The 106,784-nt window shown below is 62.2% G+C and carries 104 protein-coding genes and 2 tRNA genes; 92 read left to right on the forward strand and 14 right to left on the reverse strand.

The annotated features are described in order from the left end of the window. Nucleotides 1–2 precede the first annotated feature (2 nt). Both H620_RS0124915 and mgtE read left to right on the forward strand, forming a co-directional pair. Nucleotides 3–79 (forward strand) — tRNA-Arg (locus tag H620_RS0124915). Between the two features lie 426 nt (nucleotides 80–505). Further along, nucleotides 506–1,948, forward strand: a complete 1,443-nt coding sequence (mgtE, locus tag H620_RS0124920) for a magnesium transporter (RefSeq protein WP_023381585.1) — start codon at nucleotides 506–508, stop codon at nucleotides 1,946–1,948. 90 nt (nucleotides 1,949–2,038) lie between these two features. Here the strand turns inward: mgtE and H620_RS0124925 are convergent, their stop codons facing one another. Further along, entirely contained in the window at nucleotides 2,039–2,365 is a 327-nt protein-coding gene (locus H620_RS0124925) for an Arc family DNA-binding protein (protein WP_003254499.1), read from the reverse strand. Between the two features lie 346 nt (nucleotides 2,366–2,711). On the opposite strand from H620_RS0124925, the gene phnN reads away from it, so the two are divergent. The 4 genes from phnN to H620_RS0124945 all read left to right on the forward strand — a co-directional run bounded on the left by phnN (nucleotide 2,712) and on the right by H620_RS0124945 (nucleotide 5,338). Continuing rightward, nucleotides 2,712–3,299 carry a phosphonate metabolism protein/1,5-bisphosphokinase (PRPP-forming) PhnN gene (gene phnN, locus H620_RS0124930; protein ID WP_023381584.1) on the forward strand — a complete coding sequence of 196 codons (588 nt, stop codon included), beginning with the start codon at nucleotides 2,712–2,714 and terminating at the stop codon, nucleotides 3,297–3,299. Between the two features lie 121 nt (nucleotides 3,300–3,420). Continuing rightward, nucleotides 3,421–3,497, forward strand: a tRNA-Arg gene (locus H620_RS0124935). 255 nt (nucleotides 3,498–3,752) lie between these two features. Then, nucleotides 3,753–4,619, forward strand: a complete 867-nt coding sequence (locus H620_RS0124940; RefSeq protein ID WP_023381583.1) for a hypothetical protein — start codon at nucleotides 3,753–3,755, stop codon at nucleotides 4,617–4,619. Continuing rightward, nucleotides 4,616–5,338, forward strand: a complete 723-nt coding sequence (locus tag H620_RS0124945) for a TylF/MycF/NovP-related O-methyltransferase (protein WP_012315576.1) — start codon at nucleotides 4,616–4,618, stop codon at nucleotides 5,336–5,338. Before H620_RS0124940 ends, H620_RS0124945 begins: the two co-directional genes overlap by 4 nt. Nucleotides 5,339–5,424: 86 nt before the next feature. Here H620_RS0124945 and H620_RS0124950 read toward each other — a convergent pair whose 3' ends face one another. The 5 genes from H620_RS0124950 to H620_RS0124970 all read right to left on the reverse strand — a co-directional run bounded on the left by H620_RS0124950 (nucleotide 5,425) and on the right by H620_RS0124970 (nucleotide 11,160). Further along, complete coding sequence (locus H620_RS0124950) at nucleotides 5,425–5,988, reverse strand: hypothetical protein (RefSeq protein WP_023381582.1); 564 nt, start codon at nucleotides 5,986–5,988, stop codon at nucleotides 5,425–5,427. Nucleotides 5,989–6,213: 225 nt separating this feature from the next. Then, on the reverse strand, nucleotides 6,214–7,593 hold the full coding sequence (gene lpdA / locus H620_RS0124955) for a dihydrolipoyl dehydrogenase (protein ID WP_027908225.1): 1,380 nt from the start codon (nucleotides 7,591–7,593) through the stop codon (nucleotides 6,214–6,216). Between the two features lie 2 nt (nucleotides 7,594–7,595). Continuing rightward, nucleotides 7,596–8,867 carry a dihydrolipoamide acetyltransferase family protein gene (locus tag H620_RS0124960; RefSeq protein WP_027908226.1) on the reverse strand — a complete coding sequence of 424 codons (1,272 nt, stop codon included), beginning with the start codon at nucleotides 8,865–8,867 and terminating at the stop codon, nucleotides 7,596–7,598. Continuing rightward, nucleotides 8,868–9,926 carry an alpha-ketoacid dehydrogenase subunit beta gene (locus tag H620_RS0124965; RefSeq protein WP_023381579.1) on the reverse strand — a complete coding sequence of 353 codons (1,059 nt, stop codon included), beginning with the start codon at nucleotides 9,924–9,926 and terminating at the stop codon, nucleotides 8,868–8,870. A 1-nt stretch (nucleotide 9,927) separates the two neighbouring features. Then, on the reverse strand, nucleotides 9,928–11,160 hold the full coding sequence (locus H620_RS0124970; protein ID WP_023381578.1) for a 3-methyl-2-oxobutanoate dehydrogenase (2-methylpropanoyl-transferring) subunit alpha: 1,233 nt from the start codon (nucleotides 11,158–11,160) through the stop codon (nucleotides 9,928–9,930). Between the two features lie 197 nt (nucleotides 11,161–11,357). On the opposite strand from H620_RS0124970, the gene bkdR reads away from it, so the two are divergent. The 3 genes from bkdR (at nucleotide 11,358) to H620_RS0124985 (ending at nucleotide 14,789) form a co-directional block, all read left to right on the forward strand. Continuing rightward, a complete protein-coding gene (gene bkdR, locus H620_RS0124975; protein ID WP_023381577.1) occupies nucleotides 11,358–11,843 on the forward strand; it encodes a Bkd operon transcriptional regulator BkdR in 486 nt (161 codons plus the stop codon). A 234-nt stretch (nucleotides 11,844–12,077) separates the two neighbouring features. After that, nucleotides 12,078–13,319 (forward strand): glutamine synthetase family protein, encoded by a 1,242-nt coding sequence (locus H620_RS0124980; protein WP_209439671.1) that lies wholly within the window; start codon nucleotides 12,078–12,080, stop codon nucleotides 13,317–13,319. Between the two features lie 129 nt (nucleotides 13,320–13,448). Next, nucleotides 13,449–14,789, forward strand: coding sequence for an MFS transporter (locus tag H620_RS0124985; RefSeq protein ID WP_023381575.1), 1,341 nt, complete (start codon nucleotides 13,449–13,451; stop codon nucleotides 14,787–14,789). Between the two features lie 46 nt (nucleotides 14,790–14,835). Here H620_RS0124985 and H620_RS0124990 read toward each other — a convergent pair whose 3' ends face one another. From H620_RS0124990 to flgA, 5 genes are all read right to left on the reverse strand, one after another. Next, nucleotides 14,836–15,405 carry a hypothetical protein gene (locus tag H620_RS0124990; RefSeq protein ID WP_023381574.1) on the reverse strand — a complete coding sequence of 190 codons (570 nt, stop codon included), beginning with the start codon at nucleotides 15,403–15,405 and terminating at the stop codon, nucleotides 14,836–14,838. A 178-nt stretch (nucleotides 15,406–15,583) separates the two neighbouring features. After that, on the reverse strand, nucleotides 15,584–16,327 hold the full coding sequence (locus H620_RS0124995) for a flagellar brake protein (protein WP_023381573.1): 744 nt from the start codon (nucleotides 16,325–16,327) through the stop codon (nucleotides 15,584–15,586). An 80-nt stretch (nucleotides 16,328–16,407) separates the two neighbouring features. Next, nucleotides 16,408–16,875: a flagella synthesis protein FlgN gene (locus tag H620_RS0125000; RefSeq protein WP_023381572.1), complete on the reverse strand. Its 468-nt coding sequence runs from the start codon at nucleotides 16,873–16,875 to the stop codon at nucleotides 16,408–16,410. A 51-nt stretch (nucleotides 16,876–16,926) separates the two neighbouring features. Beyond that, entirely contained in the window at nucleotides 16,927–17,235 is a 309-nt protein-coding gene (gene flgM / locus H620_RS0125005; protein ID WP_027908228.1) for a flagellar biosynthesis anti-sigma factor FlgM, read from the reverse strand. Nucleotides 17,236–17,387: 152 nt separating this feature from the next. Further along, complete coding sequence (gene flgA, locus H620_RS0125010; RefSeq protein WP_023381570.1) at nucleotides 17,388–18,140, reverse strand: flagellar basal body P-ring formation chaperone FlgA; 753 nt, start codon at nucleotides 18,138–18,140, stop codon at nucleotides 17,388–17,390. Nucleotides 18,141–18,204: 64 nt separating this feature from the next. Here flgA and H620_RS0125015 point away from each other — a divergent pair, with 64 nt between their 5' ends. From H620_RS0125015 to H620_RS0125365, 71 genes are all read left to right on the forward strand, one after another. After that, nucleotides 18,205–19,134 (forward strand): chemotaxis protein CheV, encoded by a 930-nt coding sequence (locus H620_RS0125015; protein ID WP_023381569.1) that lies wholly within the window; start codon nucleotides 18,205–18,207, stop codon nucleotides 19,132–19,134. Nucleotides 19,135–19,186: 52 nt separating this feature from the next. Further along, complete coding sequence (gene cheR, locus H620_RS0125020; protein ID WP_023381568.1) at nucleotides 19,187–20,014, forward strand: protein-glutamate O-methyltransferase CheR; 828 nt, start codon at nucleotides 19,187–19,189, stop codon at nucleotides 20,012–20,014. 388 nt (nucleotides 20,015–20,402) lie between these two features. Next, nucleotides 20,403–20,810 (forward strand): flagellar basal body rod protein FlgB, encoded by a 408-nt coding sequence (gene flgB, locus H620_RS0125025; protein ID WP_023381567.1) that lies wholly within the window; start codon nucleotides 20,403–20,405, stop codon nucleotides 20,808–20,810. Between the two features lie 2 nt (nucleotides 20,811–20,812). Next, nucleotides 20,813–21,256 carry a flagellar basal body rod protein FlgC gene (gene flgC, locus H620_RS0125030; protein WP_023381566.1) on the forward strand — a complete coding sequence of 148 codons (444 nt, stop codon included), beginning with the start codon at nucleotides 20,813–20,815 and terminating at the stop codon, nucleotides 21,254–21,256. Between the two features lie 15 nt (nucleotides 21,257–21,271). Beyond that, entirely contained in the window at nucleotides 21,272–21,982 is a 711-nt protein-coding gene (gene flgD / locus H620_RS0125035; protein ID WP_023381565.1) for a flagellar hook assembly protein FlgD, read from the forward strand. Nucleotides 21,983–22,015: 33 nt separating this feature from the next. Then, a complete protein-coding gene (gene flgE, locus H620_RS0125040) occupies nucleotides 22,016–23,368 on the forward strand; it encodes a flagellar hook protein FlgE (protein ID WP_023381564.1) in 1,353 nt (450 codons plus the stop codon). Between the two features lie 51 nt (nucleotides 23,369–23,419). Beyond that, the gene (locus H620_RS0125045; protein ID WP_023381563.1) at nucleotides 23,420–23,605 is read left to right on the forward strand and encodes a hypothetical protein; all 186 of its coding nucleotides are present in this window, start codon (nucleotides 23,420–23,422) and stop codon (nucleotides 23,603–23,605) included. A 224-nt stretch (nucleotides 23,606–23,829) separates the two neighbouring features. Further along, on the forward strand, nucleotides 23,830–24,570 hold the full coding sequence (flgF, locus tag H620_RS0125050; protein ID WP_023381562.1) for a flagellar basal-body rod protein FlgF: 741 nt from the start codon (nucleotides 23,830–23,832) through the stop codon (nucleotides 24,568–24,570). Between the two features lie 47 nt (nucleotides 24,571–24,617). Then, a complete protein-coding gene (flgG, locus tag H620_RS0125055) occupies nucleotides 24,618–25,403 on the forward strand; it encodes a flagellar basal-body rod protein FlgG (protein ID WP_023381561.1) in 786 nt (261 codons plus the stop codon). A 53-nt stretch (nucleotides 25,404–25,456) separates the two neighbouring features. Continuing rightward, nucleotides 25,457–26,152, forward strand: coding sequence for a flagellar basal body L-ring protein FlgH (gene flgH / locus H620_RS0125060; RefSeq protein WP_023381560.1), 696 nt, complete (start codon nucleotides 25,457–25,459; stop codon nucleotides 26,150–26,152). 12 nt (nucleotides 26,153–26,164) lie between these two features. Continuing rightward, nucleotides 26,165–27,274, forward strand: coding sequence for a flagellar basal body P-ring protein FlgI (locus H620_RS0125065; protein ID WP_027908229.1), 1,110 nt, complete (start codon nucleotides 26,165–26,167; stop codon nucleotides 27,272–27,274). A gap of 12 nt (nucleotides 27,275–27,286) precedes the next feature. Further along, nucleotides 27,287–28,456, forward strand: coding sequence for a flagellar assembly peptidoglycan hydrolase FlgJ (gene flgJ, locus H620_RS0125070; RefSeq protein ID WP_023381558.1), 1,170 nt, complete (start codon nucleotides 27,287–27,289; stop codon nucleotides 28,454–28,456). A gap of 12 nt (nucleotides 28,457–28,468) precedes the next feature. Further along, on the forward strand, nucleotides 28,469–30,517 hold the full coding sequence (gene flgK, locus H620_RS0125075; RefSeq protein WP_023381557.1) for a flagellar hook-associated protein FlgK: 2,049 nt from the start codon (nucleotides 28,469–28,471) through the stop codon (nucleotides 30,515–30,517). Between the two features lie 13 nt (nucleotides 30,518–30,530). Beyond that, nucleotides 30,531–32,105: a flagellar hook-associated protein 3 gene (locus tag H620_RS0125080; RefSeq protein ID WP_023381556.1), complete on the forward strand. Its 1,575-nt coding sequence runs from the start codon at nucleotides 30,531–30,533 to the stop codon at nucleotides 32,103–32,105. 119 nt (nucleotides 32,106–32,224) lie between these two features. Further along, the gene (locus H620_RS0125085; protein ID WP_027908230.1) at nucleotides 32,225–35,806 is read left to right on the forward strand and encodes a glycosyltransferase; all 3,582 of its coding nucleotides are present in this window, start codon (nucleotides 32,225–32,227) and stop codon (nucleotides 35,804–35,806) included. Between the two features lie 316 nt (nucleotides 35,807–36,122). Then, on the forward strand, nucleotides 36,123–36,896 hold the full coding sequence (gene rfbF, locus H620_RS0125090; protein WP_023381554.1) for a glucose-1-phosphate cytidylyltransferase: 774 nt from the start codon (nucleotides 36,123–36,125) through the stop codon (nucleotides 36,894–36,896). Then, nucleotides 36,878–37,960 carry a CDP-glucose 4,6-dehydratase gene (rfbG, locus tag H620_RS0125095; protein WP_023381553.1) on the forward strand — a complete coding sequence of 361 codons (1,083 nt, stop codon included), beginning with the start codon at nucleotides 36,878–36,880 and terminating at the stop codon, nucleotides 37,958–37,960. The genes rfbF and rfbG overlap by 19 nt, the downstream gene beginning before the upstream one ends. After that, complete coding sequence (locus H620_RS0125100; protein WP_023381552.1) at nucleotides 37,957–38,517, forward strand: dTDP-4-dehydrorhamnose 3,5-epimerase family protein; 561 nt, start codon at nucleotides 37,957–37,959, stop codon at nucleotides 38,515–38,517. Before rfbG ends, H620_RS0125100 begins: the two co-directional genes overlap by 4 nt. Continuing rightward, entirely contained in the window at nucleotides 38,514–39,737 is a 1,224-nt protein-coding gene (locus H620_RS0125105; protein WP_027908231.1) for a class I SAM-dependent methyltransferase, read from the forward strand. The genes H620_RS0125100 and H620_RS0125105 overlap by 4 nt, the downstream gene beginning before the upstream one ends. A 5-nt stretch (nucleotides 39,738–39,742) precedes the next feature. After that, nucleotides 39,743–40,600, forward strand: coding sequence for an NAD-dependent epimerase/dehydratase family protein (locus H620_RS0125110; protein ID WP_027908232.1), 858 nt, complete (start codon nucleotides 39,743–39,745; stop codon nucleotides 40,598–40,600). Then, nucleotides 40,590–41,675, forward strand: coding sequence for a class I SAM-dependent methyltransferase (locus H620_RS0125115; RefSeq protein ID WP_027908233.1), 1,086 nt, complete (start codon nucleotides 40,590–40,592; stop codon nucleotides 41,673–41,675). The genes H620_RS0125110 and H620_RS0125115 overlap by 11 nt, the downstream gene beginning before the upstream one ends. 6 nt (nucleotides 41,676–41,681) lie before the next feature. Then, entirely contained in the window at nucleotides 41,682–42,416 is a 735-nt protein-coding gene (locus H620_RS0125120) for a cephalosporin hydroxylase family protein (RefSeq protein WP_023381548.1), read from the forward strand. Nucleotides 42,417–42,470: 54 nt separating this feature from the next. Next, nucleotides 42,471–45,374 (forward strand): TIGR00180 family glycosyltransferase, encoded by a 2,904-nt coding sequence (locus tag H620_RS0125125; protein WP_027908234.1) that lies wholly within the window; start codon nucleotides 42,471–42,473, stop codon nucleotides 45,372–45,374. A 146-nt stretch (nucleotides 45,375–45,520) separates the two neighbouring features. Next, nucleotides 45,521–46,522, forward strand: coding sequence for a UDP-N-acetylglucosamine 4,6-dehydratase (inverting) (pseB, locus tag H620_RS0125130; RefSeq protein ID WP_023381546.1), 1,002 nt, complete (start codon nucleotides 45,521–45,523; stop codon nucleotides 46,520–46,522). Further along, nucleotides 46,519–47,700 carry a UDP-4-amino-4,6-dideoxy-N-acetyl-beta-L-altrosamine transaminase gene (pseC, locus tag H620_RS0125135; protein WP_027908235.1) on the forward strand — a complete coding sequence of 394 codons (1,182 nt, stop codon included), beginning with the start codon at nucleotides 46,519–46,521 and terminating at the stop codon, nucleotides 47,698–47,700. Before pseB ends, pseC begins: the two co-directional genes overlap by 4 nt. Further along, nucleotides 47,693–48,418, forward strand: coding sequence for a pseudaminic acid cytidylyltransferase (gene pseF, locus H620_RS0125140; RefSeq protein ID WP_023381544.1), 726 nt, complete (start codon nucleotides 47,693–47,695; stop codon nucleotides 48,416–48,418). The genes pseC and pseF overlap by 8 nt, the downstream gene beginning before the upstream one ends. After that, on the forward strand, nucleotides 48,415–49,890 hold the full coding sequence (gene pseG, locus H620_RS0125145; protein ID WP_027908236.1) for a UDP-2,4-diacetamido-2,4,6-trideoxy-beta-L-altropyranose hydrolase: 1,476 nt from the start codon (nucleotides 48,415–48,417) through the stop codon (nucleotides 49,888–49,890). The genes pseF and pseG overlap by 4 nt, the downstream gene beginning before the upstream one ends. A gap of 3 nt (nucleotides 49,891–49,893) precedes the next feature. After that, a complete protein-coding gene (pseI, locus tag H620_RS0125150) occupies nucleotides 49,894–50,946 on the forward strand; it encodes a pseudaminic acid synthase (RefSeq protein WP_023381542.1) in 1,053 nt (350 codons plus the stop codon). 278 nt (nucleotides 50,947–51,224) lie between these two features. Then, a complete protein-coding gene (locus tag H620_RS0125155) occupies nucleotides 51,225–52,169 on the forward strand; it encodes a ketoacyl-ACP synthase III (RefSeq protein ID WP_023381541.1) in 945 nt (314 codons plus the stop codon). Nucleotides 52,170–52,222: 53 nt separating this feature from the next. Then, complete coding sequence (locus tag H620_RS0125160; protein ID WP_023381540.1) at nucleotides 52,223–53,515, forward strand: motility associated factor glycosyltransferase family protein; 1,293 nt, start codon at nucleotides 52,223–52,225, stop codon at nucleotides 53,513–53,515. After that, nucleotides 53,512–53,760 carry a hypothetical protein gene (locus tag H620_RS0125165; protein ID WP_023381539.1) on the forward strand — a complete coding sequence of 83 codons (249 nt, stop codon included), beginning with the start codon at nucleotides 53,512–53,514 and terminating at the stop codon, nucleotides 53,758–53,760. The genes H620_RS0125160 and H620_RS0125165 overlap by 4 nt, the downstream gene beginning before the upstream one ends. A gap of 218 nt (nucleotides 53,761–53,978) precedes the next feature. Beyond that, the gene (locus H620_RS0125170) at nucleotides 53,979–54,833 is read left to right on the forward strand and encodes a flagellin domain-containing protein (protein ID WP_023381538.1); all 855 of its coding nucleotides are present in this window, start codon (nucleotides 53,979–53,981) and stop codon (nucleotides 54,831–54,833) included. Nucleotides 54,834–54,903: 70 nt separating this feature from the next. Further along, nucleotides 54,904–55,257, forward strand: coding sequence for a flagellar protein FlaG (locus tag H620_RS0125175; protein ID WP_023381537.1), 354 nt, complete (start codon nucleotides 54,904–54,906; stop codon nucleotides 55,255–55,257). An 83-nt stretch (nucleotides 55,258–55,340) separates the two neighbouring features. After that, nucleotides 55,341–56,756 carry a flagellar filament capping protein FliD gene (fliD, locus tag H620_RS0125180; protein ID WP_023381536.1) on the forward strand — a complete coding sequence of 472 codons (1,416 nt, stop codon included), beginning with the start codon at nucleotides 55,341–55,343 and terminating at the stop codon, nucleotides 56,754–56,756. A 200-nt stretch (nucleotides 56,757–56,956) separates the two neighbouring features. Beyond that, nucleotides 56,957–57,352: a flagellar export chaperone FliS gene (gene fliS, locus H620_RS0125185; protein WP_027908237.1), complete on the forward strand. Its 396-nt coding sequence runs from the start codon at nucleotides 56,957–56,959 to the stop codon at nucleotides 57,350–57,352. A gap of 13 nt (nucleotides 57,353–57,365) precedes the next feature. Then, nucleotides 57,366–57,662 (forward strand): flagellar protein FliT, encoded by a 297-nt coding sequence (gene fliT / locus H620_RS0125190; RefSeq protein ID WP_023381534.1) that lies wholly within the window; start codon nucleotides 57,366–57,368, stop codon nucleotides 57,660–57,662. Nucleotides 57,663–57,828: 166 nt separating this feature from the next. Continuing rightward, the gene (fleQ, locus tag H620_RS0125195) at nucleotides 57,829–59,304 is read left to right on the forward strand and encodes a transcriptional regulator FleQ (RefSeq protein ID WP_027908238.1); all 1,476 of its coding nucleotides are present in this window, start codon (nucleotides 57,829–57,831) and stop codon (nucleotides 59,302–59,304) included. A 347-nt stretch (nucleotides 59,305–59,651) separates the two neighbouring features. After that, nucleotides 59,652–60,869 (forward strand): sensor histidine kinase, encoded by a 1,218-nt coding sequence (locus H620_RS0125200; RefSeq protein ID WP_027908239.1) that lies wholly within the window; start codon nucleotides 59,652–59,654, stop codon nucleotides 60,867–60,869. Then, on the forward strand, nucleotides 60,869–62,245 hold the full coding sequence (locus H620_RS0125205) for a sigma-54-dependent transcriptional regulator (RefSeq protein WP_023381531.1): 1,377 nt from the start codon (nucleotides 60,869–60,871) through the stop codon (nucleotides 62,243–62,245). Before H620_RS0125200 ends, H620_RS0125205 begins: the two co-directional genes overlap by 1 nt. 107 nt (nucleotides 62,246–62,352) lie before the next feature. Continuing rightward, nucleotides 62,353–62,685 (forward strand): flagellar hook-basal body complex protein FliE, encoded by a 333-nt coding sequence (fliE, locus tag H620_RS0125210; RefSeq protein WP_023381530.1) that lies wholly within the window; start codon nucleotides 62,353–62,355, stop codon nucleotides 62,683–62,685. 16 nt (nucleotides 62,686–62,701) lie between these two features. Continuing rightward, a complete protein-coding gene (gene fliF / locus H620_RS0125215) occupies nucleotides 62,702–64,480 on the forward strand; it encodes a flagellar basal-body MS-ring/collar protein FliF (protein ID WP_027908240.1) in 1,779 nt (592 codons plus the stop codon). Then, entirely contained in the window at nucleotides 64,473–65,492 is a 1,020-nt protein-coding gene (fliG, locus tag H620_RS0125220; RefSeq protein ID WP_023381528.1) for a flagellar motor switch protein FliG, read from the forward strand. Before fliF ends, fliG begins: the two co-directional genes overlap by 8 nt. A 161-nt stretch (nucleotides 65,493–65,653) precedes the next feature. After that, nucleotides 65,654–66,415: a flagellar assembly protein FliH gene (gene fliH / locus H620_RS0125225; RefSeq protein WP_023381527.1), complete on the forward strand. Its 762-nt coding sequence runs from the start codon at nucleotides 65,654–65,656 to the stop codon at nucleotides 66,413–66,415. Beyond that, nucleotides 66,405–67,763: a flagellar protein export ATPase FliI gene (gene fliI / locus H620_RS0125230; RefSeq protein ID WP_027908241.1), complete on the forward strand. Its 1,359-nt coding sequence runs from the start codon at nucleotides 66,405–66,407 to the stop codon at nucleotides 67,761–67,763. The genes fliH and fliI overlap by 11 nt, the downstream gene beginning before the upstream one ends. 6 nt (nucleotides 67,764–67,769) lie before the next feature. After that, a complete protein-coding gene (gene fliJ / locus H620_RS0125235; RefSeq protein ID WP_027908242.1) occupies nucleotides 67,770–68,222 on the forward strand; it encodes a flagellar export protein FliJ in 453 nt (150 codons plus the stop codon). A gap of 132 nt (nucleotides 68,223–68,354) precedes the next feature. Next, nucleotides 68,355–68,660 carry an STAS domain-containing protein gene (locus H620_RS0125240; protein WP_023381524.1) on the forward strand — a complete coding sequence of 102 codons (306 nt, stop codon included), beginning with the start codon at nucleotides 68,355–68,357 and terminating at the stop codon, nucleotides 68,658–68,660. A gap of 8 nt (nucleotides 68,661–68,668) precedes the next feature. Continuing rightward, complete coding sequence (locus H620_RS0125245; RefSeq protein ID WP_023381523.1) at nucleotides 68,669–70,360, forward strand: fused response regulator/phosphatase; 1,692 nt, start codon at nucleotides 68,669–68,671, stop codon at nucleotides 70,358–70,360. Between the two features lie 60 nt (nucleotides 70,361–70,420). Then, nucleotides 70,421–70,768, forward strand: a complete 348-nt coding sequence (locus H620_RS0125250) for an Hpt domain-containing protein (protein ID WP_027908243.1) — start codon at nucleotides 70,421–70,423, stop codon at nucleotides 70,766–70,768. Between the two features lie 72 nt (nucleotides 70,769–70,840). Further along, nucleotides 70,841–72,172 (forward strand): flagellar hook-length control protein FliK, encoded by a 1,332-nt coding sequence (locus H620_RS0125255; protein WP_023381521.1) that lies wholly within the window; start codon nucleotides 70,841–70,843, stop codon nucleotides 72,170–72,172. Nucleotides 72,173–72,470: 298 nt separating this feature from the next. Next, nucleotides 72,471–72,968, forward strand: coding sequence for a flagellar basal body-associated protein FliL (fliL, locus tag H620_RS0125260; RefSeq protein ID WP_023381520.1), 498 nt, complete (start codon nucleotides 72,471–72,473; stop codon nucleotides 72,966–72,968). Between the two features lie 9 nt (nucleotides 72,969–72,977). Next, nucleotides 72,978–73,946 carry a flagellar motor switch protein FliM gene (gene fliM / locus H620_RS0125265; RefSeq protein ID WP_023381519.1) on the forward strand — a complete coding sequence of 323 codons (969 nt, stop codon included), beginning with the start codon at nucleotides 72,978–72,980 and terminating at the stop codon, nucleotides 73,944–73,946. A gap of 47 nt (nucleotides 73,947–73,993) precedes the next feature. Continuing rightward, nucleotides 73,994–74,458, forward strand: a complete 465-nt coding sequence (fliN, locus tag H620_RS0125270) for a flagellar motor switch protein FliN (RefSeq protein ID WP_023381518.1) — start codon at nucleotides 73,994–73,996, stop codon at nucleotides 74,456–74,458. Between the two features lie 12 nt (nucleotides 74,459–74,470). Next, the gene (gene fliO / locus H620_RS0125275; protein ID WP_041925711.1) at nucleotides 74,471–74,911 is read left to right on the forward strand and encodes a flagellar biosynthetic protein FliO; all 441 of its coding nucleotides are present in this window, start codon (nucleotides 74,471–74,473) and stop codon (nucleotides 74,909–74,911) included. Continuing rightward, on the forward strand, nucleotides 74,911–75,678 hold the full coding sequence (gene fliP, locus H620_RS0125280; protein WP_023381516.1) for a flagellar type III secretion system pore protein FliP: 768 nt from the start codon (nucleotides 74,911–74,913) through the stop codon (nucleotides 75,676–75,678). The genes fliO and fliP overlap by 1 nt, the downstream gene beginning before the upstream one ends. Nucleotides 75,679–75,699: 21 nt before the next feature. Beyond that, entirely contained in the window at nucleotides 75,700–75,969 is a 270-nt protein-coding gene (gene fliQ / locus H620_RS0125285; RefSeq protein ID WP_023381515.1) for a flagellar biosynthesis protein FliQ, read from the forward strand. A 7-nt stretch (nucleotides 75,970–75,976) separates the two neighbouring features. After that, a complete protein-coding gene (gene fliR, locus H620_RS0125290) occupies nucleotides 75,977–76,753 on the forward strand; it encodes a flagellar biosynthetic protein FliR (RefSeq protein ID WP_023381514.1) in 777 nt (258 codons plus the stop codon). Between the two features lie 2 nt (nucleotides 76,754–76,755). Next, nucleotides 76,756–77,898: a flagellar biosynthesis protein FlhB gene (flhB, locus tag H620_RS0125295; protein WP_023381513.1), complete on the forward strand. Its 1,143-nt coding sequence runs from the start codon at nucleotides 76,756–76,758 to the stop codon at nucleotides 77,896–77,898. A 219-nt stretch (nucleotides 77,899–78,117) separates the two neighbouring features. After that, nucleotides 78,118–80,247, forward strand: coding sequence for a flagellar biosynthesis protein FlhA (gene flhA / locus H620_RS0125300; protein ID WP_023381512.1), 2,130 nt, complete (start codon nucleotides 78,118–78,120; stop codon nucleotides 80,245–80,247). A gap of 11 nt (nucleotides 80,248–80,258) precedes the next feature. Next, complete coding sequence (gene flhF / locus H620_RS0125305; protein WP_023381511.1) at nucleotides 80,259–81,566, forward strand: flagellar biosynthesis GTPase FlhF; 1,308 nt, start codon at nucleotides 80,259–80,261, stop codon at nucleotides 81,564–81,566. Between the two features lie 93 nt (nucleotides 81,567–81,659). Continuing rightward, the gene (gene fleN, locus H620_RS0125310) at nucleotides 81,660–82,493 is read left to right on the forward strand and encodes a flagellar synthesis regulator FleN (protein WP_016393812.1); all 834 of its coding nucleotides are present in this window, start codon (nucleotides 81,660–81,662) and stop codon (nucleotides 82,491–82,493) included. Beyond that, nucleotides 82,490–83,230, forward strand: a complete 741-nt coding sequence (fliA, locus tag H620_RS0125315) for an RNA polymerase sigma factor FliA (RefSeq protein ID WP_023381510.1) — start codon at nucleotides 82,490–82,492, stop codon at nucleotides 83,228–83,230. Before fleN ends, fliA begins: the two co-directional genes overlap by 4 nt. 103 nt (nucleotides 83,231–83,333) lie before the next feature. Further along, a complete protein-coding gene (locus H620_RS0125320) occupies nucleotides 83,334–83,708 on the forward strand; it encodes a chemotaxis response regulator CheY (protein WP_104881405.1) in 375 nt (124 codons plus the stop codon). Between the two features lie 19 nt (nucleotides 83,709–83,727). Further along, nucleotides 83,728–84,516, forward strand: coding sequence for a protein phosphatase CheZ (locus H620_RS0125325; RefSeq protein ID WP_023381508.1), 789 nt, complete (start codon nucleotides 83,728–83,730; stop codon nucleotides 84,514–84,516). A 12-nt stretch (nucleotides 84,517–84,528) separates the two neighbouring features. Continuing rightward, entirely contained in the window at nucleotides 84,529–86,769 is a 2,241-nt protein-coding gene (locus H620_RS0125330; RefSeq protein ID WP_027908244.1) for a chemotaxis protein CheA, read from the forward strand. A gap of 45 nt (nucleotides 86,770–86,814) precedes the next feature. Then, nucleotides 86,815–87,948 (forward strand): protein-glutamate methylesterase/protein-glutamine glutaminase, encoded by a 1,134-nt coding sequence (locus H620_RS0125335; RefSeq protein ID WP_023381506.1) that lies wholly within the window; start codon nucleotides 86,815–86,817, stop codon nucleotides 87,946–87,948. Further along, nucleotides 87,948–88,688 carry a flagellar motor protein gene (locus H620_RS0125340; protein ID WP_023381505.1) on the forward strand — a complete coding sequence of 247 codons (741 nt, stop codon included), beginning with the start codon at nucleotides 87,948–87,950 and terminating at the stop codon, nucleotides 88,686–88,688. Before H620_RS0125335 ends, H620_RS0125340 begins: the two co-directional genes overlap by 1 nt. A 3-nt stretch (nucleotides 88,689–88,691) precedes the next feature. Further along, nucleotides 88,692–89,549: a flagellar motor protein MotD gene (gene motD / locus H620_RS0125345; protein ID WP_023381504.1), complete on the forward strand. Its 858-nt coding sequence runs from the start codon at nucleotides 88,692–88,694 to the stop codon at nucleotides 89,547–89,549. Nucleotides 89,550–89,641: 92 nt separating this feature from the next. After that, nucleotides 89,642–90,430, forward strand: a complete 789-nt coding sequence (locus H620_RS0125350; protein WP_023381503.1) for a ParA family protein — start codon at nucleotides 89,642–89,644, stop codon at nucleotides 90,428–90,430. After that, nucleotides 90,430–91,335 (forward strand): CheW domain-containing protein, encoded by a 906-nt coding sequence (locus H620_RS0125355; RefSeq protein ID WP_023381502.1) that lies wholly within the window; start codon nucleotides 90,430–90,432, stop codon nucleotides 91,333–91,335. Before H620_RS0125350 ends, H620_RS0125355 begins: the two co-directional genes overlap by 1 nt. Nucleotides 91,336–91,375: 40 nt before the next feature. Further along, entirely contained in the window at nucleotides 91,376–91,855 is a 480-nt protein-coding gene (locus H620_RS0125360; RefSeq protein WP_027908245.1) for a chemotaxis protein CheW, read from the forward strand. A gap of 1 nt (nucleotide 91,856) precedes the next feature. Continuing rightward, nucleotides 91,857–92,252, forward strand: a complete 396-nt coding sequence (locus H620_RS0125365) for a DUF2802 domain-containing protein (RefSeq protein WP_027908246.1) — start codon at nucleotides 91,857–91,859, stop codon at nucleotides 92,250–92,252. A gap of 34 nt (nucleotides 92,253–92,286) precedes the next feature. On the opposite strand, the gene H620_RS0125370 is transcribed toward H620_RS0125365, so the two are convergent. The 3 genes from H620_RS0125370 to fliK all read right to left on the reverse strand — a co-directional run bounded on the left by H620_RS0125370 (nucleotide 92,287) and on the right by fliK (nucleotide 97,022). Beyond that, complete coding sequence (locus H620_RS0125370; protein WP_027908247.1) at nucleotides 92,287–95,049, reverse strand: dermonecrotic toxin domain-containing protein; 2,763 nt, start codon at nucleotides 95,047–95,049, stop codon at nucleotides 92,287–92,289. 81 nt (nucleotides 95,050–95,130) lie between these two features. Then, nucleotides 95,131–95,469, reverse strand: a complete 339-nt coding sequence (locus H620_RS0125375) for an EscU/YscU/HrcU family type III secretion system export apparatus switch protein (protein WP_023381499.1) — start codon at nucleotides 95,467–95,469, stop codon at nucleotides 95,131–95,133. Further along, complete coding sequence (fliK, locus tag H620_RS0125380) at nucleotides 95,466–97,022, reverse strand: flagellar hook-length control protein FliK (RefSeq protein WP_027908248.1); 1,557 nt, start codon at nucleotides 97,020–97,022, stop codon at nucleotides 95,466–95,468. The genes H620_RS0125375 and fliK overlap by 4 nt, the downstream gene beginning before the upstream one ends. 203 nt (nucleotides 97,023–97,225) lie before the next feature. Here fliK and ccmA point away from each other — a divergent pair, with 203 nt between their 5' ends. From ccmA to H620_RS0125445, 12 genes are all read left to right on the forward strand, one after another. Next, on the forward strand, nucleotides 97,226–97,858 hold the full coding sequence (gene ccmA / locus H620_RS0125390) for a cytochrome c biogenesis heme-transporting ATPase CcmA (protein WP_023381496.1): 633 nt from the start codon (nucleotides 97,226–97,228) through the stop codon (nucleotides 97,856–97,858). Beyond that, nucleotides 97,846–98,523: a heme exporter protein CcmB gene (gene ccmB, locus H620_RS0125395; RefSeq protein ID WP_371263234.1), complete on the forward strand. Its 678-nt coding sequence runs from the start codon at nucleotides 97,846–97,848 to the stop codon at nucleotides 98,521–98,523. The genes ccmA and ccmB overlap by 13 nt, the downstream gene beginning before the upstream one ends. A 46-nt stretch (nucleotides 98,524–98,569) precedes the next feature. Continuing rightward, nucleotides 98,570–99,334, forward strand: a complete 765-nt coding sequence (locus H620_RS0125400) for a heme ABC transporter permease (RefSeq protein ID WP_023381495.1) — start codon at nucleotides 98,570–98,572, stop codon at nucleotides 99,332–99,334. Next, complete coding sequence (gene ccmD, locus H620_RS0125405) at nucleotides 99,334–99,510, forward strand: heme exporter protein CcmD (protein WP_023381494.1); 177 nt, start codon at nucleotides 99,334–99,336, stop codon at nucleotides 99,508–99,510. Before H620_RS0125400 ends, ccmD begins: the two co-directional genes overlap by 1 nt. Next, nucleotides 99,507–99,962, forward strand: a complete 456-nt coding sequence (ccmE, locus tag H620_RS0125410) for a cytochrome c maturation protein CcmE (RefSeq protein WP_023381493.1) — start codon at nucleotides 99,507–99,509, stop codon at nucleotides 99,960–99,962. The genes ccmD and ccmE overlap by 4 nt, the downstream gene beginning before the upstream one ends. Nucleotides 99,963–99,973: 11 nt before the next feature. Beyond that, on the forward strand, nucleotides 99,974–101,947 hold the full coding sequence (locus H620_RS0125415; RefSeq protein WP_209439672.1) for a heme lyase CcmF/NrfE family subunit: 1,974 nt from the start codon (nucleotides 99,974–99,976) through the stop codon (nucleotides 101,945–101,947). Then, nucleotides 101,944–102,480 (forward strand): DsbE family thiol:disulfide interchange protein, encoded by a 537-nt coding sequence (locus H620_RS0125420; RefSeq protein WP_027908250.1) that lies wholly within the window; start codon nucleotides 101,944–101,946, stop codon nucleotides 102,478–102,480. Before H620_RS0125415 ends, H620_RS0125420 begins: the two co-directional genes overlap by 4 nt. Further along, the gene (locus tag H620_RS0125425; protein WP_023381490.1) at nucleotides 102,477–102,953 is read left to right on the forward strand and encodes a cytochrome c-type biogenesis protein; all 477 of its coding nucleotides are present in this window, start codon (nucleotides 102,477–102,479) and stop codon (nucleotides 102,951–102,953) included. Before H620_RS0125420 ends, H620_RS0125425 begins: the two co-directional genes overlap by 4 nt. Continuing rightward, on the forward strand, nucleotides 102,946–104,127 hold the full coding sequence (gene ccmI, locus H620_RS0125430; protein ID WP_023381489.1) for a c-type cytochrome biogenesis protein CcmI: 1,182 nt from the start codon (nucleotides 102,946–102,948) through the stop codon (nucleotides 104,125–104,127). The genes H620_RS0125425 and ccmI overlap by 8 nt, the downstream gene beginning before the upstream one ends. Nucleotides 104,128–104,139: 12 nt before the next feature. Beyond that, entirely contained in the window at nucleotides 104,140–104,556 is a 417-nt protein-coding gene (locus tag H620_RS0125435) for a hypothetical protein (RefSeq protein ID WP_023381488.1), read from the forward strand. A 108-nt stretch (nucleotides 104,557–104,664) separates the two neighbouring features. Next, the gene (locus H620_RS0125440; protein ID WP_027908251.1) at nucleotides 104,665–105,603 is read left to right on the forward strand and encodes a 2-hydroxyacid dehydrogenase; all 939 of its coding nucleotides are present in this window, start codon (nucleotides 104,665–104,667) and stop codon (nucleotides 105,601–105,603) included. A gap of 50 nt (nucleotides 105,604–105,653) precedes the next feature. Continuing rightward, nucleotides 105,654–106,442: a PhzF family phenazine biosynthesis protein gene (locus H620_RS0125445; protein ID WP_023381486.1), complete on the forward strand. Its 789-nt coding sequence runs from the start codon at nucleotides 105,654–105,656 to the stop codon at nucleotides 106,440–106,442. The last annotated feature ends 342 nt before the right edge of the window (nucleotides 106,443–106,784 follow it).

Consider the following 106,784-nt stretch of genomic DNA (forward strand, 5'->3'; position numbering starts at 1 on the left):
ACGGACTCATAGCTCAGCTGGATAGAGTACTCGGCTACGAACCGAGCGGTCGGAGGTTCGAATCCTCCTGAGTCCGCCATACATCAAGAAGCCCGCTCAAATCGAGCGGGCTTTTTGTTTTTCGTTGTCGCTGAATTGTCAGCAATGTGCAACTAAGCTTTCGGGTAAGGGTCGGCTTGCCGGCGATGGGTTGCGCAGCAGCCCAGTCCCTTCACGAACTGAAAGCCTACAGGCGCATGATAAATGTGCTTTTAACGTCAGAGCAGCCGTCGCACTGATAGCTTCGAGCGTTGTCCTAGCTTTATCGCGCAAACGATTGTTCTGGCCAAAAATTTAAGCGATCTGACAGCTTAGGCAGTGTATGATTGCGCCCGTCAGCCCCGCCGGGGCTTGTGGAATACCACCATGGACTTACCCAGTAGTTACTCCTTAAGAAGATTCATACAGAAAGATCTGACCGATTGATTCTCCCGGCGTGCTCCGCTGCTGGGAGTGGAGTTCGCCTATGACTGAAGTAGAAGTAAAAAAAGGCCAAGAGAGCCTGCAGGATCGCCTGGCCCAGGTGGTCGAGCTGCTGCAGCGCCAACGAGTGGTCGAAGACCTGACGCACCGCCAGGAAGGTCACCACCATGACCTGGTGGAAAACCTCGTCCACCGTCAGAACCTGGTTGAGCTGCAACGCAAGCTCGACGACCTGCACCCTGCCGACATTGCATACATCCTCGAAGCATTGCCACTGGAAGACCGTCTGACGGTTTGGCAGCTGGTGCGCTCGGATCGCGATGGCGACATTCTTCTTGAAGTCTCCGACGCCGTGCGGCAAACCCTGATCGCCGATATGGACGATCACGAGCTGTTGGCTGCCGCCAAGGAGATGGATGCCGACGAGCTGGCCGACCTGGCCCCAGAGTTGCCGCGAGACGTCATTCACGAGCTCATGGAAAGCCTCGATGCCCAGCAGCGTGAGCGCGTACGCTCGGCACTGAGCTACGACGAAGAGCAGGTCGGCGCGCTGATGGACTTCGAGATGGTCACCATCCGCGAAGACGTCAGCCTGGAAGTGGTGCTGCGTTACCTGCGCCGGCTCAAGGAGCTGCCGAACCACACGGACAAGCTGTTCGTGGTCGACTATGACGGCAAACTCAAAGGCGTATTGCCCATCAAGCGTCTTTTGGTCAACGACCCGGAGAAAAAGGTGGCGGAGGTCATGGCGACTGACCCCGTGTCCTTCAACCCTGAGGAAGACGCCTACGACGCGGCCCAGGCTTTCGAACGTTACGATTTGGTTTCCGCTCCGGTGGTGGACAAGAGCGACCGTTTGATCGGTCGTCTGACCATTGACGAGATGGTCGACCTGATCCGTGAGGAGAGCGAAAGCGAAGTGCTGAACATGGCCGGTCTGCGCGAAGAGGAAGATATCTTCGCCTCGGTCTGGCGCTCGCTGCGCAACCGCTGGGCTTGGTTGGCGATCAACCTGATCACGGCGTTTCTGGCGTCCCGCGTGATCGGTCTGTTCGAAGGCTCGATTGAAAAGCTGGTTGCGCTGGCGGCGCTGATGCCGATCGTGGCAGGCATTGGCGGTAACTCCGGTAACCAGACCATCACCATGATCGTGCGGGCCATGGCGCTCGATCAGGTGTCTCCGGGCAACACCGCGCGCTTGATGCGCAAGGAATTGGCGGTCTCTCTGCTCAATGGCCTGATCTGGGGCGGCGTGATCGGGGCGGTTGCCTTCTGGCTATATGGCAGTTGGTCGCTGGGGTTGGTGATGACCGCGGCAATGACCCTGAACCTGTTACTGGCAGCGCTGATGGGGGTGTTGATCCCGATGACCCTGACCCGTCTGGGGCGCGACCCTGCCATGGGCTCTAGCGTGATGATCACTGCGGTAACCGACAGTGGTGGCTTCTTCATTTTCCTGGGATTGGCAACGCTGTTCCTGATGTAGGAAGGGGTTGCCGATGGGCTGATTTAGGCAGCCCATGGCGACGCAAAAAAAAGCCAGCTTACGCTGGCTTTTTAATGCTTGCTCGAAGCCTCAGGAGGCGTCGGCAGCCATTTCCACATCGTGAGCGATGAGGGCGACCAGCGCATTCTGCTGGCGGTGGGAGAGCTGGCGGAAGCGTTGCAGCAACTCGCGCTCATGCAGGGACAGTTCAGGGCTGTCCAGGCGCATGCTTAGCTCGTCGCCCAGCGCACCTTCCTGGATAAGGCTTTGTTCCAGGCGAGCGATGATTTCAGAGTTCATGCTGCGGTGGTGGTTGCGCGCTACCTCGGCAATGCGCTCACGCATTCCGTCTGGCAGGCGGACGACAAACTTGTCAGCGGTGCGGCTCGAATAGATAGCCTGTTTCATTGGGCGCATATAAATTGACCGGATTTTTTGGTTCAGGGGAAGCGGTTCTCAAATTGGCCGCACGGGGTGGAAGTACGACCGTGGCGACGACAAAATGTTCAACCGTCGTGAAAAATTGGGTGCTCATCTTGCCTCAAGGTCGCCGTTTCCTTGGCGTCAATTCTGTGACAAATAGTGAGCCGGATAAAGGCTTTTTGCCAGTACCAATTATCAGAAATGAGCACTGGTTTGAAAAGTTTTGCATGTACCGGCACGCCACACCGTCAGACCTTTGCCGTCAAAAACTGGTAAATCGCAGCAAAGGGTCGGGAAAACACCTAGAATGCGCGGGTTTCCTACATTGAGCATAGTGGCTATGCAACATGACGCAAGCGCCCGCAATACTCCCTCAGGCCGCCTGATCTACCTGGTAGGACCATCAGGTTCAGGAAAAGATTCCCTGATCGATGCATCGCGTGCGCAATTGACCGCCGCTGGGGTGGAAATTGCCCGTCGGGTCATCACGCGATCTGCTGAGTCCAAGGGCGAGGCGGCGCACGGTGTCACGTCCGAGCGCTTCGAGGAGATGCGCAAGGCTGGAGCGTTCGCCATGCATTGGCGAGCCAATGGTCTGGATTACGGTATTCCGTCGCAAGTGGACCAATGGCTCAGTGAGGGCCGGCATGTGCTGGTCAATGGTTCGCGCGCCTACCTGCCTTTGGCGCGGCAGCGTTACCCCGACATGGTGGCGGTATGCATTGCCGTGCGGCCAGAGGTGTTGCGCCAGCGTTTGCTAGCCAGGGGGCGTGAAACGTCGGAAGAGGTCGAGCAGCGCTTGGCGCGCAATGCCCAGTTGCAGACCGGGCAGGAGCCGGGTGTGCATGTGCTGGATAACTCCACTTCGCTGGAAATGGCCGTCGAAGGGCTGCTGGCGCTTTTGAGACAAGAGCGCCTGCTGGACTAAGCGTTTTGCCAACATCGGAAATCGCCTACGTGCAAAAAGCCCGACAGAGACATGACAAACGGCATTGCGCTGGTTAACATGTTTGCCGTCCTGCCGTGTAGCGCTCGCTGCCGGCTCTTGTGTCTCAGTAGCTCAATTGGATAGAGCATCCCCCTCCTAAGGGGAAGGTTGCAGGTTCAATTCCTGCCTGGGACGCCACTCAAAGCCCAAACAAATTACCTTTGCACCAAGCGTGGCAACCGGATCGCCGGTACATCCACGCTTAAAGTTTCCTGTCAGCATGCCGATCACTTGGTCACTGGATACGGGCAATGCATCCGTATCGCCAATGGTTGAAGTTGCTGCCTTCAGCGGCAGTGTGCGTCGCCTTGCGTCCACTTCAATTCATGCCCCGCTGCTGGTCGACGCAGCCCGCGGTGGGCATTGGTCACAATGAGTTCTGAAGGGGCAAGTATGAATTTTTATGTCAACCAGGTGAAAAACAAGCCGGACTACCGGGGCTCGCTGTTCAAGGGCGACATTTTCCTGGAGACCGGCCTTGGCAATGCGCACCAGTTGTGCGCCCTGGCCCGGCAGAGCATCACCGCTGCGTTCGATGGCGAAACCGATCACCAGTCGCTGCACAAGATGATGCCGGTGGAAACCTTCGTCGAGCGTGTCACCGCACTCAAGCGCCAGTTCACCAATGGCCCTGAGGCCAAGGCGCTGATCCGCGATTTCATTCGGGAGATCGGGGCCGACCCGAAGGACTACATCTTCGACGTGCCTCGGGTACGTGTGGTACCCAACTATGACTATCTGCACGCGGGCGTGAGCTACGCCTACAAGCCGCACCGCGATACCTGGTACGGCAGTGTGGAAAGCCAGGTCAACACCTGGATGCCGGTGTACAGCATCGAGCCCGACCAGACCATGATGATCAACCCGGCCTACTTCGACCGTCCTGTGCAGAACAGCTCCGCCCAATGGAGCCTGAACGACTGGATCAATGTGCAACGGCACAAGGCTTCTCAGAACATCACCGAAGAGACCCGCGTGCACCCGGTGCCGTTGGAGGACATCGACACCAGCGCCGAGTTGCGCGTGGCCGCCAACAGCGGCGAGATGCTGATATTCTCCGGTTCCCATTTGCACGGCACCGTGGCCAACTTCACCGACAAGGTGCGCTTCAGCGTGGACTTTCGCCTGATCCACCTGCAAGACCTGCTGCACAAGCGCGGCGCGCCGAACGTCGACAATGGCTGTTCGGATGCAGAGGCCGGCTTCAAAGATTTTTTCAATGCCAGCGACTTTTCGCAATTCCAGGGAGTTAACCCATGACCAAGCGTCGCCTGACTGCTGCCGAGGTCGAGTACAACGAAAAGCGCGCTAGCGTGCTGAGCCGTGTCGATGCCCAATACGTGGCGGATGCGCCGTTCGTGTTTGCCAACCGTATCGCCGTGACCGCCGCGCTGTCGCGCATCGAGCTGTTCAAGATGGTCCAGGACATCCCTGGCGCCATCGTCGAGTGCGGTGTGTACAAAGGCAACTCGCTGATGCTGTACATGCAGCTTTCGATGATCCTGGAACCTTACGCGATCAACCGTTCGATCATCGGTTTCGATACTTTCGGCGGCTTTGCCAGCATCGACGCCGAGCAGGATCCAGCCGACATCAACGAGAGCATGTTCTCCGATACGGACGAGACCCTGATCCAGGACATGATCGAGGCAAACGACCTGATCCGTCCGGTCAACCGTATCCCCCGTTGCGAGATCGTCAAGGGCGACATCCTGGAGACCGTACCGGCTTTCGTGAAAACCCGTCCTGACCTGGTGGTGGCGATGCTGATCCTCGACACCGACCTGTACTCGTCGACCAAGGTCGCCTTGGAGACGTTCCTGCCATACATGCCAAAGGGTGCGATCGTGGTGCTGGATGAAGTCGCCTATCGCAACTTCCCAGGCGAGACTGCCGCTCTGCGTGACGTGCTGGACCTGAACAAAATCGAGCTCAAGCGCCTGCCGTTCGACTCGTCGGTGGGGTACTTCCGCGTCTGATGTGAACCATCGGCATGAGAGGGCACGACCTGGGCGTCGGCCCTTTCATGTGCGGTTCTCCTTGACCGGGATAAAGGCGAGGAGGATCAGACCTCCATCGCTTCCAGGGCCTTCTCGCGGTCCTGTGCGCTCTGCGATGTCGCCACGTCAGCGCCTACCTGGGCCCGCGCTTCACTCAGCGCCTGTTGTTGCACCTTGGCCTGGGTGTTCATCTCGATATCTTCCTTGATCCGCTGGGCGATCTGCTCACCGATCTTCTGCTTCTGCTCCGGCGGCAGGGCTTCGAACTCCTCGACCGTCAGGCCCAGTTCTGCCAGAACCTTCTCCTGCACCTTCTCTTCCGGTGTCTTGGCCATGTACTCACGGAATTCCTGCAGGGCATTGCTGGTGTCCTGCGAGTTGATGCTGGCCTGCTGGCGCGCCGCGATGTCGGGGTTTTGCAGCAGCACCTTGAGTTTGGCGAAGGCCTCTTCGCGGGCATCTTCGGCGTTTTGCTGTGCAGTGTTGCCCTGACTGTTCTGTTGAGCCGAGGTATTGCTGGTGGTTACCGGGGGACGTGTCTGCACGACTTCGGCCAGTGCCTGTTCATTGCTGACTCGCTGCTGTTGGATGTTCGCCTGCCAGCCCAGGCCGTTGGATGTAATGAGCATGTTTCCTCCTTGGAAAGGTATAGGACAGGAGGGGGGGTCGCAAAAGCTGTGCCAGGCGCGAAAAGCGCGAACGTAGAGCGCTTTGGCCATTTCCGGCGGGCATTTGCTCGGAACATGCTTGCCCTTGTGCGGAATGACCTTGCCGCAGGCGGCAAGCACGGGATGAAAAAAGACCCGCGGCGCCTGGGGCGCAGCGGGCCAACATCGGCCGTAGCCGCTTCAGTGTCAGATATGCAGTGCGTGGCCCAAGGCGCGCAGTGCTGCTTCCTGCACCGCCTCGCCCAAGGTCGGATGGGCGTGGATGGTGCCGGCGATATCCTCCAGTCGCGCACCCATTTCCAGTGACTGGGCAAAGGCGGTGGACAGCTCGGAGACCGCCACGCCAACCGCTTGCCAGCCAAGGATCAGATGGTTGTCGCGACGCGCCACCACCCGCACGAATCCGCTTTTCGACTCCAGGCTCATGGCCCGGCCATTGGCGGCGAACGGGAACTGCGCGACGATACAGTCAAGGCCTTGCGCGGTTGCCTGCTTGGGGGTTTTGCCGACCACCACCACTTCCGGGTCGGTGAAACACACCGCCGCAATGGCCGCAGGCTCGAAACGCCGTGCCCTGCCGGCGATGATTTCGGCCACCATCTCACCTTGCGCCATGGCGCGATGGGCAAGCATGGGTTCGCCCGCCACGTCACCGATGGCCCAGACATTGCGCATGCTGGTCTGGCAGCGGTCGTCGACGGCAATGGCCGCGCCGTTCATCTTCAGGTCCAGGCATTCCAGGTTGTAGCCCTGGGTACGGGGACGGCGTCCGACCGCCACCAGCACCCGGTCGGCGTCCAGGCTCAACTGCGCGCCCTGGCTGTCGCGGGCCAGCAGGCAGCCATCGGCATAGCCCTCGACGCTGTGGCCAAGGTGCAGCCGGACACCCAGTTTCTTCAAGGTTTCGGCCACGGGTGCGGTCAGTTCGCTGTCGTAGGTCGGCAGGATGCGCTCGCGTGCCTCGACCACGCTGACCTCGGCGCCCAGCTTGCGGTAGGCGATGCCCAGCTCAAGGCCGATGTAGCCGCCGCCGACCACCACCAGATGCCGGGGCAGGGTCGTGGGCGCCAGGGCTTCGGTGGACGAGATGACGGCACCACCCAGTGGCAGCATCGGCAACTCGACGCTGTTCGAGCCAGTGGCCAGCAACAGGTGTTCACACTGGATGCGCTGGCCGTCGACCTCGACATGCTTGCCGTCGAGGATCTTCGCCCAGCCATGGATCACCTTCACGCCATGCTTCTTCAGCAAGGTCGCCACGCCGGTGGTAAGACGGTCGACGATGCCATCTTTCCACGCCACGCTGCGGCCGATGTCCAGGGTTGGCGAGCTTACGCTGATGCCAAGCGGCGACTGTTCGGTGTGCCGTGTCATCTGATGGAACTGCTCGGCCACGTGGATCAGTGCCTTGGAGGGTATGCAGCCGACGTTCAGACAGGTACCGCCCAGGGCCTGGCCTTCCACCAGCACGGTGGGGATGCCCAGTTGCCCGGCACGGATGGCGGCCACGTAACCGCCAGGGCCGCCGCCAATGATCAGCAGTGTGGTATCGATAGTCTGTTGCATGCTCACTCCACGAACAGGCAGGCGGGTTGCTCAAGCAGGCCGCGCACGGCCTGGATGAACAAAGCGGCATCCATGCCATCGACCACGCGGTGGTCGAACGAGCTGGACAGGTTCATCATCTTGCGCACCACGATCTGGCCGTCGATCACCACGGGCCGCTCGACGATGCGGTTGACCCCGACGATGGCGACTTCCGGGGTGTTGACCACCGGCGTGCTGACGATGCCGCCCAAGGCGCCAAGGCTGGTCAGGGTGATGGTCGAGCCGGACAGCTCCTCGCGGCTGGCCTTGTTGTTGCGGGCAGCGAGGGCCAAGCGCGCGATTTCGCTGGCATTGCCCCACAGGCTGCCGGCCTCGGCGTGACGCAGCACCGGCACCATCAGGCCGTTGTCGCCCTGGGTGGCGATGCCGACGTGCACCGCGCCGTGACGGGTGATGACCTGGGCGTCGTCATCGTAGGTGGCGTTGATCTGTGGGAAGTCGCGCAGGGCTACGACCAGCGCACGAACCAGGAATGGCAACAGGGTGAGCTTGCCTCGGCTTTCACCGTGCTTCTGGTTCAGTTGCTGGCGCAGGGCTTCCAGCGCGGTGACGTCGATTTCCTCGACATAGCTGAAGTGCGCCACTCGGCGCTTGGCATCCTGCATGCGCTGGGCAATCTTGCGGCGCAGGCCGATCACCTGCACCTGTTCACTGTCAGTGCGCTTGGCGTAGCCCATCGGCGCTTGTCCGGCGCTGGTCTGCGGTTTGCTCATGAACGCATCGAGGTCTTCGTGCAGGATACGCCCAGCCGGGCCGCTGCCGTGCACGTAACGCAGTTCGATGCCCGCATCCAGCGCCCGCTTGCGTACGGCGGGGGAGGCCAGTGGTTTCTCATTGGCCTGGCGCGGCACGATGGGGGCCGCCGAACAAGCGGCAGTGGGCTGGCTGGCCACCGGCTTTGCGTGCGGTTGCGGCTCAATGGCAGCCGGCGCCGCCACTGTCGGTGTTTCAAGCGCTTTGGGCTGCGGTACATCCACATGGTTGCCGCTGCCTTCCACTTCGATGCGGATCAGCTCGCTGCCGACCGCCATCACTTCCCCAGGCTGACCGCCAAGGGCCAGCACCTTGCCGCTCACTGGTGAGGGAATTTCCACGGTGGCTTTGTCGGTCATGACATCGGCCACCACCTGGTCTTCGGTGATGACATCACCGACCTTGACGAACCACTCGACCAACTCGACCTGTGCGATGCCTTCGCCGATGTCCGGCATCTTGATGACGTGCGTGCCCATTCAGACCTCCATGACCCGTTTCAATGCCGCGCCTACCCGAGAAGGGCCTGGGAAGTAAGCCCATTCCTGTGCATGAGGGTAGGGAGTGTCCCAGCCGGTCACACGCTCGATGGGGGCTTCGAGGTGGTGGAAGCAATGCTCCTGGACCAGCGAAACCAGTTCGGCGCCGAAGCCGCAGGTGCGGGTGGCTTCGTGCACCACCACGCAACGGCCGGTCTTCTTCACCGACTCGACGATGGTCTCAAGGTCCAGCGGCCAGAGGCTGCGCAGGTCGATTACCTCGGCGTCCACGCCGGTTTCCTCGGCGGCTACCTGGGCGACGTAGACGGTGGTGCCGTAGGTCAGCACGGTGACATCGTTGCCCGGGCGGGTGATGGCGGCCTTGTCCAGCGGCACGGTGTAGTAACCGTCCGGCACGGCGCTCTGCGGGTGTTTCGACCAGGGCGTTACCGGGCGTTCGTGGTGGCCATCGAAGGGGCCGTTGTACAGGCGCTTGGGCTCGAGGAAGATCACCGGGTCGTCGCATTCGATCGAAGCGATCAACAAGCCTTTGGCGTCGTAGGGGTTGGACGGCATCACGGTACGCAGGCCGCACACCTGGGTGAACATCGCCTCAGGGCTCTGGCTGTGGGTCTGGCCGCCGTAGATGCCGCCGCCGCAGGGCATGCGCAGGGTCAGCGGGGCGATGAACTCACCGGCGGAACGATAGCGCAGGCGTGCCATTTCCGAGACGATCTGGTCGGAGGCAGGATAGAAGTAGTCGGCGAACTGGATTTCCACCACTGGCCGCAAACCATAGGCGCCCATGCCCACGGCGGTGCCGACGATACCGCTTTCGGAAATCGGTGCGTCGAACACCCGCGACTTGCCGTACTTGTTCTGCAGGCCCTCGGTGCAACGGAACACGCCGCCGAAGTAACCGACGTCCTGGCCGTAGATCACCACGTTGTCATCGCGCTCGAGCATGACATCCATGGCCGAGCGCAGGGCCTGGATCATGGTCATGGTAGTGGTGGCCATGGCGGTTTCCGGTTTGATGCTGTTGTTGTGATCGTTCATCTCAAACCCCCAGTTCCTGGCGTTGGCGGCGCAGGTGATCGGGCATCTCCTTGTACACGTCCTCGAACATCGAGGCGGCGCTTGGAATATGGCCGTTGGCCAGGGTGCCGTATTGTTCGGCTTCCTTCTGCGCGGCCAGGACGGCGGCCTCCAGCTCGGCGGTCACAGCCTGGTGTTCTTCCTCGGACCATTGGCCGATGGCGATCAAGTGCTGTTTCAGGCGCAGGATCGGGTCGCCCAGTGGGAAGTGGCTCCAGTCATCGGCAGGGCGGTACTTGGACGGGTCATCCGAAGTCGAGTGCGGGCCGGCGCGGTAGGTAACCCACTCGATCAGGGTCGGCCCCAAACCACGGCGAGCACGTTCGGCGGCCCACCGCGAGGCGGCGTAAACGGCCAGGAAGTCGTTGCCATCGACGCGCAGCGACGCGATACCGCAGCCTACGCCACGTCCGGCAAAAGTGGTCGACTCGCCACCGGCAATGGCCTGGAAGGTGGAGATCGCCCACTGGTTGTTGACCACATTGAGGATGACCGGCGCACGGTAGACGTGAGCGAAGGTCAAGGCGGTGTGGAAGTCCGACTCGGCGGTGGCGCCATCGCCGATCCAGGCAGAGGCGATCTTGGTGTCGCCCTTGATCGCCGAGGCCATGGCCCAGCCAACGGCCTGGACGAACTGGGTGGCCAGGTTGCCGCTGATGGTGAAGAAGCCAGCTTCGCGCACCGAATACATGATTGGCAGCTGGCGCCCCTTGAGCGGGTCGCGCTCGTTGGACAGCAGTTGGCAGATCATCTCCACCAGCGACACGTCGCGGGCCATCAGAATGCTCTGCTGACGATAGGTGGGGAAGCACATGTCGGTGCGGTTCAGGGCCAGGGCCTGGGCGCTGCCGATGGCTTCCTCGCCCAGGCTCTGCATGTAGAAGGACATCTTCTTCTGGCGCTGGGCGACCACCATGCGGTTGTCGAAGATGCGCGTCTTGAGCATGGCGCGCATGCCTTGACGCAATACCTTCGGATCGATGTCCTCGGCCCATGGACCCAGGGCATTGCCCTGTTCGTCCAGCACACGAATCAGGCTGTAGGACAGGTCTGAGGTGTCGGCAGGTTCGACGTCGATCGGTGGTTTACGGACTTGACCCGCATCGTTCAGACGCAGGTAGGAGAAATCGGTCTGGCAGCCTGGCCGGCCGGTAGGCTCGGGCACATGCAAACGCAGGGGGGCGTACTCGTTCATGCTTTTTACGCTCGCTCGGATGTTGTTTTTGTGAGCTCTGAAGCGGCCGCCGCTGAATACCGGCTTGTGACTGGTAAGTCAGCGTCATTTACATCTTAGAGGCACGGCGGAAGAATTTTTCTCTCAAGTTGATTGCCTTTGCAGTGCGGGGAAGATAAACATTCCGCATAAACACAAAAAACCGGTGAATTTGTCTCATGCGCAAACTCGATCGTACGGATATCGGCATTCTCAACAGCCTTCAGGAAAACGCTCGCATCACCAACGCCGAGCTTGCGCGCTCGGTGAACCTCTCGCCCACGCCCTGTTTCAACCGGGTCAAGGCCATGGAAGAGCTGGGCGTGATTCGTCAGCAGGTGACGTTACTGGCGCCTGAAGTGCTTGGTCTGGATGTGAACGTGTTCATCCATGTCAGCCTGGAGAAGCAGGTGGAGCAATCGCTGCATCGCTTCGAAGAGGAGATTGCCGAGCGGCCGGAAGTGATGGAGTGCTACCTGATGACGGGAGATCCCGACTATCTACTGCGGGTCTTGTTGCCGAGCATCCAGGCGCTGGAGCGGTTTCTCGATTACCTGACCCGTTTACCGGGGGTGGCGAATATTCGTTCCAGCTTCGCGTTGAAGCAGGTGCGATACAAGACCGCATTGCCGTTGCCGGCCAACGGGATGACGTTGCGGGAATAGGGCGCCTGTAATGGGATAGACGCCGGCTTGCCGGCGATGACTGTGGCAGGCAAGCACCTTGCCGTAGGTGCTTGATATTTTAAACACCCCCAGCCTAATGTTGTTTCAGCTGATAACAACAAGGACCGCGTCATGACCACCGCCAGCCCGCGCTCGCTCGCCGAGCGCCTAAAGGGCATCGACCAGATCGAATGCGTCACCCCCGACCTCAACGGCGTTCCGCGCGGCAAGGTGATGACCGCCGAAGGTTTTCTCGAAGGCCGGCGCCTGCAGATGGCGCGCGGAGTCCTGCTGCAATGCATCATGGGGGGGTATCCTCCGGCGAAGTTCTACGGAAGCGACGACGGTGACCTGGCCCTTGCTGCAGACCCGGCTCACATTTATCGTCTGCCTTGGAGCGACGGGGGGCTGGCCTTGGCGATTTGCGACGCCAACGAGCTGAGTGGCAATCCGTCAGGCTTGTCCACGCGCGGTCTGCTAAAAGCAGTCATCGCCCGATACGCTAGCCTGGGCCTGGCGCCGGTAGTGGCGACCGAGCTTGAGTTCTTCGTCTTCGCCGCCAACAGTGACCCGGTTCAGCCCTTCTTGCCGCCGCTTGGCAAGGATGGCCGCCGCGAACTTGGTCACTCGGCGTTCAGCGTCAGCTCCAACCACGGTCTTCGGCCTTTCTTCGCCGAGGTGTACCAGTGCATGGCGGCCATGGGCCTGCCGCGTGACACCTTCATGCACGAGATGGGCGTCAGCCAGTTCGAGATCAACCTGTTGCACGGTGATCCGCTGTTGCTGGCTGACCAGACCTTCCTGTTCAAGCACTTGCTCAAGGAAGTGGCGCTCAAGCATGGCCTGACCGTGGTCTGCATGGCCAAGCCACTGGCCAGGACGCCTGGTAGCTCGATGCACATCCACCAGAGCCTGGTGCAGATCGACACAGGGCGCACTGTGTTCAGCGATGACCAGGGCCAGGCGACCGAAACCTTCTACCACTTCATCGGTGGCTTGCAGGCCTGCCTGGCCGACTTCACCGCGTTGTTCGCGCCCAACGTCAATTCCTATCAGCGCCTGTGCCACCCGTATGCCTCGCCGAACAACGCCTGCTGGTCGCAGGACAACCGCGCCGCGGGCTTGCGCATTCCCGCCAGCGCGCCGGCGGCGCGGCGGGTCGAGAACCGTCTACCAGGTGCGGATGCCAACCCTTACCTGGCTATTGCCGCCAGTCTTGCGGCGGGCCTGCACGGTATCGAGCAGCGCCTGCAGCCGACGCCGGCCATCCAGGGCGAGTTCGAGGTGCCGGAACTCCTGAGTCTGCCCTGCACGCTGCACGCTGCGTTGGAGCGCCTCCAGCGCAGTGGCCTGGCGCGGGAGCTGTTCGGGGATGAGTTCATCGAGGGTTACCTGGCCACCAAGACGATGGAGCTGACGGATTTCTTCGATGAGATCACGCCTTGGGAGCGGCGAGTGCTGGCGACACAGGCCTGAACGCGACACAAGCACGACTGGATGCGCCTTTGACCAGGTATTTCACCTTCAAGGGCCTGCGCCGTGGCCGATTTACTTTTATGCTTGCCTGCAACCAACGCCACCTGACCAGGGAGCTAGACGGGACGTATGCGTAACATCTGGAAGCCGTTTCAGTCGCTGTATTTCGCGGCCTTGATGATGCTGATCGGCTCAGGCCTGCTCAGTACCTACCTGGCCCTGCGCCTGGCGGCCGATCATGTCGACAGCCTGTGGGTGGGTGCGCTGATGGCGGCCAACTATTTTGGCCTGGCGGTGGGCGGCAAGGTCGGTCACCGACTGATCGGCAGGGTGGGGCACATTCGTGCCTACGCGACCTGTGCCGGAATCGTAGGTGCGGCGGTATTGGGCCACGGCCTGACCAATTGGCTGCCGGTCTGGGTCGGGCTGAGGATGATCGTCGGCCTGGGCATGATGTGCCAGTACATGGTGATCGAAAGCTGGCTCAACGAGCAGGCGGATGCCAAGCATCGTGGTGCGGTGTTCAGTGGCTACATGATCGCCTCGTACCTGGGGTTGGTACTCGGTCAGTTGATCCTGGTGGTGCACCCGCAGTTGGGGCCTGAGCTGCTGATGCTGGTCGCCATGTGCTTTGCCCTGTGCCTGGTTCCGGTTGCCATGACCCGGCGGATTCACCCGGCGCCGCTGCGCCCGGCACCGATGGAGCCGAAGTTCTTCATCAAGCGGGTACCGCAGTCGCTGAGCACGGTGTTGGGTTCGGGCCTGATCGTCGGTTCGTTCTACGGCCTGGCGCCGCTGTATGCCTCCAGCCAAGGGCTGTCTACCGAACAGATCGGTCTGTTCATGGGTAGCTGCATCTTTGCCGGCCTGCTGGTGCAGTGGCCGTTGGGCTGGCTATCAGATCGCTACGATCGCGCGGTGCTGATCCGCAGCGTCGCCGTGGGGCTGGCGCTGGCTTCGGCACCTTTGGCCTTCCTGCCCAGTGTGCCGCTGGAGTTGCTGTTCGGCATTGGCTTCGTGATTTCTCTGTTGCAGTTCTGCCTGTATCCGTTGGCAGTGGCATTCTCCAATGACCACGTCGAAAGCGAGCGACGGGTTTCATTGACCGCCATGCTGCTGGTCACCTACGGCGTGGGTGCGTGCATAGGGCCCTTGGCAGCGGGGGTGCTCATGAAGGTGCTGGGCGCGCAAATGCTGTACGCCTTCTTCGTGTTCTTCGCGTTGGTACTGGTATGGCGGATCCGACCGAAAGCGGTTACCGGTCTGCATCAGGTGCAGGACGCGCCGCTGGGTCACGTGGCGATGCCGGCGGCGGGCTCGCCGCTGTCGGCGGCACTTGACCCGCGGGTTGACGAACAGACCGTGCAGGACATGATGCAGGCGCCGGTAGCGGCGGAGGATACCGAGGAAGATCAGGCGCCAAGGGCCAATGGCGTCAAGCCTGAGGCAGAGGTGGACCGTTCGGTTTGACGCGGTGAGCAATCCGCAGTGGCCGGTGGGGCCATCGCGGATCGCCTCAGGCAACCGTGATGTTACGCAGTTGGAATCTCAATATCTCGCCGTCCATGTTCCCGGCGTTGAGAAACCAGTGATGCAAATGCGGTTTGTTCCTCGTGTAGACGCTTTTGATGTGTGCCACCCTGTAGCCGTCCTTGTCGCGTAGGTAGAACTCGATGTTCTCGGCGCTCTGGATGTCGCCATCCCATGGCTGTAGCGTTTCGATTTTCCAGATCGTCTGGCGGGTGGGCAGCAGGTTCACAGGATTCAGCGCGTCGATGATCCTTCCTGCCACGTGCGTCCCGTACAGGCCAAGCCAGCCGTTCTTGTTCTGTTGGAGCCTCGCACCTCGATACTCCCAGGTGTCCGCGCACTGGATGCGGTAAAGGGTGCGGTCATGTTTTTCCTCGATGAACACGAATTCGAACGTGATCGGCCTGAAGCTCAGCGTTGCGCCTCGATAATCTTCGGTGCACAGCCAGCCGTCCTGGTCGGCGGCGTAAAGCGGGTGCGCTGCCAGCGGTGTTTCGACAACGCCTACCCGGCCGTGCTGGCAATGTAATTCGGCGGTAAATGTGCGATGCAGCATCGTGTGTCCTCGGCTCGAAGCGTTCTTGGCGCGGTGCGGGACACACTAAACGGTCGGGCTTTGGCCGGTAACCTGGAAACGCTGCAGCAAAGGGGAGCTGCTTGTTAGGCTGCAAGTCATCCGGGCGGAAAAACGAAAACGCCACCCATTGGGTGGCGTTCGCGGAGGAGGCGAGCGATCAATAATCGTCTTTGTCGAACCGGCGCGCTTCACGCTGCAGCTGGTAAACGAAACTTTCGATCTTGCGTTGCGCCTGGCCGTTCAGGTTATGGAAGCGCACGCCCGCGAAAGTGGTGTTGATCCGCTCTTCGAAGTGCAGGTGGCGCAGCTCGACCATGGTATCCACCAGGCCCAGGGGGTTGCCGGACTTGAACCGTTCGTACACTTGGCCCAGCTGCAGGCGCTCGGAAACGTCGCCTTCAAAACGCAGTTTGCAGCCGGTGGCCGAAATATCCAGCAGTTTGCCACGCAGGGCACCGTTACCCTTGAGGTGGGTGCCGTCAAGGATGACGTCGACCAGTTGCGAGAGCTTCAGCGCAGCGCGAAAGGCATTGCGACGCTGGTGGTAGGTCATCTCCCTCGGCAGGCCGCCACGGTAGCAGCGGTGACCATCGACTTCGCTGATTCGCAGCTGATCGTTGCATTCCCAGGCGATGCGCACGCCATCGTGGAAGCCTTCGACGCGGAAGGGTTCGCCGTTCTCGATGAATTTTTCGCCATCGCGCGGGATCATTTCATCCAGGGCCAGGACATCGCTATCGCGGTCCACTTGCACCACGTAACTCTGGAACCGCTGGCTACGCTCATGGAAGGTGATGATCAGAGGATCGTGGCTTTCCTGCAACTGGCGTAGGTTGGCCGCGATCTCCAAAGGCGTGGTCAGCACCTTTGGTGGCTGCGGAGCGTCGGTTTCATTGAACACGGGTTATCAATCTCCAGGCAAAAACGGCACACGCAAGTTACGGCATTTTGCCATTATGTTCCGTGCCTTGATAGAACTAATCACACTTGGCTGAGCGCCCGGGGCTTGTTCATTGGCGAGGTAGTGCCACGGCTGTCATACAGGGACGGAGAGTCGCCACCGTTGAGAATTCGGATCTGGTTGGCCGTGGTGTGTTGTTGCATCTGGATGATACGGCCATTGGTCTCGTTGACCTTCTTGCAGGCATCCAGCAATTGGCCGAGTACATCAAGCTGCTGCATGATGATTTCGCCGTTGGACGATTGTGCGGCCAGGGCTTGCACGCCAGCACGGTCGGGGCTCAGGCCCAGCTGGGTGAGCAACTGGTTGCGTCGCTGCCCCTGCTGCTCCAGCAAGACGATCAAAGACTGCTTACGGGCCAGAATGTGCTCCAGCACCATCATGTCGCGGCCATGCAGGGCCAGCGCTTCCTTTTCAAGAAGCTCGAGCAGCTCCTGAGTGGGGGCGATGTCGTCTTCGATCAGTTGCAGCAGAGTGATATCGTGCATGGCTAACTCTTAGGCCTTTATTAGCGTCCGTGAAGTCAGCGCGCCGTAAGGTTAGCGCTGGGCTTCGAAATCAAGCAGTTTGCTGGCGACCCGGCCGGCATCGACCTGGTAGCTGCCGTCTGCGATCGCCTGTTTCAACTGGGCCACACGGGCGCTGTTGACCTCGGGTTGATCGCGCAGCTTGTCGCTGATCTTCTGCAACTGCTGAGCCTCTTGGCTGAGGTGTACCGCTTCTCCGCTGGCGCTTTTCGGCGCCTCTTGGGTTTCGCCGGTTTTGTCGGCGCTACCGGACGCGGTGTTGCCGCGTACGCCGCCCGTGATGGACGGAGAGTTATTCAAACGACTGAAGTCGATGACCATGATCAGAAACCTCTGGGTATTTGGACGCTTGCCTTGTTTTCGGCCAACCCGAAAGAAACTTTAGGCACAAATGCATAGCCGCCTGGCAGCGCGCTCGCGAACCCGATTTCTGACACAGTTTAGGAAAAGCAGTTCCTCACTGCCAGTCCATTCTACATGGCGACCTCCACCTGCCCTGGGCCTGTGACCCGGGCTTTTACCACGCGTTTGGAGTTCAGGTTGCGGATGCGGATCTGTTCGCCGATGCCGCCTTTGCTGAGCGCTTCGCCTGGCATGCGCACGCTCAGGGTGCCGCTGCGCGCAACGATCACCACGTGGTCGCCCTTGCGCACGACGTCGGCCTGTTCCAGGTGTTGGGGAGTCAAGACCTGGTCGAGCACCGTGGGGCGCAGCACTTTCATCTCAAGCGCCTGGTCGAGTTCGGTGAGAAAGCCTTGGTTCAGCGTTCCGACATCCCGTTCGCGCAGGGCGACGTCACCCTCGCCGACCGTGCTGCCGCGCTTGAGTGGGCGGGTGGCCACCACCACGTCGCGATACAGCCGCACGGTGGCCGGCACGAATACCGTCCAGGGGGCGCTGCCATCGCAGCGTACGCGCACCGTTACCCGGCCCAGCGGCTGGGCCGGGCTTTCCAGGGAAGCGTCCAAGGCCTGGCTGCACAGTGGCATGCGTAGGCGCGGGTCGAGCGAATTGACCTGGATGTCGTAGCGGCCCGCGGTCTGGGTCGTGGCCAGGTAATCCTCAACGGTAAATTCAAGAAACCCTTGGGTGACACCGATAAGCTGTTCAGGCAAGGTGAACGCGTCCGCCAGCGTACGAGCACCGGGTGCCAGCAGGCACAGCGCGGCGAGCGTGCTGCTCAGCAGGCGGGTCAATCGTCGGAAAAATGTCGTTTTCGTGTACATGGCACTCAAAAAAGCAAAGCCCGTGCCGACTCGGTACATAGGCTGACAAGTAAAGGAGTCTGGCATGGCTGGTGTTATGGATTCGGTCAACCAGCGCACGCAACTGGTGGGGCAGAATCGCCTGGAGTTGCTGTTGTTCCGCCTCAACGGCGAGCAACTCTACGGCATCAACGTATTCAAGGTCAGGGAAGTGCTGCAGTGCCCGGAGCTGACCTTGCTGCCCAAGTCCCATCCGGTGGTGCGTGGTGTGGCCAATATTCGCGGGGCGACCATCCCGATCCTCGACTTGTCGATGGCGACCGGTTTGCCCGGCCTTACGGAAGACACGCGCAACAGCTTCGTGATCATCACCGAGTACAACACCAAGACTCAGGGCTTTTTGGTGCACTCGGTGGAGCGCATCGTCAACATGAACTGGGAAGAGATCCATCCGCCACCCAAGGGGACTGGGCGCGATCACTACCTGACGGCGGTCACCCGGGTGGACAACCGCATGGTCGAGATCATCGATGTGGAGAAGGTGCTGGCCGAAGTGGCGCCGTCGTCCGAGTCGGTGTCCGCCGGCGTGGTCGATGCCGAGGTGCAGGACAAGGCCGTGCTGCTTCGGGTGCTTACTGTCGACGACTCGTCGGTGGCGCGCAAGCAGGTCAGTCGTTGCCTGCAGACGGTCGGTGTCGAGGTGGTGGCGCTCAACGATGGTCGTCAGGCCCTGGATTACCTGCGCAAGCTGGTGGACGAGGGCAAGCGACCCGAGGAGGAGTTCCTGATGATGATCTCGGACATTGAAATGCCGGAAATGGATGGCTATACGCTGACTGCGGAGATTCGCAGTGACCCGCGTATGCAAAAGTTGCACATCGTCCTGCATACTTCATTGTCGGGGGTGTTCAACCAGGCCATGGTCAAGAAGGTCGGCGCCGATGACTTCCTGGCCAAATTCAAGCCGGACGACCTTGCCCAGCGCGTGGTCGACCGGATCAAGGCAACGCATTGAAGCAGTTGGGGGGACAGCTCCCGACACCAGTGATTGAAAAGAGGCGGCGTTAGTGTCTACGGGTAATTTGGATTTCGAACAGTTCCGGGTATTCCTGGAGAAAGCCTGTGGCATCCTGCTGGGCGAGAATAAGCAGTATCTGGTCTCCAGCCGTCTCAACAAGCTGATGGAGCAGCAGGGCATCAAGAGCTTGGGCGAGCTGGTCCAGCGTATTCAGACGCAGCCGCGTGGTGGGCTGCGCGAGCAGGTGGTCGATGCCATGACCACCAACGAGACCCTGTGGTTTCGCGACACCTATCCGTTCGAAGTGTTGAAGAACAAGGTGGTTCCGGAGTTCATCAAGAACAATCCGGGTCAGCGTCTGCGCATCTGGTCGGCGGCCTGTTCGTCGGGGCAGGAGCCTTACTCCATCTCCATGGCGCTGGACGAGTTCGAGCGCAGCAACCTCGGACAGTTGAAGATGGGAGCGCAGATCGTCGCCACCGACCTGTCCGGTTCGATGCTGAACAACTGCAAGACGGGTGAGTACGACAGCCTGGCGATTGCCCGTGGTTTGTCCCAGGAGCGGTTGCAGCGTTACTTCGACACCAAGGGGCCAGGGCGTTGGGCGGTGAAGCCGGCCATTCGTAGCCGTGTCGAGTTCCGTTCGTTCAATTTGCTCGACAGCTATGCGGCGCTGGGCAAGTTCGACATCGTGTTTTGCCGCAACGTGCTGATCTACTTCTCGGCGCAGGTGAAGAAAGACATTTTGATGCGCATTCACAGCACCTTGAAACCGGGTGGTTATCTGTTCCTTGGCGCTTCCGAGGCGCTGAACGGGCTGCCGGATCATTACCAGATGGTGCAGTGCAGCCCGGGGATCATCTACCAGGCCAAGTGATCAGGAGGGGGCGGGTGCTTGTCTGTGGGGTGTGGCGCCTGTGAGATCGAGCGCCGCCCGCGCGGCGCATCCCCAGCAAGGTTCGCTCCTACGTTTGTTCACGGCCAATAACGTCTGTGGCAGGCGCGCGCGACCGCCGCAGCGCTCCCGACCAACCCCCATCGCCCCGCCATCTGCCCTCTGACGTCAATTTTTTGTTTTGCCGCTTTTGCCGTCCGGCAATTGCCGCTCAGGCATCTCCAGGCGGAAGCACTTTGCCGCTTTTCTGGCATGCCGGCGCTGCCGGTAACCGCAAAAACCCCGCAAACATGGGCTTCTACAGGTTTGGCACAGCACTTGCTAAAGCTTTGGCAATCACACGCTGGTCAACCTTTGAAGGTTCCCTGACATGAGCATCAGTTTCGACAAGGCGCTTGGCATTCACGAAAAGGCCCTGGGCTTCCGCGCCCAGCGTGCCGAAGTGCTGGCCAACAACATCGCCAACGCCGACACGCCCAACTACAAGGCGCGTGACATGGATTTCTCGTCGGTGCTCGCCGCCGAGAGTCAGAAGCAGCAGAGCGGGCGCTTCGCCATGGAGCGTACCAACAGCCGGCACATCGAGGCCGAAGGTCTGGCCATGGCGGACGATACCCTCCAGTACCGTACGCCTGCGATGCCGTCGATCGACCAGAATACCGTCGACGCCCAGGTAGAGCAGGCCAACTACACGGAAAACGCCATGGGCTTCCAGGCCAGCTTCACCTTGCTCAACAGTAAATTCAAAGGGCTGGTTTCGGCCCTGCGCGGAGAGTAACCATGTCCCTGTCCAGTGTCTTCAACATCGCAGGCTCCGGCATGAGCGCGCAGAACACGCGTCTCAATACCGTGGCCTCCAACATCGCCAACGCCGAGACCGTTTCGTCGAGCATCGACCAGACCTACCGCGCTCGCCACCCGGTGTTCGCCACCACGTTCCAGAACGCGCAGAGCGGCGTCAGCCAGTCGCTGTTCGAAGACCAGGGTGAAGCCGGTCAAGGCGTTCAGGTCAAGGGCATCATCGAAGACCAGAGCAACCTGGAAGCGCGCTACGAGCCCAACCATCCGGCGGCGAACAAGGACGGTTACGTCTACTACCCCAACGTCAACGTGGTCGAGGAGATGGCTGACATGATCTCCGCCAGCCGTGCGTTCCAGACCAACGCCGAACTGATGAACACCGCCAAGAACATGATGCAGAAAGTACTGACCCTGGGTCAGTGATAAGGAATCCAGACCATGGCAGTCGATAGCACCAGTGGTGTGAACCTCAATGACGTCATCGCGGCGTCAGGTGTCACCACCAGCAGCGCCAAGAAGACCACGACTACCAGCGCTGCGACCGGCAACCAGACGTTGGGCAAAGATGCCTTCCTGCAGTTGCTGGTCACCCAGATGCAGAACCAGAACCCGCTGGATCCGCAGGACAACAGCGAGTTCGTCGCACAGTTGGCGCAATTCAGTAGCCTCGAAGGCATCACCTCGTTGAACGAGTCGGTCAGCGCCATCACCAGCGCCATGGCTTCGTCGCAAGCGCTGCAGGCGTCCTCGCTGGTCGGTCGTTCGGTGATCGTGCAGAACGACAAGGCCATCGTCGACACCACTGAGAGCTTCAATGCGCAGTTCGTGGTGCCCCAGGCCATCAGCGAAGCGAAGATCACTATCACCGACAAGGATGGCAACACCGTCAAGACCATCGAGTTGGGCGAGCAGAAGGCCGGTTATGCCGACTTCATCTGGGATGGCACCAACAGCAAGGGCGAGAAGGTCGATCCGGGCACTTACACCTTTACCGCCACTACCACGGTGGACGGCAAGGCGGTGCAGATGAATACCTTGCTGCCAGCCAAGGTCACCAGCGTCAGCTTCAACACCACCGGCGAGATGGTGCTGAACCTGGCGGGTGTCGGCAAGGTTTCGCTGTCCGACGTACAAACCATCGGTATCTAAGGCCGATAGAACGGCAAGAAAAGGAGCAACTACATGTCTTTCAATATCGGCCTTAGCGGTCTGTACGCGGCCAACAAGCAACTGGACGTCACTGGCAACAACATCGCCAACGTCAACACCACCGGCTTTAAATCCTCCCGTGCCGAATTCGCAGACGTATACGCGGGGGCCAACCGCCTGGGCGTGGGCAAGAACCAGGTGGGTAACGGTGTGCGCTTGGCAGCGATCTCCCAGCAGTTTAGCCAGGGCGACGTCAACAACACCGGCAACGTGCTGGACATGGGTATCCAAGGCCAGGGCTTCTTCATCCTGTCTGACAACGGCGCGCGCGTGTACACCCGTGCCGGTGCCTTCCAGAACAGCAAGGATAACTACGTGATCACCTCGGACGGCCTGCGCCTGCAAGGCTATGCCGCCGACGAGAACGGCAACATCAAGCGTGGCGTACTGACCGATCTCAAGATCGATACCTCCTCGCTGGCGCCGAAGGCCACCACCCTGATCGACCAGGGCATCAACCTGAACTCCGAGGCGGACATCATTCCGCTGCCGAGCGCCACGCCTGCCGGTCCGGCGTTCGACCCGGCCGACGATACTACCTATACCAAGTCGTTCCCGACCAAGGTGTATGACAGTCAGGGTAACGAGCACACCATGGAGCAGTTCTACCGCAAGACCGGGACGAACCAGTGGACCATGTACACCCTGATCGATGGTCGCAATCCGATGGACCCGACGTCGGCTGCCCCGCTGGAGGCGTCCATGACCTTCAACTCCGACGGTAGCGTGGCGTCGATGGCGACCGACCCTGCCAGCATTCCTGTGGGTGCTCCGGCCGGTGCCCAGTGGGACGTGACCAACAATACCTTCACCCTCAAGGGTTGGATTCCAGCCGCCAAGGATGCTTCGGGTAACTGGGCCTCCAACGGTTCTGCGGAAAACGCTGCGGGCATGCGCCTGTCGATGAACAGCACCACGTCCTACAACACGGAAACCGCGCGCATGTCGCAGTCCCAGGACGGCTACGCCACCGGTATCCTGTCGAGCCTGTCGATCGACTCCACCGGCGTGATGTTCGCAAGCTTCAGCAACCAGCAGTCGCGCGCCATCGGCCAGGTGGCCCTGGCCAGCTTCGCCAACGAACAGGGTCTGCAGCAGATTGGCGGCACTCGCTGGACCGAGACCTACTCCTCGGGTATTCCGGGCATTGACTCGCCGAAGACCGGTACTCTGGGTAGCGTCGAGTCCAACTCGCTGGAAGCCTCGAACGTCAACCTGACGCAAGAGCTGGTCGAGCTGATCAAGGCGCAGAGCAACTACCAGGCGAACGCCAAGACCATCTCCACCGAAAGCACCATCATGCAGACCATCATCCAGATGACCTGATGCTGGATTGAGGGTAGGGGCTGCAGGGCGGCCCCGCTTCATGGAGTTAGCATGAACAAGTGGCTCATTGTGCTGGTCGCCGTTTTTTGCCTTGCCCAGGTCCAGGCTGGCACCGCTTATTGGTGGCGCTGGGAGAGCCAGGCGGATGGCCGGCTGGTCTGTTCGCAATGGTCGCCGGGTGATGGCTGGAAGAAGTTCGCCGGGCCATACACCAATGGTGGCTGCAGGGAGCCATAGCGCCACTTGGGATCTTGCCGGCGACGAGGTCTTAACAAGCCATCGTCTTTGCCGCCAGCGGCAACCCGGCGCCGGATAACCGACGTCAGTGCCGGTCACCAGCCCCTCGAAAGCCCGTATTCACGGGCTTTTTCACGATTTAAGAAAGTTGGTTCGGAACTTGCTTTAAAGCCTGCACAGCAACGGCGAGCGGCAAATGATCGCCAGTGCAGCGGAGGATGACTGTGGACAAGATGCTTTACGTGGCCATGACCGGCGCCAGCCAGAACGCGCTGGCGCAGAAGGCCCATGCCAACAACCTGGCGAACGTTTCCACCAACGGTTTCCAGCGTGACCTGGAGCAGGCGCGCTCGATGCCGGTGTTCGGTGACAGCTTTCCGGCGCGTGCGTTCGCGATGACTGAGCGTCCCGCGACCGACTTCAGCGAAGGACCGATGGTCGAGACTGGGCGTGAACTGGACGTGGCAGTCGCGGGGCAGGGCTTCATCGCCGTGCAGGCGCCAGATGGCAGCGAGGCTTACGTGCGCACCGGCAGCCTGAACATCGATGCGCTGGGCGTGCTGCGCGCCGGCAACGGTATGCCGGTGATCGGCAACGGTGGTCCGATCGCCATTCCGCCAGAGCAGAAGGTGGAAGTGGGCGCCGACGGCACCATCAGTATCCGTGCCATGGGTGAAGACCCCCGGGTGATGGCCGAGGTCGATCGCATCAAACTGGTCAACCCCGACACCAAGGGCCTGACCAAAGGCCTGGATGGCTTGATCCACACCCAGAATGGCCAGCCGGCCGACGCCGACGTCAATGTGCGCGTGGTGTCCGGTTTCCTGGAGGGCAGCAATGTCAATGCCGTCGAAGAAATGACTTCGGTGCTCGCGCTGTCCCGTCAATTCGAACTGCACGTCAAGATGATGAACGCGGCCAAGGAAGGCGATGAAGCCATGGCGCGTGTTTTGCAAATCGGCTAATCACATTTGAAAGGGTGCCGTAAAACAGGCGCACGAGGAGAACACTGATGCTTCCGGCTCTTTGGGTCGCTAAAACCGGCCTGTCCGCCCAGGACACCAACCTGACCGTCATTTCCAACAACCTGGCCAACGTCTCGACCACCGGCTTCAAGCGTGATCGCGCCGAGTTCCAGGACTTGCTCTACCAGATCAAGCGTCAGCCGGGCGCGCAGTCCACCCAGGACAGCGAACTGCCGTCGGGTCTGCAGGTCGGTACCGGTGTGCGCATCGTCGGCACCCAGAAGAACTTCCAGACCGGTAGTCTGCAGACCACCGAGAACCCGTTGGACATCGCCGTCAACGGCCGTGGTTTCTTCCAGATCCTGCAACCCGATGGCACCGTTTCCTATACCCGTGACGGTACCTTCCACCTGAACTCCGATGGTCAGGTCGTCAACGCCGATGGCCTGGCGCTGGAGCCGGCCATCGTCGTGCCAAACGACGCCCAGACCTTCACCGTCGGCCAGGACGGCACCGTGTCGATCACCACCGCCGGCAACCCGGCCGCTCAGGTCATCGGCAACATTCAGACCGCTGACTTCATCAACCCGGCCGGCCTGCAGGCGATGGGCAACAACCTGTTCCTGGAGACCGCCGCCAGTGGCGCCCCACAGGTGGGTACCCCGGGCCTGAACGGTTTCGGTACCACCTTGCAGCAGACCTTGGAGAACTCCAACGTCAGCACCGTGGAAGAGCTGGTGAACATGATCACCACCCAGCGCGCCTACGAGATGAACTCCAAGGTCATCTCCACTGCCGACCAGATGCTGTCGTTCGTCACTCAGCAGCTGTAACGCCGGCTTCTGGTTCCTAGCTCCTAGTTCAGTTGCAGCATGAGGTAAGTGTCATGAATCGTTTGTTGTCCGTTTTCGCCCTGGGGGGGGCGGTGTTGATGGCAGGTTGTGTCGCTCCGACGCCCAAGCCCAACGACCCGTACTACGCGCCGGTCCTGCCGCGCACCCCGTTGCCGGCAGCGGCCAATAACGGTTCGATCTACCAGGCGGGCTTCGATCAGAACCTGTACAGCGACCGCAAGGCGTTCCGGGTCGGTGACATCATCACCATCACCCTCAATGAACGCACCTCGGCCAGCAAGAACGCAGGTTCCCAGATTCAGAAGAACAGCAATGCCAACATTGGCCTGACCTCGCTGTTCGGGACCACGCCCAATACCAACAACCCATTCGGTGGTGGCGACCTTTCCCTCGAGGCGGGCTACAGCGGTGAGCGTGCAACCAAGGGCGATAGCAAGGCCACCCAGGGCAACACCCTGACCGGTTCGATCACTGTCACCGTCGCCGACGTGCTGCCCAATGGCATCATCGCCGTGCGCGGCGAGAAGTGGATGACCCTGAACACCGGCGAGGAACTGGTGCGCATTGCGGGCTTGGTCCGTGCTGACGATATCGCCACCGACAACACCGTGCCGTCGACCCGTGTGGCCGATGCGCGCATCACCTATTCGGGCACCGGCTCCTTCGCCGATGCCAGTCAGCCGGGCTGGCTGGATCGCTTCTTCGTCAGCCCGCTCTGGCCCTTCTGAGTGCGGATGACCATGTTCAACGTAAGGCAGCTGCTTGCCGCGACCCTGCTTCTGTCCTGCACCTTCGGTGCCCATGCCGAACGCCTGAAGGATATCGCCAGCATTTCTGGCGTGCGCTCCAACCAGTTGATCGGCTACGGCCTGGTGGTGGGGCTCAACGGTACGGGTGACCAGACCACCCAGACCCCGTTCACCCTGCAGACCTTCAACAACATGCTGTCGCAGTTCGGCATCAAGGTGCCGGCCGGTTCCGGCAACGTACAGCTCAAGAACGTTGCCGCGGTGTCGGTGCATGCCGACCTGCCGGCCTTCGCCAAGCCCGGCCAGGTAGTGGATATCACCGTCTCGTCCATTGGTAACTCCAAGAGCCTGCGTGGCGGAAGCCTGTTGATGACGCCGCTCAAGGGTATCGACGGCAACGTCTATGCCGTCGCCCAGGGCAATCTGGTGGTGGGCGGTTTCGATGCCGAAGGGCGTGATGGTTCGAAGATTACCGTCAACGTTCCGTCGGCCGGCCGTATTCCTGGTGGTGCTACCGTCGAGCGGGCGGTACCCAGTGGTTTCAACCAGGGCAACAGCCTTACCTTGAACCTCAATCGCCCGGACTTCACTACGGCCAAGCACATCGTCGACAAGGTCAACGACCTGCTCGGCCCAGGCGTGGCCCAGGCAATCGATGGCGGCTCGGTGCGGGTCACCGCGCCGATGGACCCGAGCCAGCGTGTCGATTACCTGTCGATTCTAGAGAACCTTGAGATCGACCCAGGCCAGGCCGTGGCCAAGGTCATCATCAATTCGCGTACCGGTACCATCGTCATCGGCCAGAACGTGAAGGTTTCACCTGCCGCCGTGACCCACGGCAGCCTCACCGTGACCATTACCGAAGACCCGATCGTCAGTCAGCCGGGGCCGTTCTCCAATGGCCAGACTGCCGTTGTGCCGCGCTCGAAAGTCAATGCGCAGCAGGAAGCCAAGCCGATGTTCAAGTTCGGCCCGGGTACCACGCTGGATGAAATCGTGCGTGCAGTGAATCAGGTGGGCGCTGCGCCCAGCGACCTGATGGCCATCCTCGAAGCACTGAAGCAGGCCGGCGCCTTGCAAGCCGACCTGATCGTCATCTGAGGACGCCGACTGATGAATACCAAAGTTTCCAGCGGTGCCGACAGCGGTGCGTACACCGACCTCAATCGTCTCAATTCGCTCAAGCATGGCGATCGTGACAGCGACGCCAACGTGCGCAAGGTGGCCCAGGAGTTCGAGTCGCTGTTCATCAGTGAGATGCTCAAAGCCTCGCGCAAGGCCAGCGATGTGCTGGCCGACGACAACCCGATGAATTCCGAGACGGTCAAGCAGTACCGTGACATGTACGACCAGCAGTTGGCCGTGAGTATGTCCCGCGAGGGTGGAGGTATCGGCCTGCAGGACGTGCTGGTTCGCCAGTTGTCGAAGAACAAGGCCGCGCCGGCCAACACCAGCCCATTCCCGCGCATCGACGGCCACGCCCCGGCCTTGTGGGGCAACAAAGTGGCCGAGCCTGTGCACGCGACCCAGTCGACCGCCACGCGCAATGATGTGGCCGCGCTCAATTCGCGGCGCCTGGCGCTACCGAGCAAGCTCACCGATCGCCTGCTGGCCGGTATCGTGCCATCGGCAGGCAACGCCGCGGCAACCACCAATACCGCTGCGGTGCCACCCCGTGAAGGGCAGGTGGTAGCAGGTGCTGCGCAGACCTTCGCCGCGCCCGAGCGTGGCATGCGCATCCTGGGCCGCGCCGTGGCGCAGCCGCCGCTTGCGCCGAAAAAAGCCTTCGCCGACAGCGACGCCTTCGTCGCCACCATGCTGCCGATGGCCGAGCAGGCTGCCAAGCGCATTGGCGTCGACCCCCGTTACCTGGTCGCCCAGGCAGCCTTGGAAACCGGTTGGGGCAAATCGGTCATGCGCAACAGTGACGGCACCAGCAGCCATAACCTGTTCGGCATCAAGGCGACCGGCAACTGGGAAGGTGGCGAGGCGAGGGCGATCACCAGCGAGTTCCGTGACGGCAAGTTCGTCAAGGAGACGGCAGCGTTCCGTTCCTACGACTCTTACCAGGACAGTTTCCATGATCTGGTCAGCTTGTTGCAGAACAATTCCCGCTATCAAGAAGCGGTGAAGTCTGCCGATAAGCCAGAACAGTTCGTGCGAGAGCTGCAGAAGGCCGGTTACGCCACCGACCCGGAATACGCCAGCAAGATCTCGCAGATCGCAAGACAGATGAAGTCGTACGAGAGCTATGCATCGCTCGGTAACACAACGAAACTTTAAGGGCAGGAAACCATGGCGAGTTTGATCAATATTGGCATGTCGGGGCTGTCGGCCTCCCAGGCGGGCCTGCATACCACCGGTAACAACATCGCCAACGCCGATGTCGCCGGCTACTCTCGCCAGCAGAATGTTCAGCGGTCCAAGGGTTCGCTCCAGGAAGGCCAGGTGTTCATGGGCACCGGGACAACACTGGCGGACGTGCGCCGGGTGTACAACGCCTTCCTCGATGCGCAACTGCAGACCGCCACGTCGCTCAACAGCGACAGCACTGCCTACCTGAATCAGGTCACGCCGCTCAACAACCTGTTGTCCGACAGCAACACCGGTATTACCGGAGCGCTGACCAACTTCTTCTCCGCCCTGCAGAGCGCTGCCAACAAGCCGACCGAAGACGCTTCCCGCCAGCTGTTGCTGAGCAATGCCGACGCGCTCGCCAACCGCTTCAACAGCCTGGCCGCGCAGTTCAAGGAGCAGAATACCAACATCAACGGCAGCCTCAGCTCGATGACGGCGCGGATCAACGAGCTGACCTCCAGCATTGCCCAGTACAACGAGCAGATTTCCAAGGTCTCGGCGGTCACCGGCCAGCCGAACGACCTGCTCGACCAGCGTAACGAAGCCGTCCGCCAGCTCAACGAATTGGTGGGTGTGCAAGCTGTCGAGCGTGACGGCAGCATCGACGTTTACCTGAAGAACGGCCAGTCGCTGGTGTTGGGCAAGACCACCAACAAGATGAGCGCCGAGCCAAGCGCCACCGACCCGACCCAGTATTCGATCAAGCTCGACCGTGGTAGCACCACCATGGACGTCACCAGTAGCATCACGGGCGGCGAAATGGGCGGTCTGCTGCGTTATCGCAGCGAGACCCTGGCGCCGGCCATGAACGAACTGGGCCGCATCGCGCTGGTGGTGTCGCAGCAAATCAACTCGCAGCTCGGCCAGGGTATCGACAAGAACGGAGAGTTCGGTGCCGCGCTGTTCAACGACCTGAACAGCGACAAGGCGATGTCCGCACGCAGCACGCCCAAGGTGGGCAACTCGGGCTCCGCCGACCTGAACGTGGTCATCCGCGATACTGGCAAGCTGAGCACCAGCGATTACCAGGTGACCTTCGTCGGGCCGACCGCCGACAAGTACCAGGTCAAGAAGCTGCCCGATGGCACCGACATGGGCACCTACAGCACCAACGACGACCCGGCCCCTGTGATCGATGGCTTCAGCATCGACCTCAAGAGCGGTACCGCGGCGGTGGGCGATAGCTTCAAGATCACCCCGACCCGCAATGCTGCGGCGGAAATCGACGTGGTGCTTACCGACGCCAAGCGCCTGGCCCTGGCCGCGCCGCTGACCGCGACGTCCGGTAGCGGCAATACCGGTACCGGTGTGATCGCCCAACCTGTCCTGACCTCGGTGCTGGATATCGCCGACCCGACCCAGCGCCTTGAGTTGCAGACCGGCATCAAGTATTCCACGCCGGTGCGCCTGGTGTTCGGTGATGAAACCACCTCGCCGCAAACCTATGAAGCGTTCGATGCCAAGGGCAACAGCATCGGCACCGGCACCTTCGTTCCGGGGCAGAACAACACCCTGAAGTTCGATGTGCCGATGATCGACTCCGCGGGCAACCCGATCACCGACGGCAGTGGTGTGCAGAAAACCTTCAGCTTCGAGATGGATGTCGCCGGTTCGCCCAAGCAAGGCGACAGCTACACCGTCTCGCTGACCGGCGCAGGTTCTTCGGACAACCGCAATGCGCTGTCCCTGCAGGAGCTGCAGACCAAGCAGACCATGGACATCGGTTCGACCAAGGGCATCAGCATCACCGACGCCTACGGCAAACTGGTGGAAAGCGTCGGTGCCCAGGCCAAGCAAGGCCAGATGGACAGCGAGGCAACCGGTGTCATCCTGACCCAGGCGACCGGTGCCCGTGATTCCTTGTCTGGTGTGCAGCTCGACGAAGAGGCCGGCAACCTGGTCAAGTACCAGCAGTACTACACGGCCTCTTCGCAGATCATCAAAGCTGCTCAGGAAATCTTCAACACCTTGATCGCCGCGCTTTAAGGAGTATTGATCCATGCGTATTTCCACGGCCCAGTTCTACCAGTCCAGCGCGGCGAACTACCAGCGCAACTATGCCAACCTGATCAAGACCAACGAGGAGGCCAGCTCCTTCGTTCGAGTCAACACCGCCGCCGATGACCCGGTGGGTGCCGCACGTCTGCTGCAACTGGGCAACCAGGCGGACATGCTGGCGCAGTACAAGACCAACGCGACCAACATCACCAACTCGTTGAACCAGGCCGAAACCACGCTCAACTCGATCAACACGATCCTGACGCGGGTCAACGAGCTGGCGCTCGAGTCGGGGAACGCCGGCTACACCGATACCGAGCGCAAGGCCAAGGCAGCCGAGCTGAGTCAGCTGGAAGACCAGCTGTTGAGTTTGATGAACAGCCGTGACGAGAACGGTCAGTACCTGTTCGCTGGCTCCAAGACCGACACCGCGCCATTCGTACGCAATGCCGATGGCACCTACAGCTACCAGGGCGACCAGACCCAGCTTGAACTGCAGGTCGGCGACATGCTCAAGATGGCTGGCAACAGCACCGGCTACAGCGTGTTCGAACAGGCGCTCAATACCAGTCGTACCCAGACCACCATGACCAACCCGGTGGTGGATGATGGGCGTGTGAAGCTGTCCAACGGCCAGGTGTCCGGCAGCGTGACCTACAATGACCGTTTCCGTAGCGGCCAGCCGTATACCATCACCATGCTCAGCAGTACGCAGTACAGCATCACCGACAGTCTGGGCAACGACGTGACCGCCGAAGCCACGCAGGGCGGCACCTTCGATCCGAACACCGCAGGTGGTTCGATGATCAGCTTCCGTGGGGTCGACTTGCGCCTGAACATCAATCTTCAGGACGGCGACGTTCCGGACACGGCGGTGGCGGGTCATACCTTCACCTTGCAGAGCAAGCCTGACACCATCACGGCCACTCGCAGCCCGGGCAACTCTTCCAGCGCCCAGGTGTCTTCCGTCAGCGTCACCGACCCGGCCAAGTACCAGGCCATGTTCCCCAGCGGCGGCGCGGTGATCAAGTTCACCAGCGCCACGGATTTCGAGCTGTATGCCCAGCCGCTGACCGCCGACAGCCGCCCGGTGGCCAGTGGCACCATGGCGGGTAACGTCGCCTCGGCCGCGGGGGTCGATTTCACCTTCACCACGACGCCGCCGCAGCAGTCCGGCGACCAGTACATGGTGAATGTCGACAACCACCAGACCCAGAACGTGCTGGACACCGTTGCCCAGCTGCGCACGGCCTTGAGCAAGCCGATCGACGGCGACAACGCGGCCTACCAGCAACTGCGTGCCGACCTGGACTCGGCCATTGCCAACATCCAGAGTGGTCAGGATCAGCTGAACCGCTCGGTCACCGATATCGGTGCGCGGGGCAAGGCGCTGGAAATCCAGCAGAACACCAACGAGAGCCTGGGTATCGCCAATACCACCACGCAATCGTCGATCCGCGATTCCGACCCTGCCACCGTGCTGGTTCGCCTGACCCAACAGAAGACCATGCTCGAAGCGTCCCAGGCAGCCTTCGCGCGTATCAGCCAACTGAGCCTGTTCAACGCCATCGGTTGATCAAGCCCGCCGCCTGCTGCGCCACCCGCCAGGGGTGAGCGCAGCAGGCGCGCTGTTTTTCCCGTGTTGTCGACTGTTCTGAATTCCCTGCGGGCAGTCATCGGTCGAGAGATTCCCCCGTGAACCCAGTCCCTCTAGTCAGCCTCGTCATCCCTGCCTGCAATCCTGATTACTTCCGAGCGGCCTTGGTCAGTGCCTTGGCTCAGGACTACGACAACCTCGAGGTCATTGTCTGCGACGACAGCCGTGGGGCGCAGATCGAGGCGGTGGTCGAGGAGTTGCGCAGCCTGGCGCGTCACCCGCTGGTCTATGTACGCAACCGGCAGCCACTGGGTTTTGCCGGGAACCTGCAGCTTGGGCTAGAGCAAAGTCAGGGGCAGTACATCAAGTTCCTCTGTGACGATGACCGCCTGATGGCCGATTGCGTGTCCAACCAGGTACGCCTGTTCGAAGCTCACGACGATGTCAGTCTGGTCGCGGCCAGACGTTATCTGGTGGATGCTGAAGATCACATCTTGCCGCAGCGTCTGGAGACCAGCCCGGTTACCTTTGGCGATACCCTGTTCAATGGCGACGACCTGCTGGATTTCTTCGAGACCCGTCAACTCAATTTCATCGGCGGACTGAGCAGCGTGCTGCTGCGCGCCAGTGATCTGCGCGAACTGCTGCCGGCGCTGGCACCGGGCTTCGTGGCCCTGCTCGACTTTGTCCTGTTCGTGTGCCTGCTGCGCCGAGGGCACCTGGGCGTCACCGCCGGGGTACATTGTGTGGAGCGGGTTCATCCCGACCAGCTGCGTCGCCAGGATCATGTGAAGGCCGCGGCTGTTCAGGAAGCGCAGCACCTGCGTGACATGTTCGCGGCGCGCACCGCCGAGCGCGAGCCGTTCTCCGGTTGGGTCCGGGTGCAGATCCTGCACCCGGACGAACGTGCTGGTCAGCGTACTTGGGAAAACCTGTTCCTGGTCCACACCTTGCGCTGTCTTCAGGCAATTCACGAGTCCCATGTCGGCAGTGACAGCGACAGTTTTGCCGAGCTTTATGGCAAATGGTTGGCCTGCCGCCAGGACCCTCTGGTGCTGGCGCGGCTGATGCGCCTGAGCGAGCACTGGCCGACGCGCCCGCGCATCGTGCCGGTGGTGATCGACCGCGAGGGCGATGCCCAGGCCCTGCAAGTGACCCTGGACAGTATCGCGCATCAGTCCTATGGCGCCGATACCACCCTGGTTCTGTCCAGCGCGCCTACGGCGGTACTGCAGGATGGCCGGGTGATCGGCCAGCTGTTGCAGGCTGATTGGGCCGAGCAGTTGAACGGCCTGGTCGACCAGCTGGAGGGCGTGGACTGGATCTACCTGCTGCGCGCCGGTGATCGGCTCAATGCGTTCAGTCTGATGCTGCTGGCCGAACGGATCGTCGCTCGTCCACAAATGGCCTGCTGCTACGGCGATGAGGGTAGTCTTCGGGAGGGGGTCTCAGCGGAACCTGTATTCAAGCCCGACTTCAACCTCGACCTGATGCGCGGCTACCCCTACACCGGTCGCATGCTGGCGTACTCCCGTGAGGCCATTCGAACGCTGGGTGGTTTTGCCGCGGGTTACCGCGAGCTGGCGCCCCACGATTTGCTCTGGCGCCTGGTGGAAAGCCGTGGCCCGCAGACCATCGAGCACATTCCAGAAGTCCTGGCTGAAACCACGTTGAGCTATGCCGCCTGGTTGTCCTCGACGGACGTGATCGAGGAAAATCCTCGCCTGCTCGATGCGCACCTCAAGCGATTGGGCGTGGCCTATCGGTTACAGAATGACGGCGGCGCGATCAACCATGTGCGTTACCTGCATGCCACGCAGCCATTGGTGAGCCTGGTGATCAGTGCCCGGGATCAATTGCCAGCGCTCGAGCGTTGCCTTGAAAGCGTGCTGGAGAAGACCGCCTACAGCCACTACGAAGTGCTGATCGTCGATAATGCCAGCCAGGGCGCCGACACCCATGCCTGGCTGGCAGCCCTGCAGCAGATGGGCGGCGACAAGTTACGGGTGCTGAAGCTGGAAGAGGAAACCAGCTTCGCGACTGTGCAGAACCTGGCCGCGCAACATGCCCGTGGCGACTACCTGCTGATGTTGAGTCCGTTCGTCGTTGCCACCGAGCCAGACTGGCTCGATGCGTTGCTCAGTCACGGGCAGCGCCATGAAGTCGGCGCGGTGGGTGCCAAGTTGTGCAATGGCCACGGCCTTGTCGTCCATGCCGGTGGCGTGCTTGGCCTGCGTGGAGCGGTGGGTTCGCCATTCGTCGGTGAGCCGATGGAGGCGGGCGGTTACATGCAGCGCTTGCAGGTGGCGCAGAATTATTCAGTTGTCGGCGCCGATTGCCTGCTGGTGCGCAAGCAGCTCTTTATCGAACTGGGAGGGCTCGACGACAGCGTCTTCGACCTGGCGTTCAGCGATGTCGACCTGGGGCTGCGGTTGGGCAAGGCTGGTTACCTGGTGGTCTGGGCGCCGGATGCCCGGCTGGTGCTCGACCCTCCGCCAGCGGCGGCGGTCGACCCGCAGCGCGAAGCTGAGCGCCAGGCTCGGCTGGCGGAACAGCATGATGCCTTCTTCCGCGCCTGGATGCCGGTCGTGGCGCGCGACCCGGCCTACAACATCAACCTGTCACTCAATGGTTCGAGCTTCTGCCTGGACCCGGGCCTCAAGGCGGCCTGGACGCCCTTCGTCGGTCGCCCATTGCCCCATGTGCTGGCCTTGCCGATGAACAAGACGGCGGTTGGGCATTATCGGGTAATCCAGCCGGTGGTAGAGCTGGAGAAGGCCGGCTGGGTCACCCAGCAGCAGTATTTCGAGATCCCGACCAACGTCGAGTTGGAGCGCTGCTCGCCAGATGTCGCGATTCTGCAAGGGCGTTACACGGAAGGTTTCGTCAAGGAAATCGAACGGCTCAAGACCTTCTCCAAGGGCTTCTGCATCTATGAACTGGACGACTACGTGATCAACGTACCGAAGAAGAATGGTCACCTCAAGCACACGCCCAAGGATCTGGAAAGATCGCTGCGTCGAGGTATCGAGCGTTGTGACCGCCTCGTGGTGTCGACCCAGGCCCTGGCGGATGCGCTGCATGACACCCACAGTGATATCCGGGTGATGCCGAACATGCTTGCCGAGCAGCTCTGGACCGGCTTGCGCAGCCACCGTCGCACCTCGCGCAAGCCGCGGGTAGGTTGGGGTGGTGGCACCAGCCACACAGGTGACCTGGAGGTGATTGCCGATGTGGTCAAGACCTTGGCGAACGAGGTCGACTGGGTGTTCTTCGGCATGTGTCCGCCCGCGTTGCGGCCGTACATCAGCGAGTTCCATCCGCCGGTACCGCTGGAGCTGTACCCGGCCAAGCTCGCCAGCCTGAACCTGGACCTGGCCCTGGCGCCGTTGGAGTACCACATTTTCAACGACTGCAAGAGCAACCTGCGCCTGCTTGAGTACGGCGCCTGTGGGTACCCGGTGATCGTCACCGACACCCGCGCCTACGAAGGCTACCTGCCGTGCACGCGAATCAAGACCAACAGCACGGCGGAGTGGCTGGAGGCGATTCGCATGCACCTGGCCGACCCGGACGAGAGTTTCCGCATGGGTGACCGACTGAAGCAGGAAGTGCTGCGTGACTATGTGCTGCGTGAAGAGCATGTGCAGCATTGGTACAGCGGGTGGATGCCAGGCTGATCGAGGCTTTCCAGGGCTGTTCGCGGATGGCGTGGCGTCTGCGAACAGCTCGCCATCTGCGCAGGTTAGGCTCTGTACGAAAAGCCTAGATACTCGGTGATGCTGCGTTGAAGACAGCCTCGGAATGCTCATTTACAACCCGTAAACTCCGCTTCCTCGGCTGTTTTCGCCTTGCCTGGGCTTCGTCTCAAGACTTTCCACACAGAGCCTAGGGTGAAAGACGCCATTTGGCGCGTTTCCTGCAAGTCCCCCGTCATATCGCCATAAATCGTGCAGCCACACGACCCATGGCCGGTGACGAACAAGAGGGGACTACATGAAGGCGGTAATTCTGGCGGGTGGACTGGGCACGCGTATCAGCGAAGAGTCCCACCTCAAGCCAAAGCCCATGATCGAGATCGGTGGAAAGCCAATTCTCTGGCACATCATGAAGCAGTACTCGGCCCACGGCATCCACGATTTCGTGATCTGCCTGGGCTACAAGGGGTACGCGATCAAGGATTTCTTCGCCAACTACTTCCTGCACACCTCGGACGTCACCTTCGACATGCGCGCCAACCGCATGGACGTACACCAGAACTACAGCGAGCCATGGCGGGTCACCCTGGTCGACACCGGTGAGGAGACCATGACCGGTGGTCGCCTGCGCCGCGCAGCGCGCTACCTGGAGGGCGAAGAAGCGTTCTGCTTCACCTATGGTGACGGCGTCTCGGACCTGAATATCGGCGCCCTGGTCGATTTCCACCTGGCCCACGGCAAGCTGGCCACCGTCACCGCCGTACAGCCCCCAGGACGCTATGGTGCACTGGCGCGCGATGGCGACCGGGTCAGCGGTTTCGTCGAGAAGCCCCGTGGCGACGGCGGCTGGATCAACGGTGGCTTCTTCGTGCTCTCGCCCAAGGTGCTCGGCTACATCGCCGATGACCAGACCTCCTGGGAATCCGAACCGCTCGCGCGGCTGGCTGCCGAGTCGCAGTTGCACGCCTTCCAGCACGATGGCTTTTGGCATCCGATGGATACGTTGCGCGACAAGAACCACTTGGAACACCTCTGGCAGAACGGGGAGGCACCATGGAAACAGTGGGCCTGAACCCAGCGTTCTGGCAGGGCAAGCGTGTCCTGCTGACCGGTCACACCGGCTTCAAGGGCAGTTGGCTTGCGCTCTGGCTGCGTGAGCTGGGCGCGCAGGTCACGGGTTTCGCCCTGGACCCTGGCAGCGAACCCAGTCTGTTCGAGTTGGCCCGGGTCGGCAGCGATATCACTGATGTGCGCGGCGACCTGCGTGACTTGGCGGCGTTGCTTGAAGTCGTGGCCGAAGTGCAGCCTGAAATCGTCCTGCATCTGGCGGCGCAGCCGCTGGTGCGCGAAGCCTACCGGGACCCGCTGGGCACCTATTCCAGCAATGTCATGGGCACCCTCAACCTGCTGGAAGCCGTGCGCCAGGTTGGTGGAGTGCGCGCCTGCGTGCTGGTGACCACCGACAAGGTCTACGCCAACCAGGAATGGCCGTGGCCGTACCGCGAGAACGAAGCCCTCGGCGGGCACGACCCCTACAGCAGCAGCAAAGCCTGCTGCGAGCTGCTGGCACAATCCTATGCCGCCTCGTTCTTCCCGGCGGCCAAGCACGCCGAACACGGCCTGGCCCTGGCGACCGCCCGCGCCGGTAACGTGTTGGGCGGTGGCGATTTCGCCGCCGACCGCTTGGTCCCCGATGTGCTGAAGGCTTGGTCAGCAGGTGAGCCGGTAACCCTGCGCTATCCCCACGCCGTGCGCCCCTGGCAGCACGCGCTGGAGCCACTGGCCGGCTACCTGCTTCTGGCCGAGCGCCTGTACCAGGAAGGCCCGGCCTATGCTGGCGCCTGGAACTTCGGGCCAGGCGAGCAGGACATGTGCAGCGTTGGCGAAGTGGTCAATTACCTTGCCCGCCAATGGCCCGAAGCGCCTGGGCTGCAGGTGGAGCCGAGCGAGCTGCACGAGGCCGGCCTGCTGCGCCTGGACAGCTCCCGCGCCCGCCAGGTGCTGGGGTGGCGCACGCGCTGGACGTTGCGCGAGTGCCTTGGTCACACCCTCGACTGGCACCTTGCCTGGCAGCGCGGCGAAAACATGCGTGCCTTCACCCTCGACCAGCTGAACCTGTATGCGGAGCTGTCGTGACTGATCTGCGACTGCAAGCCTTGCCCCTCGACGGCCTGTTCAGCGTCCAGCACAAGCGTCATGGCGACGCGCGTGGCCAGTTCGCCAGGCTGTTCTGCGAAACCAGCCTGGGCGAGCTGGGCACACCGTTCCAGGTGCGTCAGATCAACCACTCGCACACCCTCGGTCAGGGCAGCGTACGTGGCCTCCACTACCAGCTTGGCGATACCCCGGAAGCCAAACTGATCACCTGCCTGCGCGGTGAAGTCTGGGACGTGGCCGTGGACCTGCGCCAGGGTTCGCCCACCTTCCTGCAGTGGCACGCCGAGCACCTGCGTGCCGGCGATGGCCGCAGCCTGTTGATCCCAGCGGGCTTTGCCCATGGCTTCCAGGTGCTGAGCGAGGAAGCCGAACTGCTTTACCTGCACAGCGCCGACTATGCGCCAGGACGCGAAGGCGGGTTGTCGGTGCACGATCCGAAACTGGCCATCGCCTGGCCGCTGCCTGTCAAGAATCTGTCAGCCAGGGATGCCGAGCACCCCTGGCTGACCCCATCGTTCACCGGAGTATGTCCATGAACTGCCGTGGCTGTGGTACCTGCCTGAGCCTGCCCCTGATCGACCTTGGCACCGCGCCGCCGTCCAATGCCTACCTGCGCGCCGAGCAGTTGGCCGCGGCCGAGGCCTGGGTGCCGTTGAAAGTGGCGGTGTGCGAGCAGTGCTGGCTGGTGCAGACCGAGGATTACACACGCGCCGATGCATTGTTCGATGCCGACTACGCCTATTTCAGCTCCTATTCGAGCTCCTGGCTGGCTCATGCCCGCGACTACGTGGGGCAGATGGTCGAGCGCTTTGGGCTGACCACGCACAGCCGTGTAGTGGAAATCGCCGCCAACGATGGTTATCTGCTGCAATATGTGGCCGAGCGCGGCATTCCTTGCCTGGGTGTGGAACCCACCCGCAGCACTGCCCAGGCAGCACGCGACAAGGGGCTGGAGATCCGTGAAGTGTTCTTCGGTCAGCAAGCCGCCCGCGAGCTGGTCAAGGAAGGCTGGTCGGCCGACCTCATGGCAGCCAACAACGTGTTGGCCCATGTGCCGGACATCAACGATTTCCTGAGCGGTTTCGCCACCCTGCTCAAGCCAGGCGGCGTGGCCACTTTCGAGTTTCCACACCTGCTCTGCCTGATGGCCGAGCATCAGTTCGACACCCTGTACCACGAGCACTATTCGTACCTGTCGCTGACCGCGGTGAATACCCTGTGCGCGCGCAACGGCCTGGAGATCTTCGATGTCAGCGAACTGCCCACCCATGGCGGTTCGCTGCGTGTGTTCGCGCAGCGCGCTGGTGGCCCGCAGGTGCGCCAGCCCAGCGTCGATGACCTGCTCGGCATCGAGGCGGGTGTGGGTGTGAGTACGGCGGCGTTCTACAGCACCCTGGCGCCTGCGGCCGAACGCATCAAGCACCAGCTGTTGCGCTTCCTGCTGCAGGCCAAGGCCGAAGGCAAGCGCGTGGTCGGCTATGGCGCAGCTGCCAAGGGCAATACCTTGTTCAACTACGCCGGGGTCAAGCCTGATCTGCTGGCCTGGGTCGCCGACGCCAACCCGCACAAGCAGGGCAAGTTCCTGCCAGGTAGTCGGATTCCAGTGGTTGCCCCTGAGCGCCTGGCCATCGAACAGCCCGATTACGTGCTGGTACTGCCCTGGAACCTGCTCAAGGAGATCAGCGAGCAGCAGGCGCAAGTCCATGAATGGGGTGGGCGGTTCGTCATCGCCGTGCCGGAGCTGACCATCCTGTGAGTGCCTTGAACGTGCTTGTCACAGGGGCCACCGGTTTCGTTGGCCGGCATCTGGTCAGTGCACTTCTGGCTCGCGGGCATCAGGTGCGCGCCGTCGCGCGCAGACCGGAAATCGCCCGGACGATGGCGTGGTTCGACCAAGTCGAGTTCGTCAGCGCCGATATCCATGACCCGCAACTGCCGATCGACGCGCTGTGCGACGGTGTCGACGCATTGGTGCACCTGGCTTGGCCTGGGTTGCCTAATTACCAGGGGTTGTTTCACTTCGAGCACAACCTGATGGCTGACTATGGCTTTATCCAGCGCGTGGTTCAGCGCGGGGTTGCCCGGGTCCAGGTCACGGGTACCTGTTTTGAATACGGCCTGCAAAACGGTGCGCTGCATGAGTCGCTGCCGTGCCAGCCGGCCAACCCCTACGGGCTGGCCAAGCACAGCCTGCGCCTGTTCCTGGAAAGCCTGGCCCGGCAGCAGCCCTTCGCTTTGCAGTGGGTTCGGCTGTTCTACCTGTTCGGCGAAGGGCAGAACCCCAGCAGCCTGCTGGCGGCGCTGGACCGGGCCATCGATGACGGGCTGGCGCGCTTCGATATGTCGGGCGGTGAGCAGTTGCGCGATTTCCTGCCCATCGAGACCGCCGTCGGCTACATGGCCGAGTTGCTTGGCCAGGGTGATTTCAGCGGTGTGGTCAATTGCTGTAGTGGTCAGCCGATATCGGTTCGCACGCTGGTCGAGACCCATATCGCCCGCCGTGGTGCACGCATGGCGCTGAACCTGGGGCACTACCCTTATCCGGCCCACGAACCGATGGCGTTCTGGGGCGATGCCCGTCGGTTGCGGGCCCAGCTGGGAGCTTGTGATGAAGCATGAGTTGTACCGCGCCACTGGCCTGCCGGTGCTGCAGAACCGCACCTTCGCCGATGCCGAGTCGGCACGCGCCTCGGCCAGTGCCGACATGCGCCTCGTGCAGGACAGCCGTACGGGTTTGGTCTATAACGACGCCTTCGAGGCAGACCGGCTCAGCTACGACAGTGACTACCAGAACGAGCAGGCTCACTCGGCGCGTTTCCAGCGCCACCTGGACGACGTGGAAGGCGTCATCGCCCGCTACTTCAAGGGCCAGAGCCTGATCGAAGTCGGTTGCGGCAAGGGCTGGTTCCTGGAGTTGCTGCGCGAACGCGGCTATGCCGTCACCGGCATTGACCCAGCCTACGAAGGCGACAACCCGGACGTGGTCAAGGCCCCGTTCACCCGTGAGCTGAACCGCTCGGCCGACGCCATCGTGCTGCGCCATGTGCTCGAACACATCGAAGACCCAGTGTCCTTCCTCGTGGCGATTGCCGAGGCCAATGGCGGGGCGGGACAGATCTACATCGAAGTGCCGTGCCTAGACTGGATCATCGAGCACAAGGCCTGGTTCGACCTGTTCTACGAGCACGTCAACTATTTCCGCCTAAGCGATCTGCGCCGTCTGTTCGGTACCGTCGCCGAAGCCGGCCACCTGTTCGACGGCCAGTACCTGTACATCGTGGCCGACCTTGCCAGCCTGCGTACCGATCTTGAACCGGTGCCCAGGCTGACGCTGCCTGCCGACTTCAGCGCCAGCCTGGAGCGCGCCGTGCACATCGTGCAGCGCGATGGCCAGCGTGGCTCGGCGATCTGGGGCGCCTCGTCCAAGGGCGTGATCTATTCGCTGTTCCTGCAGCGCGCCGGCGCGCCGGTGGACTGGGTGATCGACATCAACCCGGCCAAGCAAGGCCGCTATCTGCCCCTGAGCGGGGCGCGGGTGTCCTCGCCGCAGGAGGCGCTCGCGGCCCTGCCGCAGGGCGCGCAGCTGTTCGTGATGAATTCCAACTACCTCGAAGAAATCCGCCGCATGACCGACGATCGTTTCGTCTATCACGCCGTCGACAGCGCCGATTTCACTGACCTGCCAACCGAGTGAAGCACAATGACCGACACGCCTATCCAAGCCTTCGAAGCCGAATGCAACGCGCAAATTGCCGCCCAGGGTGAAGACAAGGAGCTGCAGCAGCTGTCCCGCGACTTCTTTAACAAGTCTGCCGCGCACAAGTACAGCTACCACTTTTCGTGGATGGGCCGGCCCATCATCCAGTTGCCCCAGGACATGATGGCGATGCAGGAGATTGTCTGGCAGGTGAAGCCTGACCTGATCATCGAATGCGGTATCGCCCACGGTGGTTCGATTCTCTACTACGCCTCGCTGCTGGAACTGCAGGGCCACGGTGAGGTGCTGGGCATCGACATCGATATCCGCCCGCACAACCGCGAGGCTATCGAGGCGCACCCGATGAGCAAGCGCGTGCGCATGATCGAAGGGTCCAGCATCGATGCTGCCATCGCCGAGCAGGTCAAGGCCATTGCCGAAGGCAAGAAGGTGATCCTGGTGCTCGACTCCAACCACACCCACGAACACGTGCTCAAGGAGCTTGAGCTGTACGCGCCACTGGTGGCCGTGGGCAGCTACTGCGTGGTGATGGACACCGTGGTCGAGGACATGCCGGCCGATTTCTTCCCCGATCGCCCATGGGGCCACGGTGATAACCCCAAGACCGCGGTCTGGGAATACCTCAAGGGCAACGACAGCTTCGAGATCGACTATCAGCTGCAGAACAAGCTGTTGGTGACCGTGGCGCCGGACGGCTACCTGCGCCGGGTTCGCTGAGACATTCAACAGGGTTCGATTTCTTCGGCGGCAACGCCAATGGTGGTGAAGACTATGCAAGGCAATTTCGCAGCAGACCAGGCAGCCACGCTGCGCGAGCGATTCACACTGGTGCTGATGACCCACAACCGTCCGGTATTCCTGCACCGCACGTTGCAGTACTACAGCAGCTATCCGTGCTCGATCCTCGTGCTCGATTCCTCTACCGAGTCTGCCGCGGCTATCGCTGCACAGTTCCCGGGTGTCGAGTACCTGCACCTGCCGCAGTACTCGTACCTGGGCTTCCAGGCCAAGCTGACCCATGGCGTGAGCCTGGTACGCACGCCTTACATGGCCTTCGCCGCCGACGACGACTTCCTGCTACAGGACGGCCTGAACCAATCGCTGGATTTTCTCGACGCCAACCCGGACTACGGGATGTGCCATGGCTACAGCATGATGTACCTGGCAGAGGCCACCCGCATCAATTACTTCCGCCGGGACAAGAAGGTCAGCGAGGACTACGGCCACCCGCGTGCGGAACAGCGGGTGATGGACTACATGGACGAGTTCATTCCGCCGTTCTTTGCCGTTACCCGCACCGAGCTGCTGCGCCGCTGGTTCGAACTGCTGCCCGAGGGCACCAGCTTCGAATGGCAGGAGATCGGTCATGTGTACTTCTTGCTGGCTAACGCCAAGGCGCGGATCCTGCCGGTCCCCTATGCCGTGCGCGAGGCCAACTACGGCAGCTCCGAGCACAAGACCGAAGTGATCCACGTGCTCAGTTTCACCGACGCCAAGTCGGTGGCTGGGCGTGAAGCATTCGCCGACTTCCTCGCCGGTCTGCCGACGGCCATTGAAGGACTGAGCCGCGAGGCGTTGCGCCAGCATGCCCTGGACAGCTTCGCGGCCATGGCCCAGAGCCTGTTCCAGCGCCGGGCGCTGACTTTGGAAAAGGTGTGGACCTCCAGCTGGGCCGATCCGCTGAAGCCGCCAGTGCGTAGCTTCCTGCCATCGCAGTATGTGGAGATGCCTTTCTACAACCAGGCGTTCTTCGATCGCCTGACCGAGCTGGAATTCCTGGTTCACGCCATGCCTGCCGGGCGTCTGCAATTGGAGCAGCTCGAGGGCTTGTTGTTGCGTCAGGAATATCTGCTCCAAGTGCAGGACGGCGATACCCAGGCCACCCTCAAGGGGCGCTTGTGGCAGGCGCTGGAGTGCAACGGATTTAACCGCAAGGTCATTCAGAGACTGGTCGAGCAGCTGCGAGCGTCCGGTGAGGTCGAAGAGGCGGAGCTGTTCGCGGCCTGGCTGATGCGTCTTTTGCAGGTGTCGGAGCAGTCAGGGCGAGAGTTGCTTGGCAACATGCGCTCGGGGCGCCTGCTCGATTGGCTGGAGGCGCGCAAGCCCGACGCAGCGGCGCTGAGCGCAATCAACGAGCATTTGGCGCTGCACCAGGGCGGGCCGCAGTTCGGCATTCTGCTGCTGGACCTGGAAAACGATATGTCCAGGCTGCAGGAAACCTTCGACAGCTTGCTGGGGGGCTTGAGCAACGCATTCCGGATCATGGTGTTCACCACCGGCGAACCACCGATGGTCACCTCGCTGCACAACACCCTGCATTTCATCAAGGTCAGCCGTGAAGACTATGTCGAGCGGATCAACCAGATCGCCCGACAGACCGCCTGCGAATGGCTGCTGCTGGCCGAGGCTGGTGATCGTTTCACCGCCACTGGCCTCTTGCGCGCGAGCCTCGAACTATTCAACGCGCCGGATTGCCGTGCTGTCGCGGTGGACGAGATCCAGCAACAGGCCAATGGAGCCTGGCGTGAACTGCGGCGCCCTGGGGTCAACCTTGACCTGCTGCAGACAAATCCTGCGCTGATGGCGCGTCACTGGTTGCTGCGCCGCGAAGCGTTGGTGGAAGCCGGTGGCTTTGACAACCAGTACCGAGACGCCCTGGAGTTCGACCTGCTGTTGCGCTTGATCGAGCAGGGCGGCCTCAATGGCCTGGCCCACCTCGACGAGCCACTGCTGATCACCCCGGTGCCGAATGCCAGCGACAACGAACATGCGCGCCAGACTCTGGTCCGGCATCTGGCGACCCGTGGCTACAAGGCCCAGGTCAGCACTCCGAGCGTGGGTACCCTGCGTATCGATTACCGTCACATCGAGCGACCGCTGGTGAGCATCGTGCTGCAGAGCCAGGACAACTTTGCCGAGCTCCAGCGTTGCCTGGAAAGCATCCTGCAGCGTACCCGGTACCTGCGTTACGAAGTGCTGATCGCCGACAACGCCAGCCAATCGCCAGGGTTGCTGGATTGGCTGGCGCAGCTTCAGCAAGGCGGTGGCAAGGTGCGCGTGCTGCAAAGTGCCGAGCGCCTGAGCCCCGCCGCCCTGTGCAATGCGGCCTGTGCCGAGGCCAAGGGCGAGTACCTGGTGCTGCTGGCGGCCGATGCCGAGGTGGTAAACGCCAACTGGATCGAGGCCCTGCTGAACCAGGCGCAGCGTCCGGAAGTGGGCGTGGTCGGCGGCAAATTGCTCGATGCTTCTGGCAAGCTCAGCCAGGCCGGCCTGCGGCTGGAGGCTGAAGGTAGGGTTGTGCCAGCCTTCGCCGGCGAGTCCGCAGAGGCCGGTGGCTACCTGAACCGGCTGTCGGTCGAGCAGAACTGTCCGGCAGTCTCGGCGAGCTGCCTGATGATTCGTAGCGAAGTCTTCCGCGCCCTGGAAGGCCTGGACGAGGCGGTCTTCGCCCACGCTCACGGTGATGTCGACCTGTGTCTGAAAGCCGCCGCAGCCGGCCTGCTGACGGTGTGGACACCGCAGGTCCAGGTGATCCACCCAGGCACGCTTGTAGAGGATGAGGTGGCACTGGCGGCCTTGCGCGCCAAATGGTCGGCGCAATGGCAGGGTGGTATCCAAGGCACGGACCTTGCCCTGGATAAGGCGGCGCTGGACTGGGCTGGCTTGGTCGGCTGATCTCGCGCCCCCATGGGGCTGGCCTGCATCTTGCTTCGGGCTGGATCATAGGGGGCGCGAGTCAGAAATATGTACGCTGTGCGCCTGGCCTGACACTGCAACCGGGTGACCTCGTCAGACGAGGGCGCCCAACCTAGGATCCAGGTATGTTCGACGACAAGTCCATTTTCATTTCCGGGGGAACCGGTTCGTTCGGGCGTCGCTTCATCGAACGGCTGCTTGAGCGTTACCGGCCGCGACGCGTCGTGGTGTTCTCCCGGGACGAACTGAAGCAGTACGAGATGCAGCAGCGCTTCAATGCGCCGTGCATGCGTTACTTCCTGGGCGATGTGCGCGATGCCGAGCGTGTGCGTCAGGCCATGCGCGGCATCGACTATGTCGTTCATGCCGCGGCGCTCAAGCATGTACCTGCTGCCGAGTACAACCCCACCGAGTGCATCCGTACCAACGTCAATGGTGCCGAGAACATCATCGCCGCCGCGATCGAGAACGGTGTTCAGAAAGTCGTCGCGCTGTCCACCGACAAGGCCGCTAGCCCTATCAACCTGTATGGCGCGACCAAGCTGCTGTCGGACAAACTGTTCGTGGCCGCCAACAATTTCGCTGGGCAGCAGGACACCCGTTTCGCGGTGGTTCGCTACGGCAACGTCGCCGGCTCGCGGGGCTCGGTGGTGCCGTTCTTCAAGCGTTTGATCGAGGAGGGCGCCCGCGAGCTGCCGATCACCGACCCTCGCATGACGCGTTTCTGGATCACCCTGGACCATGGCGTGCAATTCGTGCTCGACAGCTTTGCCCGCATGCACGGCGGCGAAGTGTTCGTGCCCAAGATTCCCTCCATTCGCATCGTCGACCTGGCCAGCGGCATGGCCGGGCACCTGCCGCAGAATGTGGTTGGCATCCGTCCGGGCGAGAAGCTGCACGAATTGATGATCCCCTTGGACGATGCGCGGATGACCCTCGAATTTGGCGATCATTTCACCATCGTGCCGTCGATTCGCTTCAACCATATGGATGTCGATTTCGCTGTCGACCGCGTCGGTGAAACCGGTCGCTGGGTTGCCGAAGACTTCGAGTATCGCTCCGACACCAACCCCGCTTTCCTGACCGTGGAGCAACTGACCGACCTGCATGCCGGGTTGCCAGCATGATTCCCTATGGCCGGCAGAACATCGACCAGGCGGACGTTGCCGCGGTCGTCGAGGTGCTGCAGTCCGACTGGCTGACCCAAGGCCCGCTGATCGAGCGCTTCGAGCAGGCTATCGCGCAGCGCTGTGCTGCGGGCTACGCGGTGGCGGTGTGCAACGCCACCGCCGGCTTGCACCTGGCCTGTCTCGCCGCAGGTCTGGGAGACGGTGACTATTTGTGGACCAGCCCCATCAGTTTCGTCGCGTCGGCGAACTGTGGTCGCTATTGCGGGGCCAGCGTCGACTTCGTCGACATCGACCCGTACACCTGGACGATCGATGCCGGAGCACTGGCGGTCAAGCTCGAGCAGGCTGCCCGGGAACGGCGCTTGCCCAAGGTCGTGGTCGCGGTGGCGTTCGCCGGGCAAAGCGCCGACATGCGTGCGATCGCGGCGCTGGCCCGGCAGTATGGTTTCACCCTGATCGAGGATGCGGCCCATGCAATCGGTGCGCGCTATGCGGGGGCGCCGGTTGGCTGCGGCGAATTTGCCGACATGACGGTGTTCAGTTTTCACCCGGTGAAGATCATCACCACGGCCGAAGGCGGCATGGTCCTTACCAATCGAGCCGACCTGGGCCAGCGCTTGCGCTTGCTGCGCAGCCATGGGATCACCCGTGACGCCAGCCAGATGACCGAGGAGAGCCACGGCAGTTGGTACTACCAGCAACTGGAGCTGGGGTTCAATTACCGCATTACCGACCTACAAGCCGCTCTGGGGCTTTCCCAGCTGACGCGACTCGATGCGTTCCTTGCCCGTCGCCGCGAGCTGGCGTCTCGCTATCAGCGTCTGCTGGCGCACTTGCCGGTGACTGTCCAGGCGCCCCAGGCGGAAGCCGAGTCCGCCTGGCACCTGTTCGTGATTCGTCTGAAGAGTGATCGTCTGCAGTGTTCGCATCGAGCGGTGTTCGAGGGCATGCGGGCCGCGGGGGTTGGGGTCAACCTGCATTACATCCCCATTCACTTGCAGCCGTATTACCGCGATTTGGGTTTCAGCCTGGGGGACTTCCCGCAGGCCGAACGCTATTACGCGGAGGCCCTTAGCCTGCCGATGTACCCGGACCTGACCGACGCTCAGCAGGACCATGTGGTCGACAGCCTGTACAGGCTGCTTGACGCGTCCAGGGCCAATGCGTATGACTGAGCGTCCGCAAGGTAATGTCGCGATCATTCCCGCTCGCGGTGGCAGCAAGCGGATCCCGCGCAAGAACCTCAAGACCTTCGCCGGGTTGCCGATCATTGCCCACTCGATCCGGGCAGCACTGTCCAGTGGCCTGTTCGAACAAGTAGTGGTCAGTACCGACGATCCGGAAATCGAAGCGGTGGCACGGGAATTTGGCGCACAGGTGCCGTTTCGGCGGCCGGCTTCCCTGGCCGACGACCATGCGACTACCCATGCCGTGGTCAGCCATGCCCTACAGACCCTGGCAAGCCAGGGGCACGTCCTGACCCATGCGTGTTGCATCTACGCCACCGCACCTTTCGTGCAGCAGCGCTACCTGCAAGAGGGGCTGGCATTGCTGCGGCAGCACCCCGAGCGCTCCTTCGCCTTTTCAGTATGCAATTTCGGCTTTCCCGTCCAACGGGCGCTGACCCTGGACGATCAGGGGGCGCTGGTGCCGTTGTACCCGCAGTTCCGTGAAACCCGATCGCAGGACCTGACGCCGGCTTACCAGGATGCCGGACAGTTCTACTGGGGGCGTGTGGATGCCTGGTTGCGGCACGAGGTGCTGTATTCCGAGCGCAGCTTGCCGGTGATCATTCCGCGGCATCTGGTTCAAGACATCGATACCGAGGATGACTGGCTGCGCGCGCAATACCTCTATGCGGCGCTGAAGGCCGGCGGGGAGCTGGCCCCATGAGGGTGCTGGTGAGGGCGGACGCCTCCTCGACGATGGGTGTCGGTCACATAGCACGTTGCCTGACCTTGGCCAACGCCCTGCGTGAGCGGGGAGCGCAGGTCAGTTTTGCCTGCTGCCTGCTCGACGGTCATCGGCGGGAGGCCATTGAACAGGAAGGCTTCGAGGTCTTTGCCTGGGAGCAGCCTCCGCAACAGCCTGGCGTCGAGCCTTGGGCCGCGGATATCGCCGCGCTGCGCGAGGTGTTGCCGGAGCGCGCTGGATTCGATTGGGTGGTTGTCGACCACTATGCCCTGGATGCGCGCTGGGAGCAGGCTGCCCGGGTAGTGGCCCAGCGCGTCGCGGTGATCGACGACCTGGCCGACCGCGCCCACGTGGCCGACCTGCTGCTGGATCAGAATTTCAACGCTAGCGAGGCGCTTTACGCTCCCTTGTTGACACCGACCTGCCGACGTTTGCTGGGGCCACGGTACGCACTGGTACGGCCAGCCTTGCAGCAGCCGGCGATTACGATCGCGCCCCAGGCCCGGCGAGTGTTGGTCAGCTTCGGCGGATTCGATGTGGCGGGTATGCTGCCCAAGACCTTGCAGGCGCTGTCCTGCATCGAAGACGTGCAAGTGACGTGTATCGCCGGGCTCGGGCACCCGCAGCGCGGGATGCTTGCCCAGCTGTGCAGCATGCGCCCCGGTTGGGAGCTGCACGCCTACGTCGACGATCTGCCGGCGCGGATGGCCGCGTCGGACGTATTCATCGGCGCCGGTGGTGGTACGACCTGGGAGCGCGCCGCGTTGGGCTTGCCGAGCCTGTGCGTGAGCGTGGCGGACAATCAGCGAGCCAATGCACAGGCGATGGCTCGGGCGGGCATGCACTTGTATCTGGGCGACGCCGCGCACGTCGATGTGCCGGCGCTGCGTCAAGCGATTGGCTTACTGCTGGATAATCAGGCCCTGCGCCAGAGCTTCGCTGAACGCAGTCGCGCATTGGTCGATGGGCGGGGGGCGCAGCGAATGGCTGTGGCCTTGCTGGGTGAGGGGCTGGTGTTGCGTCAGGGCCGGATCGAAGATGCTCGGGTGTTGTTCGACGGGCGCAACGCCCCCGAGGTGCGGCGCCGTTCGCAGCAGGGACAGGCATTGGACTGGCCAGGTCATCAGGCCTGGCTGGCCGCGACGCTGGCCGATCCGCAACGCCTGCTGTTGATCGCAGAGGCAGCCGACGGGCCAGTGGGAAGTGTGCGCTACGACCGCTTGCCGGGGCGACGCGCACGGGTATCGCTGTACCTGTTCGCAGGGCGTTTCGGCCTGGGCTGGGGCAGGGCGCTGCTCGCCCGTGGCGAGGCTTTCGTGCGTGAACGGTGGCCAGACTTGAAGGCGATAGACGCTCAGGTGTTGCCCGACAATCAGGCGTCATTGCAATTATTCATCGATGCTGGCTACGTGCAGTCTCCCTGCGCGTTCGAGCGGGTTTTCCAGGAGTAAGCCATGAACAGTTTCACTATCGGGCACCGTTGTGTCGGTCTGGACCAGCCGCCGCTGGTGATCGCGGAAATGAGCGGCAATCACAATCAGTCGCTGGCGCGCGCGCTGGAGATCGTCGAGGCGGCGGCGGCGGCGGGTGCCCATGCGCTGAAACTGCAGACCTACACTGCCGACACCATGACCCTGGACCTGGCCCATGGCGAGTTCTTCATCGCCGACCCGAACAGCCTGTGGGATGGCTCTTCGCTCTATGCGCTGTACGAAAAGGCCCATACCCCCTGGGAGTGGCACCGGCCGATCTTCGAGCGCGCTCGTGAACTGGGATTGCTGGTCTTCTCCACGCCGTTCGACGAAACCTCGGTGGATTTTCTGGAAGGCCTCGAGGTGCCGGCCTACAAGATCGCCAGCTTCGAGAACACTGACCTGCCGCTGATCCGCAAGGTGGCGGCCACCGGCAAACCGATGATCATCTCCACAGGCATGGCCAGCCTGGCGGAGCTCGAGCGCACCGTGCAGGTGGCGCGAGAGGCGGGCTGCCGTGACCTGGTATTGCTCAAATGCACCAGTACCTATCCGGCTAGCCCGCAGAACAGCAACGTGCTGACCATCCCACACATGCGCGAGCTGTTCGGCTGCCAGGTTGGTTTGTCGGACCACTCCATGGGCGTCGGCGTGGCGGTGGCGGCGGTGGCGCTGGGGGCTACGGTGGTGGAGAAGCACTTTACCCTCGACCGTGCCGACGGCGGTGTGGACGCGGCGTTTTCCCTGGAGCCTCGGGAAATGGCGGCGCTGGTGCTGGAAACCGAACGTGCCTGGCAGTCGCTTGGGCGGGTGCACTATGGCGCGACAGCGGCCGAGGAAGCTTCGCGGCGATTCCGGCGTTCGCTGTACGTGGTGCGCGACATGGCCGCTGGCGAGGTGTTCGATCGCAGCAATGTCCGGGCCATCCGTCCGGGTCTCGGGCTGGCGCCTGGCCATCTCGATGCGGTGCTCGGGCGCAAGGCCCGGCAACCCCTCAAGCGGGGCACCGCGCTGGACTGGTCGCTGCTCGACTGAGGTCCGCCCTCACTGCGACTGGTTTGCCTTGCACCGGACGCGCCTCACCTCATCGTCGAGGTGACGAGTCCTGGCAAAATATGCGATTGTCTTGAAATATTCGTGACCTATCGGTCAGAGCGGGCATCTCTCTCTGTAACCGTTAATGGGCCAGGCCTGCATTTGTTGCACGCCTGCCCCGCCTGCCGCCCAGTCCACCGGGTGGTGGATCCCGTTTTCAGGCGCCGTTCGAGTCATGCGGACGGTGGTATTGAGCTGTTATTTATTGGGAAGCCATGATGATCGGCATTAAAAGCATCGCGAGCTATGTGCCCGCTGCCGGCCTGGACAACTATGTACAAGGCGCTAAATTCGGCAAGGACGAAGCGTTCATGTTCGGCAAGATCGGCGCGAGCTTCCTGCCCCGCAAGGACGATGAACAGGAAACCTCCGATCTGTGCGTCGAAGCGGTCAACAACCTGTTCGCCGCCAATCCGCAACTCAAGCGCGAGTCGATCGACGCGCTGATCGTCGTCACCCAGAACGGTGACGAGGAAGGCCTGCCCCACACGGCGGCCATCGTCCAGCACAAGCTCGGCTTGCCGACCCATGTCGCGGCCTTCGACATCTCCCTGGGCTGCTCGGGCTACGTCTATGGCATCTATGCGCTCAAAGGCTTCATGGAGGCCGCAGGCCTGAAGAACGGCCTGTTGGTGACCGCCGACCCGTACTCGAAGATCGTCAACCCGGAAGATCGCAACACCACCATGCTGTTCGGCGATGCCGCCACCGCTACCTGGATGGGCGAGAGCGCCACCTGGCAGCTGGGCAAGGCGAAGTTCGGCACCGACGGTGGCGGCGCGCCGCACCTGAAGGTCACCGATGGCGAGTTCTACATGAATGGTCGTCAGGTCTTCAACTTCGCTTTGATCAAGGTGCCGGCGCACCTGCATGAACTGCTGGGCGAGTCAGGTCTGGAGAACAGCGACATCGACGCTTTCTGCATTCACCAGGGCAGCGCTGCGATCGTCGATGCCGTGGCGCGACGCTTCGAGGAAGATCCCGAGAAGTCCCAAGCCGACAAGTTCATCAAGGACATGCTCGAGACCGGCAACACCGTGTCCTCGAGCGTTCCGCTGCTGTTGCAGAAGCACATGTTCGACAGCACCTGGAAGCGCGTTGCCATCAGCGGCTTCGGCGTCGGCCTGTCGTGGGGTTCGGCGATTCTCTACAAGGCTGAATAAGCGCTGCCAGTAGGTTACTCTTCGGCGTTTCGCAGGTAAGGGAAGCTCAACCCATGAGCGAGTTTTTCCAGCGTAATGCTGAAGTGCTGCAGGCCCGCTGGCCAGCGCTGTTCGAGCGCTTGCAAGGCGAGGCGGACGGCGCGCTCGAAGTCGAACTGGTGGAGGGCCTGGGCTCGACCTTGAGCGTGTCCGGCGTTCAGCTCACCAGTCGGCACGACCGGCTCGCCGAAGCACGTCTGCAGGCGGCGAGCTTGCCGGTCGACAGTGCCATCCTCCATCTCTACGGTACCGGTCTGGGTGACCTGCAGCGCGTGCTGCTGGAGCGGCCGGAGCTGGTCCGGCTGCAGGTGTACCTGCTCAATGGCGCCTTGTTCAAGCTGGTGCTGCAACTGCTCGATCAGTCCGACTGGCTGGCAGACCCTCGGGTCGAACTGGCTTACGCCGGTGACAGTGCGGAAATTGCCCTGCCATTCTTCGCTTTGCCATCCGAGCGTGTGCTGGCCGATGACTTCAACGCGAAGATTCGCGACCGGCTGATCAGTGAGGCGCACCTGGCGGACAACAATCGCGCCTTCGATGCGGCTGACCCGCGCTTGCAGAAGCTGCTCGAAGACAGTTTGCCGTTGCTGCGTCAGGACCCTGATGTGGCCGACCTGTTCGGCACCCAGGCCGGACGAGACTGCTATGTGATCGCCACTGGGCCGTCCCTGGCTGGGCACCTGCCAGCCCTGGCGCGGGTGCGTGCCCAGGCTGAGCGGCCACTGTTCATCTGTGTCGACACTGCCTACCTGCCGCTGCTGCGGGCCGGCATCCAGCCTGACATCGTGGTCAGTGTCGATCACAAGATCCGCTTGCACCACTTGCCGCCGGACGACTCGGCGACAACCGCACTGGTGTACATGCCGATGCTGGACGTCGAGTTGCTGGGCAACTGGCGCGGGCCGCGCTACGCCGGCTATTCCGCCAGCGCGCTGTATGCCCAGGTGCGACAAGAGATACCGCGCGCCGAGTTGTTCGTCGGCGGCAGCGTGATTCACCCGGCAACGGACCTGGCGGTGAAAATGGGGGCGGCGTGCATTACTTTGTTCGGCGCCGATTTCGCCTTCCCGGGTAACCGCACCCATACCGGCTGGGACGACGGCGTGCTCGGTCCGTCTCTTGCGGCTGCGCAGCATTGGGTGCTCGATGGCCATGGTCAGCGGGTACGCACCCAGCTGAACTTCCGTGGCTACCTGATCGAGCTGGAGCGATTCATCGCGCGCCATCCTCAGGTTCGGTTCCACAATACCAGCCGGGCCGGCGCGCACATCGCCGGCACCACCTTCGATCCGGAGTTCTGTCCATGACTGCTGCCAATCAGGTGGGGGCGGCCCGTGAGTGTGCCGCGTTGTTGCGTCTCGGGCGGGATGTGGAGGGGGCGGTGCGCATGGTTGAGTTGTTCGATGCAGTGCTGGCGCAGGTCGACGCTGGGGCGGGGGCGGTGGTTCTGCAGGCCATGCTCGATGCGCAGCAGCGCCAGGACTGGTTGGCGCTGGCTGATTACCTCGAATACGAGCTGGTGCACCTGATCGAGCAGGGCGCCTCGCGCTGAAATGTGACGTAGTTCACAGGGGGGCTGGTGAGCGGGATGCCGGAGTGCGGGGCTGAAGGGCCCGATTTGCAAGGGGTGGCGCGGTGATGGCATTTTTTTTTGGAAAACCGCTAAAGCAACTTGCAAACCCGACGATAACCATTACGAAGGTTCTCTAGGCCACACCCGGCGGATGCCAGGGCCGGAAGCCGTAGTATCCATCCAACGAGGAATTCGTCATGGCATTAACCGTAAACACCAACACCACTTCGCTGGGCGTGCAGAAGAACCTGAACAAAGCTTCCGACGCTCTGAGCACCTCGATGACCCGTCTGTCTTCCGGCCTGCGTATCAACAGCGCCAAGGACGACGCCGCTGGTCAGCAGATCGCCAACAAGCTGCAGACCATGGTTACCGGTACCACCGTTGCCATCAAGAACGCCAACGACGGTAACTCGATCACTCAGACCGCTGAAGGCGCGCTGTCGGAAATCACCAACATCCTGCAGCGTATGCGTGAGCTGGCTCTGCAGGCACGTAACGACTCCAACGGCACCACTGAACGCGCTGCTCTGAACAAAGAGTTCGCTGCCAAGTCCGACGAGATCACTCGTATCGCCACCTCCACCACCTTCGGTACCAGCAAGCAACTGCTGAACGGCACCGCTGGCACCATGGAGTTCCAGGTCGGCGCAATGACTGGTACCAGCCAGATCCTGAGCGTTTCGATGACCTCCTCGTTCGCTGCATCGACCCTGGCTGTCGGCACCGGCACCCTGGCGATCTCGGGTACTTCCGACTCCGCTGTTCACACCTCGGTTGACGCCGCCATCACCGCGATCGACGCCGCTCTGCAAACCGTTGACAACAAGAAGTCGGACCTGGGTGCTATCCAGAACCGCTTCCAGTCCACCATCAACAACCTGCAAAGCATGAACGAGAACTCGGCTGCCGCCATGGGCCGTGTTCAGGACACCGACTTCGCCGCAGAAACCGCTCAGCTGACCAAGCAGCAAACCCTGCAGCAAGCTTCGACCGCAGTTCTGGCTCAGGCCAACCAGCTGCCGTCCGCCGTACTGAAACTGCTTCAGTAATAGCGCGATGAAGTTTGGCGAGGGAGTGCCTGGGCACTCTCTCGCTTTTTACTTTTAGAGGTGAAGTGCGATGGACATAAGCGTCAAGTCGAGCCCGTCGTATCCGGTGTCGCCGCTGGCCGGCAATACCCACAAGGATGATGCGGCCGAGAAAGCCTACGGGCAGGTTCGCAAGACATCGCAAGAAGACGCTCCCAAGAGCGAGGCCGAGTTGCATTCGGCTGTGAAGGAAATACAGGATTTTGTCCAGTCGTTGCAGCGCAACCTGGAATTTTCGGTGGATGATTCCACCGGTACGTGGGTCGTCAAGGTTGTCGCCCGCGACAGTGGCGAGGTGATTCGTCAGATCCCATCGGAAACTGCACTGGAACTGGCTCGGAGCTTGCACGACGTCAACAGTCTGCTCTTCGATGAGAAAGCCTGAAGGCTGGCAGGTCATTTGAATTTTTGCACCGATACTGACGAGGCAGCTCAGCTTTTCGGCGTTAACCAGAGAAGGAGGATGTAATGGCAAGTCCAATTCTACCGAGTTTGGGACTGGGTTCCGGTCTCGATACCGCGTCCATTGTGAAGGCCCTGGTTGATGCTGAGAAAACCCCCAAGCAGAGTCAGCTCGATCGTCGAACCACGGCGAACACGGCATCCATTTCGGCGGTCGGCAGCCTCAAGAGCGCGCTGACTGCCTACAAGACGGCGCTGGAAAAGCTCAACGACAGTGCCAACCCGGCGTTCCTTGGTTCCGTGGCATCGACCTCCAATGACAAGTACGTCAAGGCCACCGCTGGCAGTTCGGCGGTCAATGGTAGCTATTCGATCCAGGTCAATCAGTTGGCAACGGCATCGCGCGTGGCCAGTCAGCGCTTTACCGATAGCAGCTCGGTGGTGTCTGCCAGCGGCGGTACGCTGACCATCACCCAGAACGGCACTAATGTCGATGTCACCATTCCTGCCAACGCCACGCTGCAGCAGGCGCGTGACGCGATCAATGCCCAGGCGACGTCGAAAGGCTTCACTGCCAACATCGTCAATGACGGAACCGGTTCGCGTCTGGTGTTGAGCTCCGACACCATGGGTGCAGGCTCGGATATTTCCACCTCGGGCATTGCCGAGCTGACCATCGACCCCGCTACGCAGATGACCGACGCGGGTGGTGCTGGCCGCATCGGTAACCTGGCAGTGGATGCCCAGTTCACTATCGATGGCATGAGCCTCACCAGCAAGTCGAACAAGGTCGACAATGCGATCAGTGGCATGACGTTCGAACTGGTGTCCAAGACTGACGCGCTTTCTCCGGTGACCATCACCGTGGCCGCGAACACCGATGGCCTGAAGAAGTCTGTGCAGTCGTTCGTCGACGCCTATAACGCCTTGGTCACCACCATCAATACCGTGAGTGTGTCGGTCAAAGGGTCGGACGGTACCTGGACCTCTCCGGCGCTGGCGGGCGATTCGGCGATTCGCAGTATGCAGTCGGCCCTGCGCAACGAGCTGGTGGTGCCGGGTACGGGTGGCTCGGGCCAGCTGACCGTTCTCTCGCAGTTGGGGATCAACACCGTTCAGGGTACCGGCCTACTCGAGTTCGATAGCACCAAGTTCACCAAGGCGATCAATGATCAGAAGCTCGGTGGCGAGGTGCAGAACCTGTTCAATGGTGATGGTGGTCTGCTCGACCGCATGACCAAGGCGATGGAGCCGTTCTCGGCCTCCGGTGGTGTGCTGGACGAGCGCAACAAGTCGCTCGAGGCGGCCAAGAAGAGCTTGAGCCTGGAGCAGAGTTCCCTCGACGCTCGCATCAAGGATCTCGAGGCCTCGCTGACCAAGAAGTACAACACCATGGACACCTTGGTGGGTCAGCTCAACGCCCAGCGCGACAGCGTGCTTTCGATTTTCGAAGCGATGTCGGCCCAGCAGAAGAATTCCTGACGCACCCGGCACTTCATGGCAAGGACCTGGCATCTTCCTTCGAGTTGTCCGGTTGATGAGGCGATGGGGTGTGGTAGAGCCGACGCCAAAAGCCCGACGAAGCGTGACGCTTCGTTGGGCTTTTTGTATTCTCCCTAAAGTTTTTTGACGCCGCGCCGATAGCCCGGTCATACAGCAACCCCGTGGTGACGAGGTACCCCATGAATCCAATGTTAGCCCTTCGGCAATATCAAAAGATCGGCGCCCAGGCGCAGACCTCCGAGGCGAGCCCGCATCGTCTGGTGCAGATGCTGATGGAAGGCGGCCTGGACCGTATCGCTCAGGCCAGTGGTGCGATGCAGCGCAAGGACATCGCCGGCAAAGGCATCGCGATCGGCAAGGCTATCGGCATCATTGGCGGGCTGCGTGAAGGCCTGGATCGGGACAACATGACCGACGACCTCAATCGCCTCGACAACCTGTACCTGTACATGACTCGCCGTCTGAGCGAGGCCAATATCCATAATGATCCGGCAATCCTCGACGAGGTCAGGGACTTGCTGACCACGGTCAAGGAAGGCTGGGACGCGATCGGCGATCAGTCGACGGCACCCTGAGCCGGGAGGTTGTATGAGCGAGGTGATCGAACGTATCGAGCGAACCCGCGATGCATTGCAGGCAGCTTTGGCCAGCCGTGACTGGAATGTGGTCAGCGAGCTCGACCTTGAGTGCCGTATTTGTGTCGAGGATGTGCTGGCCGAGGCGCTCAGCAATGAGGCAGCGGTACGTTCGAGCCTGGAAAGTCTGCTGGGCGTTTATCAGCAGCTAATCGAGGTTGCAAGTGGCGAGCGTCAATCAATAGTCGACGAGATGACGCAAATCCGTCAGGCGAAAAGTGCCGCCAAGGTATACCATCTGTTCAGTTGACCACAGATGTGCAAAAAAGCCGTGCGCCATTAATTTGACTACGTGCTGTTTTTTGACTTTACTAGTGGCTGTTTTCGAATTTCAGACGTCCGAACACTGACCATTCAGTCGGAATGATCTCGAGCACGCCTAAGGGCGCCGATATGACTAGGGAAGTTGCTATTGCATGTGGCGTGAAACCAAAATTCTCCTGATCGATGACGACAGCGAGCGCCGCCGCGATCTGGCGGTGGTTCTGAACTTCCTCGGCGAAGAAAACCTCCCATGTTCCAGCCAGGACTGGCAGCGGGTGGTCGAGCCATTGTCGTCGAGTCGCGAAGTACTGTGCGTGCTGATCGGTACTGTAAAAGCTCCTGGTGGAGTGCTCGGGCTCCTTAAGACCGTGGCAGGTTGGGATGAGTTCCTTCCTGTTTTGCTTTTAGGTGAAATTTCTTCCGCGGAGTTCCCGGAAGACCTGCGCCGTCGAGTCCTGTCCAACCTGGAAATGCCGCCAAGCTACAGTCAGTTGCTCGATTCCCTGCACCGTGCCCAGGTCTATCGCGAGATGTACGACCAGGCGCGCGAGCGTGGTCGGCAGCGTGAGCCGAACCTGTTCCGCAGCCTGGTGGGTACCAGCCGGGCGATCCAGCATGTGCGGCAGATGATGCAGCAGGTGGCTGACACCGATGCCAGCGTGCTGATCCTGGGTGAGTCCGGCACCGGCAAGGAAGTGGTGGCGCGCAACCTGCACTACCACTCCAAGCGTCGCGAAGCGCCTTTCGTGCCGGTCAACTGCGGCGCGATCCCAGCCGAGCTGCTCGAAAGCGAGCTATTCGGCCACGAGAAGGGCGCCTTCACTGGGGCCATCACCAGCCGCGCCGGGCGCTTCGAGCTCGCCAATGGTGGTACGTTGTTCCTCGACGAAATCGGTGACATGCCGTTGCCGATGCAGGTCAAGCTGCTGCGCGTGCTGCAGGAACGTACCTTCGAACGCGTTGGCAGCAACAAGACCCAGAGCATCGATGTACGCATCATCGCGGCAACCCACAAGAACCTCGAGACCATGATCGAGGACGGGACCTTCCGCGAGGACCTGTACTACCGACTCAATGTATTCCCCATCGAAATGGCGCCGCTGCGTGAGCGTGTGGAAGACATCCCGCTGCTGATGAACGAGCTGATTTCGCGCATGGAGCACGAAAAGCGTGGCTCGATCCGCTTCAACTCGGCCTCGATCATGTCGCTGTGCCGTCACGGCTGGCCGGGTAACGTCCGCGAACTGGCCAACTTGGTCGAGCGCATGGCGATCATGCATCCGTACGGGGTGATTGGCGTCTCGGAGTTGCCGAAGAAGTTCCGTTACGTCGACGATGAAGACGAGCAGTTGGTCGACAGCTTGCGCGGCGACCTCGAAGAGCGCGTCGCCATCAATGGCCATACGCCGAACTTCGCCAACCATGCCATGTTGCCGCCTGAAGGGCTGGATCTGAAGGACTACCTGGGTAGCCTCGAACAAGGGCTTATCCAGCAGGCATTGGACGATGCCAACGGTATCGTTGCGCGAGCGGCTGAACGTTTGCGTATTCGTCGGACCACCTTGGTGGAGAAGATGCGCAAGTACGGCATGAGTCGCCAGGGGGGCGAGGATCAGGCTGAGGATTGATTGGGGTAAGGCTTGCGTAAGGCTGGCGTAAGCCTTGCGTAAGCCTTGCGCTGTGCGGTGTGGCGAACATCGAGCGCCGCCCGCGCGGCGCATCGCGAGCAAGGCTCGCTCCTACGTCTGTTTCGGGCCAGTAACGTCAGTGACAGGCGCGCGCGACCGCCTTGTTCGTGGGGCTCGCTATCGCGCAGACATAGTTGGCCTGAAACAACGTGCGTGTCTTGCTCGTGATGCGCCGCACCGCAAATCCCAAGGGCGTACACTGCACAAACCCCCATCTCCGGCACGGCTATTGCTACACCGCTGGCACCATACCGTTTTTATGACGGTCAGCCACGCGAGAGAGCACGATGCCCCAGGCCGCCCACTTTTCCCGAACCCCGAATCCGCAAGGGGGTGCCTCGGTCGAACAGGAGAGTCGACAGGGGCTTGAGCAGGCCTTCGCTCTGTTCAATCAGGTATCCACTCAGCTCAACGAGTCCTACAACATGCTCGAGGCGCGCGTCAGCGAGCTGCGTGGCGAGTTGGCGGTCGTCAGTGCGCAGCGCATGGATGAGCTGGGAGAGAAGGAACGCTTGGCCAATCGTTTGCAGAATCTGCTGGACTTGCTGCCGGGCGGGATCATCGTGATCGATGGGCAGGGGCTGGTGAGCGAGGCCAATCCGGCCGCGTGCGACCTGTTGGGTGAGCCGCTGGTGGGACAATTGTGGCGCGAAGTGATCGCTCGCAGTTTCGCCCCGCGCAAGGATGACGGCCACGAGGTGTCCCTGCGCGATGGGCGGCGCTTGTCCATCGCCACGCGCTCGCTGGACGCTGAGCCCGGTCAGTTGGTACTGCTCAATGACCTGACCGAAACTCGGCGCCTGCAGGACCAGTTGGCCCGTCACGAGCGCCTGTCGTCCCTCGGGCGCATGGTCGCTTCTCTGGCTCATCAGATTCGTACGCCGTTGTCGGCGGCCATGCTCTACGCCAGTCATTTGGCGGACGATAGCCAAACCCTTGCGCCGCAGACGCGGCATCGCTTCGCCAGCAATCTCAAGGAGCGCTTGCACGAACTGGAGCACCAGGTGCGCGACATGCTGGTGTTTGCCCGTGGCGAGTTGCCGTTGGGGGATCGCATCACGCCCAAGGGGTTGTTCCAGGCGCTGCAGCAGGCGGCGCAGTCGCATGTCCAGGGGCATGCCGTGCGTTGGCAGTGTGACAGTCATCTGGGGGAGTTGCTGTGCAATCGCGACACCTTGGTCGGCGCGTTGCTCAACCTTCTTGAAAATGCCTTGCAGGCCAGTGGTGGCCAGGCTCGGATCAAGGTGCACCTGTATCGGCGAGAGCAGGTGCTGCACCTGTGTGTCAGCGATGCCGGCTGCGGTATCGCGGCTGATGTGCTCGAACGTCTGGGTGAGCCGTTCGTGACCACCAAGGCCACTGGTACCGGGCTGGGCCTGGCGGTGGTAAAGGCGGTCGTGCGTGCGCACCAAGGGCGCGTGTGCCTGCGTTCGAAAGTGGGGCGAGGCACCTGTGTCAGGGTAGAGCTGCCATTGATCGATGGGCAGCCAGTGGAGGTCATGTAATGCAGATCAAGGTGCTGCTGGTCGAGGATGACCGCGTGTTGCGCCAGGCGCTGGGCGACACCCTGGAAATCGGCGGCTATGGCTACCGCGCGGTCGGTAGTGCCGAAGAGGCGCTCGAAGCGGCAAGCGGCGAGGCGTTCAGCCTGGTGGTCAGTGATGTGAACATGCCGGGCATGGACGGTCACCAACTCTTGGCGCAGTTGCGCCGTCATCACCCCCATTTGCCGGTGCTGCTGATGACCGCTCATGCTGCGGTGGAGCGCGCCGTCGATGCGATGCGCCAGGGCGCTGTCGATTACCTGGTCAAGCCGTTCGAGCCCAAGGCGTTGCTAAGCCTGGTGGAGCGCCATGCCGCAGGGCGGGTGGGGCCGGCTGACGAAGACGGGCCAGTGGCTTGCGAGCCGGCCAGCCGGCAATTGCTGGAGTTGGCGGCGCGGGTTGCGCGCAGCGACTCCACGGTGTTGATCTCGGGTGAGTCGGGCACCGGCAAGGAAGTGCTGGCGCGTTACATTCACCAGCAGTCGTTGCGTGCGGCGCAGCCATTCGTGGCAATCAATTGCGCGGCCATTCCGGACAACATGCTCGAAGCGACCTTGTTCGGTCACGAGAAAGGCGCTTTCACCGGTGCGATCGCCGCCCAGGAGGGTAAGTTCGAGCAGGCCAACGGCGGCACCTTGCTGCTCGATGAGATTTCCGAGATGCCGCTGGGGTTGCAAGCCAAGTTGCTGCGCGTGCTGCAAGAGCGCGAGGTGGAGCGGGTAGGTGGGCGCAAGCCGGTCACGCTGGATATTCGGGTACTGGCCACTACCAACCGTGATCTGGCGGGTGAAGTGTCGGCGGGGCGATTCCGCGAGGACCTTTACTACCGTCTTTCGGTATTCCCCTTGGCGTGGCAGCCGCTGCGCGAACGCAGTGGCGATATCCTGCCGCTGGCCGAGCGTCTGCTGGCGCGCCATGTGGCGAAGATGAAGCATGCGCCGGTGCGGCTGTCCGCCGATGCGCGGGCTTGCCTGCAGGGTTATGCCTGGCCCGGCAACGTCCGAGAGTTGGACAATGCGCTGCAGCGGGCTTTGATCCTGCAGCAAGGCGGGGTCATCGAGGCGGCGGATTTCTGCCTGGCTGGCGCCATACCCTTGGCGACTTCGGGCGGTGCCATTACTGCGCCATTATCTGAAGATTTGACGGTCGAGGGCTCTGGGTTGGGTGATGACATGCGTCGTCACGAATTCCAGATGATCATCGACACCCTGCGCGCCGAACGTGGGCGCCGCAAGGAAGCTGCCGAGCGGCTGGGGATCAGCCCACGCACCTTGCGCTACAAGCTGGCGCAGATGCGGGATGCCGGGCTCGATGTAGAAGCCAGTCTGTACGGTTGAAAACCACGAATTAGCAGGATGGTGTGCGGGCTGGCACTCTTGTTGCTAGCTCCAGGCTATCCGCTGCATCAGTGTCAAAAAAATGCGGCCGCCGGAGAGAGAAGTCCATGAGCCAAGGTGTTGAATTCAATCGTCTGATGTTGGACATGCGTGCCATGCAGGCCGAAGCCATGTCCGCGCCCAAGGCGTCGGTCGCCGCAGAGCTGGCGCCAGGCCAAAGCAGCTTCGCCGACATGCTCGGCCAGGCCATCAACAAGGTGCATGAGACCCAGCAGGCGTCCACCCAGCTGGCCAATGCCTTCGAGATCGGCAAGAGCGGCGTCGACCTGACCGACGTGATGATTGCTTCGCAGAAAGCCTCGGTGTCCTTCCAGGCCCTGACGCAGGTACGTAACAAGCTGGTTCAGTCGTACCAGGACATCATGCAGATGCCAGTTTAAGGACGGAAGTTAAGTCATGGCCGAAGCAGTCGTCGATAACGCCCCCGCCAAAAGTGGCCCGCCAGTGGCCAAGCCGCCGCTGTTCGGCATGGCGTTCCTGGAAAACATCTCGCAGATGCCCATGCTGCGTCAGGTCGGCCTGTTGGTCGGGCTGGCAGCCAGCGTGGCGATCGGCTTCGCCGTGGTGCTCTGGTCGCAACAGCCTGACTATCGTCCGTTGTACGGCAGCCTGGCCGGCATGGACACCAAGCAGGTCATGGACGTGCTGGCGGCTGCCGACATTCCCTACAACGTCGAGCCTAACTCCGGTGCGCTACTGGTCAAGGCCGACGACCTCTCCCGTGCGCGCCTGAAACTGGCTGCTGCCGGCGTGGCGCCAAGCGACGGTAATGTAGGCTTCGAGATTCTCGACAAAGAGCAAGGCCTGGGCACCAGCCAGTTCATGGAGGCCACTCGCTACCGCCGTGGCCTGGAAGGTGAGCTGGCGCGGACCATCTCCAGCCTGAACAATGTCAAAGCGGCGCGTGTGCACCTGGCGATCCCTAAAAGCTCGGTGTTCGTCCGTGACGAGCGCAAGCCAAGTGCGTCGGTACTGGTCGAGTTGTATCCAGGCCGTGCCCTGGAGGCGGGTCAGGTGATGGCCATCGTCAACCTGGTCGCCACTAGCGTACCGGAACTGGAAAAGTCGCAGGTCACCGTGGTCGACCAGAAGGGTAACCTGCTGTCCGACCAGTTGCAGGACACCGCCCTGACCATGGCCGGCAAGCAGTTCGACTACAGCCGCCGCATGGAAAGCATGCTGACCCAGCGCGTGCACAATATCCTGCAGCCGGTCCTGGGCAACGACCGCTACAAGGCCGAAGTGTCCGCTGACCTTGACTTCAGCGCGGTGGAGTCCACCTCCGAGCAGTTCAACCCGGACCAACCGGCGCTGCGCAGCGAGCAGTCGGTCAACGAGCAGCGCAGCAGCAGCCAGGGCCCGCAGGGTGTGCCGGGTGCGCTGAGCAATCAGCCGCCGGCAGGCGCCTCGGCGCCCGAGAATGCCACCGCTGCCGCACCCGCTGCCGGCGCCATCCAGCCGGGCCAGCCCCTGGTGGATGCCAATGGTCAGCAGATCATGGACCCGGCCACCGGCCAGCCGATGCTTGCGCCGTACCCGGCCGACAAGCGGCAGCAGACCACCAAGAACTTCGAACTTGACCGCTCCATCAGCCACACCCGTCAACAACAAGGTCGCCTGACCCGCCTGTCGGTGGCCGTGGTGGTCGACGACCAGGTCAAGGTCGACGCCGCCAGCGGCGAGAGCACCCGCACCCCCTGGGGGGCCGAGGACCTGGCGCGGTTCACCCGCCTGGTGCAGGACGCGGTAGGCTTCGACGCCAGCCGTGGCGACAGCGTGACCGTGATCAACGTACCGTTCGCTGCCGACCGTGGCGAAGAGATCGCCGACATCGCGTTCTACCAGCAGCCGTGGTTCTGGGACATCGTCAAGCAGGTCCTGGGTGTACTGTTCATCCTGGTGCTGGTGTTCGGCGTGCTGCGTCCGGTGCTCAACAACATTACCGGCGGCGGCAAGCAGGCTGCCACGGACAGCGACATGGAGCTGGGCGGCATGATCGGTCTGGATGGCGAGTTGGCCAACGACCGCGTCAGCTTGGGTGGCCCGAGCAGCATTCTGTTGCCAAGCCCTTCCGAAGGGTATGAGGCACAGCTCAACGCAATCAAGGGCCTGGTGGCCGAAGATCCGGGCCGTGTGGCTCAGGTCGTGAAAGAGTGGATTAACGCCGATGAGTGATAACCGAGCCGTTGCCGCCAAGCTGAGCCGCGTCGACAAAGCGGCCATTCTCCTGCTGTCCCTGGGCGAAACCGATGCCGCCCAGGTCCTGCGACACATGGGGCCCAAGGAAGTGCAGCGGGTCGGTGTGGCCATGGCGCAGATGGGCAATGTGCATCGAGAGCAGGTCGAGCAGGTGATGAGCGAGTTCGTCGACATCGTCGGCGACCAGACCAGCCTGGGGGTTGGCTCTGATGGCTACATCCGCAAGATGCTCAACCAGGCGCTGGGCGAAGACAAGGCCAACGGCCTGATCGACCGCATCCTGCTCGGTGGCAACACCAGCGGCCTGGACAGCCTCAAGTGGATGGAGCCGCGAGCCGTGGCCGACGTCATCCGCTACGAGCACCCGCAGATCCAGGCGATCGTGGTGGCCTACCTCGACCCCGACCAGGCTGGCGAAGTGCTGAGCAACTTCGACCACAAGGTGCGTCTGGACATCATCCTGCGTGTGTCGTCGCTCAACACCGTGCAGCCGGCGGCGCTTAAAGAGCTGAACCAGATCCTCGAGAAGCAGTTCTCGGGCAACTCCAACGCCGCGCGGACCACCTTGGGCGGTATCAAGCGTGCAGCCGACATCATGAACTTCCTCGACAGCTCCGTGGAAGGTGCACTGATGGACTCGATCCGCGAAATCGACAACGACCTGTCGGAGCAGATCGAAGACTTGATGTTCGTCTTCAACAACCTGGCCGATGTCGACGACCGGGGCATCCAGGCACTGTTGCGCGAGGTATCCTCCGACGTGCTGGTGGTGTCGCTCAAAGGCGCCGACGAGCGGGTCAAGGACAAGATCTTCAAGAACATGTCCAAGCGTGCGTCGGAGCTGCTGCGCGACGACCTGGAGGCCAAGGGCCCGGTGCGCGTCAGCGACGTGGAAACGGCGCAGAAGGAAATCCTCACCATTGCCCGTCGTATGGCCGAAGCCGGCGAGATCGTGCTTGGCGGCAAGGGCGCCGAGGAAATGATTTAAAAGGTTGCCGGTTCATGCTGGCTGGTGCTGCCCCTGTGGCGCGGGTTTATCCGCGAATGCACCAGGCCAGCCGATGAGGTTGCCCTTGCCGACGCATTCGCGGGTGAACCCGCGCCTGCAGCGAATGCATCGGCTGAACATGTTTTTGAGAATCTGACGGCATGTCCACCACTGAACACCCCAGCGACCTGATCCGCGCCCGCGACCTCGAGGGCGTCGATGTCTGGGCGTTGCCCAGCTTCGATCCGCAGCCCGAGCCAGAGCCTGAACCCGAGCCAGAAATCATCGAGGAAGAGGTCGAAGAGGTGCCGCTGGAAGAAGTCCAGCCACTGACGCTCGAAGAACTCGAAGCGATCCGCCAGGAAGCCTACAACGAAGGTTTCGCCACCGGCGAGCGCGAAGGTTTTCACAGCACCCAGCTGAAGGTGCGCCAGGAGGCCGAAGAAGCCTTGTCGGCCAAGCTGGCGACCCTGGAGCAGTTGATGAGCAACCTGCTCGAGCCGATTGCCGAGCAGGACACGCAGATCGAAAAAAGCCTGGTGCACCTGGTCGCGCACATGACCCGGCAGGTGATCGGGCGCGAGCTGCACACCGACTCCAGCCAGATCACCCACGTGCTGCGCGAGGCGCTCAAACTGCTGCCCATGGGCGCCGACAACATCCGTATTCACCTCAATCCCCAGGACTTCGAGCTGGCCAAGGCCCTGCGCGAGCGTCACGAGGAAAGCTGGAAGTTGCTGGAGGATGAGGGCCTGCTGCCGGGCGGCTGTCGTATCGAGACGGCCCACAGTCGCATCGACGCGACCATGGAGACTCGCATCGAGAAAGCGGTAGCGCAGCTGTTCGACCAGTTGCATGACCAGTCGCTGCATCCGGCGACGCCGGACCTCAGCATCGAGCTGGGCGACAACGATGCGCCTTGATCGCACCAGTTTCGGCAAGCGCATGGGCAGCTATGCCGAGGCGATCAAGCTGCCTGCCCAGCCGGTGGTCGAGGGCCGCCTGCTGCGAATGGTGGGGCTGACCCTGGAGGCCGAAGGCCTGCGCACTGCCGTGGGCAGTCGTTGCCTGGTGATCAATGACGACAGCTACCACCCGGTGCAGGTCGAAGCCGAGGTCATGGGCTTTGCCGGTAACAAGGTTTTCCTGATGCCAGTGGGCAGCATCGCGGGTATCGCCCCGGGGGCGCGGGTGGTGCCGCTGGATGACAGCGGACGGCTGCCCATGGGCATGAGCATGCTCGGCCGGGTGCTTGACGGCGCCGGTCGTGCGCTCGATGGCAAGGGCGGCATGAAGGCCGAAGACTGGGTGCCGATGGATGGCCCGGTGATCAACCCGCTGAACCGCGACCCCATCAGCCAGCCGCTGGATGTCGGTATCCGCAGCATCAACGGTCTGCTCACGGTCGGCCGTGGCCAGCGTCTTGGCTTGTTTGCCGGTACCGGTGTCGGTAAGTCGGTGCTGTTGGGCATGATGACCCGCTTTACCGAGGCCGAAATCATCGTGGTCGGGCTGATCGGCGAGCGGGGCCGCGAGGTGAAGGAGTTCATCGAGCACATCCTGGGCGAAGAAGGCCTCAAGCGCTCGGTAGTGGTGGCGTCACCCGCCGACGATGCCCCCCTGATGCGGTTGCGCGCCGCCATGTATTGCACCCGGATCGCCGAATACTTCCGTGACAAGGGCAAGAACGTCCTGTTGCTCATGGATTCGCTGACTCGCTTTGCCCAGGCCCAGCGGGAAATCGCCTTGGCCATCGGTGAGCCGCCGGCGACTCGCGGCTACCCGCCATCGGTATTCGCCAAGCTGCCCAAGTTAGTGGAACGGGCGGGTAACGGTGAGCCGGGTGGTGGCTCCATCACCGCGTTCTATACAGTGCTTTCCGAAGGCGATGACCAGCAGGATCCGATCGCCGACTCGGCGCGCGGCGTGCTGGACGGTCACTTCGTGCTATCGCGGCGCCTGGCGGAGGAGGGGCATTACCCGGCCATCGATATCGAAGCGTCCATCAGCCGGGTCATGCCCCAGGTGGTCGATGCTGACCATTTGCGCCAGGCGCAGAAGTTCAAGCAGTTGTGGTCGCGCCTGTCGCAAAGTCGCGACCTGATAAGCGTGGGCGCCTACGTGGCTGGCGGTGATCCTGAGACGGACCTGGCCATTGCCTTGCAGCCCAAGCTGGTGGATTTCCTGCGCCAGGGGCTGGACGAAAACGTCGGCATGACCCAGAGCCGCGAACAGCTGGGGATGATTTTCACGCCCCCGGCGGCCGGTTGATAGACCATGGCCTCCCCTAGCCGAGCCGCGCGCCTGGCGCCGGTGGTGGAAATGGCCGAAGAGGCCGAGCGCAAGGCTGCCCAGCGCCTTGGGCACTTCCAGCAACAAGTGGCCCAGGCCCAGGCCAAGCTGGCCGAGCTCGAAAGTTTCCGTGAGGGCTACCAGGCGCAGTGGATCAATCGCGGTGGCCAGGGTGTCAACGGCAGTTGGCTGGTGAACTATCAACGCTTCCTGGGGCAGCTTGAAACGGCCATGACCCAGCAGCGCCAGAGTCTCAACTGGCATCAGACCAACCTCAACAATGCCCGTGGCACCTGGCAGCAGGCCTATGCCCGAGTGGAAGGGCTGCGCAAGCTGGTCCAGCGGTACATGGACGAGGCGCGGCGGGCCGAGGACAAGCGTGAGCAGAGGCTGTTGGATGAGTTGTCGCAGCGGCTGCCAAGGCAGGGGCATCCGTAGGTGGTACCGGTCTTGTCGCCAGCAGGTCGGTGCCGGCGTGGGGCGCTGAAAAGACCGGGCGCCTTGCACCCCTTGCCAGTGGCTGCTAAACATTGAAGAGTTGCATTCGCCATCATCGAAGGAATCGCTAGCATGGCAGTCGAGAGTGATTTTTCGCAGGACGGAAAAAAACTGACGATCAAGATCAAGGGGCGCTTCGATTTCGGCAAGCATCAGGAATTCAGGGATGCTTACGAGCGCCAGGATCGTCGACCCGACTCGGTGGTCGTCGATCTCAAGGACGCTACCTACCTGGACAGTTCCGCGCTCGGCATGCTGCTGTTGCTGCGTGACCACGCCGGTGGCGACGAATCGGACGTGAGAGTAGTGCACGCCAGCGATGATGTGCGCAAGATTCTGGCGATCTCCAATTTCGAAAAACTGTTCGACATCAGTTGAGTGTCGCGATGGCGACTGATCAGGCGTTGACCGTGCTGGTGGCGGAGGACGGCGCGGCCGATCGTCTGCTGCTCGCGCAAATCGTCCGGCGCCAGGGACACCAGGTGTTTACCGCTGAAAACGGAGAGCAGGCGGTGGCGCTGTTCATCGAGCGGCGACCGCAACTGGTGTTGCTCGATGCACTCATGCCGGTGATGGATGGCTTCGAGGCCGCGCGGCAGATCAAGGCCCTGGCGGGAGAGGCGTTGGTGCCGATCATCTTTCTCACCTCGTTGAGTGAGGAGGATGCCTTGGTGCGCTGCCTGGAGGCCGGGGGCGACGACTTCATGGCCAAACCGTACAGCGCGGTGATTCTCGGCGCCAAGATCCGAGCGATGGACCGCCTGCGTCGCCTGCAGGCCACGGTGCTTGAACAGCGCGACCAGATCGCCCGCCATCACCATCACCTGCTGAACGAACAGCGGGTCGCCAAGGCGGTGTTCGACAAGGTGGCGCACTCCGGCTGCCTGTCCGCTTCCAACATTCGCTACCTGCAATCGCCCTACGCTTTGTTCAATGGCGATTTGTTGCTGGCGGCCTTCACGCCTTCCGGTGACATGCATGTATTGCTGGGGGACTTCACCGGCCATGGCCTGCCCGCTGCCGTCGGCGCCATGCCACTGGCGGAGGTGTTCTATGGCATGACCGCCAAGGGCTATGGGCTGGCGCAGACCCTGCGCGAAATGAACGCCAAGCTCAAGCGTATCCTGCCAGTGGACATGTTCGCATGCGTGCTGTTGCTCAGTCTCAGCGTGCAGCGCGGTTTGGTGGAAGTCTGGAACGGCGGTATGCCTGACGGTTACCGGTTGTCGGCCAGTGGCGAGGTGCTATCGGTGCTCAGCTCGCGTCACCTGCCGCTCGGCATTCTGGCTCCAGAGCGTTTCGACGACAGTACCGAAGTGCTTCCGCTAGCGCCGGGCGAGCGCTTGTTGCTGCTCTCCGATGGCGTGGTCGATACGGCCGATGACCAAGAGCGTCTGTTCGGTGTGCAGCGCCTGCGTCAGGTGCTGGCCGACAACCGTGACCCCAGCCTGCTGTTCGAAGAGGTCATGCAGGCGCTCAAACGCTTTGGCGGACGGCCCAGGGATGACATCAGTCTGTGCGACATCCGCATGTTCGCCCCAGGCGAGAAGGTGCCTGCGCCGACGTTGTACTCTGACAGCGGGCGTTCCAGTCCTTTGGACTGGTCGTTGGGGTTCGAGCTGCGGGGTGAAAGCCTCAAGCGGTTCAATCCGGTGCCATACCTGGTCCAATTGCTGCAAGAGATCCATGGCCTTCGGCCCAGTACCGGTCGTTTGCACAGCGTGCTCAGTGAGCTGTATTCGAATGCCCTGGAACATGGTGTGCTGGGCCTGGATTCGCGGCTCAAACGTGATGTTCAGGGTTTTGCCAACTATTATCAGGAACGCGCCCGGCGATTGGCTTCGTTGGTCGAAGGCCATGTGCGGATCGACCTGCGGGTTGAACCGCTGGAGCGTGGCGGGCGTCTGACCATTGAAGTGCGTGACACTGGCGCGGGCTTCGATGTTTGCCAGGTGTTGTCCCGCACGCCCCAGGAGCAGGGGCTCAGCGGTCGCGGCCTGGGGCTGGTGCAGCGGCTGGGTGACAGTGCCCAATGGATCGAGGGTGGGCGTTGCGCGCGGGTCTGCTTCGACTGGTAAGCCCAATGGTGGGTCGTGGGACGGCTCAGGCATAATCCAGCTTGATCAAGGAGTGAACAAGTGACTGACATGCATATTGACTTCAAGGTGCTCAGCGATTTGCAGGAGGTCATGGAAGATGGCTACCTGCAATTGCTGGAGACTTTCCTGGAAGACTCCGAACGACGGTTGAGCCAGCTGCACGAGGCCAAGAATGCCCATGAGCTCGGTATTGCAGCTCACAGCTTCAAGGGCAGTAGCAGCAACATGGGCGCGGTCGGCCTGGCGAGCTTGTGCCATGAGCTGGAAGAGCGGGTCAGGCAGCAGCCGTTGTATGGCATCGAAGACCTGATCAATCGAATCGACCAGGAATACCTGGAGGTTCAACGCTTCTATCGTGGTGAGCGCGCGCGCGTTTCCGCCGGTTGAATTGCGACTTGGCGCGAGTTTTGCCTGTCTTTGCCCAGACGTTTTTTTTGTATTCGGCGCGGAGACCTCTCGATGCCTGTCGCATCCAATCCTTTGTTGCAAGCCAACGCCGTGGGCAAGCCGTCGCGCGGGGTCGGCTCGGTGGTCGACAAGTCGCCGCAGGCGGCGGGCGGGCAGGGCGGCGGCTTTGACCAGGTGATGGCCAAGCAGGGCCGTGACACCGTGCCTGCCCGAGATGACAAGGCTGCGGCAGCCAAGCCGAAGGACAAGCCTGAGGCGACCCAGGACGGCAAGAAAGAAACTGCCGACAAGCCAGGTGTTGCCGATGGCGGCAATAAATTGCCAGCGGACGATCAAAGCCAGGCCGGTGCTAATGTCGATGCCGAGGCGAATGCTGCGCCAGTCAATGATTTGAGCGTGCTGGACGCGAGCCTGGTCGCTGGCCAGGTCACCGACGCACAGCCAGGCGCGCAACTGATCCAGGCCCAGGCAGAAGCGGTGGCACCGGTGCTGCAGGCTGCGGCGCAGCCTGTCAAACCGCAGCTGGTCAGCCCATTGCCGGAAGAACCAGAGATGCAAGCGTTCGATCCAGAGGTCGACCCGCTGGCCAACTTGCCGACCCTGCGCCTGGCCCTTGAGCAGAGCGCGCAGGCCAAAGGCACGGTGTCGGCACATGCCGCCCCGGCTGCCGATGCGTCTCAGGCGCAGAGTGATGATGGTCAGGTGGCCGTCAATACCTTGGCGAACATGGTCGAGAAGCCGGAGGCTGACAGCGGGCAGTCGGAAACCGGTGAGAAGGCATTCAGTGCACTGCTCGAAGACGGGTTGAAAGACACCAAGGGCGCCAGCAGTGATACCCGTGTGGACGATTTTGCCAACCGCCTGGCCAACCTGACCCAGGCCGCCACGGCCAAGACCGCCAATGCGGTGCCGGTGACCAGCAGCCCGCTGCACCAGCCGCTGGCCATGCACCAGAGCGCCTGGACCGAAGGTTTGGTGAACCGGGTCATGTACCTGTCCAGCCAGAATCTCAAGTCGGCGGATATCCAGCTGGAACCTGCTGAGCTGGGGCGCTTGGACATTCGCGTCAATGTGGCGGCGGACCAGTCGACCCAGGTGACCTTCATCAGTGGCCATGCCGGCGTGCGTGATGCATTGGACAGTCAGGTGCACCGTTTGCGCGAGCTGTTCGCCCAGCAGGGGCTGGCGCAACCGGATGTGAACGTGGCCGACCAGTCGCGTGGGCAGCAGCAACAGCAGGCTCAGCAGCAGGGGTCGCAGTTGTCCGGGGTCGCGGCGCGGCGTGGCCAGGGTGGCGCTGAGCAAGGTGAGATTGCCGAGGCTTCACGCCCGGTTGAGCAGCAGGTTGTCATCGGCGACAGTGCGGTCGACTACTACGCCTGAGGGTTGTGGTGGGGTGAGGTCGAGCGCCGCCCGCGCGGCGCATCGTGAGCAAGGCTCGCTCCTGCAGACGCACGCGTTATCGCGCCGAGCACCAAAGCGGTCGCGCGCACATCCCACAGGAATCAGGGGTCCGAAACAAACGTAGGGGCGAGCCTTGCTGGCGATGCGCCGCGCGGGCGGCGCTCGATCTCCATCCCCCGTCTGGCATCCGTCATGCCCGCTATGTCAAATCTGGCATAACACTTGCTCAAGCCACGTCATCCTCATTTGAAACCCTGATGGACGACGGATTATTGGCATGGCGAAGAGCGACGCAGTGAAAGACCCCGCCTCTAAAGGCAAACTCAAGTTGATCTTGCTGCTGGTGCTGGCCTTGCTGCTGGCGGTTGGCCTGTCTGTAGGTGCCACCTGGTTCATCATGCACAAGAGCGAACCCGCACCGGCCGCCGAGCCGACCGCGAGCAACATCAAGCCTGCCGCGATTTACGAGCCACTGGCCCCTGCCTTTGTCGTCAACTTCAACCAGAACGGCCGCCAGCGCTACATGCAGGTGAGCATCACCATGCAAGGTCGCAACCAGGCAGACCTGGATGCACTGAAGGTGCACATGCCGGTGATCCGCAACAACCTGGTGATGATGTTCTCCGGACAGGGCTTCGACACGTTGGCCGGCAGCCCCGTGGGGCAGGAGATGCTGCGCCAGAAAGCCACCGCGGTGGTGCAGGAAGTTGCCCAGAAGGAAGTCGGCAAACCGGTCGTCGACCAGTTGCTGTTCACCAATTTCGTATTGCAGTAGGAGTCCGCAATGGCCGTACAGGACCTGCTGTCCCAGGATGAAATCGACGCCCTGTTGCATGGCGTCGACGATGGGCTGGTACAGACCGAGAGCGCTGCCGAGCCCGGCAGCATCAAGAGCTACGATCTGACCAGCCAGGATCGGATCGTCCGTGGTCGCATGCCGACCCTGGAAATGATCAACGAGCGCTTTGCCCGCTACACCCGCATCAGCATGTTCAACCTGCTGCGCCGCTCGGCTGACGTGGCCGTCGGTGGCGTGCAGGTGATGAAGTTCGGCGAGTACGTGCATTCGCTGTACGTGCCTACCAGCCTGAACCTGGTGAAGATCAAGCCGTTGCGTGGCACCTCGTTGTTCATTCTCGACGCCAAGCTGGTATTCAAGCTGGTGGACAACTTCTTCGGTGGTGACGGTCGTCACGCCAAGATCGAGGGCCGTGAATTCACGCCGACCGAGCTGCGCGTGGTCCGCATGGTGCTGGACCAGTGCTTCGTCGACCTCAAGGAAGCCTGGCAGGCGATCATGCCGGTCAACTTCGAGTACATCAACTCGGAGGTCAACCCGGCCATGGCCAACATCGTCGGCCCGAGCGAGGCGGTGGTGGTGTCGACCTTCCATATCGAACTGGACGGTGGCGGCGGCGATTTGCACGTGACCATGCCTTATTCGATGATCGAGCCGGTGCGCGAGATGCTCGACGCCGGTTTCCAATCCGATCTGGACGACCAGGACGAGCGCTGGGTCAAGGCCTTGCGCGAAGACGTGCTCGATGTGTCCGTGCCATTGAGCGCCACGGTTGCCCGTCGCCAGTTGAAGTTGCGCGATGTGCTGCACATGCAGCCCGGTGACGTCATTCCGGTGGAACTGCCTGAACACCTGGTGCTGCGTGCCAATGGCGTGCCGTCGTTCAAGGCCCGCTTGGGCTCGCACAAAGGCAACCTGGCACTGCAGATCATCGACCCGATCGAGCGCCGCTGAAGGCGCGTCGGTCGCTCTCCACGAATTGAATGCCTGTCGAGGACATCATGGCTAACGAAAACGAGATCACCTCCCCAGAAGATCAGGCCCTGGCCGATGAGTGGGCTGCTGCCCTGGAGCAGTCCGGCGACGCCGGTCAGGCCGACATCGACGCCTTGCTCGGCGGCGACAGCGGCAACGGTGGCGCCGGTCGCCTGCCGATGGAAGAGTTCGCCAGCTCGCCCAAACCCAAGGAGAACGTCAGCCTGGACGGCCCGAACCTGGATGTGATCCTGGATATTCCGGTGAGCATTTCGATGGAAGTGGGCAGCACCGAAATCAACATCCGCAACCTGCTGCAGCTCAACCAGGGGTCTGTGATCGAACTCGACCGCCTGGCCGGTGAGCCGCTCGACGTGCTGGTCAATGGCACGCTGATCGCCCATGGCGAGGTGGTCGTGGTCAACGAGAAGTTCGGCATTCGCCTGACCGACGTGATCAGCCCCAGCGAACGTATCAAGAAGCTGCGCTGAGTGAAGGGCATGATGCGGGCTGTCATGGCCCTGGCCACCTTGCTCGCCAGCGAGGTGGCGATTGCCGCGGCAACGCCGACCCCTGTATCGCCAGCGGCTGCCGCGCCCGGTAGCCTGGGTGGTCAACTGGCACAGATGGTATTCGGCCTGTTGCTGGTGGTTGGCCTGATCTTCTTTCTGGCCTGGCTGCTGCGACGCCTGCAGGGCGCTGCGCCCAGGGGCGGGCAGGTGATCGAGATCGTCGGCAGTCGTTCCATCGGTCCGCGTGACCGGCTGTTGTTGGTGCAGATTGGCAAGGAACAGGTGCTGATCGGCCACAGCCCCGGCAGCATCGAAACCTTGCATGTCATGGCCGAACCTGTGGATGTGCCCGCTGACGCACGTGCGGCGGCACCCGAGTTTGCCCAGCGCCTTCTGGAGCTGATGGGCAAGGATCAGAAGGACAAGAAGTGATGACCGGCGCACTGCGCTTACTGTTGAGCATTCTGTTGCCAGTGGCGCTGCTGCTGGCTGCGCCATTGGCCGTGGCAGCCGACCCGCTGTCGATTCCGGCCATCACCCTGTCCAACACCCCTGACGGGCAGCAGGAGTATTCGGTCAGCCTGCAGATCCTGCTGATCATGACGGCGCTGAGCTTCATTCCAGCGTTCGTCATCCTGATGACCAGCTTCACCCGGATCATCATCGTCTTCTCCATCTTGCGCCAGGCCCTGGGCCTGCAGCAGACGCCGTCCAACCAGGTGCTGACGGGCATGGCGCTGTTCTTGACCCTGTTCATCATGGCGCCCGTGTTCGACCGGGTGAACAAGGATGCCCTGCAGCCTTACCTGGCCGAGCAGATGACTGCTCAGCAGGCCATCGACAAGGCCCAGGGGCCGCTCAAGGACTTCATGCTGGCACAGACCCGGCAGAGCGACCTGGACCTGTTCATGCGCCTGTCCAAGCGGACCGACATCGCAGGCCCCGACCAGGTGCCGCTGACCATTTTGGTGCCAGCCTTCGTCACCTCCGAGCTCAAGACCGCGTTCCAGATCGGCTTCATGATCTTCATCCCGTTCCTGATCATCGACATGGTGGTCGCCAGCGTGCTGATGGCCATGGGTATGATGATGCTGTCGCCGCTGATCATTTCGTTGCCGTTCAAGATCATGCTGTTCGTGCTGGTCGACGGCTGGGCGCTGATCATGGGCACACTGGCCGGCAGTTTCGGCGGCGTCTGACGCTGTCAAGGAGAGTCTTGCATGACCCCAGAAGTAGCCGTCGACCTGTTTCGCGATGCCCTCTGGCTAACCACGCTGATGGTTGCCGTGTTGGTGGTGCCGAGCCTGTTGGTCGGCCTGGTGGTGGCGATGTTCCAGGCTGCCACCCAGATCAACGAACAGACCCTGAGCTTCCTGCCGCGCCTGCTGGTGATGCTGGTGACGCTGATCGTCGCCGGGCCATGGCTGGTGCAGAAGTTCATGGAGTACATCACCGGCCTGTACTCCAGCATTCCGCAACTGATCGGGTGAGGCAGGCATGCTGGAGCTGACCGACGCGCAGATCGGCACTTGGGTCGCCACCTTCGTCCTGCCACTGTTTCGCGTGACGGCCGTGCTGATGACCATGCCGATCTTCGGCACGCGGATGCTGCCGGCGCGGGTGCGTCTTTACGCTGCCTTGGCCATCACCGTGGTGATCGTCCCGGGTCTGCCGCCGCTGCCTGAATTCGACCCTTTGAGCCTTCGTGGCCTGCTGCTGTGTGGCGAGCAGATCATTGTCGGTGCGTTGTTCGGTTTCTCATTGCAGCTGTTGTTCCAGGCGTTCGTGATCGCCGGTCAGATCATTGCGATCCAGATGGGTATGGCCTTCGCGTCGATGGTGGACCCGGCCAACGGCGTCAACGTAGCGGTGGTCAGCCAGTTCATGACCATGCTGGTGAGTGTGTTGTTCCTGGTGATGAACGGCCACCTGGTGGTGTTCGAGGTCTTGACCGAGAGCTTCACCACCTTGCCGGTGGGCAACGCGCTGGTCGTCACTCATTTCTGGGAAATGGCTGGCCGGCTGGGCTGGGTGTTCGGTGCGGGTTTGTTGCTGATCCTGCCGGCAATCGCCGCCTTGTTGGTGGTGAACATCGCCTTCGGCGTGATGACCCGTGCCGCGCCGCAGTTGAACATCTTTTCCATCGGCTTCCCACTCACCTTGGTGCTGGGTATGGGTATTTTCTGGGTGGGTCTGGCCGATATTCTTTCCCACTACCAGGCATTGGCCAGCGAAGCGCTGCAATGGCTGCGTGAGCTGGCAAGGGCGCGCTGAGCATGGCTGAGAGCGAGAGCGGTCAGGACAAGACAGAAGAACCCACCGACAAGCGCAAGCGCGACGCGCGCGAAAAAGGTGAGATTGCCCGTTCCAAGGAACTGAACACCGTGGCCGTGACCCTGGCCGGGGCCGGCGGATTGTTGGCGTTCGGCGGCTACATGGCCGAGACCTTGCTCGAAATGATGCGCCTGAACTTCAGCCTGACCCGCGAGGTGATCGTCGATGAGCGTTCGATGGGCGCGTTTCTGCTGGCCTCGGGCAAGATGGCGATCTGGGCGAGCCAGCCGGTGTTGATTCTGTTGTTCGTCATCTCGTTCGTCGCGCCCATTGCCCTGGGCGGGTTCCTGTTCTCCGGCAGCCTGCTGCAACCCAAGTTCAGCCGAATGAACCCGTTGGCGGGGATCAAGCGGATGTTCTCGATGCATGCGCTTACCGAATTGCTCAAGGCGATTGCCAAGTTTTTCGTGATCCTGGTCGTGGCGCTGCTGGTATTGGCGTCTGACCGCCAGGCCTTGCTGTCGATTGCCAACGAGCCGCTGGACCAGGCGATCATCCATAGCGTTCAGGTGGTGGGGTGGAGTGCCTTGTGGATGGCGGCGGGGTTATTGCTGATCGCCGCGGTCGACGTGCCGTTCCAGCTGTACCAGACGCACAAGAAATTGAAGATGACCAAGCAGGAAGTGCGGGACGAGTACAAGGACACCGAAGGCAAGCCGGAGGTGAAGCAGCGTATCCGTCAGCTGCAGCGGGAGATATCGCAGCGGCGCATGATGGCGGCGGTGCCAGAGGCTGACGTGATCATCACCAACCCGACGCACTATGCGGTGGCCTTGCAGTACGACCCCGAGAAGGGTGGAGTAGCGCCCTTGCTGGTGGCCAAGGGCACTGATTTCGTTGCCTTGAAGATTCGTGAGATCGGTATCGAGCACAAGGTGCAGATCCTTGAGTCGCCCGCTCTGGCCCGAGCCATTTACTACTCTACCGAGCTTGAGCAGGAGATCCCTGCAGGGTTGTACCTGGCGGTCGCGCAGGTGTTGGCCTATGTATTCCAGATCCGCCAGTACCGTGCGGGCAAGGGCAAGCGGCCGGATCCGCTCAAGGACGACCTGCCGATTCCGCCGGACCTGCGGCGCGATAGCTGAGCTGGGATTGGTGATGGGACTGGGAGTGAGGTCGAGCGCTGTCCCGCCCCTGCGTTTCTAGGCGCCGTGCTCCGCGATGCACCGCGCGGGCGGCGCTGGGTCCTAAAAACGCTGAATTCCCCGAGCCATAGGCAAAACCCGCAAAGTTGGAAAGCTTCTTGCAAAGCCACGCCCAAGCGCCCCCTTGGGTGTCAAAGTTTTGCTTGAAGAGGAATCGCGGTGGATCGCACTCAGTTAATCAGCAACGCCCGCAACAACCTGGCCGGTCTCGGTCGGGGCAACCTGGGCGTGCCGCTGCTGTTGCTGGTGATGTTGGCAATGATGATGTTGCCGATCCCGCCGTTCCTGCTCGACGTGTTCTTCACCTTCAACATCGCATTGTCGATCGTCGTGCTGCTGGTCTGCGTCTACGCCCTGCGCCCGCTCGACTTTGCCGCGTTCCCCACCATTCTGCTGGTCGCCACGCTGCTGCGCCTGGCGCTCAACGTCGCTTCCACCCGGGTGGTCATGCTCCACGGCCAGGAGGGACATGGCGCTGCCGGTAAGGTGATCCAGGCCTTCGGCGAAGTGGTGATCGGTGGTAACTATGTGGTCGGTGCGGTGGTGTTCGCCATCCTCATGATCATCAACTTCGTGGTGGTGACCAAGGGTGCCGGGCGTATCTCCGAAGTCAGCGCGCGTTTTACCCTGGACGCGATGCCCGGCAAACAGATGGCCATCGACGCCGACCTCAACGCCGGCCTGATCGACCAGGCCCAGGCCAAGGCGCGCCGCGCCGAGGTGGCGCAGGAGGCCGAGTTCTATGGCTCGATGGACGGTGCCAGCAAGTTCGTGCGCGGCGACGCCATCGCCGGTCTGCTGATCCTGTTCATCAACCTGATCGGCGGCATGCTGATCGGTATGCTGCAGCATGGCATGTCGTTCGGCGACGCCGGCAAGGTGTACGCCCTGCTGACCATCGGTGACGGTTTGGTGGCGCAGCTGCCATCACTGCTGCTGTCCACGGCGGCGGCGATCATGGTTACCCGTGCCTCGGGCTCCGAGGACATGGGCAAGTTGATCAACCGGCAGATGTTCGATTCGCCCAAGGCCCTGGCGGTTTCCGGTGCGTTGATGATCGTCATGGGCCTGGTCCCGGGCATGCCGCACATCGCCTTCCTCAGCCTCGGGCTGCTGGCAGGCGGGGGTGCCTATCTGGTGTGGAAGAAGCAGCAGAAGGCCAAGATCAAGGCCCAGGAAGAGGTGCAGCGTCAACAGGACCTGCTGCCGTCGCCGCAGCGTGCACTGGAGACCAAGGAACTGGGCTGGGACGATGTCACGCCCATCGACATGATCGGCCTGGAAGTCGGCTATCGGTTGATTCCGCTGGTCGACCGCAACCAGGGTGGTCAGTTGTTGGCGCGGATCAAGGGCGTGCGCAAGAAGCTCTCCCAGGACCTGGGCTTTCTCATGCCTACCGTGCATATTCGCGACAACCTGGACCTGCAGCCCAGCGCCTACCGCCTGACGCTGATGGGGGTGATCCTGGCCGAAGCCGAGATCTACCCGGACCGCGAACTGGCCATCAACCCCGGTCAGGTGTTCGGGACGCTCAATGGTATCGCCGCACGTGACCCGGCATTCGGCCTGGAAGCGGTGTGGATCGACATCGGCCAGCGTGCCCAGGCGCAGTCGCTGGGCTACACCGTGGTGGACGCCAGTACCGTGGTCGCCACCCATCTCAACCAGATCCTGCAGAAACATTGCCACGAGCTGATCGGCCACGAGGAAGTCCAGCAGCTCTTGCAGGTGTTGGCCAAGGCATCGCCTAAACTTGCCGAGGAGTTGGTCCCGGGTGTCATTTCCTTGTCGGGGTTGCTCAAGGTCCTGCAGGCATTACTTTCCGAGCAGGTGCCGGTGCGTGACATTCGCAGTATTGCCGAGGCCATCGCCAACAATGCCAGCAAGAGTCAAGATACCGCCGCATTGGTGGCTGCAGTGCGCGTCGGATTGTGTCGCGCCATCGTGCAAAGCATTGTCGGCGTTGAGTCCGAGCTACCTGTCATCACCCTTGAGCCAAGGTTGGAACAGATTTTGCTCAATAGTCTGCAAAGGGCCGGACAAGGTCAGGAAGACGGTGTTCTTCTGGAACCGAGCATGGCCGAAAAGCTGCAGCGTTCGTTGATCGAAGCTGCCCAGCGCCAAGAGATGCAGGGCCTGCCGGCCATCCTCCTGGTAGCGGGCCCGATCCGAGCCATGCTGTCGCGCTTCGGTCGTCTGGCTGTACCGAATTTGCATGTTCTGGCGTATCAGGAAATACCGGATAACAAGCAAGTCACCATCGTTGCCACTGTGGGCCCTAACGGCTGAGGTAGTGGGTTATGCAAGTTAAGCGTTTTTTCGCCGCCGATATGCGTCAGGCCATGAAGCTGGTCCGGGATGAGCTTGGCTCCGATGCCGCCATCATCGGTAACCGCCGTATTGCCGGTGGTGTCGAACTGACGGCTGCGCTGGACTACAAACTGTCGGCCCTGGCTCCGCGTGTGCCCAATGCCGAGCTTGAGCAAGAGCTGCGCAAGACCCAGTCGCGCATTGCCAACGTCCAGGCTGAGCTGGACAACCGTGATGACACAGCCGAAGGCAATCGCCAATTGTTCGCCGGGCAGTCGTTGACTGCCTCGGAGCCTTTGATCGAGCCTCACGTCGACATGCCGGCCCCTGCCGCGGCACCTGCGCCGGCGCCGGTCGACCCGCGTTTGTTCGATGCCATGCGCTCGGAGCTGTCGGGGCTGCGCGAGCTGCTGGAAGTGCAGCTTGGCTCGCTGGCCTGGAGCCAGTTGCAGGGCAGCAAGCCGCAGCAGGCCAACCTCTGGCGTCGACTGCAGCGTATTGGCCTGTCCGGTCCGATCGCTCGCGAGCTGCTGGATCTGACGGGCGAAATCGAAGAGCCGCGCCAGGCTTGGCGCATGCTGCTGGCGCACTTGGCACGGATGATCGAAGTGCCCGAGGTCGAGCCGATCGAGGAGGGCGGTGTCATCGCCATGGTCGGCCCGGCCGGCATGGGCAAGACCACCACCCTGGCCAAGCTGGCCGCCCGCTACGTGCTCAAGTACGGCCCGCAGAACCTGGCGCTGGTGAGCATGGACAGCTTCCGTATCGGCGCGCAGGAGCAGCTCAAGACCTTGGGTCGTATCCTCAATGTACCGGTGACCTACGTCGATCCAGGCCAGTCGCTGGCCCAGGCGCTGGAGCCGCTGTTGCGCAAGCGCGTGGTGTTGATCGACACCGCCGGCCTGCAAGCCAGCGACCCGGCCCTGCGCATGCAACTGGAAACCCTGGCCGGTCGTGGCATTGCCGCCAAGAACTACCTGGTATTGGCAACCACCAGCCAGAAGCAGGTGCTGACCGCCGCCTACCACAGCTACAAGCGCTGCGGGCTGGCCGGTTGTATCCTGACCAAACTCGATGAAACGGCCAGCCTCGGTGATGTGCTGAGCCTTGCCATCAGTCATGAACTGCCCGTGGCCTACCTTACCGATGGCCCGCGCATTCCTGACGACCTGCACCTGCCGCGCGCGCACCAGTTGGTCAGCCGCGCGGTCAGTGTGCAGTTGCAGGACGAGCCCAGCGAAGAGGCCATGGCCGACATGTTCGCTGATCTCTATCACAACCCTCGGCGAGCGGGTTGATGATGCAGCGTGTGCACAGTACCTACACCAAGGGGCCAGCAGAATTGCCTCCCGTGGGGTTTGGGTCCAAGCGAGACAAGGTAAACAACAGACATGGGTAGCATGCATCCCGTACAGGTGATCGCCGTAACCGGTGGCAAAGGTGGCGTCGGCAAGACTAACGTTTCAGTGAACCTGTCCCTGGCGCTGGCTGAGCTTGGTCGGCGGGTCATGCTGCTGGACGCCGACCTGGGCCTTGCCAATGTCGACGTACTGCTGGGCCTGACGCCCAAGCGCACCCTGGCCGATGTGATCGAGGGGCGTTGCGAGCTGCGCGATGTCCTGCTGCAAGGCCCAGGCGGTGTGCGGATCGTGCCAGCGGCCTCAGGCACGCAGAGCATGGTGCACCTGGCGCCTGCCCAGCATGCAGGGCTTATCCAGGCATTCAGCGAGATCGGCGACAACCTCGACGTGCTGGTGATTGACACTGCTGCGGGTATTGGTGACTCGGTAGTCAGCTTCGTGCGCGCCGCCCAGGAAGTGCTGCTGGTGGTGTGTGACGAGCCGACCTCGATCACCGACGCCTACGCGCTGATCAAGCTGCTCAACCGTGACTACGGCATGAACCGTTTCCGTGTGCTGGCCAACATGGCGCAGAGCCCGCAGGAAGGGCGCAATCTGTTCGCCAAGTTGACCAAGGTCACCGATCGCTTCCTTGACGTCGCCCTACAATACGTCGGCGCCGTGCCGTATGACGAATGCGTGCGCAAGGCAGTTCAGAAACAGCGCGCCGTGTATGAAGCCTTCCCGCGGTCCAAGTGCGCCCTGGCGTTCAAGGCCATTGCGCAGAAGGTCGACAGCTGGCCGCTGCCGGCCAACCCCCGCGGGCACCTGGAATTCTTCGTCGAGCGTCTGGTGCAGCCCACCAGCGCAGGGCCGGTCCTATGAACGCGAGCGGTTTCAAGATGTACAGCAGGGCGTCCAAGGATGCCCAGTACGAACTGGTGGAGCGGTATGCGCCACTGGTCAAACGCATCGCCTACCACCTGCTGGCCCGTCTGCCAGCCAATGTCCAGGTGGAGGACCTGATCCAGGCCGGCATGATCGGCCTCCTGGAAGTGGCCAACAAATACGACGCCAGCAAGGGCGCAAGCTTCGAAACCTATGCGGGTATTCGAATCCGTGGCGCGATGCTCGACGAGGTGCGCAAGGGCGATTGGGCGCCGCGTTCCGTGCACCGAAACACGCGCATGGTCAGTGACGCGATGCGGTCTGTTGAAGCCAGAACAGGTCGCGACGCTAAAGATCACGAAGTTGCTGCCGAACTTCAATTGAGTCTCGATGATTACTACGGGATTTTGAACGATACCCTGGGCAGTCGCCTGTTCAGCTTCGACGACCTGTTGCAGGACGGCGAGCACGAAGGGTTGCACGAGGATGGCGCCAGCGGCCAGATCGAGCCGTCGCGCGATCTGGAGGACGAACGCTTCCAGGCTGCCCTGACCGATGCGATCGCCAACTTGCCGGAGCGTGAGCGGCTGGTGCTGGCGCTGTACTACGACGAAGAGCTGAACCTCAAGGAAATCGGTGAGGTGCTTGGGGTCAGCGAATCGCGTGTCAGCCAGCTGCACAGCCAATGCGCGGCGCGCCTGCGCAGTCGTCTTGGGGAATGGCGGGCACGTTGAGCCTGGGGTCGTTGCAGTCGTTTCACGTTGTACCGAATTGATTGAATGCGTGCTCGGGGCCGAGCGCGTTTGAGACTGCTTGGAGGTCTAATTGAACAAAGACATGAAAATCCTCATCGTTGACGACTTTTCGACGATGCGGCGGATCATCAAGAACCTGTTGCGTGATCTGGGTTTCACCAATACCGATGAAGCCGACGACGGCACCACGGCGCTGCCGATGCTCGAAAGTGGCCATTACGATTTCCTGGTGACCGACTGGAACATGCCGGGCATGTCCGGAATCGACCTGTTGCGCAAAGTGCGCGCCCATGATCGCCTCAAGGGTATGCCGGTGCTGATGGTGACCGCCGAAGCCAAGCGCGACCAGATCATCGAAGCGGCCCAGGCCGGCGTCAATGGCTACGTGGTCAAGCCTTTCACTGCCCAAGTGCTCAAGGAAAAGATCGAGAAAATCTTCGAGCGCGTTAACGGCTGAGGCACGTAAGGGGGGCGCCATGGAACCATCACATACGTCTTTGGGCGAGTTCGAATCGACCCTGAAGAAACATGCCGAGGAGTTGGTCGAGAGCCTGGAACGGGGACGTTTCGGCGATGCGGTGCAGCTGATCCATCAGCTGAACCAGACCCGCGACCGTGGCTTGTATCAGGAAGTCGGCAAGCTCACCCGCGAGCTGCACAGCGCGATCGTCAGCTTCCAGATCGACCCGCGCATGCCGCAGGCCGAGGAGGTCTCGCAGATCACCGACGCCACCGAGCGCCTGTCCTACGTGGTCAAACTCACCGAGGGTGCGGCCAACCGCACCATGGACCTGGTGGAGCAGAGCACGCCGGTACTCAACGAGCTGTCCGCCGAGGCCCAGGCCCTGAGCGTTGACTGGCAACGGTTCATGCGCCGCGAGGTGGCAGCACCGGAGTTTCGTGAGCTGGTCAAGCGCGTCGACAGTTTCCTGACGCATAGCGCCGACGGGAACCGCAAGGTCGCCGGCCACCTCAACGATATCTTGCTGGCTCAGGACTATCAGGACCTGACCGGCCAGGTGATCAAGCGGGTAACCGCGCTGGTCACCGAAGTAGAAAGCAATCTGCTCAAGCTCGTGCTGATGGCCAGTCAGGTCGACCGTTTTGCCGGTATCGAACATGACCACCAGCAGCTGCGCGCTGAAAAAGATCAAGAAAAACATCCAACCCGGGGTGAAGGTCCGCAGATTCATGCCGATAAGCGTGAAGACGTCGTGTCCGGTCAGGACGATGTCGATGATCTGCTGTCCAGTCTGGGTTTTTAGGGAGCACGTTTAATGAGCTTCGGCGCCGATGAAGAAATCCTTCAGGATTTCCTGGTAGAAGCCGGCGAAATTCTTGAGCAACTGTCCGAGCAATTGGTCGAGCTGGAAAGCCGGCCTGACGATGCTGACCTGCTCAATGCGATCTTTCGCGGTTTTCACACTGTAAAAGGGGGCGCCGGCTTCCTTCAGCTCAATGAGCTGGTGGAGTGCTGCCATATCGCGGAGAACGTGTTCGACATCCTGCGCAAAGGTGAGCGCCGGGTCGATGCGGAACTGATGGACGTGGTCCTGGAAGCCCTGGACACGGTCAACAGCATGTTCGGCCAGGTGCGCGAGCGCAGCGAGATCACGCCAGCCACGCCTGAACTGCTGGCGGCGCTCTCGCGCTTGGCCGAGCCGGCCGGGGCCGAGGTCGCCGCGCCGGTGGTCGAAGCCGCGCCGGTGGCCGAACAGGCCGTCGCCGAAGCCGATATCACCGACACCGAATTCGAACAACTGCTCGACTCGCTCGATGCCGTGAAAGCCCAGGCCGAGGCCGCTTCCGAGCAGCTGCAGGGCGAAACGCTGACCGGCAGTGGCGATGAAATCACCGATGCCGAATTCGAATCGTTGCTCGATCAGTTGCACGGCAAGGGCCAGTTCTCGCCCGAGCTCGCCGCCGCCGAGCCGCAAGCGGCGGCCAGCGCACCGGCGAGCGATGAAATCACCGACGAAGAATTCGAGTCGCTGCTCGATCAGTTGCACGGCAAAGGCTCGTTCCAGGCCGACGCTTTGCCTTCGGCAGCCGCGCCCGCAGCCCAGCCCCCAGCGGCATCGGCAACTGCCAGCGGTGACGAGATCAGCGAACACGAGTTCGAAGCGCTGCTCGATCAGTTGCACGGCAAAGGCAAGTTCTCGGGTGAAAGCGTCGCCGCAGAGGCACCTGCCGCTGTCGCAGCGCCGGTAGCGGCCAAGGCCGAGAGCCAGCCGGCAGCCAAGCCGGCCCCGGCTGCTGCGCCCGTCGCTGCACCTGCGGCGGCCGCCAAGCCTGCAGCCCCTGCCCGCAGCCCAGCGCCTGCCGCCGACAAGCATGCGGCCAGCGAAGCGGAGACCACCGTGCGGGTCGACACGGCGCGTCTGGACGAGATCATGAACATGGTCGGCGAACTGGTACTGGTGCGTAACCGCTTGGTGCGCCTGGGCCTCAATAGCGGCGACGAAGCCATGTCCAAGGCCGTGTCGAACCTCGACGTGGTCACCGCCGACTTGCAGACCGCGGTCATGAAAACCCGCATGCAGCCGATCAAGAAAGTCTTCGGCCGCTTCCCGCGCCTGGTCCGTGACCTGGCTCGCCAGCTCAAGAAAGAGATCAACCTGGAGCTGGTCGGCGAAGAGACCGACCTGGACAAGAACCTGGTCGAGGCCCTGGCCGATCCGTTGGTGCACCTGGTGCGCAACGCCGTCGACCACGGCGTGGAAATGCCCGACGAACGCGAGGCCGCAGGCAAGGCCCGGACCGGCCGGGTGGTGTTGTCCGCCGAGCAGGAAGGCGACCACATCCTGCTGTCGATTTCCGATGACGGCAAGGGCATGGACCCGAGCATCCTGCGTGCCAAGGCCGTGGAAAAGGGCCTGATGGACAAAGACGCGGCCGATCGCCTGAGCGAATCGGACTGCTACAACCTGATCTTCGCCCCAGGCTTCTCGACCAAGACCGAGATCTCCGACGTGTCCGGCCGTGGCGTGGGCATGGACGTGGTGAAGACCAAGATTTCCCAGCTCAACGGCTCGATCAACATCTTCTCGGCCAAGGGCCAGGGCTCGAAGATCGTCATCAAGGTGCCGCTGACCCTGGCGATCATGCCGACCCTGATGGTGATGCTGGGCAACCAGGCGTTCGCCTTCCCGTTGGTCAACGTCAACGAGATCTTCCACCTCGACCTGTCGCGTACCAACGTGGTCGACGGCCAGGAAGTGGTGATCGTGCGCGACAAGGCATTGCCGCTGTTCTACCTCAAGCGCTGGCTGGTCCAGGACCAGGTGCACGAGGAGCAGCGCGAAGGCCATGTGGTGATTCTTTCGGTCGGTACTCAACGTATCGGCTTCGTGGTCGACCAGTTGGTGGGCCAGGAAGAGGTGGTGATCAAGCCGCTGGGCAAGATGCTGCAGGGCACACCGGGCATGTCCGGTGCCACCATCACCGGTGACGGGCGCATTGCGCTGATTCTCGACGTTCCGAGCATGCTCAAGCGTTACGCCGCCCGGCGTTATTGATTTCGGTGGCGCCGCCTGGCGGTTGCGCCACCTAATGGAGTGTTTATGGCAGTCAAGGTCCTGGTGGTGGATGATTCCGGTTTCTTCCGCCGCCGCGTTTCGGAAATCCTTTCGGCGGACCCGACGATCCAGGTCGTCGGTACCGCGACCAACGGCAGGGAAGCGATCGACCAGGCACTGGCGCTCAAACCCGATGTCATCACCATGGACTATGAAATGCCCATGATGGATGGCATCACCGCGGTACGGCACATCATGCAGCGTTGCCCGACGCCGGTGTTGATGTTCTCCTCGCTGACCCACGAAGGCGCCCGGGTTACCCTCGACGCGCTGGATGCTGGCGCGGTGGATTACCTGCCGAAGAATTTCGAAGACATTTCCCGCAATCCGGAAAAGGTCAAGCAACTGCTCTGCGAGAAGGTCCATACCATCTCGCGCAGCAACCGCCGCCTTGGCAGCTACGCAAGCCAGGTGCCGGTCACCGCGCCAGCCCCAGCAGCCATTGGCCACGCGCCAACCAGCAGTCTTGCCAGCCCCACGCCGGCACGTCCCGCTGCGCCAGTCCGTCCAGCCGCGACGGCACCCGCAGCTGCCCATTCGCCAGCGCCCAAGCGCAAGCCCTACAAGCTGGTCGCCATCGGCACCTCCACCGGTGGACCGGTCGCGCTGCAGCGGGTGTTGACCCAGCTGCCGGCCAGCTTCCCGGCACCGATCGTGCTGATCCAGCACATGCCGGCCGCCTTCACCAAGGCGTTCGCCGAACGTCTGGACAAGCTGTGCAAGATCAGCGTCAAAGAGGCCGAGGACGGCGACATGCTGCGCCCAGGCCTGGCTCTGCTGGCCCCAGGCGGCAAGCAGATGATGATCGACGGACGTGGCACGGTGAAGATCCTGCCGGGCGACGAGCGTCTGAACTACAAGCCCTGCGTGGACATCACCTTCGGTTCGGCGGCCAAGTCCTATGGCGACAAGGTGCTCTCCGTGGTGCTCACCGGCATGGGTGCCGACGGTCGCGAAGGGGCGCGCCTGCTCAAGCAGGGCGGCAGCACGGTGTGGGCCCAGGATGAAGCCAGCTGCGTGATCTATGGCATGCCAATGGCCATCGTCAAGGCCAATCTGGCTGATGCGGTGTACAGCCTGGATGAGATCGGCAAGCACTTGGTCGAGGCCTGCGTCTGATGGATGTTCTAAGCCTGATCGGCCTGATCCTGGCCTTCGTCGCCATTGTCGGCGGTAACTTCCTCGAAGGTGGCCATGTTGGTGCCCTGCTCAACGGCCCGGCGGCGCTGATCGTGTTGGGCGGCACCCTGGCGGCGGCGTTGCTGCAGTCGCCATTGTCGGCATTCAAGCGGGCGCTGCAGATCCTGCGCTGGATTTTCTTCCCGCCTCGGGTCGACCTGCCTGGCGGTATCGACCGTGTGGTGAACTGGAGCCTGACCGCGCGCAAGGAGGGCCTGCTGGGCCTGGAAGGCGTGGCTGATGCCGAGCCGGACCCTTATGCCCGCAAAGGGTTGCAGCTGTTGGTGGACGGCGCCGAGCCCGAGTCGATCCGCAGCATCCTGGAGGTGGACTTCCTAACCCAGGAAAGCCGCGATATCCAGGCCGCCAAGGTCTACGAAAGCATGGGTGGCTATGCGCCGACCATCGGTATCATCGGTGCGGTGATGGGCCTGATCCATGTAATGGGCAACTTGGCCGACCCGTCGCAGCTGGGCAATGGCATCGCGGTCGCGTTCGTCGCGACGATCTACGGTGTGGCCAGCGCCAACCTGATCCTGTTGCCGATCGCCAACAAGCTCAAGTCCATCGTCATGCGTCAGTCGCGCTATCGCGAGATGCTGCTCGAAGGCTTGCTGTCGATTGCCGAAGGTGAAAACCCACGCTCCATCGAGCTGAAGCTGCAAGGCTTCATGGAGTAACCCATGCGTCGCCGTCGTCATACCGAGGAACACGAGAATCACGAACGCTGGTTGGTGTCATACGCCGACTTCATCACCTTGCTGTTCGCTTTCTTCGTGGTCATGTATTCGATTTCCTCGATCAACGAGGGCAAGTACAAGGTCATCTCGCAAGCGTTGCTGGGGGTGTTCAACGACCCTGAGCGGAGCATGAAGCCGATCCCCATCGGCGACGAGCAACCGCTGAGCGTCAAGCCTGCCGAACCGCTGATCAAAGACAGCGAGCAGACCGATGCGGGCCTCGCGCAGACCAACAGCGACCCGCTCAAGACCATCAGCGACGATGTGCGTGATGCGTTTGGCGACTTGATCAAGTCCGACCAGATGACGGTGCGCGGCAACGAACTGTGGGTGGAGATCGAGCTGAACTCCTCGCTGCTGTTCGGCAGTGGCGATGCCATGCCCAGCGACAAGGCCTTCGACATCATCGAGAAGGTGGGGCGCATCCTCAAACCGTTCGCCAACCCGGTGCATGTCGAGGGCTTCACCGACAACCAGCCGATCCGTACCGCGCAATACCCGACCAACTGGGAACTGTCGTCGGCCCGGGCGGCCAGCATCGTCCGGCTGTTGGCCATGGAAGGCGTCAATCCCGCACGCATGGCCTCGGTAGGCTATGGCGAGTATCAGCCTGTGGCCACCAACGACACCGCCGAGGGGCGTGCGCGTAATCGTCGGGTGGTATTGGTGATTTCCCGCAACCTTGAAGTGCGTCGCAGCCTGACCGGTTCAGGCAGCGCCAACGCCACGCCGGACGCTGCATTGCGCCGCGCTGGCACACAAAGTGCACCGGCAACACCAGTAACGGCGGCGGGGCAGTGAATCGTCAATTCTCTGTCACCGCTAGCCCTGTAGGAGCCGGCGAGCCGGCTTCCACGGGGTTTCTGCGGCATCAATGAGTCTAGAGTTGTCCTATGAGAGTCTGGGCAGTAGCCAATCAAAAAGGTGGCGTCGGCAAGACCACCAGCACCATTGCCCTGGCCGGCCTTCTGGCCGAGGCGGGCAAGCGCGTGGTCGTGGTCGACCTCGACCCGCACGGCTCGATGACCAGTTACTTCGGGCACAACCCCGATGCGCTGGAGCACAGCTGCTACGACCTGTTCTTGCACAAGGGCACGGTGCCTGAGGGGCTTCCGGGGCAATTGCTGCTGCCGACCAGCGACGAGCGTATTTCGCTGCTGCCATCGAGCACCGCGCTGGCGGTGCTGGAGCGCCAGTCGCCGGGGCAGAGTGGCCTGGGCCTGGTCATCGCCAAGAGTCTGGCGCAGCTGTGGCAGGATTTCGACTTTGCCTTGATCGACAGCCCGCCCTTGCTCGGCGTGCTGATGGTCAACGCCCTGGCCGCGAGCCAGCAACTGGTCGTTCCAGTGCAGACCGAATTTTTGGCCGTCAAGGGCCTGGAGCGGATGATCGGTACCTTGGCGATGGTCAACCGCTCACGTAAGCAAGCCTTGCCCTATCAGATCGTGCCGACCCTGTTCGACCGTCGTACCCAAGCTTCGCTGGGTACCCTCAAACTGCTGCGCGATACCTACGGGGAGCATGTCTGGCAAGGCTATATCCCGGTCGATACGCGCCTGCGCGATGCCAGCCGCAATGGCGTCACGCCTTCGCAGTTCGATGGCAAGAGCCGCGGCGTTATCGCCTACCGGGCACTGCTCAAGCACTTGCTGACCTACAAATCCGCATTGCAGGTGGCCTGATGACGCAACATGCCCAGCCAGTCAGCACCCGGCCACAACTGGCCCTGCAATCCTATCTTGATGGCCTGCTGCAGGAAGCCACCGAGGTAGAAGACATTCACGAAGCGCCGGCCGCCAAGGTGGCCGACGCGCAGCCCAGCGACGAATTCGCCGCTGCCGTACGCGAGGAGCAGGCCCGGGATGCGCGGCAGCAGCCGGCACCAGCAGCGCTAGCCAGCGTCGCCCCCAGACCATTCGCCGAGCCGAAGGCCAAGGTCTTGCCAACGGTTTTGCCGGTCGAGGCGCCGGTTGTCACCGTGGTCGAGACCGAAGTGGTGGCCGAAGCCAGCGTTCCGGTCCTGACCGAGTCGGCCGTCGAGCCGGTGGCACCGTTGGTCGATGTGCATCTGCCAGCGCCGAACCTGCCCGTACCACCTGCCACCCTCGACGGAAGACCCGCCTGGGCGGCCGAGCCGTTCGAGTGCTTGCTGTTCGACGTGGCCGGCTTGACCTTGGCGGTACCCCTTGTCTGCCTAGGCTCGATCTACAGCCTGGCCGGTCAGGAGTTGACGCCGTTGTTCGGCCAGCCGGACTGGTTCCTCGGGATCCTCAGCTGCCAGGCGGGCAACCTCAAGGTGCTGGATACCGCACGCTGGGTGATGCCTGATCGCTACCGCGATGATTTCCGTCAGGGCCTGCAGTACGTGATTTCCGTCCAGGGCTACGAATGGGGGTTGGCCGTGCACCAGGTCAGCCGTTCCCTGCGTCTGGACCCGGCCGAAATCAAGTGGCGCAGCCAACGTGGCCAGCGCCCCTGGCTGGCTGGCACGGTGATCGAACACATGTGTGCTTTGCTCGACGTCGCCGAACTGGCTGAGTTGATCGCCAGCGGCGCCGTGAAGCAGATGCACGCTAAACATAAATGACAGAACACACCGCCGTTGGCGGATTTCGAGGGGTAGGGGAATGAAAAAGTCGTCCGCACAGGGTTCTGAAGATCCGATTCTGCAGTGGGTAACCTTCCGTCTGGATAACGAGTCCTACGGCATCAACGTCATGCAGGTGCAGGAAGTCCTGCGCTACACCGAGATCGCCCCGGTGCCAGGTGCCCCGAGCTACGTACTGGGTATCATCAACCTGCGCGGCAACGTGGTGACGGTGATCGACACCCGTCAGCGCTTCGGCCTGATGCCTACCGAGGTCACCGACAACACCCGTATCGTGATCATCGAGGCCGACAAGCAGGTGGTCGGCATTCTTGTCGATAGCGTTGCCGAAGCGGTCTACCTGCGCCAGTCTGAAATCGAAACCGCGCCAAACGTCGGTAACGAAGAGTCGGCCAAGTTCATCCAGGGCGTATGCAACAAGAACGGCGAACTGCTGATTCTGGTCGAGCTGGACAAGATGATGACCGAGGAAGAGTGGTCCGAGCTGGAGAACATCTGAGTTGATTTTCGAGGTTGCTGTCATCTTCCTGGCGCTGCTCTGGGCGTTGAGCCTGTGGTTCTTCCTCAACTACAGCAAGCGTCAGCGTGAACTGGCTGCCCAGCAGGCCCAGGGCGATGCACTGCGCGACCAGCGCATCAAGGACCTGGCCAAGCGCCTGGACGATTACCAGAACGTCACCGTGCGCATGGGCGAAGCGATCCACGAAATCCGTGCGGCCGTGGCGACCCTGCCTGACCGGCTGGAGCGGCTGGAGCAGCGTGATCCCAGCAACGTCACCTTCACCCAGGCCGCCAAGCTGGTGGGCATGGGGGCGAGCGTTGCCGAGTTGACCGAGACCTGCGGGCTGACCCAGGCCGAGGCGGAGTTGATGAGCAAGTTGCACCGCACCGAGTGATACAGGGAGGCGGCCGTGGGGTCGCCTTCTTAGTTCAGTGGCTGATCCAGGATTGCGCGCTGCCGACCCGCGCGATCCTGCCAAGGGGCGTCAGAGTGTGTTCGGCTGCGATCCAGCTCTGCGTGTCGACGTATGCACCGCCATTGATGATCGGCAGTTTCATCAGCCTTTCGATTTGCCGCAGGCGGTAGAGGTCCGGCAGCAAACGGTCGATTACATCGTTCATCATCCCCGGCCCGGTAAGCTGACTAAGGCGACGCGTGTAATCGTGGAACGCCTCTGGATCCTGGACGCGATCCGGCCTGACTCGGTAGAAGTCAGGATCGCGCTGGTAGCGGGCATGCATCTCCTCGGACATGGCCAGCAGCGTCGGGTTGCCAGGGTGGCTTCCGATCATGCTGGTGTTGAATTGAAGTTCCATGTCCAGCAGCTGGTTGCTCAGGGGAGAGTGCAGCAACAACCCATCATCGGTAGTGGCGAGCTCGACATCATCCACCGACTCGGCGATGCATGTGTCGAAGCCTATGCACCCCAAACGCTGCCCTCCGGCCTTGAGCAGTTCATCATCGACATCCATGTAGAGACCACCTTCCTGGTACAGCATGGGATAGCGCAGCACGTCCGAGGCTGAGCTGTAGTTGGTGGCGACACCGCCATTGCCATCCAATGCGGCTTGATACTGCTGGTAATACTTGCTGGCGCTGAACGAATGGAAAAACGGCTGCTCCTCGAGCGGTTCCACCTCTAAGCCAGGGGCTTTCTCGGCTAGCTGGCGAAGGTTTTGTTGATAGACCTGCGGGTGGGCATTGGAAAGGTACAGGCGGTACCGGTATTGAGTGTTTTTCAAACGCCTCGCGTTTCTGGCCAGGTTCTCCACCAGCTCCGGGGCGATCGACTTGTTGCCGACCCACAAGGATGACACTGTCTTGGGAATTGCTCGTATGCCACGCGGCGCAACAGGGATGTGCAATGGCAACTGCAGGTCTACGCCAAGTCCACGCAGCGTCGCCATGCGCATTTCATCGCTCACCTGGCGCGGGCCGGGCATCACGCGACGCACCAACGGCTCGCCTGGGCGGGCTTCATAGACGGTTGGCTCGACCCTGTTCAGTTCGCTTTTTTCAACGAACACGTCGAACTCGATATCGTAGACAAGGTCGAGCTCCACCAGGTAGCCATCGACTGCATAGCTGCCAGTGATCGTTTGTGTCTTGGTTCCCCAGTCCACCGAACGACCGACCGGGAAGACCTCTGCTGCAGGTATCTCCTCTGCACGCGCTCGGTCAGCCTCGAAGAACGGCGCGACATCCAGTTCTGGCAGGTGAGGCGGGTCCATGGGGCTGAGCGGATATCCCCACTGTTCGTTGATCCGTACCGGACTCACGAAGTCGCCCGCCTTGAAACTGAACAGCTTGCCACCCTGGGACGCTGCATGCGCCAACGCGGGCGCTGCGTTCAACAATCCCCAGGCCACGCTGCCGATACCCGCTTGCTTGGCCCTCAGGGATTTGCCGTTGATAGCCTGGTCCAGGCCCAGGGCAACTTGCACGATGCCCCCTACAGCCAGCAGGGGCGCCAGCCCTGGCACCACGAAAGTGAGGGGGGCTACGAGGTTGAGGGTGGCGTTCAGGTAACTGGCCCATTTGGACTTGGTCACCTCAGCGTTGCTGGTGATGATGAAATCGGCATCGTCATAAGTGCGTTGACGCTGGCGCTCGGCCAGCGCCTGGAACAGGTCGCCGGTGATCCTCGGGTTGTACTTGCCTGGTCGGTAGTTGACGTAGGTGCGCGGCGGCCAGCGACCGTCATCGTTGAAGTAACCATGTTCCGGGGGAAGCCTGTGGTTGAGCGGGTAGACCCCCAGCCCTTCCAGAGCGGTGTCCAGGCCGCTGAAGTCGATACCTTGAGGGCCATCGGCCAAGCGAAAGTGTCGTTTCAGGGCCTGGCGGCTGGCGGCATTCCTGCACTGCTGGCCCACCCAGTCCTTGAGCAGCTCTTCACTGGCGAACTCCAGCAGAGGCGAGCTGTTGCCGGGTGCATAGAGCAGGGTCAGGTCGGAGCTGGCGTCGTTGAGGTACAGCAGGTCGGTGGCGGCATAGCCATAGATGTTCAAGGTGCTCAGGCGCAAGCCCTTGCCACGGGGAATCAGGCCTGCGGCGCGCCAGGCGAGCTTGCGTGCTGCATCGCTGAGGCTGCCTTCAGCAATCTGCTTGTTGCAGGCGGCGATGAAATTGAGTTTGCAGCACAGGCGGTAGCCTGGCAGATGGTCCCGCCAGTACGCATCCAGCAATGCCGTGTAGCGACTGTGGAAATCCAGCGCCTCGATGTGACGTTGCAGTGCTTCGGCACGCACGTCGAGCAGTGTCGAGTGGTCGTAACGGGCGGGTGTGGTGCGCCTGAACAGGCCGTTGAACACCTGGTACCACGCGCCGTTATCGGTCAAGGGTTGCGCTGGTAACCGATCGACGATAGTAATCGGGCCATCGCCAGGAAGCTTGCCGGCCCACGGCTGGTTGAACAGCCCACCGAAAAAATCGTTGTTGGTCTCGCCTTGCCAGTTCATCAGCACGGCCTGAGTGAGGCTTATGCATTGCACGACAACGGCCTGGTAACTGGCGACGCCATCTGGATGGACATGCAGCGTTACCACATCGACCTGATCAGGGTCGAGGTCCACACCTTGTGCCGATAGCCAGTCGCCAATCGCGCGGCTGGCCTCGCGATCGGGTCGAGGAACAGTGGCCAGATGGTCGCGTACGAACTGGACGCCGGCAGTGTTGATCCGAGAGCTGGGCATGTCGATCTCCGTGGCTGTGAAAAGCCATAGCATCGACCGACTCAGCGCCAGCGCAACGGTAGATAATGCTTGCCCGACAACTCAGTGGCCTGGAGCAGGCAGGCCCGGCAGCACTTCGGTCACGTCACGCTCGCCCGGAGGAGAATCGTCGAAACCATAGGGCACCTTGCCGCGCAGCTGCCAGGCAAAGGCGATGATCTCAGCGATCGTCAGGTACAGTGCCTCGGGAATCTGCTCGCCCAACTCCAGGCGTGCCAGCAGGCGCACCAGTTCGGCGTTCTCGTAGATCGGTACTTCGTGTTCGCGGGCCAGGGCGAGAATGGCCTCGGCCAGTTCGTCTTCGCCCTTGGCGCTGAGGGTAGGGGCGTTTTGGCCGTCATAGCTCAGAGCGATAGCCTGGCGTGGTTGCGGGTAGCTCATGCGGTTTCGTCCACCCAACGTTGTTCGACGCGGGTACGTGGCCCGTGCGGTGGAATGCCCGGGTGGCACTCCAGGTCGCCGACATCCACGCCACGCGCCAGAAGGCGCGCGCGCAGCTCACCCAGTTGACTGTCGATCAGCTGGGCGGTCCGCTCACGTTCTGCCCACAATTGCCCGCAAAGCCGGCCCCGGCTCAGTTGGGCCTGAACCTGCAAGGGCCCCAATGGGGCAAGGTCGAAGGCCAGCTCGATACGCCACAAGGCTTCACCCAGGGGCTGCGGCTCGCGCTGGCGGTCGGCTTGCTGCTGTGGGTTTTCCTCGCGTTGCAGCTTCACCTGCAAAGGAATGAACTCCTGGCCGTGACGAACCGGGATTTCAGTCTGCCAGGTGGTCTGCAGGTTGCCATTTTCCAGGTTGCCGGTTTGTTGCAGGCTGCTCAGTGCATGGCTCTGCACTCGCGAGATGGCGGCTGCGGCCAGGCGTAGCAGCTGTTGCAGGTCGCTTTCGTCCTCCATCGCCTGCATCAGCCGAGAAGGCAGCGGAAAGGCCCCAGGTGGCGGTTTTGGCGTGACACGCTCAAGCATGCCCAGGGCACCACGGGCGACGGCGGGCATGACCTGGGCCAGTGTCGAGGCGCTGGTCGAAGGCGCGATGGGCGCTTGCGCGGAGGCTTGCGCCACCAGCCTGACCAGTTGCGCCTTGAGGTCCGTGGCCACGCCGGCGGGCTGCCCGCTTAGCAGTTTCGCTTCAAGAAAGGCGCCGCTGTTGCCCAGCGCCTGGGCGATGGCTTTCACATCCCCGAGCTGACGCACTTCAGGCAAGTTGGCCAGCACGCGCTCGGCGATGGCGCGTACCTCGCCATTGCTGCCAGCGTCGCGGGTGATCTGCTGCAAGGCGTTGAGCAGGCCTGGCAACGAGGCCTGGCGGCTTTGCTGGGTGACGAGTTGCTGGGCAATGCTCAGTTGATCCTGACGACCGCTCAGGGGTACGAACTTCAGCGACTGGTCACCCTGCACCAGCGCGCTCAGCAGGCTGCCCACCGGTAGCGGGCGAGGGCTGTCGATGGTCAGGGTGGCCCCGGCCTGGGCACTGTTGAGCAGGCTCACCAGCGAGCGGAAGTTGGCCGTCTGACCCGGAGCCTGTGGCAAGGGCTGATTGGTCAGCACCTTGCCTTGCAGCAGAGTACCGACCGGCACCTTGCTGGTGTCCAGGCGGGTGAGGGTGGCGATATTGCTGGCACTGGCCTGCTGCACCATCACCGCCAGGCGATTGCTCTCTGGCTGGCTCACGGTGATCTGGCTGCCCTGAGGCAGTGGCTGGCTGGCGCTGGCCTGCACCTGGGTCTGGTTGCCGTTGGCCTGAAGAATGCGCAGCACCAGTTGGAAGTCCTGGCCCACCTGGCGCAACGAAACCACCTCGGCCTGCGCGGTCTCGCCTGGCTTGAGCAACCCCGGCTGGGCTTGCAGCAGGCTCAGCAGTTCGCCGGTCATGGCCGCTTTGATCGCTTGCGGGTTGATCGCGGTTTGTGTGCCGAGACTATTGATTTCAGTCATGATTGTATACAACCTGTCGAACCCGCCCTCTTGGCAGCGAGGCGCCGCATGTAATAATGCCGCTCGTCCGCCACTGCCAGTATAACGGCAGCGAGGCGGGCGACTTGAGACTCCGGGGTCAGGTTCGGTGTCGTCTCCATCGCGGGTTCACCCGTGAAGAAGACGACACCGAACAGGATCCCGAAACTGGATAAGGCGAACCTGTGACCCTTCACCTCCAAGCCGTGGGCCTTGCCTGCGAGCGCGACCTGCGCCTGCTGTTCGAGCACCTGCATTTCGAACTGCGGCCTGGCGACATGCTGCAGATCAGCGGCCCCAACGGCAGCGGTAAGACCAGCCTGCTGCGCCTGCTGGCCGGGCTGATGCAGCCTACTGCCGGGCAGATTCTGCTGGGTGGCAAGCCATTGGCCGAGCAGCGCCATGCCTTGGCCAGCATTCTGTTGTGGATTGGTCACGCCGCTGGTATCAAGGACCTGCTGACCGCCGAGGAAAACCTCACCTGGTTGTGCGCCTTGCACCGACCGGCCAGCGAGGAGGCCATCTGGAATGCGCTGGAGGCCGTCGGCCTGCGCGGTTTCGAAGACGTGCCCTGCCATACCCTGTCCGCAGGGCAGCAGCGGCGTGTGGCCCTGGCCCGGTTGTACCTCGACAGCCCAGCGCTGTGGATTCTCGACGAACCCTTCACGGCTTTGGACAAGCAGGGCGTGGCGCAACTGGAGGCGCACCTTGCGGCCCATTGCGAGCAGGGCGGTACAGTGGTGCTCACCACTCACCACACCCTGGAGCGCAAACCCTCCGGCTACCGAGAACTGAACCTGGGGCAATGGGCGGCATGAGTGTATTCATCCTGTTGTTGCGCCGAGAAGCGCGTCTGCTGTTTCGCCGCCCGGCCGAGCTGGCCAACCCGCTGGTGTTCTTCGCCATCGTCGTGGCGCTGTTTCCGCTGGCGGTAGGCCCTGAAAGTCAATTGTTGCAAACCTTGTCGCCAGGTCTGGTCTGGGTCGCGGCGCTGCTGGCGGTGTTGCTGTCGCTCGATGGCCTGTTCCGCAGCGATTTCGAGGATGGCTCGCTGGAGCAATGGGTGTTGTCGCCGCATCCCCTGGCCATGCTGGTGCTGGCCAAGGTACTGGCGCACTGGATCTTTTCTGGGTTGGCGCTGGTATTGTTGGCGCCACTGCTGGCGTTGATGCTGGGCCTGCCGAGCCACTGCCTGCCGGTGCTGCTGGGTTCTCTGCTGCTGGGTACTCCCGTGCTGAGCCTGCTGGGCGCGGTGGGGGCTGCCTTGACCGTCGGGCTCAAGCGAGGTGGTTTGCTGCTGGCGTTGCTGATTCTTCCGTTGTATATCCCAGTATTGATCCTGGGCAGTGGTGCGTTGCAAGCGGCGTTGCAGAATATGCCGGCAACCGGCCATCTGCTCTGGCTTGCCAGCCTGACTGCCCTGGCAGTGACATTGGCACCCTTTGCGATCGCCGCCGGCCTCAAGATCAGCGTCGGCGAATAACGAGTCCCGGGCTTTCAAGCCCGGCAAATACCCTGGATGTACCCTGATGAAAATAAGCTGGACGTGGTTCCACAAGCTGGGCTCCCCAAAATGGTTCTATGCCATCAGCGGTCGAATGCTGCCGTGGCTGACCGTCTCCGCCATCTTGCTGCTGGTCACCGGCGTGATCTGGGGATTGGCCTTCGCCCCGCAGGATTACCAGCAAGGCAACAGCTTCCGCATCATCTATATCCATGTACCGGCGGCCATGCTGGCGCAGTCCTGCTACGTGCTGTTGGCAGTGGCCGGGGTAGTGGGGCTGGTGTGGAAGATGAAGCTGGCCGATGTCGCGCTGCAGTGCGCAGCCCCCATTGGCGCCTGGATGACCGCCGTGGCGCTGGTTACTGGGGCCATCTGGGGCAAGCCGACCTGGGGTAGCTGGTGGGTGTGGGATGCGCGGCTGACGTCGATGCTCATCCTGCTGTTCCTGTACTTCGGCATCATCGCCCTCGGCCAGGCGATCAGTAACCGTGACAGCGCGGCCAAGGCGTGCGCGGTGCTGGCCATTGTCGGAGTGGTGAACATCCCGATCATCAAGTACTCGGTGGAGTGGTGGAACACCCTGCACCAGGGCGCCACCTTCACCCTGACGGAAAAACCGGCGATGCCCGCCGAGATGTGGTTGCCCCTGTTGCTCACGGCGCTGGGCTTCTACTGCTTCTTCGGTGCCGTGCTGCTGCTGCGCATGCGCCTGGAAGTGCTCAAGCGCGAGGCGCGGGCCAGTTGGGTACGTGAAGAAGTCCTGAACAGCCTGGGTCGGAGGGTGGCGTGATGAGCTTTGCTTCATTCGGCGACTTCCTCGCCATGGGTCATCATGCCCTGTACGTCTGGTCGGCATACGGCATCTGCATGGCGGTGCTGGCGGTCAATGTCGCCATGCCCTTGCTGGCCCGTCGCCGCTACCTGCAAGAAGAGGCGCGCCGTCTGCGCCGGGAGAACAACCAGTGAATCCGCAGCGCAAGAAACGCCTGTTGCTTATCCTCGGCCTGCTGGCCGGTGTCGGCGTTGCCGTCGGCTTTGCCTTGAGCGCCCTGCAGCAGAACATCAACCTGTTCTATACACCGACCCAGATCGCCAACGGCGAAGCACCGCTGGACACACGCATCCGTGCCGGTGGCATGGTGGAAAAAGGCTCGGTGCAGCGTTCGTCCGACTCGCTGGACGTACGTTTCGTGGTCACCGATTTCAACAAGTCGGTGCCGATCACCTACCGCGGCATCCTGCCTGACCTGTTCCGCGAAGGGCAGGGCATCGTTGCCCTGGGCAAGCTCAATGCCGACGGTGTGGTGGTGGCCGACGAGGTGTTGGCCAAGCACGATGAGAAATACATGCCGCCGGAAGTCACCAAGGCACTGAAGGAAAGCGGCCAGGCCGCCACTGGTGCGGAGTCCAAGCCATGAATGCGGCGTTGGTGATCCCTGAGCTGGGACAATTGTCGATGATCCTGGCGATCTGCTTCGCCGTCGTGCAGGCCAGTGTGCCGTTGTTGGGGGCCTGGCGTGGCGACAGCCTGTGGATGAGCCTGGCGCGCCCGGCGGCCTGGGGGCAGTTCGCGTTTCTGGCGTTCGCTTTCGCCTGCCTGACCCACGCCTTCATGACCGACAATTTCTCGGTCGCCTATGTGGCCAGCAACTCCAACAGTGCCTTGCCCTGGTACTACAAGTTCAGCGCGGTGTGGGGTGCCCATGAGGGCTCGTTGCTGTTGTGGGCGCTGATTCTCGGTGGCTGGACCTTTGCCGTATCGGTGTTCTCGCGGCAACTGCCGCACGTGATGCTGGCCCGGGTACTGGCGGTGATGGGCATGATCAGCGTCGGTTTCCTGTCATTCCTGATCATCACCTCCAACCCTTTCCAGCGTCTGCTGCCGCAGGTGCCGACCGACGGACGCGACCTCAACCCGTTGCTGCAGGACTTCGGCCTGATCGTCCATCCGCCGATGCTGTACATGGGCTATGTCGGCTTCTCGGTGGCATTCGCCTTCGCCATTGCCGCTCTGCTGGGTGGCCGTCTCGATGCGGCCTGGGCACGCTGGTCGCGGCCCTGGACCATCGTTGCCTGGGCGTTTCTCGGGGTGGGTATCACCCTGGGATCGTGGTGGGCCTACTACGAGTTGGGCTGGGGCGGCTGGTGGTTCTGGGACCCGGTGGAGAATGCCTCGTTCATGCCGTGGCTGGTGGGTACGGCGCTGATCCATTCGCTGGCGGTGACCGAAAAACGTGGTGTCTTCAAAAGCTGGACGGTACTGCTGGCCATCGCCGCGTTCTCCCTGAGCCTGTTGGGAACCTTCCTGGTCCGTTCCGGGGTGCTGACCTCGGTGCATGCCTTCGCCGCCGACCCGTCCCGAGGCGTGTTCATCCTGATCTTCCTGCTGTGCGTGGTCGGCGGTTCGCTGACCCTGTTCGCCCTGCGCGCACCGGTAGTGAAAAGCCAGGTCGGCTTTGCCCTATGGTCGCGCGAGACATTGCTGTTGGCCAATAACCTGATTCTGGTGGTGGCAGCCTCGATGATCCTGCTGGGTACCTTGTACCCCCTGGTGCTCGATGCGCTGACCGGGGCCAAGCTATCGGTCGGCCCCCCTTACTTCGATGCCTTGTTCCTGCCCTTGATGGCGTTGCTGATGGTGGTGCTCGGCGTCGGCGTGGTGGTGCGTTGGAAGGACACCCCTGGCACGTGGCTGGTCAGCATGATGACCCCGGTGTTGATCGGCAGCGCAGTGCTTGCACCGGTTGCGGGCCTGATCGTCGACGACTTCGACTGGCCGACCTTGAGCGCCTTCGCCCTGGCGTCCTGGGTTGTGCTGGCTGGCCTGCGCGATATCGTCGACAAGACCCGTCACAAAGGCCTGTTCAAGGGCATGCGCGGCCTGAGCCGCAGCTATTGGGGCATGCAGCTGGCGCACCTGGGCCTGGCGGTCTGCGCCCTGGGCGTGGTGCTGTCGAGCAACAACAGCGCCGAGCGCGACCTGCGCATGGCTCCGGGCGAGAGCATCGAGCTGGGCGGTTATCACTTCCTTTTCCAGGGCGCCAAGCACTTCGAGGGCCCTAACTTCATCTCCGACAAGGGTACGGTGGTGGTGTCCCGCGAGGGCCGCGAGATCACCACGCTGCACCCTGAAAAGCGCCTGTATACCGTGCAGCAGTCGATGATGACCGAAGCCGGTATCGATGCCGGTTTCACCCGTGACCTGTACGTTGCCTTGGGCGAGCCGCTGGAGAACGGCGCCTGGGCCGTGCGTGTGCACATCAAGCCTTACGTCCGCTGGATCTGGCTGGGCGGTCTGCTGACCGGTCTGGGCGGATTGCTGGCGGCCCTGGACCGACGTTACCGCGTCAAGGTCAAGACCCGGGTGCGTGATGTCCTGGGCGTGTCTGGAGCAGCTGCATGAAGCGTTGGATCATGGTAGTACCCCTGGCGGTGTTCCTGCTGGTGGTGGTGTTTCTCTACAAGGGGCTGTTCCTCAAGCCCGACGAGCTGCCTTCGGCGATGATCGGCAAGCCGTTCCCGGCGTTCTCCCTCGCCTCGGTGCAAGGCGATCGCAATCTCACCCAGGCCGATCTGCTTGGCCGCCCGGCGCTGGTCAACGTCTGGGCGACCTGGTGCCCATCGTGCAAGGTCGAGCACCCGTACCTGAACCAACTGGCCCAGCAGGGTGTGGTGATCCATGGGGTCAACTACAAGGACGACAATGCCGCCGCGCAGAAGTGGCTGGCGGAGTTCCACAACCCTTACCAGCTCGATATCCGTGACCAGCAGGGCACGCTGGGGCTGGACCTTGGTGTGTATGGCGCACCGGAAACCTTCCTGATCGATGCCCAGGGCATCATCCGCTACAAGCACGTCGGTGTCGTCGACGCCACGGTCTGGCGTGAGCAACTGGCGCCGCTGTATCAAGGGCTGGTCGATGAGGCCAAGCCATGAGGCGCTGGCTTGCAGCCGCCGTGCTGGGCATGAGCCTGGCCGGCGTGGCCAAGGCGGCCATCGACACCTACCAGTTCCGCGATGAGGCAGAGCGCGAGCGTTACCAGCAACTGACCAAGGAATTGCGCTGCCCCAAATGCCAGAACCAGGACATCGCCGACTCCAACGCACCGATTGCCGCTGACCTGCGCCGCGAAATCTTCCGCATGCTGGGCGAGGGCAAGAGCAACCAGCAGATCATTGACTTCATGGTCGACCGCTATGGCGATTTCGTGCGCTATAAGCCGGCGCTCAGTGGGCGGACCTGGCTGCTGTGGTTTGGCCCTGGGATTCTGCTGGCCGGTGGCTTCGTGGTATTGGCGGTGATGGTCCGTCGACGCCGCGACCCTGCCGCGCAGGGTGCCAAGGAGCTGTCCGTCGAAGAACGCGAGCGTCTCGCCAAACTGCTGGATAAAGAACAGACCCATGACTGAATTCTGGCTTAGTGCGGGCCTGCTGCTGCTCGCCGCCCTCGGCTTCTTGCTGATTCCGATCCTGCGTGGCCGCCGTCGCCAGCAGGAAGAAGACCGTACCGCACTGAACGTGGCCCTGTATCAGGAACGGGTCGCCGAACTGGCTGCCCAGCAGGCGGCCGGTGTGCTCGATGAAGCGCAGTTGGCCAGTGGGCGTGACGAAGCGGCCCGTGAACTGCTGGCTGACACCGAAGGTGGCGAGGCGCAGCGTCAGGGCTATCTGGGCAAAGCCTTGCCGTTGCTGGCGGCGGTACTTGTTCCCGTAATGGCATTGGGGCTGTACCTGCACTTTGGTGCAGCGGACAAGGTCGAGTTGACCGAGGAGTTCGCCGAGGCGCCCAAGACCCTGCAAGAGATGACCTCGCGCCTGGAGCGCGCTGTCCAGGCCCAGCCAGACTCTGCCGAGGGCCTGTACTTTCTGGGCCGTTCCTATATGGCCGAGCAGCGCCCAGCCGATGCAGCGCGTACCTTCGAGCGTGCCGTAGCCTTGGCCGGGCGCCAGCCCGAGTTGCTCGGCCAGTGGGCCCAGGCGCTGTACTTTGCCGCCGACAAGCAATGGAGCGCGCCATTGCAGGCGCTTACCGACGAAGCACTGCAAGCCGATCCGAAGGAAGTGACCAGCCTGGGCCTGCGAGGCATCGCGGCGTTCGAGGGCGAGCGCTACCAGGAAGCCATCGACTACTGGCAGCGACTGCTTGCCCTGTTGCCGGAGGGTGATGCCTCGCGCGCGGCTCTGCAGGGCGGCATCGACCGCGCCGCCGAGCGGCTCGGTGGCAAGCCCGCCGCACCCGTGGCAGCACGGGTGAAAGTGCGTGTGGAGCTGGCCGCTGCGCTCAAGGACAAGGTCAAGCCTGACGACACGGTGTTCATCTTCGCCCGTGCCCTGAACGGCCCACCGATGCCTCTGGCGGCCAAGCGGGTGACGGTCGCGCAGTTACCGATCGAAGTGGAGTTGTCCGACGCCGATGCGATGATGCCGCAGATGAAACTGTCCGACTTTGCTGAAGTCAAACTGGTTGCCCGTGTCTCACGTGCCGGCCAACCGACCCGCGGCGAGTGGATCGGCCAAGGCGCGCCATTGGCCAAAGGCACCCAGGCTACCCAGCACCTGATCATCGACAGCCCCGATTTGTAAGAGAACCACGCCATGCACAGCACCGTCCGCCTGACCCTGATCACCCTGGCCCTGGGTTTGTCTGCGTGTACGGTGCACGAGCCGTACGAGCAGCCCGAACCTCGCATCGAGACACCGCCGCACCAGGGGCCGGCGGTAAAGCCATTGCCGGGTAGTCGACCGTCTACCCAGCCGAGCAAGCCGGCGTCGATACCCAAACCGATGCCGCGCACCTCCGCGAGCTTCGCGCCGCCACCGGGCGGTGCCAGCCACTGGGACCCGAAACTGGGTGTATACGTGCTAGAGAAAAAACCTAATACCTTCTACAGACAGCGCACCTATTACCGCTGGGATGGGGGCTGGAGCTGGTCGCTGAGCCCTGATGGGCCGTGGCAGGAAACCGACAGCAGTGGTGTGCCCGGCGGTCTTGGCAGGGCATTCGCCCAATAGGCCCTTGGGGCAAACTACCATTACAGTACAGTTGAACCTCGATTTATCGATTGACTGTACTGTACGGTAACTCCGCATAATGCCCCTTCGAACGAACTCGGAGGCGGCATGAGCAAAACAGTTCTGGTACTGGTGGAGACCGTCGACGATTACCTGCCTTTGCTGGAAGAGGCAGGCTATCGGCTGATCCGAGCCCCGTCGCCCTCGCTACGTGCCGATGCCATCGCCAACCATGCCCATGAGATCGACGCGGTACTCACCCGTGGCCCGCTTGGCTTGACCGCCGCCGAGATCGACACGCTACACCAGCTGCGGATCATCTGCGTGATCGGTGCCGGCTATGAGCAGGTCGACCTGGCCGCCGCCGCCGCGCGTGGTATTACCGTCACCAATGGCGCCGGAGCCAACGCCACGGCAGTCGCCGACCATACCTTGGCCATGCTGCTGGCGCTGCTGCGCGATATCCCTCGCGCCGACGCCGGTACCCGCCGAGGCGAATGGAACCGGGTAATCAGCCCCTCGGTCAGTGGCAAACGCCTGGGCATCCTCGGTCTCGGTGCAGTCGGGCAAGCGATTGCCAAGCGTGCCCACCTGGGCTTTGACATGAGCATCAGCTACCACAGCCGCACGGCTCGCCAGGACGTGCCCTACGCCTGGTTCGACAGCCCACTGAGCCTGGCCCGGGACGTGGACATTTTGGTGGTCGCCACGCCGGGGGGCGCCACTACCCGACACCTGGTCGATGCCCAGGTGCTGGAGGCGCTGGGGGCCGAGGGCTACCTGGTTAACATCGCCCGTGCCAGTGTGGTGGATACCCAGGCCTTGGTCGCAGCACTCGAGCGCGGGCAGATCGCCGGTGCCGCGCTGGACGTGTTCGATGACGAGCCTGCCGTGCCCGATGCGCTCAAGGCCCTCGGCAACACCGTGCTGACGCCCCATGTAGCTGGCCAGTCGCCGGAGGCCGCGCGGGATACTGTGTCCCTGGTATTGCGCAACCTGCAGGCCTTCTTTGCCGGCGAGCCCGTGCTGACGCCGGTGCGCCAGTAACCTTCGCTTTCGATTCCGCCCGGCGGTGACCGGGCCTCAAGGAGTGTTTGATGCAACTCGAGATATTCCAGGTCGATGCCTTCAGTGCTGAGCCTTTCGGGGGCAACCCAGCGGCGGTGATTCCGCTGGATAGCTGGCTGCCGGACGACAGGCTCCAACGCATTGCCGAAGAGAACAACCTATCCGAAACCGCTTACTTCGTCCGCAATGGCGAGACGTACGACCTGCGTTGGTTCACCCCGGCGGTCGAGGTCGATCTGTGCGGGCATGCCACGCTAGCGTCGGCCTATGTGCTGTTCGAGCAATTGGGCGAACAGGCACAAGTGCTGCGCTTCAATACCCGCAGCGGCGAACTGCGGGTCAGCCGTGGCGCCGACGGACTGCTGGCGATGGACTTTCCGGCCAGGCAGCCGGTCGCGGTGGACACCCCCGCAGGTTTGCTGCAAGCCCTGGGTCTGAACGTAGCGGGGCAGCTTTACCGCAGTGATGACTTCGTGCTGATGATCGATGACGCTTCGCTGCTTGAACCGCTCAAGCCAGATTTCGTCGCATTGTCAGCCTTCGATGTACGCGGTATCGCTGTCACTGCTCCGGGTCGTGGCTATGATTTCGTCACTCGATGGTTCGGCCCGCGGGTCGGAGTCAACGAGGACCCGGTCACGGGTTCGGCCCACACCTCGCTGGCGCCGTTGTGGGCCGAACGCCTGGGCAAGACCAGTCTGAGCTGCGAGCAGGGCGGGGCACGCAAGGGTCAGCTGCATTGTGAAGTGCCTGGCAATGGCCGGGTGATCATCAGCGGCCGGGCGGCGCTCTACCTCAAGGGTCGCGTGTTCATCTGACTGGCAGACCGCATCGTTCCTGAAAGTGCAAGCCATCCCTGAGCGGATTTATCCGCGATGCGCCGCGCGGGCGGCGCTTTTTTCCCGGCAGGCACCCAGCAGCCTTCGGATGGCCGTTCGTCGGGAGTGCGGGCTCTCGTAGAGTCCCATTCTCCGCCCCTCCCGAGATCACCCGTATTGGCTTGCTTCCTGTCAGCTGACTTTCCAGTCAACTGCGCAAGAAGTTGCGCACTCAAATGTGGATAAACCTGTGCATACATTCCTGTAGGCCTTGAGAAATATGGCGTACAGGCAACTGCGCAACTTTTTGCACACCACTGCGCAAGAAGTTGCGCACTTTTC

It is taken from the genome of Pseudomonas taiwanensis DSM 21245, from assembly GCF_000425785.1.
GTDB classification, from domain to species: domain Bacteria; phylum Pseudomonadota; class Gammaproteobacteria; order Pseudomonadales; family Pseudomonadaceae; genus Aquipseudomonas; species Aquipseudomonas taiwanensis.

Coding starts and splice junctions, on each gene's coding strand:
- mgtE (WP_023381585.1), top strand. CDS start 506: ATGACTGAAGTAGAAGTAAAAAAAGGCCAAGAGAGCCTGCAGGATCGC.
- H620_RS0124925 (WP_003254499.1), bottom strand. CDS start 2,365: ATGCGCCCAATGAAACAGGCTATCTATTCGAGCCGCACCGCTGACAAG.
- phnN (WP_023381584.1), top strand. CDS start 2,712: ATGCAACATGACGCAAGCGCCCGCAATACTCCCTCAGGCCGCCTGATC.
- H620_RS0124940 (WP_023381583.1), top strand. CDS start 3,753: ATGAATTTTTATGTCAACCAGGTGAAAAACAAGCCGGACTACCGGGGC.
- H620_RS0124945 (WP_012315576.1), top strand. CDS start 4,616: ATGACCAAGCGTCGCCTGACTGCTGCCGAGGTCGAGTACAACGAAAAG.
- H620_RS0124950 (WP_023381582.1), bottom strand. CDS start 5,988: ATGCTCATTACATCCAACGGCCTGGGCTGGCAGGCGAACATCCAACAG.
- lpdA (WP_027908225.1), bottom strand. CDS start 7,593: ATGCAACAGACTATCGATACCACACTGCTGATCATTGGCGGCGGCCCT.
- H620_RS0124960 (WP_027908226.1), bottom strand. CDS start 8,867: ATGGGCACGCACGTCATCAAGATGCCGGACATCGGCGAAGGCATCGCA.
- H620_RS0124965 (WP_023381579.1), bottom strand. CDS start 9,926: ATGAACGATCACAACAACAGCATCAAACCGGAAACCGCCATGGCCACC.
- H620_RS0124970 (WP_023381578.1), bottom strand. CDS start 11,160: ATGAACGAGTACGCCCCCCTGCGTTTGCATGTGCCCGAGCCTACCGGC.
- bkdR (WP_023381577.1), top strand. CDS start 11,358: ATGCGCAAACTCGATCGTACGGATATCGGCATTCTCAACAGCCTTCAG.
- H620_RS0124980 (WP_209439671.1), top strand. CDS start 12,078: ATGACCGCCGAAGGTTTTCTCGAAGGCCGGCGCCTGCAGATGGCGCGC.
- H620_RS0124985 (WP_023381575.1), top strand. CDS start 13,449: ATGCGTAACATCTGGAAGCCGTTTCAGTCGCTGTATTTCGCGGCCTTG.
- H620_RS0124990 (WP_023381574.1), bottom strand. CDS start 15,405: ATGCTGCATCGCACATTTACCGCCGAATTACATTGCCAGCACGGCCGG.
- H620_RS0125000 (WP_023381572.1), bottom strand. CDS start 16,875: ATGCACGATATCACTCTGCTGCAACTGATCGAAGACGACATCGCCCCC.
- flgM (WP_027908228.1), bottom strand. CDS start 17,235: ATGGTCATCGACTTCAGTCGTTTGAATAACTCTCCGTCCATCACGGGC.
- flgA (WP_023381570.1), bottom strand. CDS start 18,140: ATGTACACGAAAACGACATTTTTCCGACGATTGACCCGCCTGCTGAGC.
- H620_RS0125015 (WP_023381569.1), top strand. CDS start 18,205: ATGGCTGGTGTTATGGATTCGGTCAACCAGCGCACGCAACTGGTGGGG.
- flgB (WP_023381567.1), top strand. CDS start 20,403: ATGAGCATCAGTTTCGACAAGGCGCTTGGCATTCACGAAAAGGCCCTG.
- flgC (WP_023381566.1), top strand. CDS start 20,813: ATGTCCCTGTCCAGTGTCTTCAACATCGCAGGCTCCGGCATGAGCGCG.
- flgD (WP_023381565.1), top strand. CDS start 21,272: ATGGCAGTCGATAGCACCAGTGGTGTGAACCTCAATGACGTCATCGCG.
- flgE (WP_023381564.1), top strand. CDS start 22,016: ATGTCTTTCAATATCGGCCTTAGCGGTCTGTACGCGGCCAACAAGCAA.
- H620_RS0125045 (WP_023381563.1), top strand. CDS start 23,420: ATGAACAAGTGGCTCATTGTGCTGGTCGCCGTTTTTTGCCTTGCCCAG.
- flgG (WP_023381561.1), top strand. CDS start 24,618: ATGCTTCCGGCTCTTTGGGTCGCTAAAACCGGCCTGTCCGCCCAGGAC.
- flgH (WP_023381560.1), top strand. CDS start 25,457: ATGAATCGTTTGTTGTCCGTTTTCGCCCTGGGGGGGGCGGTGTTGATG.
- H620_RS0125065 (WP_027908229.1), top strand. CDS start 26,165: ATGTTCAACGTAAGGCAGCTGCTTGCCGCGACCCTGCTTCTGTCCTGC.
- flgJ (WP_023381558.1), top strand. CDS start 27,287: ATGAATACCAAAGTTTCCAGCGGTGCCGACAGCGGTGCGTACACCGAC.
- flgK (WP_023381557.1), top strand. CDS start 28,469: ATGGCGAGTTTGATCAATATTGGCATGTCGGGGCTGTCGGCCTCCCAG.
- H620_RS0125080 (WP_023381556.1), top strand. CDS start 30,531: ATGCGTATTTCCACGGCCCAGTTCTACCAGTCCAGCGCGGCGAACTAC.
- rfbF (WP_023381554.1), top strand. CDS start 36,123: ATGAAGGCGGTAATTCTGGCGGGTGGACTGGGCACGCGTATCAGCGAA.
- rfbG (WP_023381553.1), top strand. CDS start 36,878: ATGGAAACAGTGGGCCTGAACCCAGCGTTCTGGCAGGGCAAGCGTGTC.
- H620_RS0125105 (WP_027908231.1), top strand. CDS start 38,514: ATGAACTGCCGTGGCTGTGGTACCTGCCTGAGCCTGCCCCTGATCGAC.
- H620_RS0125115 (WP_027908233.1), top strand. CDS start 40,590: ATGAAGCATGAGTTGTACCGCGCCACTGGCCTGCCGGTGCTGCAGAAC.
- H620_RS0125120 (WP_023381548.1), top strand. CDS start 41,682: ATGACCGACACGCCTATCCAAGCCTTCGAAGCCGAATGCAACGCGCAA.
- H620_RS0125125 (WP_027908234.1), top strand. CDS start 42,471: ATGCAAGGCAATTTCGCAGCAGACCAGGCAGCCACGCTGCGCGAGCGA.
- pseB (WP_023381546.1), top strand. CDS start 45,521: ATGTTCGACGACAAGTCCATTTTCATTTCCGGGGGAACCGGTTCGTTC.
- pseC (WP_027908235.1), top strand. CDS start 46,519: ATGATTCCCTATGGCCGGCAGAACATCGACCAGGCGGACGTTGCCGCG.
- pseF (WP_023381544.1), top strand. CDS start 47,693: ATGACTGAGCGTCCGCAAGGTAATGTCGCGATCATTCCCGCTCGCGGT.
- pseG (WP_027908236.1), top strand. CDS start 48,415: ATGAGGGTGCTGGTGAGGGCGGACGCCTCCTCGACGATGGGTGTCGGT.
- pseI (WP_023381542.1), top strand. CDS start 49,894: ATGAACAGTTTCACTATCGGGCACCGTTGTGTCGGTCTGGACCAGCCG.
- H620_RS0125155 (WP_023381541.1), top strand. CDS start 51,225: ATGATCGGCATTAAAAGCATCGCGAGCTATGTGCCCGCTGCCGGCCTG.
- H620_RS0125160 (WP_023381540.1), top strand. CDS start 52,223: ATGAGCGAGTTTTTCCAGCGTAATGCTGAAGTGCTGCAGGCCCGCTGG.
- H620_RS0125165 (WP_023381539.1), top strand. CDS start 53,512: ATGACTGCTGCCAATCAGGTGGGGGCGGCCCGTGAGTGTGCCGCGTTG.
- H620_RS0125170 (WP_023381538.1), top strand. CDS start 53,979: ATGGCATTAACCGTAAACACCAACACCACTTCGCTGGGCGTGCAGAAG.
- H620_RS0125175 (WP_023381537.1), top strand. CDS start 54,904: ATGGACATAAGCGTCAAGTCGAGCCCGTCGTATCCGGTGTCGCCGCTG.
- fliD (WP_023381536.1), top strand. CDS start 55,341: ATGGCAAGTCCAATTCTACCGAGTTTGGGACTGGGTTCCGGTCTCGAT.
- fliS (WP_027908237.1), top strand. CDS start 56,957: ATGAATCCAATGTTAGCCCTTCGGCAATATCAAAAGATCGGCGCCCAG.
- fliT (WP_023381534.1), top strand. CDS start 57,366: ATGAGCGAGGTGATCGAACGTATCGAGCGAACCCGCGATGCATTGCAG.
- fleQ (WP_027908238.1), top strand. CDS start 57,829: ATGTGGCGTGAAACCAAAATTCTCCTGATCGATGACGACAGCGAGCGC.
- H620_RS0125200 (WP_027908239.1), top strand. CDS start 59,652: ATGCCCCAGGCCGCCCACTTTTCCCGAACCCCGAATCCGCAAGGGGGT.
- H620_RS0125205 (WP_023381531.1), top strand. CDS start 60,869: ATGCAGATCAAGGTGCTGCTGGTCGAGGATGACCGCGTGTTGCGCCAG.
- fliE (WP_023381530.1), top strand. CDS start 62,353: ATGAGCCAAGGTGTTGAATTCAATCGTCTGATGTTGGACATGCGTGCC.
- fliF (WP_027908240.1), top strand. CDS start 62,702: ATGGCCGAAGCAGTCGTCGATAACGCCCCCGCCAAAAGTGGCCCGCCA.
- fliG (WP_023381528.1), top strand. CDS start 64,473: ATGAGTGATAACCGAGCCGTTGCCGCCAAGCTGAGCCGCGTCGACAAA.
- fliH (WP_023381527.1), top strand. CDS start 65,654: ATGTCCACCACTGAACACCCCAGCGACCTGATCCGCGCCCGCGACCTC.
- fliI (WP_027908241.1), top strand. CDS start 66,405: ATGCGCCTTGATCGCACCAGTTTCGGCAAGCGCATGGGCAGCTATGCC.
- fliJ (WP_027908242.1), top strand. CDS start 67,770: ATGGCCTCCCCTAGCCGAGCCGCGCGCCTGGCGCCGGTGGTGGAAATG.
- H620_RS0125240 (WP_023381524.1), top strand. CDS start 68,355: ATGGCAGTCGAGAGTGATTTTTCGCAGGACGGAAAAAAACTGACGATC.
- H620_RS0125245 (WP_023381523.1), top strand. CDS start 68,669: ATGGCGACTGATCAGGCGTTGACCGTGCTGGTGGCGGAGGACGGCGCG.
- H620_RS0125255 (WP_023381521.1), top strand. CDS start 70,841: ATGCCTGTCGCATCCAATCCTTTGTTGCAAGCCAACGCCGTGGGCAAG.
- fliL (WP_023381520.1), top strand. CDS start 72,471: ATGGCGAAGAGCGACGCAGTGAAAGACCCCGCCTCTAAAGGCAAACTC.
- fliM (WP_023381519.1), top strand. CDS start 72,978: ATGGCCGTACAGGACCTGCTGTCCCAGGATGAAATCGACGCCCTGTTG.
- fliN (WP_023381518.1), top strand. CDS start 73,994: ATGGCTAACGAAAACGAGATCACCTCCCCAGAAGATCAGGCCCTGGCC.
- fliO (WP_041925711.1), top strand. CDS start 74,471: ATGCGGGCTGTCATGGCCCTGGCCACCTTGCTCGCCAGCGAGGTGGCG.
- fliP (WP_023381516.1), top strand. CDS start 74,911: ATGACCGGCGCACTGCGCTTACTGTTGAGCATTCTGTTGCCAGTGGCG.
- fliQ (WP_023381515.1), top strand. CDS start 75,700: ATGACCCCAGAAGTAGCCGTCGACCTGTTTCGCGATGCCCTCTGGCTA.
- fliR (WP_023381514.1), top strand. CDS start 75,977: ATGCTGGAGCTGACCGACGCGCAGATCGGCACTTGGGTCGCCACCTTC.
- flhB (WP_023381513.1), top strand. CDS start 76,756: ATGGCTGAGAGCGAGAGCGGTCAGGACAAGACAGAAGAACCCACCGAC.
- flhF (WP_023381511.1), top strand. CDS start 80,259: ATGCAAGTTAAGCGTTTTTTCGCCGCCGATATGCGTCAGGCCATGAAG.
- fleN (WP_016393812.1), top strand. CDS start 81,660: ATGGGTAGCATGCATCCCGTACAGGTGATCGCCGTAACCGGTGGCAAA.
- fliA (WP_023381510.1), top strand. CDS start 82,490: ATGAACGCGAGCGGTTTCAAGATGTACAGCAGGGCGTCCAAGGATGCC.
- H620_RS0125320 (WP_104881405.1), top strand. CDS start 83,334: ATGAAAATCCTCATCGTTGACGACTTTTCGACGATGCGGCGGATCATC.
- H620_RS0125325 (WP_023381508.1), top strand. CDS start 83,728: ATGGAACCATCACATACGTCTTTGGGCGAGTTCGAATCGACCCTGAAG.
- H620_RS0125330 (WP_027908244.1), top strand. CDS start 84,529: ATGAGCTTCGGCGCCGATGAAGAAATCCTTCAGGATTTCCTGGTAGAA.
- H620_RS0125335 (WP_023381506.1), top strand. CDS start 86,815: ATGGCAGTCAAGGTCCTGGTGGTGGATGATTCCGGTTTCTTCCGCCGC.
- H620_RS0125340 (WP_023381505.1), top strand. CDS start 87,948: ATGGATGTTCTAAGCCTGATCGGCCTGATCCTGGCCTTCGTCGCCATT.
- motD (WP_023381504.1), top strand. CDS start 88,692: ATGCGTCGCCGTCGTCATACCGAGGAACACGAGAATCACGAACGCTGG.
- H620_RS0125350 (WP_023381503.1), top strand. CDS start 89,642: ATGAGAGTCTGGGCAGTAGCCAATCAAAAAGGTGGCGTCGGCAAGACC.
- H620_RS0125355 (WP_023381502.1), top strand. CDS start 90,430: ATGACGCAACATGCCCAGCCAGTCAGCACCCGGCCACAACTGGCCCTG.
- H620_RS0125360 (WP_027908245.1), top strand. CDS start 91,376: ATGAAAAAGTCGTCCGCACAGGGTTCTGAAGATCCGATTCTGCAGTGG.
- H620_RS0125370 (WP_027908247.1), bottom strand. CDS start 95,049: ATGCCCAGCTCTCGGATCAACACTGCCGGCGTCCAGTTCGTACGCGAC.
- H620_RS0125375 (WP_023381499.1), bottom strand. CDS start 95,469: ATGAGCTACCCGCAACCACGCCAGGCTATCGCTCTGAGCTATGACGGC.
- fliK (WP_027908248.1), bottom strand. CDS start 97,022: ATGACTGAAATCAATAGTCTCGGCACACAAACCGCGATCAACCCGCAA.
- ccmB (WP_371263234.1), top strand. CDS start 97,846: ATGGGCGGCATGAGTGTATTCATCCTGTTGTTGCGCCGAGAAGCGCGT.
- H620_RS0125400 (WP_023381495.1), top strand. CDS start 98,570: ATGAAAATAAGCTGGACGTGGTTCCACAAGCTGGGCTCCCCAAAATGG.
- ccmD (WP_023381494.1), top strand. CDS start 99,334: ATGAGCTTTGCTTCATTCGGCGACTTCCTCGCCATGGGTCATCATGCC.
- H620_RS0125420 (WP_027908250.1), top strand. CDS start 101,944: ATGAAGCGTTGGATCATGGTAGTACCCCTGGCGGTGTTCCTGCTGGTG.
- H620_RS0125425 (WP_023381490.1), top strand. CDS start 102,477: ATGAGGCGCTGGCTTGCAGCCGCCGTGCTGGGCATGAGCCTGGCCGGC.
- ccmI (WP_023381489.1), top strand. CDS start 102,946: ATGACTGAATTCTGGCTTAGTGCGGGCCTGCTGCTGCTCGCCGCCCTC.
- H620_RS0125435 (WP_023381488.1), top strand. CDS start 104,140: ATGCACAGCACCGTCCGCCTGACCCTGATCACCCTGGCCCTGGGTTTG.
- H620_RS0125440 (WP_027908251.1), top strand. CDS start 104,665: ATGAGCAAAACAGTTCTGGTACTGGTGGAGACCGTCGACGATTACCTG.
- H620_RS0125445 (WP_023381486.1), top strand. CDS start 105,654: ATGCAACTCGAGATATTCCAGGTCGATGCCTTCAGTGCTGAGCCTTTC.